We start from the raw sequence: 102,915 nt of genomic DNA, 5'->3' as shown, positions 1-102,915 counted from the left end.
GGCGAGCACGTCGTTCAGACGGGTGATGAGCGCCCAGATCATGCTGCCTCGCGGGAATCGGTGGTGAGGGAGGGATCGGCGTCGGTCGCCGCGGCCGGCACGGCGCCGAGGATGCCGGCGAGCGCGAGGGCCTCGCGGCCGAGATCGACGGCTTCGCCGACCTGGAAGCGGTCGGCGTTCCCGAGGGCGGCGCCGGCGCGGATGCGGGCGGCCTCGTTCGCAGCGGCCTCGAGCAGGTTGCGCAGGGTGCGCAGCGCGTCGGCCGTCTCGCCGCGGGCGGCACAGGGATCGGGGTGGGCCGGGGCAATCGAGGACATCACAGGTCCTCCGCATCGCGCTCGTCCCGCGCAGCAGCGCGGAAGTCGAACGCCACCGCGACGCGATCCCAGACCGCCTGCAGGTCCTCGGGCGACAGGTCGCCGATCACCGAGTGCTGGCGGTCGTCGAACACAGCGACAATCTCGAAATCGGGACCGGCACCGGGATCGAAGTGCTCGCCGTAGCCGTGGGGCTCCAGCCCGAACGACGTGACGTCGAAGTGGGCGCACAGATCGGCGATCCCCTCGGGGTCGCGCGGATCGGTGACGAAGTGGGAGTGCCGCCTCACCATCACAGCCGCCCCGTGATCGCGAGGCGGACGAACCGACCGGCGTCGAGGACCAGCCAGACCACCGCGAGCGTGCCGACACCCGGCACCAAGGCGGACAGCACCTTCACCTGCCACGCAGGCATGGAGAGCAGAATGTCGGCCATCAGCCCCTCCCGAACCGGTGGTGGCCGACGGCGAACAGCGCGCCGATTGCGAGGATGCCGACGAACGGCAGAAGGTTGGCGGTGAAGGCCATGGCTACGCCGCCTCCGCCATGAACTGCGCCTCGAAGTCGGCGAGCGCGGCGCTCTCCTCCTGGGCCGCGATCAGGTCGCGGTGCTTCAGGTCGGCGATGTGGTCGAGCGCGTCACCATAGGTCTCGATGCTCTCGTAGCCGGGCTCGATGCCGCGGGCCGAAGCGACGGCGTAGAAGCCGTCGAGCATCGTGATCCAGTATCCGTCGTTGGTGGGGTAGGCGGGCACCTTGCGGCTCCATCGGCTCGGTGAGCGGCGATGGAGTAAGTTTGCCAATTGGCGAAAACAGCGTCAAGCCATTTTTCGCCAGTTGGCGAATTTTGCTGGCGGGCGTGCCGGTGCTAGGCGACTTCCTCCTGCTTCACGCTGATCAGCGTCGCGATCGGGTTCTCGCACTCGCCGCAGGCAAAGCTCTGGCGCTGGAGCCAGGCGCTTTCGAGTAGCTCCTCGACGCTACAGGGCGCGTCCTCCAAGTCCGGCGACTCGATGGTCCGCGTCGTGATGTGCTTGCAGTTGTGACAGCGCAACCTCATCGTGAAGCGGGCTCGGATCGTGGACACCTCATCGAACACGCGCATCTCCCTCCCGGTGTGTGTTCCGCTTATGTTCTAGATCGAAAGTCGAGTCGTCCATGTCATTTGCATGGGAAGAGCGGCTGTCCCCCTGTGAAAACCGGGGATAAGGCGGAAACTAAGTTACTTACCGGCGCGGAACTTCGGCACTCGAACTTTCGTCGAGACATCGCGCACGAGACCGATGACTTCGAGCTTATTCCAGCGCTCATCATCAGGGTCATTGACGACTTTTATTGGCTTGTGCTTACTGTTAGTCGAGCGGGGGCAGAACCAAACCTCGTCGTCGTGTAGCTCGATCTGCTTGACCGACCATTCCCGCAGGTGGCCGCCTTCGCGGATCTGCTGAACGACGACGATCATCCCCTCGATGAAGGGGAGGCCGGTCTGCTCGAAGTCCAGGCAGATGACGCGCGATCCATCCGGCATCGGCGGCTCGGCCGCGTTCATGCTGTCGCCTTCGACCGTCAGGGCGAAGCGCTTGGCCTTCGGGAAGTCCTCGTCTTCCGGCTCGAAGACATATTCCGGCTCACCGTCGTCGAACTCGATCACCTCGCGGAAGATGCCGGCAGCCGTCCGGCCGATCAATGGGACCGGGAGCAGGTTTCCCCGCTGCGGCGGCTGGGTCGTGCCTGACGGCTCCTCGCCCAGCAGCTCGGGGATGGTGCAATCAAGCGCCTGCGCCAGGGCCTCGAGCTCGCTCCGCTTCGGCTCTCTCTCGCCCGTCTCGAACCGCTGAACCTGGGACAGCGAAACGCCGACCACCTGCGCCAGGGCTTCCAGCGTCAGCTTCTTCTCTTTCCGACGGCGTTTCAGCTCGGGCATTGCCATGAGGCGAAATTGCTCGGGCGCATAAACAGCGACCAGAGCCATATGGCGAGATCCCCGTTGACAAACTTCGCCAATTGGCGAATTCATGGGCTATGGACCTTCCTGCCTACTTGGCCGAGCGCCAGATCACTCCGACCGCGTTCGCGGGCGAGATCGGCGTGCCGCCATCCACCATTCACCGGATCATCCGGGGCGAGCGCGATCCGCGCGGCGCCACCATCCGCAAGATCGTGGCGGGCACGGCCGGCAAGGTCACCGCCACTGAATTGATCGCGTCGGCGCCCCAGACACGAGGCGCCGATCCTTCATCCCCGGACGCAGCCGAGGATGAGCGCGCGAAGCCGCTGCGGTGCCTATCTGCACACGGCTCGGCCGCCTTCGCTACCGAAGGCCAATCTCGATGATCTCGTCGAGCCGCGCCTTCGCCTTGCTCCGGACGATGCGGTCGTGGCCGGGCGCGACGAGGAACGTCGCCTCGTCCATCGCCGCGTGCCCGTCCTCTTTCCACCAAGCGCGCACGTCGGCCGGGTTCCTCCCGCTCTCCCTGGTGAGCGCGGCGATGCGCCGGAGCGCCATCAGCAGCACCTGCTGCTGCGCGGCCTGCTCGGCGATGATGTCGTCGAAGTCCTCGGGACGCACGGTCGTCTCCGTCCATCGCGCTCGGGCGATGATAGCCGGGCTCGCTCGGTGCTTCTCCCGCGGCGGCCGCGCTCTTCGGTCTTCCGCCCTGCGCGTGCGGGGTAGATCGCTCGTCGTGGAGCGCGCCTGACGTGGCCGCGCTCGCTGCCCTCACCCTCGGCGTCTGCGCTGTCGCCGGCTTCGCTCGCGCTGCACTGCGCGGGTCGCCCTCGGCGCTCGCTGTCGGCGTGGTCGATGCGGCGGCAGGCGCCTTGTGCTGGCTCGCTTGGTGGCTGCCATGAGCGCCGCCCTCCCCTTTTCCAGATCGGGCGGCCTCGGCCTCCCGTGCGCGGTGGGTGCGCCGATGCCCCCCGGTCCCCGCCGCGCTCTCCCTTCGAACCGCGCCGGATTTCGCCGGCCGGTCGGGTCCGTCGTCACTGTTTCGGACGTCGGCGGACCCGTCCCCCATTCGCGCCGTTCCCGCGGCGCGCTCGTGGTCCGCCGCTTCCCCGCGGCCGACACGCCTCTCGCGGGTGTTTCTCCCAAGGACTTGGCCGCTCCCGCTCCAACGGGGGCGGCCCTTTTCTCGGGCCAATCCTACTCGCGCGCCTGCCTCCGCCGCCAAGCTGTCGGCCGTCGCGCACCTGTCTGTGTATCTGCGTCTTCCTCTCACCTCCCGCATCTGACGCGCTCCGTTGCTTCGATCTTCTTGAAGCACGGAGGGCTGACCGAATGCGGTCAAAGTCGGGGATGGGCCGCGCAATGATGACGGCCGACCAAGCACTGGAGCAGATCCGCCCGGATCTCGCTTCGATCATCGCTGTGAAAGAGCGGACGCTCGGCTCGCGGATGCGCGCCTACGAGTCTCTCGGCTCGAAGCTGGGGCGCTCGCCGACATGGATCCGGAAGGTGCTCGGACGCGCCCCGGACGTGACGGTCGGGCTGCACGACGCACTGAACATCCGCGCTGCCTACGAGCGGCTCTGCAAGCACATCGCCGACGGCACCGACGCCATCGAGGCCGAAAACCAAAATCTCCGGAGGGAACTCGATGCGACTCTTCATGGAGATCGTCCGGCGTCTGCGCGCCTGGGCGGAGCGCCGTCGGCTGCGGAAGCGCCTGCGCTCAGTCAGCGAGTCGCGACCGCACCGTCACCTGCCCTGGCGCCATCTCCGGCGCCTCGCCTCCGCAAGGCGGCCGCGGGTGATCTGACCGAGCTGCCCCTGTTCGGGGCGATGGAGCCGCGGCCGTAGCCGCTGAGCGAGAGGAGAGAACGATGGAACGGTACGTGACGGAGGCGAAGGGGAGCTTCATTGAGGGCTCGCAAGGCGCGGCTCCGGCAGCCCCGGCACCGACGCTCGGCGGTGCGCTGGCGACCCTGACCGATATCGGAGAACTGGCGAACGGCACGGCGGAGTACGCCGAGCGTCTCGCGAGCCATCTCGCCGGTGTCGTTCCTGCGATGGATGGGGCGACCAAGGGGCGTCGGGATGTCGACAGCCTGACGGATGCCCTCAACGAACGTGCCGAGGCCGTTCGCGACCCAATCGTCCGCATCCGCAACGCGCTCTCCCGCATCGAGCGCCGCATCGGCTGACGCCACCCTTCCCGGGCGGCGCTGATGCCGCCCGGCTTCCCCAGAGGAGCCGAGCATGTCCCCCTTCAACCCGACCCACGTCAGCCACAAGCGCGTGGAGGCCTATCCGATCGCGGCGGCCGAGTTCGCGTCCGACGGCTCGGGCAAGGTCGGCGTGAACCATCCGGAGCACGGCTACCTCGTCGTTCCGGTTCCGCCCGGCTTCCTGCGCCGCCCTGACGCCGTGACCGAAGGCGACATGCTGGTGCGCTACGAGCCGACGGCAGAGGAGCCGCACGGCTACCTCTCGCACTCGCCGCGCGCGGTGTTCGAGGCGGGCTATGCGCCGGTCTCGAAGTCCTCGGCGATGTCCTTCGGCGAGGCTCTGGCCGCGCTGAAGGCGGGGCACCGCGTCGCCCGCGAAGGCTGGAACGGCAAGGGCATGTGGCTCGCGCTGAGCGGCGTGATCGGCGGTCGCCGGGTCGATGCCGACAAGTTCTGGTCGCCGCACAACGAGGCGTTCGCCCGCGAGAACGGCGGCAGCGCGACGGTCCTCCCCTGCATCACGATGAAGACGGCCTCGGGCGAGATCCTGATGGGCTGGCTCGCGTCGCAGACGGACATGCTCGCCGACGACTGGATGGTCGTTCCCGCCGCCTGACCTGCCCCCTCCGGGTGGCATCGGGCTGCCCGGCTTCCTTGAGGAGCCACCATGTCGACTGACGAGACCAAGCTGGAAGCGACGCTGCAGGCGAAGGGCCTGAATGCCCCGCGCCTGACGCCCGAACTGATCGACGCCTGCATCGTGGGCGAGGCCTACCACGTCTTCCCCGGCACGACGCTGACGGTCTGCGCGCTGACCCTACGCAACGGCTTCAACGTCACCGGCGAGAGCGCCGCGGCCAGCCCGGCGAATTTCGACCCGGAAATCGGCCGGGAAATCGCGCGGAAGAATGCCCGCGAGAAGATCTGGGCCTTCGAGGGCTACCTGCTCCGCGAGCGGCTCGCCGACGAGGCGGCTGCCGCGCGTGGTCAGGACGACGCGGTGCAGGTCGCCTAACGATGAGCGCCCTCGCCGATCTGTCCGATGCCGGCCTCGCGGATGTGCTCAACACGGTGCGCGACGAGATCGTGCGCCGGAATGGCCTTCTGCGGGACGACGCTTCGCCGACGGCGAGGAGCCTCGTCCAGGGCCGGCGCTACGTGCTGATTGCCCTCGCCCAGGCCGATGAGCGGCTGCGGGCTGGCCCCTCAACGCCCCTGCCCGCTGCGGACCTGCCGGCGGTCGATGAGCCCCGCGTGCCGCGTCGTCCGCCCCTCGGCGGCGATCCCATGCGCCCGACGACCGGCGACCGCGATCCCCGCTGCGGCGGGCGTCCGCACCCCTGAAACGCGAACCGCCCGGCCTGCTGGGGAGCGGGTGCCGGGCGGCTGCAATGTCCGAGATCAAGGTGAGACAAATGAGTGCCAGAAATGCGCCTGCGCCGCAAGTCGATCCGTCTTCGGTCGCAGCAGATCAACTGAAATCCATCGTCGAGCGTATTGAACGGCTCGAAGATGAGAAGGCCGGCATCGCGGGCGACATCAAGGACGTCTACGCGGAGGCCAAGGCGAACGGCTTCGACACGAAGGTCATTCGCAAGATCATCGGCCTGCGCAAGCGCGATTACGACGAGCGCATGGAAGAGGAGGCGATCCTCGAACTCTACATGCAGGCGCTCGGCATGCTGGCGGACACGCCGCTCGGGCAGGCCGCGATCGAGCGGGAGACGACCCGGAACCGCGGCGGCAGCGAGCGGAGTCTGCGCCAGCAGGTCGGGGAGAAGGTGACGCGGGCCTTCGCGGGCATGGAAGGCGTCACCGTCACCATCGGCGCCAGCGCGAGCACCGTCATGCGCGAGGCCGCGAAGCAGATGCGCGCGGATGGCGCGCAGGTCGATATCGAAGACGCGATCGCGGCGCGGGGCTGAGCCATGGCCCGCCGTCCTGTCCTCCGCGAATCCGCCATTCAGTCCGCGGTCATCGAGCATTGGAAGACGCTCGGCCTGCCGGACACGCTCGTCGCCGCGATCCCGAACGCGGGCGCTCTCGGGCAAGCTGGCCTGACCGCCGGACTGTCCGACCTCCTGGTGCTGGGCGGCCTCGTCCGTGTCGGCTTCATCGAACTGAAGACCGCGCGCGGCGTCGAGAGCGATGCGCAGGTGACCTTCCGGGAGCGCTGCGAGCGCCTCGGCGTCCCGTGCGTGCTGACGCGCGGCCGGGATGAGCCGATCGCGGTGCTGGAGCGGTGGCGCATCGTCCGCCCGCAGGCCGGGAGGCTGGCGGCATGAGCACGCTCCTCGACCTCGACGACCTGATCGTCGCCAAGATCGCAGACGCCGCCCAGCACCCGGCCGGTCTGCAGGACCTCCTCGGCTGCCTCATTGCCGGCGCCGGGCTCGTCATCGCCCTGTCTGCCGACGGCGACGCCCGCGCGGCGAACGACCTGTGCGAGCGCGCCGGCATCAACCTCTTCGAGCAGGCGGCCGCGCGGGCGCCCCTCGTCGCGATGGCACGGGGGCGGGCATGACGGTCCGCATCCTCATTGGCGACGTGCGCGAGCAGCTCCGCGCCCTGCCGGATGCCTTCTTCGACTGCGTGGTGACGAGCCCGCCCTATTGGGGCCTCCGGGACTACGGCGTCGCTGGCCAGATCGGGCTCGAGCGAACGCTGGGCGAGCACCTGGCTGTGATGGTGGAGGTGTTCCGCGAGGTTCGGCGCGTGCTGAAGCCGCGCGGCACCCTCTGGCTGAACTACGGCGATTGCTACGCCGCAACGCCAAACGGACGCGCCGCTGCCGATGTGGTGGGCGACGACCGGACCTTCCGGGACAAGCCGTTCTCGACGGTCGGGCCGATCTTGCAGCCGGACGCGCGGGGTCCGCAGAGGGCGGGCGCCAAGGAGCAGTATCGACCCGACAGCGGGCGGACGATCAGGCCGGGCGGTTTCTTGAAGCCGAAGGACCTCTGCATGATCCCGAACCGGCTGGCGATCGCCCTTCAGGATGACGGGTGGTGGGTCCGCTCGGAGATCATCTGGCACAAGCCGAACCCTATGCCCGAGTCGGTCTATGACCGGCCGACCTCGGCGCACGAGAAGGTCTGGCTCCTCACGAAGAGCGAGGACTACTTTTACAACCACGAGGCCATCCGGGAGCCGGTGAGCGCCGGCCGCCACGTCGCTGCTGCCGCGCGCGGTACCGACACGGGCGTCGGCTGGGGCCGCCTCGACAAGCTCGACCCGGATCAGCCGGACCGCGGACGCAACCGGGTTAAGCGGCCTGGGCCGAACTCGCGCGAGAATGTCGATCGTGTGCCGCGCTCGCGCTCCGGCAACAAGGAGCGGAAGCTGCGTGAGCAGCACGGCGGGTTCTCTGGCCGCAACTCCCATCAGGGCTACGGCATCCCGTGGGAGGGCGAGACCCGAAACGCCCGGAACGTCTGGAGCATCACGCCCCGCGCCTACCGCGAGGCTCACTTCGCTACGTTCCCGCCGGCCTTGGCCGAGCGGTGCATCAAGGCTGGCGTCCCGGCGCAGGCCTGCGGGCTGTGCGGGCACGCGCTCCCGCATCCGAAGTGCGAGGGCCTGTGCCGCTTCACCCCGCCGGTCGCCGGCAGGGTGCTCGACCCCTTCGGCGGCGCCGGCACCGTCGGGCTCGTCGCGGACGGGCTCGGCCTCGACGCGACGCTGATCGAACTGAACCCCGAATACGCGGCGATGTCCGCGCGCCGGATCGGCCCTGCGGCCGAGATCATCGGCGCGCCCGCTCCGCTCGCCGTCGCTGCGGAGTAGCCGCCATGGCCTCAGAACGCCTCCCCTGGTTCCGTTGCGGCCCGAGCGCCCTGCTCGGCGCCCTGTCCGGCCTCCAGCCCGATGAGGGGCTGATCTACGTGACGGTGCTGCTCCGGATCTACGAGACCGGCGGCCCGATTACGGACACCGCGCGCACGCTCGCCCGCCGCACCGGCCTCACCGAGCGGCGTGCTGGCGCCGCGATCGAGAGCCTCGCCGAGGCCGGCAAGATCACCCTTACGGGCGACAGCCGGATCGACAGCACCTCGACCCACGAGGAGCTGGAATTTCAGCGTGCGCGCAGCTTCGACGCCGCCGCTGCCGGCCGCATCAGCGGCACGGAGCGACAGAAAAGAAAAACGCGCGCGAAATTAGCCGCGGCTAAATCGTCCGAAAAACCGCAGCAAAATCAACGAAACGAGCCAACGGACGTTGAACGCCCGTTCGCAGATAGAGAAGAAGACTTAGAAGAAGAATCTCTCCCTCGGACGCGCGCGACCGCGCTGCCTCGCAACTGGTCCCCTGACGCAGAGGACGAGGCAATCGCGGCTGCTGCCGGCGTGCCCCCGGAAGCCGTGCCGCACGAGGCCGAGCAGTTCCGGGACTGGAACCACGAGCGGAACTTCCTCTCGCACGACTGGCGCGTCTCCTGGCGGAAATGGTGCCGCCGATACCGGCCGAGCCGCCCTCTGCTCCCCGCCCCGCACCGGGGCGCGCTCCCCGCTCCCACTGGTCTCGCTGGCCGATTGAAGCGCCTCTACGAGCAATCCCTGGAAAGCCCCTACGATGTCGAGCCGCCTGCCGTCGACGCGAACTCCCCTGACGCTGAGCCCGGCCGAGGTGAGCCGGGCCGAGGCGAACATCTCGGCCTTGCGTGGCAATCTGGCTCCGGTGGACGGCCAGCCGATGCGCTTCTGCGTGCCGCGGGGTTCGGAGGCCACGACAGCCGAGCGTCGAGCGCTGTCCGCCGTCGCCGAGCGGGTGAGGGCTGAGCTCCAGCCTTGTCGGGACCGGCGATCGGTCGACGCGCTCGTGACCCGGATCCTGATTGGATTCGAGCAGGGCCGCGGGCGCGGTGATGACGAGAACGAGGTCCTGATCGCCGAGTACATCGAGGCGCTGAAGGATCTCCCGCTCGCCGGCATCCACGCAGCAGCCGGGCGGTTCCGGGACGGGACCACGCTGCTGCCGTGGGTGCGCCGCTGGCGCCCATCGCCGGCCGAGTTCGCCGCCGAGGTTCGCGAGGGACTGATCCCGCTCCGGGCAAAGCTCGTCCACATCCGGCAGATCCTCGGGGCGGAGGTCTACGACCCGCCGACCGACGAGGACCGGGAGAAGGTCGCGGCGGCTGCGGCGTCCTGGCTGAACCGGGGAGGCGAGACCGGGCCTGGGCGCCCTCGCCCGTCGCCGGAAGCCGTCGCAGCCGCCCGCGAGGACGTGCTGCACGAGCACGGCGCCAAGTTCCGCGAGGTCGCCGTCGGGTCGCTCGCGCAACTCGCCGCGCGGCTCGATGCCAAGGCGGCGGCGCAACGGGAGCAGGTGACGTGAACGCCGCCCTCGCCCTCACCGATTCCGCCCGCCTCGTCGCCTCCTGGCGGGCCGGCGTGCTGAGCCTGCCGGACGATCGCATCCCCTGCCCCGGCATGATCTGGCGCGAGCCGGGCCCGAGCGGGCGAGAAGGCATCTGGCGGACCGTCCGGAAGGCGATGCTCCTATTCGTCGACGAGTGGGGCCCGGCCGCGGCGGATCTCGGCTGGAGCACTGAGGCGCTGTTCGGTGTCCATCGGCTCGCCGGGGCCGCGCGGTCCGACTGCACGGGCGCGCTGGTCACCATCTACCCGCGGCGCTGCATCGCCCTGTGCGAGCGCGAGATCCACCTCGACCGGCTGAACGGTTCGCCGGTCGTGGATCGACGGCCCGCGTTCATCTCGCCGGATTGCGTGCCGATCTGGCTGTTCGGGAAGTGAGGAGAGCACCGTGGCCAACACCCAAGCCGGCGACATCACCGGGCAGACGCTCATCGGCTGGGGGCTCAAGCCCGGCCCGCACTTCTCGGAGGCGATCCGGACGGCCAACAGCATGCGCGCCGACGGGGCCGAGGACTCGGCGATCATCGCGACCGTCCAAGCGCTTGCGCCTACCGTGACCTCGATGCGCGCCTCTCCGCTGCTCTACAGGGTGTTTCTCGACCCAGAGACGCCCGAGGAGATGGCGAACTATGACGCCGTGCTGCGGCACATGAACGATTTGATGAAGGTGCCGACGATCCAGGCCGGTGCCGTGATGCCCGACGCCTGCCCCTCAGGATCGGCGCCGGGCACCATCCCGGTCGGCGGCGCTGTCGCCTGCGCGGACGCGATCCATCCCGGTTTCCATTCGGCGGATATCTGCTGCTCTGTGGCGATCACTGTCCTGTCGGGCGAGCACGATCCGAAGGCGGTGCTCGATGCGGTCCATGCGGTGACGCATTTCGGCCCCGGCGGCCGGCGCGATCCGGTCGCGATGCCGGGGCCTGTGGCGCTCGCCTTGGGCGCGAACCCGCTGCTCGCTGATCTATCGGGCAAGGCTGCGGGCGATTTTGCCAGCCAAGGCGACGGCAATCACTTCGCCTATGTCGGGCGGCTCGGCTCCTCTGGCGCTGTGGCGATCGTCACGCACCATGGCTCGCGCGGGTTCGGAGCACAGCTCTACAAGAAGGGCATGGCGCTCGCGCAGCGTCACACGGCGAAGGTCGCGCCCGAGGTGCCGCGGCACAACGCCTGGATCAAGGCCGACAGCACCGAGGGAGAGGTTTACTGGAACGCGCTTCAGGTGGTGCGACTCTGGACCCGCGAGAGCCACTACGCGATCCACGATCTCGCGGTGGCACGACTTGGAGCCCGGATCAATCGACGCTTCTGGAACGAGCACAACTTCGTCTTCCAGCGCGCGGATGGTCTCTTCTACCACGGCAAGGGGGCGACCCCGTCCTGGGCGGGCTTCTCGCCCGATGATGCCGGGCTGACGCTGATCCCGCTGAACATGGCCGAGCCCATCCTGATCACAGAGCACTGCGATCGGTGGGAGACGCTCGGCTTCGCGCCGCACGGTGCTGGCCGAAACCTGAGCCGGACGGCTTACCTCAAGGCGAACACCCCGGCGTGGCCGGAGGGCATCGACGCGCGCTTCTACTGCGGCCGCCCCGATCTCTCCGAGCTACCGGGCGCCTACAAGAACGCCGCAGCGGTTCGGGCTCAAATCGCGAAGTACGATCTCGCCGAGGTGGTTGATACCGTCGAGCCCTACGGCAGCATCATGGCCGGCGATTGGGAGGCGGATGCGCCCTGGCGCAAGAAGCGGGCGCCGGTGGCGGAGCCGCAGGCCGACTCGGTCACGGACTGAGCCCCCCGTGTCCGTCGTCCTGATCCTGTTCCTGTCCGGCGCCACGCCCGCCGCCGACCATTCGGTGACGGCCGAGTCGTTCTCGTCGATGCAGGTCTGCGAGGCGGCCGGGCGGAGGGAGCAGACGCTCCGCCGCGGCCGTGTCGTGCTCTGGGCGTGCGTGACGCGGGCGCCGGACTGAGGGATGCGCCCGGAGCTTGATGCTTGCTTTGCCGGAAGGACCTGACCCGCCCCCGCGCCCCGCCGTCCCGTGGACCCGCGCAGACGTCGAACTGTGGCTGAAGGCGGCCTTCCGCGCGATGCCCTCGACGCCGATCTATGCCCCGCGCGGCAACACGCTCCAGGCGGCGGCCGGCGACGTACCGGATGCGACCTTCGACATCGTGGCCTTCTCCGGCACCGTGCTCGGCGACAAGAGCGAGGATCGCCAGGTCGTGCTCCTCTGGGCCCGCGCCATGGCCACGCACGGCGAGGTCGGCGGATCGATCGCCGAGTTCTGCCGGCGCACCCGATGGTCGCGCGCCACCTTCGACCGTCGCCGCATCAAGGCCTGCGAGAAAATCGCAGCGGCCAAGAACACCACCTGAAGCAGTGACGCGCCGCAATTATTCCTCTTGACTGTGAGGAAGCGGACAATCGACCCATGATCTTGCCGAGCGCCCAGAACGGTCGCGCTCTACCCGAGGTCAGGCTCGTGTCTGTCGCCGCTTCGTCTATCTCAATCTCCGCCGCCAAGAAGCGCCGCCGCGCGGCCTCCTCGCGTCGCCCCCTGCCCCGCCTCGCCAGCGATCGCGAGATCATCGTCGGCCGCGCCAACGTCCCCGACCCGTTCGAGCCGGGCGCGTACCGCGATGTCGCGGTCAACCGCCGCGTCGATGTCCTCGCGCAGGAGCTTGCAGCCAAGCGCATCGAGCGCGCCGAGTTCGAGGTCGGCCGCATGGTCCAGGCGGTGTTCGAGCGCGGCTCCGGTGCCCGCCTCGGCTCCGGCGGCTGGAATGCTGGCGGCTCGCGGGATCAGACCATCGCGCACGAGCTGGCGATCATCTACGCCATCGACGACGCCGAGCGGGTCCGCAAGTTCACGGCCCGGCTGGAGCAGGCGATCGGCGGCGTGGGCGTCCGCTTCCTCCGCGCCATCCTCGCCGAGGGCCAGACCTTCGCCGCCTATGCCGCTCGCACCGGCCGGGGCTCGGGAGAGCGGGCGGCCACCGACGTCGCGAAGCGGTTCCGCTGGCTGCTGGAGTCCCTGACAGAGGAGCAGCACACCGCAACCGGGGCGGACGGGCAGCACATCCGGGGGACGCGGGAGCCGGCATAAGAGTGGACGGTGTTTGAGAGCTTCTTTCGGGGGAAGCGTCGGCGTGTAAGCATGAGCCTCCGGGAGGGGCTCATGACGACTGAACATGAGATGGCGATCGCGATTGCCACTGAGATCGGGAAACAGGTTCCAGTTAAGCAGACATACGAAGATGCTGCCTCGCCTGCCATGCGGCAGGTTGGGGCTACGTTCGAAGATGTCGTGAAGTGTGTTCGCCTTGTTGGCTTTCCAATTCAATGGCTGGCCGTTCAACAAGATCGCTTTAGATCGTTCATAGAGCGAGCCAAGAAGCCTATACCTGAAGAGCGACGGGTTCTGCCGGTGCCGCAGTTGCTTGGACCTATTTTAGAAGGAATTCGCTATGAGGTGGATGAAACGCCCATCTCTGAGTTATTTCAAAACCTGCTCAGTTCGTCTATGGATAGAGACAAGGTCAACTTAGTTCACCCCGCGTTTCCTGCCTTAATTCGCAATCTGTCGTCTGACGAGGCCAGGATATTGAAGCATTTGGTCGATGAGCCTATTACCGGGCTGTATCTCGACAGCCGTAGCTACCCCGGACACACACATAGAACCGATCTCCCAGACACTGTTGAACGGTGGGGTGAGTCTGAGCTGTATTTTGAGCATCTTGAGAGCTTGTCTCTTGTGCAAACTGTTTTTTCTACAGACATTGATACTTTCAAATTTCACCCTGATGGCGAGCTTGTTCCCTTCACAATCCGCATAACCTTGTTAGGCAGGCGCCTCATGATGGCGTGTCAGCGATCGACTTGACCCGTCGGGCAAAACCTTGCATCTGGTCATTGTCGCGAGACGCGCGCCCGGGGCCTCACCGCCGCCGGGCGTTTTCGCATCCGCTCCCCTCCATCACATCGCGAACCGCCCACCGATCAAAGCGTTGCCACGGCAGACGCGGGCGGACCCTTGTGCCATGATCGGCCCCCGATGAGCGCGCACGCCACACTCACGGCGATCGAGCAGGAGGCCCGAGCCTTCTGCCGTCGGCGCTTCCGCGATCAGGCCGAGTACCTCGAGGCGAAGGACGCGCACTGCAAGCGGATCCTCGCCCTGGTGAGCAAGGGTCGGCGGCAGGTCGGCATCCCCGAAATGCTGTCCTTCGGCACCGGCCGGCGCACCTATGGCGGTCGCTCGTTCAGCGTCGAGTTACGGATGCCGCGGGGCCGGAAGGCGGGCTGATCCGCTCTCCACTCCGCTTCCGCTAACTTTTGTTGTCGGAAGTGATTTCCGGCCGATCGCACCAACACAGCGAACCGGCGAAAACATTCTGGTTTCAATCGCATGACCCTCCTGCCGGTGCCCGCCGCACCGGCGGAGATCATGTCGCTCGACCGCGCCAAAGCCTACGCGGCGGAGGCGCGATCGGATCGGACCCGCAAGGCCTACGCCTCCGCCTTCGGGATGTTCGTAACCTGGTGCCGGAGCGTCGGGGCCAACCCGGTGCCGGCCGAGCCGCACGCGGTCGCGGCCTACGTCGCCCACCTCGCGGACACCGGCCGGAAGCCGGCGACCATCAATCTGCACGTCGCCGCGATCGCCGCGGTGCACCGGGCGGCCGGCTTCGATGTCCCGACCACCTCAGAGGCGGTGAAGGCCACGCAGCGCGGCGTCCGCCGGACGCTCGGCACCCGCCAGACCCGCAAGGCGCCGGTCACGGCCGAGACCCTGAAGAAGGCGCTGCGCAAAATCCCGGACGACCTGTCCGGCGCGCGGGACCGGGCGCTGCTGCTGATCGGCTTCGCCGCGGCGCTCCGGCGCTCCGAGCTCGTGGCGCTCGATGTCGCCGACCTGGAGCGGGTGCCGGACGGCATCATCGTCCACGTCCGCCGCTCGAAGACGGACCAGGATGGCCAGGGCCAGGAGATCGCGGTTCCGCGCGGCGGCAAGCTCAAGCCCTGCGATGCCCTCGACGCGTGGCTCGCGGCGGCAAAGATCACGGCCGGCCCGGTGTTCCGCCCCATCAACAAGGGCGGGCGGGTCGGCTCCGACCGGCTCACCGATCGCTCGGTGGCGGACATCGTGAAGCGCCATGTCGGCGCGGCCGGGCTCGATGCCTCGCTGTTCTCGGGCCACTCGCTGCGCGCCGGCTTCGTCACCTCAGCGCTCGCTGCCGGGGCCGACGTCCTCAAGGTCATGCACGTCACCCGGCACACCGCGGTGACGACGCTGCAGAAATACGACCGGCGCGCCCGCGCCTTCGACGATCACGCTGGACGCAAGTTCCTATGACTGCCCGCTCCGCCTCCTCCTACGACGAGGCGGTCTGCCTCGGTCGCCTTGACCCCGCGGCCTCGGCCTACGGCGCGCATCGGCGCGATCCCGGCGCCATCCGGCGCGAGGTCGATCGGGTCCGTGCCCTGATGAAGGACTGCGGGCTCCCGGCGGCAACGCCCGTGCTCGTCACCACCCCCGCCGACGACGTCGCCGCCGATGCGGCGGAGGTGCGCCGGGCTGTCATGTCGAGGTTCCGGCTGTGAAGTACATCACCCTTCTGCGCCGCCTCCTGGCGCCCGCGCCGACCCAGCGCACCGCCGATGCGCCGCGCGTGATCCGCGCCGGCCGCGTGCTCAGCAACGGGTGCGGGCGCTGATGCCCCGCCTCGTCGCCCTCCTCGTCCTGGCCGGCGTCGCCGTGGCTGCCGTCGGTCGGCGTCCGGCTCGGCCGGCTCCCGTCTTCGTGTTCCCGCTGTCGGAGACGAGGCACTGATGTGCACGGACAATCCGCACCGCCGGTTCGCCGGCATGAGCTACCGGCAGGCATCAGAGGAAGCGGAGCGCCTGCTCAAGCGGGCGCTGCGCGACGGCGCGTGGTTCGAGCTCCCCGAGGCGCTGATTGTGCTGCGCTCCATCATGGTGCGTCGGCAGGCTGGCCATTCGCCCGAGACCGACGAGGCCGCGCTCTCATGATCCGCGCCGCCCTCGCCTTCACGCTGGTGCCGTTCGCCGTGCTGCTGGCGGCCCCGCGCCCGTCGATCGCCGCCGATGGCTTCCTCGCCATCGCCCTCTCCTGTCCGGCCGGCGTCGAGGCGCCCGCCTGCTCACGCGAGAACGCGACCGACATGCTGGTGCAGCCCGCCGGGCAATTCGATTGCCCGAAGGTCGGGATGATGCTGGCGACACATCTTGGCCTGGCGCCAGGTGAGCGGCACAAGATCGTTTGTGAGCGGCGGAAGGGCTGATGCTGACCCGCCCGCGGCCTCCGGAGCGGCTGCTTGGCCAAGAGGGCGCGCTGACCGCGTACCCCGTCGAGCCGGCGCACGATCTGGAAGCCTGGATGCGGGCGACCTTCATCGACGAGGACGCCCCGCTCCTCAACGAGGAGCACCTGCACCTGCGTGATGCGCGCCTCGGCGTCCTCTGGTGTGCGCTCCCGAATGAGCGGCAGGGCAACGCCGTCGTCGGGATGTGCGAGGAGGCCACCTTCATCGGCAACCGCTGGGCCAAGGCCCGGTGGGCACAACAGATCGGCGGCTGGTTCGGCGAGATCCCGGACTTCCTGCTCACCTTCGACGCTGGCTATGCCGACGAGTGCTCCGACGCCGCGTTCTGCGCGCTGGTCGAGCACGAGCTGCTGCACGCGGGCCAGAAGAAGGATGCCTGGGGCGCGCCGCGCTTCAGCAAGACGACGGGCCGGCCGGTGTTCGGCATCCGCGGCCATGATGTCGAGGAGTTCGTCGGCATCGTCGAGCGGTACGGCGCCGGCAACGGTGCGGGCCGGACGCGCGCCCTCGTCGAGGCGGCCGGTCGGGCTCCGATCATCTGCGAGGCTGACATCGCGGGCGCCTGCGGGACCTGTGGGCGTGGCCTGACGAAACCCTGACGGCGGCCATGGCTCAGCAGACGCTCACGGACGAGGCGAAAACCTTCGTCGTCCAACAACTTGCGATGTTCGAGACGCCCTCCGACGTGGCGAAGGCGGTCAAGGAAGAGTTCGGCATCGAGATCACTCGGCAGTCGGTCGAGGCCTACGATCCGGGCAAGCGGGCAGGCTCGTCCCTGTCGCAGCACTACCGCGAGCTGTTCGAGGCCACGCGGACCACCTTCCTGACCGACACGGCGGCGATCGGCGTCTCGCACAAGGTCGTTCGGCTCCGCACCCTCTCCCGCATGATCGAGACCGCCGAGAAGCGCGGCAACGCGGTGCTTGTGGCGAACCTCCTCGTGCAGGTCGCGAAGGAGATGGGCGACGCCTACACCAACCGTCAGCGGATCGACGCGAATGTTGCAGTCCGCAGCCACGAGGATGCTCTCGACGACCTTGAGTGACCGCGAGCGCGCGGTCCGGCAGAAGCTCAAGGACGACTTCGAGCACTATGCCCCGCGCTGCCTTCGGATCAGGACGAAGTCGGGCAAGATCGTCCCGTTCACGCTGAACAAGGCACAGATCTACATCCACGAGCGGCTGCAGGCGCAGCTTCTCCGGACGGGTTCGGTGCGGGCCCTGATCCTGAAGGGTCGGCAGCAGGGCGCCTCGACGTACATCGGCGGCCGGTTCTACTGGCGCACGACCCACAAGAAGGGCGTCCGGACCTTCATCCTGACGCACCAGGACGATTCGACCGCGGCGCTGTTCGAGATGGTGTCGCGGTATCACGAGCACTGCCCGGCGCTGGTGAAGCCCTCGACGGGCGCGGCGAACGCGAAGGAACTGCTCTTCGACCGCCTCGACAGCGGTTACAAGGTCGGCACGGCCGGATCGAAGGCGGTCGGCCGCGGCAACACCCTGCAGCTCTTCCACGGGTCTGAGGTCGGGTTCTGGCCGCACGCGCACAGCCACGCGTCGGGCATCCTCCAAGCGATCGCGGACGAGGCCGGGACCGAGGTTATCCTCGAAAGTACCGCCAACGGGGTCGGAAACTACTTCCATCAGCAGTGGCGGAAGGCCGAGCGGGGCGAGAGCGAATATCAGGCGATCTTCGTCCCGTGGTTCTGGCAGGACGAATACCGGAAGACCCCGCCCGAGGGGTTCACGCTCTCCACCGACCCTGACGAGCAGAACGAGTCTGAGGTCGATTACGCCGAGGCTCACGGCCTCGACGACGCGCAGATGTACTGGCGTCGGCTCAAGATCGCGGACCTGGGCGAGAGCCTGTTCCGCCAAGAATACCCCGCGACCGCGGCCGAGGCTTTCCAGATGGCGAATACGAACGGCCTCATCAGCGCCAAGCTGGTGATGGCTGCCCGCAAGCGCACGGTGGAAGCCTCGGGCCCGCTGGTGTTCGGCTACGACCCCGCGCACCAGGGCGTCGACCGGCACGCGCTGGCCAAGCGCCGCGGCCGCAAGCTGCTGTCGGCCGGCGGCCCGGTCGGGCTGTCGATCCCGGAGAGCGCGAACCACGTCGCGGTGGAGATCGATCGCGACAAGCCCGCGAAGTGCTTCATCGACGTGACCGGCGGCTACGGCGCCGGCGTCTACGATATCCTCGTCGAGCGCGGTTACGGCACGCCCGGCCGCGGCATCGTCGTTCCGGTGAACTTCGGCGGCGCTCCGATCGCGCCGGATCGGTTCTCGCCGACCACGGGCGAGAAGCTGCCCGGCCCGCTGAACCGCCGCGCCGAGATCTGGATGAATTCGCTCGACTGGCTGGAGGACCCGGCCGGCGTCGATATCCCGGACGAGGACGAGATCCAGGCCGACGCCTGCTCGACCGGCTACAGCCACAACAGCCGCGGCCAGGTGCAGCTCTGGTCGAAGGAAAAGATGCGGTCGATGGGGATTCCCTCGCCCGACACATGGGATGCCGTGGCGCTCACGTTCGCCGAGCCGGTGATCGAGGAAGCGCCCCTGAAGATCGGCAGTGCGAGCGGCCGTCGCCGCGGCGGCTGGATGGCAGGCTAAAACGATGGGTCGCTTCACCGATTCCCTGCTCGGCCGGCTGCGCAAGCCGTCGAAGCCCGAGCCCGATGCGAAGGGCGATGCCCTCGACAAGGTGCTCGACGTTGCGAAAAAGCGCTGGCGCCGCGCCGACGAGTTCGATCGCCAGAACCGCGCCGACGCCTACGAGGATCTCGACTTCCTCGAGACCCCGGGCGCGCAGTGGACGGAAGAGGCCAAGCAGATGCGCGAGGGCCGCCCCTGCCTGGAGTTCAACCGGCTTCCCACCACCATCGCCCAGATCACGGGCGACATTCGCCAGATGCGTCCCGCCATCAAGGTCGTGCCAGTCGACAGCCGCGGCGACCCTGAGACCGCCGACGTCATCGCCGGCATGGTGCGTTACGTCGAGAACCGCTCGGACGCGCCTTCGGCCTACTTCGCGGCTGCTGACCAGCAGGTCGGTGCCGGAATCGGGCACTGGAAGGTCATCACCGAGTACGGCTCCGACACGACGTTCGAGCAGGAGATCCGCATCGTTGGCGTGCCCGATGGCGTCGGCGTGCGCTGGGATCCGGATGCGGTGCTTCCGACCCGCGAGGATGCAAAGTTCTGCTTCGTGCCCGTCGATATGAGCCGGGACGTCTACGAGGAGACCTATCCGGATCACCCCGCGGCCGAGATCGGCGACACGGACCTGACGCGCGCCGGCATGGCCGAGTGGGCGGGCGCCGACATGGTGCGCATCGCCGAGTATTTCACCAAGACGCCCGTCGAGAAGACGCTGGCGCTGATGCCCGACGGCGAGATCCTCGACCTGACCGATGAGGCGGCCGACGACCATGCTGAAAAACTGGCGCTGATCGAGGCGGCCAAGGTGCAGGGCGCCCGGGTGCGTGTAGAGAAGCGCCCCGGTCACCGCGTCGAGCGGTACGTGATCAGCGCGAACGCGGTGCTCGACGGTCCGACCGAGATCCCCGGCCGCTTCATCCCCGTGGTGCCGGTGGTCGGCGTCGAGATGACGATCGGCAAGCGCCGGGCCCGTCGCGGCGTGATCCGGTTCGCGAAGGATGCGCAGCGCGCCTACAACTATGCCCGCTCGACCCAGACTGAGGTAGTGGCGCTCCAGCCCAAGGCGCCGTTCGTCGGCACCGTGGAGATGTTCAAGGGCTACGAGGATCTCTGGGCGACTGCGAACACCGAGAACCATCCGTTCCTGCTCTACAACCCGCAACCCGGAATGCCGGGATTACGCCCGGAGCGCTCGCAGCCGCCTGTCGCCTCTTCCGGCCTCGCCGAGCTGACCCGCGAGGCAGCCGAGGACATGAAGGCGGTCACGGGCGTCTATGACGCGTCGCTCGGTGCCCGCTCGAACGAGACTTCGGGCAAGGCGATCCAGTCCCGCCAGCGCGAGGGCGACGTCGGCTCGTTCGTCTACATCGTGAACTTCTCGCGCAGCATCCGGCACACGGGCGCGATCGTCTGCGGGATGATTCCGCACGTCTACGACACGGCTCGCACGCTGCGGATTGTGGGAGAGGACGGCAAGGTCGATCTCGTCCAGATCAACCAGGTGGCCGGACTCGCTGACGACGGCCAGCCGCTCGACAAGATCAAGAACGACGTCACGGTTGGCGCCTACGACGTCGCCATGGAGATGGGGCCTAGCTACACGACCCGGCGCGAGGCCGCGCTCGACGGCATGGTGACGCTGATCCAGGCCGCGCCGCAGCTTGCACCTGTCGTCCTCGACCTCTTCGCCAAGGCGCAGGATTGGCCGATGGCGGATAAGATCGCCAAGCGCATCCGGACCATGCTGCCGCCCCAGATCCAGGCGCAGGAGGCGCAGGAGAGCGGCGAGCCCCCGCCGCCGCCCATGCCGCCCTCGCCCGAGCAGCAGGCGGCCATGCAGGCGCAGGAGCGCCAGCAGCAGATCGAGGCGGGTCGGCAGGAACTCGACATGGCGAAGCTCGCGGTCGATCGCGAGAAGCTCGAGGCCGACGTGCTGAAGATCCAAGCCGAGATCGAGAAGGCGCGCATCGACGCGCAGGCGCGCATCCTGGAGGCCGGGCGGACGCAGCCCGCCATGCATGACGACGTGCATAATCCGGGCAGGGAATCGGTGTCGGCCGCCGATCCGCGGCTCGACGCGATCGGCGCTGCCGTCGCGCAACTCTCCGAAGTGGTCTCGATGATCCTGGAGGAGATGTCCGCGGTCGAGGCTCCACCCCCGCCCCCTCCTCCGGAGCCCGAGCCGCCGCCCGCGGCACTCCCCACCGACTTCATCGAGGCGCCTCCGGGCGCCTTTTCTTTTGACCCCGGCGCGATGGGTCTGCCCGCGCCCGAGATGATGGGCCAGCCCTGATGAACCTCGACCCCTTCCGCGCCACGCCGTTCAGCACGCTCCGACTGAGCGCGAACACCGTCGCCGGCGCAGCGCCGTCGCTCCCGAACCTGCCGCACGGCTCCGGAACGCAGGTGCGCCTCTGGAACCGGGGCACCGTCCCGGCCCGGATCGAGTTCGGCAACAAGGCCGCGATGGCGCTGCCGGACGCAACGTCGATGGCGCTGCCGGCCGGTGCGGTGGAGATCCGCACCCTTCAGCAGGGCGAGCGGTTTGCGGCCGTGCTCGGTGATGGCGGCGCGCCGGACGTCGAGATCACCGTCGGCTTCGGCTTCTGACCATGCCCGGCTACGGCACCGGCATGTCGGCGGGCGCGGTCTCGGCGGCGATCGCCCGGGCGGTCCCTGTCGCGTCCGATGCGACGCCGCCCGCGACCGCGCTCGACGGGAAGGGCGGCACGTCGTCCGAGTTCGCCCGTTCCGATCACACCCACGCGGCGCGCGTTCAGCGCACGGTGGTGACGACGCTGGGCGATGGCACGTACCTGTGGACCTTCGCTCGCCCGATCGTGTGCCCGGCCGGCAAGCTGCCGCCGATCACGTACATGGTCGAGGATCTCGGCTCGCCTGTGGTGGTCCAGATCGTGGGCCGCTCGTTCACCAACGACGCGGCGTCCGGCACGGACACGCACACGGCAGTGACGGTGAAAGCTCAGCGCTCGCGCCTGCTGCCAGCGGCGCTCCTATCGCTGGCCGCGCTCCTCGAATTCAACGTGTTCGGCGGCGTGGCCTCGGGCGTGAAGGTGAACCTATGGGCTGCGGACCCGACGCAGTAGCGCGCGAATCCTCTTGACCCGACGGGCAAAACAAGCCCAGAGGTTATCCGTCGCGAGACGTGCGGGCACGGCCCCGTCGGCGGCACCTCCACCATTCTGATCGGCGCGCCCCACCTTGGGGCGAATTGCGCCCTCTCCGATCCCGCAGGCCGGCGGACCCGCTGCCAGGCCGCGAGGATGCACCGAACCCGCCCGCTCTCCGCGCGGCGGGTTTTTTCATGGACCAACGACACATGGACGAGGATCTGATCGTGCTGGGCGCGCCGGCGGAGACGCTGGCGGCAGGTGGCGAAGCCTCGGAAGCGACGGCCGCGACGATCGAAGGCCAGACGGCCGAGGTCGAGACGGGCGCCGCCACGCCAGGGGAAGAAGGGGGCGAATCCGCCGCCGAGCCGAAGCCGGAGCCTGCGAAGGCCGAGGGTGAGGGCGGCGAGGACAAGCCCAAGAAGCGTTCCGGCATCCAGCGGATGCAGGACCGGATCGCCCGGCTCGAAGACGAGCTCGCATCGGCTCGCAGCGCGGCTCCGGCTGCCGGCGAGGATCGCGCTGCCGCCATCGAGAAGGAAATCGGACCGGCCCCGAAAGAGGACGACTTCAAGGACTGGGCTGCCTTCGAGGATGCCAAGGCGGAGCATCGCATCCGCAAGGCCCTCGCCGAGCAGCGCTTCGACGACCGGGCGGCCGATGCCTCCCGCCGGCAGAGCGCCACTCAGGTCGCCCAGCGCGAGGCCGCGCTCGAGGCCTTCCATGACCGTCTCGACGAGACCCGGGGCAAGATCCCGGACTTCGACAAGGCGCTCGCGGAGGCCAAGGACCGCGAGGTGAAGCCCCATGTCACCGAGCTGGTGATCGAGAGCGAGAAGGGCGGCCTGCTCGCCTACTACCTCGCCAAGAACCCCGATGTGCTCACGAAGCTCAACGGGATGACCGAGCGTCAGGCGACGAAGGAAGTCGGCCGGCTCGAAGGACGCCTGACCCTGGCGAAACCCAAGACCGCAACCGCCGCCCCGGCCCCTGCCAAGCAGGTGTCCGGGTCATCCAAGCCGTCGTCCCCCGACAGCGATCTCGATGCGTGGCTAGCCAAGCAATACGGCTAACCACCTCAAGTCGAAGGATAACTCTCCGTGTCCAACACCATCGCAACCGCCAATATCATCGCCAAGGCGGCGGTGAAGATCCTCGACAACGAGCTCGGCATGGGCTCCCGCGTCTTCCGCGGCTACGAGGACGAGTTCTCGAAGAACGTCAACGGCTACAAGGTCGGTGATACGGTCTCCATCCGGAAGCCGGCGCAGTTCCGCGTCCGCACCGGCCTCGTCGCGTCCAACCAGGACGTCATCGAGGGCAAGACCGCGATCCAGGTCAACAAGGTCGCCGGCGTCGACTTCCAGTTCTCCTCGACTGACCTCGCGCTCAACATCGGTGATCTCGCCGAGCGCGTGATCAAGCCGGCCATGGTTCCGATCGCCAACCAGATCGACCAGGACCTGCATGCCTGCGCGCTGCAGAACTTCTGGAATTGGGTCGGCACCCCGGGCAACACCATCGCGAACTACAGCAAGTTCCTCGCGGGCGTGCAGCGCCTCAACGAGATGGCCGTCCCGTCCGACGAGCGCTCCGCCGCCCTGTCGCCGGCCGACCACGTCGCGCTGCTCGGCAACCAGGCGCAGCTCTACATCGATGGCGCCAACACCGACGCCTACCGCAAGGCGAAGCTCGGCGGTCTCGCCGGTGTCGAGCCGTTCATGACCCAGAACGCCCCGACCCTGACCACGGGCACTCGCACCAACGGCACCGTCAACGGTGGCGGTCAGGCGGTGTCCTACTCGGGCGCGCAGGCGAACTCCTGGGGTCAGGCCCTCCTCATGGCCGGTCTCGGCGCCGGCGGCACGGTCCGCGCGGGTGAGGTGTTCACCATCGCGGGCGTCCAGGCCGTCAACCCGGTGACGAAGCAGGTCCTGCCCTACCTCCAGCAGTTCGTCGCCACGGCCGCGGCCACTGCCGACGGGACCGGCAACGCCACGGTGCAGATCGCCCCGGCGATCATCACCTCGGGCGCCTACCAGACCGTCTCGGCCGCTCCGGCCGCCGGTGCGGTGGTGACCTGGAACGGCGCGGCCTCGTCCACCTTCCAGCAGAACCTCATGTTCCACCGGAACGCGCTGGCGCTGGTGTGCGTGCCCTTCGAGAAGCCGGCCGGCGTGCCGACCGAGCAGATCGGAACGCAGGACTACAAGGGCATCCACGTGATGCTGGTGCCCTACTTCGACGGCCCGAACCGCGTGTCGTCCTGGCGTCTCGACGTGCTGTACGGCGTGGCCGCCATCGACCCGCGCCTCGGCACCCGCGTCAGCGGCTAAGCCGTCCACACCGCAGACTGAAGACGAAAGGGCGCCCTCGGGGCGCCCTTCGTCGTTCTGGGGCCATGCGCGCCCCGTCACCTCCGACGAGGCGTTCATGGACACCATCGAGACCATTCCGACTTGGGGCTACAAGGCCGACGGGTCCGCCCAGATCTTCGCCCTCGCCCCCGGCGCCGATCTCCCTGAAGGCTGGTCGGCCTCGCCCACCGTCATCACCGACCCGTCGCGGGCGACGGCCGACGCGCTGACCATGCGTGCCACCGGCCTCACCTTCGCGCATCCGGTCGAAGAGCCGGCGTCGGAGCCGTCGGCCGTCGACGAGCTGCTGGCCGCCCTGACCGAGATCGACCGCCTGAAGGGCGTGATCGAGGCTGGCTCGGCGGAGAACGAGCGCCTCGCGTCCGAGCTCGACGAAGCGGACAAGCTGCTCGGCGCGGCGGCCGACTCCTACAAGAAGGCGACCGACGACCTCGCGGCCTTCCGTGAGCAACTGGCCAAGGCGCACGAGGACACCCGCGTGAACGCGGCCGAGCGCGATGCCGCCAAGGCCGCGGTCGATGCTCTGACCGCCGACCTCGCCAAGGCGCAGGCGGACCTCGAAGCCGCGACGGCTCCGAAGCCGGCCACCGCCACCAAGGGCAAGTAAGGCGCCTCGCCCATGGCCTACACCCGCCAGGATCTGATTTCCCTCGTCCTCCAGAACGTGGGCGTCCTGGCGGCTGGCCAGGAGGCGTCGATCGAGGATCGTGCGGCCGTCGATATCCGGATCGACCCGAAGCTCGCCGAGCTCGCCAAGCGCGAGATCTTCGCCGGGCTGAACGCCGATGCGCTCGACCCCGCGGTGTTCCTCCACGTCGCGGACATCATCGCCTCGGCCTGCCGCGTCCCGTTCGGGATCACCGGCAACAAGGCCGAGGTGCTGACCGGCGCGGCGGCCGAGGCCGAAGCCTCGCTGAAGCTCCTCTCGCGCCAGTTCAGCGCCACGGCTGCGACGGCCGCCTTCGACGTCGTGCGCGACGTGTTGGAGAAGCTGGGCGTCGTCACCATCGGGCAGGATCCGTCCGCGCAGGATCGCGGCGTGGTCACCGCCCGTATCGCGCCGATGCTGGCGGATCTCCGCGCGCGCGAGATCACGACCCTCACCGACCTTTCTCAGGCTGATCCGGCCCAGCTGCGCCACCTCGCCAACATTCTGGCGGGCATCTGCGCCGGCAGCTTCAACGTCGATCCGGCGGTCGGGGACCGTCTCGGCAACGTGGCGACCGCTGCCGAGACGGCGTTGCGTGTGATGCAGCGCCAGTTCGACACGGGCGTTGCCACCTCGGGCGCCTTCAATGTCGCGCAGTCCGTCCTTGAGCTCCTCGGAGTCGTTGAGGGCGGTCAGACGGCCACGGCAAAGGACGTCGCGGTCGTGTCCGCACGGTTCGGCCCGATGCTGGCGGACCTCCGGGCACGCCACATCATCGATCTGCCGGCGGTGGAGACGGCCGACGCGGCGACTAAGCACTTCCTGGCCGCCATCCTCGCTGCCCGCTGCTCCCTCCTGTTCGGTGTCGGCGACCCGCTCCTCGGCGGCCTGAAGGCGGAGGAGATGCGAGCCGAAGCCGCCCTTCGCGCGTCCGCCCGTCAACTCGATGCCGGCACGGGGACGGCGGGCTCCTTCGACCTGGTGCAGTCCGTTCTCGAAGCGCTCGGGGTCGTCGAAGCCGGTCAAACCGCATCCGCGAAGGACCGCGCCGCGGTCTCGGCCCGCGTCGCTCCGATGCTGGCCGATCTGCGCCAGCGCGAAATCATCGCTCTGCCGTCGATCGCGGCGGCCGATGCTTCGACCCAGCTCCATCTCGCCGCGATCCTGGCGCTCGCCTGTGCGGTGCCGTTCAAGATCGCCGGCGAGGCGCTGCTGCCGTTCCAGGCCTCGGCCGCGCAGGCGGAGGCCGCCCTTCGGGTCATCGGCCGGCAGTTCGACGGCGGTGTCGCCACGAACGGCACCTTCGATGTCGTGCAGGCGGTGCTCGAAAACCTCGGCGTCGTGATGGCCGGCTACACCGGTTCGGCCAAGGACCGCGCCGTGGTGAGCGCCCGCATCGCGCCGATGCTGGGCGATCTGCGCCTTCGGGAGATCGTGAACCTCGCGTCGATTGAGGGCGCCGATCCCGGTGTGTTGATCCACCTGTCGGTCATCCTCACCTCGGCCTGCTCGCAGGCCTTCGGCAAGGATGTTGCGACCCGCACCCTCCTCGCGGGAGAGGCGGCGAAGGCGGAAATCTCCCTGAAGGCGCTCGCCCGCCAACTCGATACCGGTGTCGCGGTCTCGGGTGTCTTCGATCCGGTGCAGGTCGCGCTCGAGCATCTCGGCATCGTGTCGGCCGGACAGACGGCCTCGGCCAAGGATCGCGCCGTCGTCGCGGCCCGCCTCCAGCCGAAGTTCATGGAACTGCGCGGGCGCGACATCTGCGGCGTCACCGACCTGTCGCAGCTCTCCACCGAGTTGCAGGGCGCCTTCGCGCGCCTGCTGGCCGCCGATTGCGCGACCTCGTTCGCCGAGGTGCCGCCGGCGCGGATCGCGATGCTCCTGGCGGCCGTGCCGGATCAGGAGCACATCCTCCGCTACCAATCCTTCGTCTACGACGCCCGTCCGGCGATGCGCCTGGAGCGCTTCTGGGGCGGTCGGCGCCGCGGTGGCTGGATCGTCTGATGCCGGACATCGCGTGGCCGCTGTCGTCGCGTCCCGGCCTCTCGCCGGAGGAGGGCGCGGGCCGGCTCATCAACGCCTACGTCGAAGAGATCGGCCAGGGCGGGCGGTCGCCGTCCGTCATCCGGCGCGCGCCGGGGCTCATCCCCTTCGCTGATACCGGACACAAGCGTCTTCGGGGCGCTCGCGTGGCCGGCGACCGGCTCCTCGCCGCCATGCGGGGCAGGCTCGTTTCGATCGACGCTTCCGGCGCGGTCCGGGATGAGGGCGACCTGCCCGGCTCAGCACGGGTGACCATGGCGAAGAACAACCGCTCGCCGGTCCCGCAGGTGGTGGCGGTGACGGAATTCGGCGCCTTCGAGATCTCGGCCGGCCGTTCGGCGTCGCCGCTGCCGATCCCGACGGCATTGCCGGCCCCGAACTCGGTCGAGTTCCTGTTCGGGTTCTTCTTCTTCACCTGCGGCGACGGCACCTGCTACGCGTCAGGGCTCAACGGCACGGGCTTCAACACGCTCGACCGGACGAAGGAGCAGGGCCGCTCCGCCGGCCTGATGCGCGCGATCGGCTTCCGGTCCGAACTGTTCCTGTTCGGCCCGTCGGAGATCGGCGTCTACGGCGGGCCAGCGCAGAACAACGGCTTCCCCCTCGCCCGCCTGACCGGCATTCCGCGCGGCCTGATCGGGCCGTGGGCTGTCGCCGGCCATGAGGAAGGCTGGTCGAACACGCTGATCTGGGTCGGGGACGATTCCGTCGTCTACCGGCTGAACGGCTACAGCCCGGAGCGGATCTCGACGCACGATGTCGAGCGAGACGTCGCCGCCGCCGCCCGGGTGAACCGTGAGGAGATCGAGGCCTCGGTGTTCATGGTCGCGGGACATGCCTTCTGGGCGCTCTCGCTGCCGGGCCGGACTTGGGTCTTCGATCTGACCACCGGCCTCTGGCACGAACGCGTCGGGCATCAGGACACCCGCTGGCGCGCGACGCAGGGCGTGAAGGCCTTCGGGCGCTGGCTCGTCGGCGACCGCCGCAGCAACTCGCTCCTCGAGGTGTCGGAGGCCGCCTTCACCGATGCCGGGCTGCCGCTGCGGATGCGCGTCGAGTCCCTGCCCGGCGAGGCATTCCCGCAGCGTCTCGCCATCCCCCGCGCCGACTTCGATTTCGTGGTCGGGCAGGGCCTGCCGACGGGCGATGTCACCCAGACCGATCCCGTCGTCGGGATCTCATGGTCCGACGACGGCGGCGCCACCTGGTCGAACCCGCTGACGCGCAAGCTCGGCCCGATGGGGCGGACAAGGACGCGGGTCAACGTGCTGCGCACCGGCCTGACCGGCGTGCAGGGCCGGACATGGCGCTTGGACGTCTCCGACCCGGTTTATTGCGCCCTGCTCGGCGGGGCGATGGCGGTCGAGGCCCGCACCGAATGAGCACCAAGCCCACCTTTCCGAACGCCGCCTCGCTGCCGTTGCCGCGCGAGTGGGTCCTCTTCTTCTCGGCCCTGCTCGCCTACGCGGCGGAGCTTGAGTCCCGCATCGCCGCTCTGGAGGAATGATCCGTGGCCAGCATCTTCTCGGGCAAGGCCGGGCGTCAGGCGGCGATCTGGGGCGCGCAGCAGCTCCAGCAGGGCGAGAACGAGGCGAAGGACGCGCTCGACCAGGGGCTCGGCTTCGCCAAAGAGCAGTACGGCAAAGCATCGGGCCTCTTCGGCAACCTCGCCGATGAGTACCGGGGCGGCGCCAAGCTCTATCAGGACGCGCTCGGCGTGAACGGCGCTGATGCCTCGGCCGCCGCACGTTCGGCCTACGCGACCGCGCCCGGCTACACCTTCAACATGGATCAGGGGCTCCAGGCGCTTTCCCGCGCCCGGGCCGTGAACGGGACGCTGGCCTCCGGCGGGGCCGACACGGATGCGATGAAGTTCGCCTCCGGCCTCGCCAGCCAGGACTACAACAACTGGCTCGCGAACCTCGCCAACCTCGATACGAAGCGGGCGACCGCCGTCTCGGGGCAGTCCGGTGCGGAGACCGGGCTCGGCAACGTCGGCGTCCAGACCGGCGTGGCGAAGGCTGGGATCTCGACCGACACGGCGAGGGGGCTCGCGCAGGTCGGGCAGCAGGGCCTCATGGCGGGGCAGCAGGCGGCCGAGAACCGCTTCGGCGCCCTGATGGGCGGCCTCAGTCTCGCGTCGAGTCTCGCCGGCAAAGCCTTCGGTGGCGGTGGGCTGGGCGCTTTCAGCATCTTCGGCGGTGGTGGCGGCGGCCTTGGCGTCGGCAAAGACAGCGATTGGGTCTGATCCATGAGCGGCGCAACGATTTTTTCCATGGTCCGGGGCGTTGGAGACGCCTTCGGTGACAGCTACGCCTCCGCTCGCAAGGAAGCGCTCGAGGCCGAGGCTCCGACGCTGATCTCGAACCTGATGAACGCCTACAAGGGCGGCGCGGGCGGGGGCGTGGTGCCGGCCGTGTCCGGGGCTGGTGCTACAGGCGCGCCGGCTCAGTCCGGCCCCGTGGCGGCGGCTCCGAGCTTCGCGGCCACCGGCGGCGGGATGGGCGAGTACCTCGCGACGACGCGGGCGAAGGAGAGCGGCGGCAACGACCTTGCGGCCAACCCGAACAGCACCGCACTCGGACGCTACCAGTTCACGAGGGACACCTGGGCCGGGTTAGCGAAGAAGTATCCGGATCTCGGCCTGACCCCGGACGGCCGCACCGATGCAGCCCAGCAGGAGCGGGCGATGCAGGCCTTCACGCGCGACAACGCGCAGGCCCTCACGTCGGCCGGCATCACGATCAACCCGCAGAACCTCTACGGTGCGCACTTTCTCGGTGCGGGCGGCGCGACGAAGTTCATCCCGAGCGCGCTCAGCAATCCCGACGCGCCGGCCGCCTCCCTGGTCGGCCCGAAAGTAGCAGGCGCCAATCGCACGGTGTTCTTCAACCGCGACGGCTCGCCGAAGACCGCGGGCGAGGTTTACGCCTGGATGGGCGGGCGGCGAGGCGGAAGCGCTCCGGCGCCGTCCCCGTCCCAAGTCGCCTCGGCCGAGTCCGACGACGCGAACATTCCGGCCTTGGGTGCGCAGCCGGCCGGCTTCGTCATCCCGCAAGGCGGCGCTCCGACCGCCGCACCGTCGCAGGGCTTCCCCGGCTTCCCGACCGGTAGCGCCGCCCGCATGACGCCGGAGCTTCAAACCGCGCTCAACGCTGCATGGCGCAACCCGAACACCCGCGCCATGGCCGGGCAGATCTTCGGGCAGCTCCTCAAGGGCGGTGACACGCCGTGGGAGATGAAAGACGTGAACGGCCAGACGTCCTGGGTGAACGGGCGCACGGGCCAGATCATGCCGATCGGACAGGCCAAGCGGAACACTGCGACCGTCGGCAACAGCCTCGTCGACACGGCCACCGGTGACGTGCTCTTCACGGCGCCGGACAAGGACAGTTCGAAGTTTACCTATCAGGCGATGCCGGGCGTCGGCATGGTGGCGCTGCATTCGACGGATCCGACGCAGTCGCGCGTCATCATCGCCGGTCAGCAGCCGCGCCCGCTCTCGGCAGAGGAGCGCCAGTCCTACGGCATTCCCGAGGGCACGGGCGCCGGCATGGGTCCGGACGGCAAGCCCTTCGGTATCGGCGGCTCGCCTCGGACGACGGTCAACGTGGACACCAAGGGCGCGGGCAAGTTCGCTGAGAAGGCGAACGAGCTTCAGGCCAAGCGCTATTCCGAAATGGTGGAGGCTGCGGACAACGCCGTCCCGCTGCGCGCCGACATCGACACGATGGCCAGCCTCGGTGAGCAGATCAACACCGGTAAGCTCGCGGGCGCCCGCCTCGGTCTGGCGCAGTACGCGCAGGCCGCCGGTCTCGACTCCGTCGCCAACGGTCTGACCAACGGCAAGATGGGTGAGATGGAGGCCTTCACGGCGCTCGCCGACAAGCTGACGCCCCGGATGCGAGTGCCGGGGTCCGGCGCCACGTCCGACGCCGAGGGCCGCGCGTTCCGGAACAGCCTTCCCTCGCTCCTGAAAACACCGGGCGGTAACGCAATCATCGTGGATACCTTCCGCGGCCTCGCCGACTATCAGGCGCAGGCCGGTGACATCGCGGGCAAGGCGCTGCGCGGCGAGATCAGCCAGGCGGAGGCGGATCAGGCCATCAAGGCGCTTCCGAACCCCTACACGCGCTTCCGGGAGTATCGAGGCGGCCAGGGGGGCGACAAGGGTTCAGCCGGCGCTCGAGAGGGCAGCGCTGGGACCGATGCCAAGTCGGCAACGCCCACGGGCCCGGTCAGCATCCCCATGGCGGCGGTCCGCGCACTCCGCACCGACCCGAGCCTGCGCACGCAGTTCGACGCCAAGTATGGTGCGGGCGCCTCGGCGCGCATCCTCGGCCCGGTCCGTGAAAACGGACCCGACAGCATCCTTGCGGGACCCTGATCCTGATGGCGAACTTCTTCGACCAGTTCGATGACAAGCCGGCCCCGAAAGCTTCGGGGGCGGAGCCCGCGGCGGACGGCAGCAACTTCTTCGACCGGTTCGATGAAGCGCCGAAGACGTCCAAGGCGGAGGGAAAGTCGGTTGCGGCCGATGTCGTAGACCAGGCCGGTGCCGGAATTATCCGGGGCGCGGCCGGGGTGCTCGACCTGCCGCAGACGGTGTGGGGCCTCGCAGATCAGTTCACTGGTCTGATGGCGCAAGGCGTCGCTCGTGGGATCGGACGCGCGCTCGGCCGTCCCGCGGTCCCTGACAGTGAGATGCAGGCGCGTCGCGAAGCGCTAAAGGGCCCGATTCCTGCGCCTCACGAGCTGCCGAAGCCGGGCGAGATCGCGTTGAGCGGCGTCGAGGCCGTGGCTGGCAAGCTGCCGAAGGCCGAAACGGTGCCGGGGCAGTACGTCGGCACCATCGCCGAGTTCATCCCTGGCGGCGGCAAAACCATCGCCACCGCCGCGCGCAACGCTCTGGTGCCGGCGATCGCTTCTGAGACAGCCGGGCAGGTCACCAAGGGAACAGAAGCGGAGCCTATCGCGCGTCTCGTCGGCGGTGTGGCCGGTGGCGCTGCGCAGGCCTTCACTCGCCGCCCCGGCACGGCCGAGCGCCTCTTCGATGCCGGCGCCGGCAAGATCTCGGCCGATGAGGTGACGGCGGTTCGCTCGCTGGTTGACGATGCGGCGGCGCGCGGCGTCTTGCTGACCTGGGCGGAGGCGCTGCAGCAGGTCGTGGGCCCGCGCCGCCTCGGCGATCTTCAGCGCGTCGTGGAGGGACAAGGCGGGCTCTCCGAGTTCTTCGCCGCGCGTCCCGGCCAGATCGACGCCGCCGGGCAGGCCGGGCTTGACGCTATCACGCCGGCCTCGACCTCCTCTGCGCGCACGGGCGAGGCGGTCCAGGCTGCCGCCCGCAGCGCTGTGGCCGCGACACCCGAGGGACAGGCAGTCATCCGCGCCACGCAGGCGGCCGGCCCGCGCGTCTCCCCCGATCAGGCCGGGCAGGTGATCCAGCGCGAAATGCGCGGCGTCGCCGATGCCCGCGAGACAGCCCGCTCCGAGCAGGCGGCGCGCGACTATGCCGCCGCCCGCGCCGCGCCGGAGCGCATCGGGATCGAGCGCACCGTCGAGGTGGAGCGGCCCGGCGAGCCGGTGCTTCAGACGCTCGACAACGGCGCCGGCGGGCCGCTGCGTTACGACCCGCCGCCGCAGGGTCCGGATACCATCGGCTCGATGGCGCCGAAGCGGCCCGACGCGCCGCCGGTGGCGCCGGGCACGAAGTCGCTTGCCCGCTTCATCGCTGAGAACGGCGGCATCGGCCTCGAGCGCGGGGACGTGAAGGCGGCAGGGCTCGACCGCTTTCGGCAGCCCGGCGTCTCGAACCTCGTTCAGGAGAACGGCAAGGGAATCGACAATTTCTGGCGCGAGCGGCTGATCGAGGAGGGCTATCTCCCGCCCGACCGCGATGGCGGCATGGCGCGCAACATCCACGACGAGCTGATCGGCCTTCTGGAGCAGGAAGCCCGCGGGCGCCGCACCTATCCGTGGGATTGGCTGGGCCATGACGATCGGTCCGGGTTCGGCGCGATGCGCGACGAGTTCCAGGCCTCCGCCAGCCAAGCGACGACGGACATTCGCCGGGCTCTCACCGAGGCCGGCGTCGATCCGAAGACGGTCGACAAGGGCACGCTCGACCGGGCGGCCGCGGCGCTGATGCGCGGCGACGAGACTGACCCGCTGTCGGCCTATGAGCGCGTCGTGATGGCTTCGAAGGAGCCCGCGAGCGGCCCCTCCTCCCGCATGGTGCCGACGACGGTGACGGAGGAGATCTCCGCGCCGAGGTTCGGGCAGGTGAACCCGCAACCGGCCATCGACGCCATTGACGCGGCGCTCGCCACGGCAAAGGGCAATGTCCGGAGCGCCCTGGAGGCGGTACGGCGAGACCTGCACGGCAACCTGCCCGATCCAGTGTCTGGAGTGCGTGAGACAGAACTGACCATCGACGGGCTGCACCAGACTCGCGAGCGCCTCGACCAGGTGCTCCGGGAGGCGCGCAAGGCCGGTGACGGCGTGATGGTGAGCCGCCTTCAGAGCGTGCGATCGGCGATTGACGAGCAGCTCAAGACGGCGCCCGAGATGGCGGTGGCGGACGCCAACTTCGCCGCTAACAGCCGGCCCCTGGAGCCGTTCGCTGGCAACGCCCCGCTCGGCCGGGTGACGCAGCGCGATCCCGAGACGCGTCGGCTCAACACGCCCGCAGAACAGGTGCCGTCCCACCTGGAGGGCGCCACCGCGGCCCGCGAGTTCCTGGCCAACGCTACGCCCGCGGCTCGCAACGCGTTCGAGGCGCGCGAGGTGACCCGCATCCTCGACGGAGTGAGCGGTCAGGGCGGCGCTACGGCGGAGCGTATCCGCGCCGCGATGCGCCAGAACGAGGACCTGCTCGCCCTCCTCCCGGAGGCGCGCGGCCGGCTTCAGCGCCTCGCCCTCGCCCATCAGGGCCGCGAGGCCGTGGAGCGCTCCCCGCTCGGCCGGATCGCCGAGCGGCCCGATCTGAAGCGCGCCATCGACGCCCTGTTCCCGACCAAGCCCGTCGAAGGCTCCTCGGCCGACGTCGGAGCCGCTGTCGGTGCGATCTCGCGCAGCAACTCGCTGGCCGCGCGCGAGCTCGTCCGAACCTACCTCGGGACCGAGTTCGCGGCGAAGACGAAGGACCTTCAGAGCGGCGCCAATCAGGCGGGCGGGGCCAAGTTCGCGGCCAGCATCCGCGGCAACGATCTGGCGGGTGAAAACGTCTTCGCCGCGATCCGTGCCCTGCCGGATGGAGAGCGGCTGGCGGCCGGCTTCTCCCGCCTGCTCGACATCTTCGAGGCGACCGGCACGCGCCAGGGTGTCGGATCCCGCACCTCGTTCAACAACGAGGCGCTGGCAGAGCTGCGCAAGGGTGGTCTCGGCGGTGAGGCGAACAAGGCGCTCGCGACCGGCGGCCTGAACCTGCCGAAGCGGATCGCGCAGGCCTTCGAGGACTGGCAGGCAGGACGGAACGTCGACCGCTTAGCCGCGCTGCTGACCACGCCAGAGGGAGGACGTCGGCTTGCCGATCTCGCCGCTGCTCGGCCCGGCGCCGATACGATCGCGCTGCTGAACCGGCTCGTCTTGCTCGGAGGGCGCGGGTACGGCAGCGGCGACCGGGAGCCGCTTCAGCTTACGGTTCGCCCAGTCAAGTAAGCGCGTAGCGATGGCCGTTCCGAGCGCGACGAAAACCACCGAGATGCCGAAGCCGACGACAAGGAGGCCAGGCGTCAGTGGCGGGGGATTTTCCTCTGTTCGACCGGTTCCGAGATAGGTCAGGCCGGCGATGGCCGCGATCTGCGCGACGTACCAGAGCGGCTGTGAGAAGCGGCGGGGCATGGCGGCACGCTATCATGTGCCGCCATGCTGGGCGAGCCGTTCAGTAGCGCGGAATGCGCGTACCATATGAGTTGTTGTGCGGGTTGTAGTTTCCGCTCGTGCTATAATTATCGTACTGCGTGCTGTTTGGATTGGTCCGATAGTGCGGCGCCACGTAGGTGCCATTATTGGTCGTGTATCCGCTGACGCTATTGCTCCGACTGTTGGAGCCGTAACCGTAATATTGGGCCTGTGCGGTGCCTATGGTAGCCGCGAACAAGGCAACAGCGATGACGATGCGCATGGACGTTCCCCCGACGCTGTTTTAGCGTCACGAACACTGCAACCACGGGTCTGCCATGTCGTCGAGGCGCTTGGCGATCCATTGCCATCGAATTTTGAGCCTGTGGTTGACGCGTCACGCTATATGCTGCGGTGAGCCGAGCCTCCGCCCCTTGACCCGTCGGGCAAAACCCGCGATTTGATCACCGTGCCGCGCCCTACGCGCCGGCCCTGACCGAGCCCCGCCCCCGTGCGGGGCTTCGTCGTTTCGGACGCCACTCATGACAATCTTCTGGCCGCTCTCGCGGCAGCAGGTGCTCGACCTGAACGGGCGCCCGCGTCTCGACGTGCGTGCGCGCTTCTTCGAGGCCGGCTCCGACGTGCCGCTCGCGGTGTACGCGGATTCGGGCCGGACGCAGCCGCATCCTGCCGAGGTGGCACCGGATGCGACGGGTCGATTCCCGCGCGTCTACCTGCCGGCGGGCCTCTACAAGGAGTGGGTCTATTCCCTGTCGGCGGGTCTGCTGTGGAACGACGATGGGCTCGGGGAGCCGATCCCGCCCACGGAGCCGACCGATCCCGAGGGGACTGACGATCCGACGGCCCGCGCCCGGACCGGCGACGTGAAGTGGCGCCTCGACAACTCGGTACAGCCGGGTTGGGTGCGGATGAATCAGGGCACGATCGGCAACGGTCAGTCCGGTGCCTCCGAACGCGGCAGCAACGACACCCGCAACCTCTATCTGTACCTCTGGCTGACTTTCCCCGACAGCATGGCGCCGGTCGTCGGTGGCCGCGGTGCCTCGGCGAGCGACGACTTCGCGGCCGGCAAGGTCATCGGCATTCCAACGATGCAGGGCCTCTTGCCGGGCGGCCTCGACGACATGGGGACGGGTCCGGCGAACCGGCTTCAGACGAGCACCGGGCTCAACCTGACCGCCGGCTCAACCAATGCGACCGCCTTCAGCAGCGACCGCTTGGCGATTGGTATGTCGGTGATCGCAGCCGGCATCTCGGCCGGAACGACGATCGCCGACCTCAACGGCAACGTCATCACGCTTTCGCAGCCCGCGGCCGCCGGCTCGACCGGCCCCGTCCTGGCGCGCTTCTCGTTCTTCGGTGACGTCCAGACCCCCGGCCAGATCGGCGGCGATGCGCTCTCGACGCTTTCGAGCAGGAACCTGCCGGCGCTCCTGCCCGATGGGAAGGTGACCGTCGATTACCCGGCGCATCAGTATGTTGCCCCGGACAAGGTTCAGCCCATCGCCTTCGGCGATGCAGGCGCGTCGACATCGCTCCCGGACATGCTGCGGGGGGTGAAGAACTCCGATACCGCCCCGCCGGGCGCGAAGGAATTCACCGTCTCGCATTCGAACCCTGGCGGCGGCCAGTCGGTGTCGAACCTCCCGCCGATCCGGCTCGGCACCTTCTTTCTGAAGCTCTGAGCATGGCGTTCCTGAACACTCTGGGCGCCGCCTCGCGCTGCGGGCAGTGGCGGCTCCGTCTCGTGCTGCGGATGGGCTCCCCCGACGGACGGCTCGACCTCACCGAGGCAGGGCTGATCGACTTCTCGGCGGCGTCCGACGTGACGGTCCAGGTCGTGCCGCGCGACCGCCGTTGTGGCGTCCACGATCCGCACCCGCTTCTCACGGCCTCGACATCGGCCGGGACGCTCTTCGTCTCGAACCCCGGCATCGTCGAGGCGCTGTTCCCCGCCGGCTGGTCCGCCTGCGTCCCGCCCGGCGTCTACGACGTGCGCGTGCTGATGACGGTCGGCCCCGAGACCGCGCTCGTCTTCGACGAGCCCGTCGAACTCCGCTGATCGCTTCGGAGCCTCCATGATCCCCGCCCTGTCTCTGCCCTCTGCTCCGGTCGATGTCCGGGGCGGCCCCGGCGTTCGCGTCGAACGCAACGGCACCTCGACCATCGTCTCGCTGAGCGATGTCGTGCTGCTCACCGCCGGCACCGGCCCGGATTTCACGGTCGAGAGCCCGGACGGCATGATCCGCCTGTTCGACGGTCTCTCGCTGCTTCTGCGCATGGACCGGACCGGGCCCAATGCTCCGACGCTGAGCGTCGACGGAAGCCCCCTCGCGCAGTGGCGCGACGCCAACGGTAGCCCGCTCGCCGACGGCGCGCTGCAGAAGGACTCGTTGCAGCGCGTGGTCTACGACGCGACGCGCGGCATCTGGCTCGGCACGCAGCTCGGTGGTCCCGGCACCACGGGCGTCACGCCCGACTTCACCGGCACGCTGGCGCAGCGCAGCGCCTACGACGCCTACCCGCAGGGCACGACCTTCCTTGCCGTGTCGGACCTCCCGACCGGTCCGGAGTGGACGCTCTACATCAAGCGGTCCGGCAGCTTCGCCGACTGGTCAAGCGGCCTCGCGATCAAGGCGAGCCCCGCCCAGACGACAGTGGCGGCCCAGACGGCGGCGGAGCGAGCGCAAGCTCAGGTTCCGATCGTGGAGCGCATCGGCGCCGAGCAGGCCGCGAAAGCTCGGGCCGAGGCGGAGGCGTCCGCCGCCGCAAGGGCCGTCTCCGAAGCCGCGCGCGATGCGGCGTCCCTGAATGCGAGCGCGGCCGACCAGCGCGCGATCGAAGCCGCAGTCTTCGCCGCCAACGCCGCCGCCTACGCGGCCCAAGTCGGCCGCGTGATCTTCGACTTCAACTTCGACTCCGATCCCAACTCCACCAACGATTGGAACGTGTGATGCCCCGTCAGGCCCGTCAGCTCGCCGGCATTGGCGCCACCGATCTGCCGTCGCAGGCGGCGATCGACGCCTATATCGGTCCGCCCCGCGAACTCGTGGTCGGCACCGAGACCCTTCACCTTCAGGACGGCCAGACCCCGGGCGGCCGTCGCATCCTGGCCGACGGTTCGACCGGCGATGTGTCGAAGATGTCCGCTCGGCGCTCGGGCGCCGGTGCCGTTTCGCGCCCCCTCTCCGATCGAGACATCCGCTCGGTCAAGGATTACGGGGCCAAGCTCGACGGGACTGACGACTCGGCATGTTTCTCCGCTGCGCGCGCTGCGGCGCCGGCCGGCGGCATCATCGACGTGCCGGACGGTCGCTTCAATGCGCTGCCCGGTGGCGGCCCTGCCTCCCCGGTCCTGTGGCGGATGCAGGGCAACACTTATGACGGCACGACGCCGGTCACCTCCATCGGCAAGGATACCGTCGAGACGACCCTGTACGGTCGAAAGTATCTCGGCGTCGGATCGACCAACGCCGACGATGCGCCTGTGTTGCGCATTGACCAGAACATGGATCAGGCCGGCGGCACGGAAGGCGCCGTCGTCAACGCTCTGAAGATCAACCAGATCATCGGGGCGGTCGCGCCGAAGAACTACGGCTGGGCCTTCAACGCGACCCTTTCCAGCAAGGCTTACGGCATCGGGCAGCATACGGCGTGCTCGGCGCTCGCCGTGCGTCCGGCCGATGCTCTGAACGACGGACACGGTCCGCGCGCGACCATCTGGGCCGATTACAAGGAGGCCACCAGCCAGACCGGTCAGCCCTCGGATCTCGATGGCCCGCTCGTGATCGGTGAGTGGGATATGTACGCCAACGGTGCGGATCCGGGCGGCATCCGCATCGGCCTGCACATGCTGTTCAGCAAGTACAATCAGGCCGGCGCGGCGATGGGGATCAACTCCGTCTTCGGCATCGGCACGAACGACGGCGGGGCGGAGGGCACCCGGAGCTATGCCCGCAAGATCCTGAACAACGCGCTGTCGTTCACGGAAGCTGGCATTGACTTCTCTCAGGCGACTGCCCGGAACGGCGCACCCGTTTTTCGGATGGCGGCGGGCCATGACATCGCGTGGGAGGGGTCCGGCACGCGCGTCACCCGCTGGATCGACGGCTTCTGGCAGACCCGCGTCAACGGAGCGGAAGTCTATCGCCTGACTGACGATGGCAGCACCGGGCAGGCCGGTCGAGCACAGTTCCCCTTCTTCAATTCGCCGGACCGACCCGCGCCGGCCAATACCGGCGACACGAGCGGGGCGATTGGCGACGTCATCTTCAGCGGGCCGTATATGTACCGCAAAACCACGTCCGGCTGGCTTCGCACGCAGATGTCCGCCTTCTGACGACTGACTGACCTAAGCCGCTCGCCGCGCCACCCGGCCCGAGCCTGATTCCTCGACAATCGGACCCACCATGCTCCTGCAACGCCTCGCGGTGCGGGCCGCTCTCGCTTGCCTCGTGCTCAGCGTGACGCCCGCCCGCGCCGATTGGACGGGAACCGCCTCGTTCTACGGCCACGAGTCCGGCCGCCTCCGCGCAGACGGCCGCCGCTTCGTCCCCGAGGCGCTCGGCGCCGCGCACTGGACCCTGCCGCTCGGCACTCCGGTGCGCGTCACCGATCTGGTCACCGGCCGGCATATCGACGTGCGGGTCAACGACCGCGGCCCGCATCCCCGGCTTGGCCGGCTGATCGACCTCTCGCTCGGCGCGGCCCGCGCCCTCGGCATCACGCAGCGCGGGCTTGCCCGGGTGCGCGTGTCCCTCCTCCGACGCCTTCCGGCCTAGTCGATCAAAACCGGGTCAAATCTAGTCCACCCGCTAAGCCTCTGATCCGCTGAGCCTTCCGGCCGATCGGGCGGCCCCGGATCAAGAGCCGGTCAAGAACTCGTCCACCCAACCCCCCGGAGACCACGATGGCCGCGAGCCTGAACCGCGCCGCCTTCTACGCGGCCGTGCGCGCATCCCTGTTCGGCGGGCGCCTGAAGGACGCGCAGTTCAAGGGCCTCGAGGCGATCCTCGACGCCGCGCCGTCGCTGCTCGGCACCACGTCGCTCGGCTACGCGCTGGCGACCACCTTCCACGAGACGGCGCGCACCATGCAGCCGATCGAGGAATACGGCCGGGGCAAGGGGAAGTCCTACGGGCCGACCGGCTTCTGGGGCCGCGGCTTCGTGCAGCTCACTTGGGAGACGAACTACGCGAAGGCGACCGCGCGGCTGCGGCAGCTCGGCTACCTGCGGGCCGACGAGGACCTGGTGAAGACGCCGAAGCTCGCGATGCGGCTCGACGTGGCGGCGGCGATCCTCTTCTACGGCATGGTCGAGGGCTGGTTCACCGGCAAGAAGCTCGCCGATTACTTCGGCGGCGGTCGCTACGACCCGGTCGGCGCCCGGCGCATCATCAACGGCACCGACAAGGACGAGATGATCGCCGGCCAGTGCGGGAAGTTCGTCGATGCGCTGCGCGCCGCCGGGCATTCGGTGATCCCCACCGCTCCGCCCTCGCCCGCCCCGCAGCCCGCCCCCACCGGCGGGCTTGTTCGCTCGGGCGTCCAGGCGACTGGCGGCGCGGTCCGCTCCGGCCTCGCCGGCCTCTACGACCTGATCCACACCTCGTTTCGGAAGGCTTGACCATGGCACGCCGCCCCCTCCTCGCGCGGGCCCGGCTCGGCCTGCGCCGCTGCTGGCGTGCGGCCGCCGGCAAGCGGGTCTACCTACTTGCCGGCATCATGGCGCTGCCGGACGTCCTCGATGCGCTCCCCGGTGTCGATCTGGCGCCGCTGCTGCCTGAGTGGCTGCCGGGCGCGAAGGTGGCGACCTTCCTCGCGGTCGCCCGGCTCGCCGCCCGCGCCTACGCGACGAAGCTGGCGACGCTGCCGGCACGGGAGCCGCCCCGATGAACCTCCTCGGCTGGCTCTCCAACCCGGTCGGAAGCCTCCTCGGCACCGTCGGCTCCGGCCTGATCAAGGTGTTCGGCAACTCGGTGCTGCAACCCATCCTCAAGGGGATGGAGAACGGGCAGAACACCCAGCGCGACGTCGCGGTGCAAGTCGTCCAGGCCGAGATCGTCGCGAACCAGGCGAAGGCGGCGATCGCGCCCGCCTTCAAGGGGCTGATCTACGGCATCGGCATTCCGCCCGCGATCCACTTCGGGGCGATCTGCCTCTCGAAGACCTTCGCGCTGGGCTGGCCCATCGAGCCGCTGCCGCCCGAGTACGTGGCGATCGAGGCCACCATCCTGACGGCTTTCTTCGTCTCCTCACCCCTCACGACGCTGGCCCGCGCCGGCGCCGCCCGCCTGCTGAAGGCCTGATCCGATGGACACCTCGTTCCTCTCGCCCGGCCCGATCACCTGGGCGCACGTCGTGGCGTTCGCGCTGTTCCTCGTCGGACTCGGCAAGCTCGTCGACTGGATCACGGGCAAGCTGCGCGCCGGCACGAAGGACGCGGTGTCCCCGCTGACGATCGACATGGCGGCGGTAAAGATCCAGATCGCGGCCCAGACCGAGGCCCTGCACAACTTCAAGGTCGAAGTCGCCCGAACCTACGTGACCGGCGATGTCATCACCCGTATGGAGCGCCGCATCGACGACCTGGTGACATCGATGCGCGAGGAGATGGCCGCGACCCGCCGGGAGATGCTGCAGGCGATCACGGGGCGCCGGCCCGACTGATCCCCGCCGTTAACATCCGTCAACGCATCGCCCCGGGGCTTCGGCCTCGGGGCTTTTTTCGTGCGCGCTGTTGGCGGGCCGCTCGTAGCCCTCCCAAGCGACCAGCGCGACCCAATGCGTCATGCCGCCGTAATCTTGAGCGGTGAGCTTTCGCATCTCGGCCCGCCAGTCACGCTCCAGCGCCCAGGCGGCCCGCAGCGCCGCGACCGCCTCCTCCTTCGTATGGACGAAGCCGCTGTCGGTCCTGCTCGGCTTCGTCATGCCGACGAACTGGCGCACGCAGGTGATCGTCCAGAACCAGCGCGGCGGGGCTGGGATCGTGTCGTTGCGGTAGATCCGGCCGACGGTCATGCCGCGAACCTCGAGGACGAAGTCAGGGCCGGGCTCGTTGAAGGTGTGCCGCCAGACTTCGGCGTCGGGATCGCTCACGCCTTCTCAGCCCGCGCCAGCAGGATTGCGGTCCGGGCCGCATTCCGCCGCGCGCCGGGCTTGCTCGTCTCGTCGGCGAGGACAGAGGTCGCGAACGCGCTCGCCTTCACCGCCGCGGCCACGTCGAGCATGTAGCCCTCGGCGAGTTCGGCCCGGTCCTCGAACTTCCCGGCCAGGACCGCATCGACCAGCGCGCCAACCTGCTCGTCGGTGACGGCCTTGGCCTTGAAGAGCTCGCCGACGGTGGGGGAGGAATCAGCCATGCACGGACCCTACCGCGCGTGACTTTGGCCACCAAATCCGCTTTGCAGAAGCGGTCCAAGCCATTGATAGTTATAGGGGCTGATTTCAGGTCTTTTGCAAAAAACGTATTATTTTCCAATAAACAGGGACTGTCTGGGGGACAGGGGGTCGTCGGTTCAAGTCCGGCCACTCCGACCATCATTCTGCAACGGGCTAGGGCTGCTCCAGCCTTCTTGATCTGCCGCCGTTTCGCAGACCCTCTCGCAAGTTCCTGTTCGAGCGGCCTTCGGGGCTCGCTGTCGGCGATTCGGCCTGATCGGGGCCGATCGACGACCGCCGAGGGAGGTGGGCGTCACTCCTCCCGCCGGATGCGGAGCCGGTCCACCGTCAACTCGCCGATCTCCAAGCGGCCGATCCGGGCTCGCCCGACCGAAAGCCGTCCGATCGCGAAGGCTCCTACGGCCAGCGCACCGAGGGCCACCGCTCCAACCGCGAGAGCCCCGATTGCGGTTCGCCCGACAGCGGCTTCGTGTAGCGTAACGGAAGTCCGTGAATCGGTCGGTAGCTTACTGATCATCGCTGCAGGCCTTTCCTCGAAGCAGCCCCCGGTGCCGTGCCAAATTTTTGGAACAATAACATGACTGCCTGACCAAGGTCGGCCTGTCCTTATTCCTGCGGCATCTTTGATTGATTCCTCGCCGAGGAGGGGCCGAACGGAAGCGCGGGTGGCAACATCTGGACCGTCGCGCAACCATCTGCGCGGCAGCTGCATCGTCCGTCCTTCTTGGTGCTCTTCGAGCCTCGCGGCTGCCTTCGAACCTGACCGGGGACGCGTGTCACTGAGAGCCGGCAGCGTCTCCCTCCGATGGCCTCCACGATCACGATGCCTCTGGAGCGGGGGCTGTCGGCCCCGGCCGGCGCAGCCTCACGATCGTCTCCCGCAACCAGCGCTGGCTCGGCACGGCGTCGTTGGATGCGTGCCAGATCATCGAGATCGAGACGTCCGGCAGCGCGATCGGCGCCGGACTCACGGTCAGGCCCATGCTGTCGGCGAAGAAGCGCGCCAGCCGCGCGTGCATCGTGGCGATGACGGGGGCCTGCCGCACCACGAACGGCATCACCGAGAAGCGCGGCGAGGTCAGGGCGATGACGCGCTTGCGGCCGATCTTGGCCAGCGCATCGTCGACGACCCCATGGGCGCTCTCCACGAGGCTGGTCAGCAGGTGGGGCAGCCGCACGTAGTCGTCGAGCGAGATCGGCGCCGTCACCCCGACGAGGTCGGCGTTGAAGATGCAGAGGTAGCTCTCCTTGTTGAGGATGCGCCGCTTGTGGTGCGTCTGACCCTGTTCGAACACCCCGATGCCGAGATCGACGCGGCCGGTATCGAGATCGTCGAGGATCCGGTGCCGATCGACCGTGTGCAGCAAAAGCTTCACACCCGGCGCCACCGCCTGCAGATGCGCGATGAGGGTCGGCATCAAGAGCACCTCGGTCGAGTCCGGGATGCCGAGAGTGAAAGTGATGTCGGCTGTCGCCGGATCGAAGGCGTCCGGTGGCGCCGTGATCTCTTGGATCTGAGACAGCGCCGCCTGCACCGGCGCGATCAGCGCCAGCGCCCGCGGCGTCGGCCGCATGCCGTCGGGGCCCCGCGTTAGCAGCTCATCCGAGAAGGTGGTGCGCAGCCGCGCCAGGGCATGGCTCATCGCCGATTGGCTGATGCCGATCCGCCCCGCCGCGCGGGTCACGCTCCGTTCGGTCAGCAGCGCATCGAGGGCGACCAGCAGATTGAGGTCGAGTCGGGAAAGATGCACGTGATCGATGCGCATTATGAAATCGATCCATTTGATTCATAGCCTACGACCCAGCACATACAGTCTCACAAGGCGACGGGGAGCCCGCCGCCGAGAAAAAAGAGGCTGATCACGATGTCCAAGACCCTTGTTTCGCTCACCGTCGCCGCCCTGGCTCTCACCGCCCTCGCGACGGCATCCGCCCGCGCCGACGAGACCGGCATCGCCCACAACGTCAAGACGGTCGGCGCACTGACCCTTGAGACCCGGGGGCTCGCCACCAGCGATCTCTCGGTCCACCGCCAGGGCGGCTTCGCCCTCCCCGGCTCGGTCCAGTGGATCGTCACCCCCGCCACGGACGTGAGGACCCGGCAGGCCGCCTTCTGAGCCGGCCCGATGGGACACACGGATGTGCTACACGATCCTCCGGCGCCTGACGGCGCCGGAGTCATTTTCGGGGAGTGCGAAGCGATCCTCCCGGCCGAGGCCGCGTCAGGTCAGGAACTCTGAGACCGAGACGACGATCACAGCGCGGTGTCCGCGGCCTTGAACCGGGCGAACCGCAGGGCCAGCATCGGCAGCACGGCGAGGTTGAGCACCGTCGAAGTCGCGAGGCCGCCGAGGATCACGAGCGCCATCGGCCCCTCGATCTCGCGGCCGGGCTCACCCGCACCGAGCGCCAGCGGCAGCAGTCCAAGGCCGGTGACGAGGGACGTCATCAGGATCGGCACGAGGCGGTCGGCCGCCCCCTCGATCGCGGCCCCCTCGTTCCACGCGCGGCCCTCCACCAGCACCATGTGCTCGTAATGCGCGATCATCATGATGGTGTTGCGCAGCGAGATGCCGAACAACGTCACGAAGCCGACGATCGAGCCGAGCGAGATCACCGCGCCGCTCGCGGCCACCGCCAGCACGCCGCCGACGAAGGCGAAGGGCAGGTTGACGAGGACGAGGGCGAGATTGGTCAGCGAACCCGTCACGACGAGGAGCAGCAGCACGATCCCGAGACCGGCGAGCCCTGTGTAGAGTGCGAGTTCGCGCCGCGCCTTCGCCTGCGTCTCGGCGGCGCCGCCGAAGCCGATGTCGATCCCCGAGGGCTGCGCGACCTCGCGGGCGATCTTGCGTTTCGCGGCCTCGGTGAACGAGGCGACGTCGCGCCCTTCCACATTCGCGGTCACGACCCGCACCCGCTGCGCGCCGACATGGCCGACGGCGTAGCGGCCGGCGGTCTCGTAGACGTCCGCCACCTGGGCGAGGCGGATGTAGCTGCCGCTCGGCGTTCGCAGGGGCAGGTTGCCGAGCGTCGAGAGGCGGGTGCGCACGGCCGGTTCGAGTACGACGACGACGTTGAACACGGCGTTGCCCTCGTAAGCCTGACCGACGATGTCGCCTTGATAGGCCGTGCGCACGATCTCCAGCACCTCGATCGCGTCAAGGCCCCAGTGGCGCAGATCGGTCGGCCGCAGACTGACATTGACCTGCGGCAGGCCCGGCGGCGACTTGAGCTGGACGTCGGCCGCGCCGCGCACTTCGGCGAGTTCGCGCGCCACGTCGCGGGCGGTGGCCTCGATCCGGTCGAGATTCGTGCCGGTGATGCTGACGACGACCGGCGCCGTGAACCCTGAGACGACCTCCTCGATGCGCTCGGTCAGGAAGGTCTTGAGCGAGAAGCTCGCTCCGGGCGTGGCCGCCATCAGCGCGCGGATGCCGGCCTCCGCCCGCTCCTGCCCGGCGCCGTCGAGACCCGGCTCGAGATCGATATGGATCTCGCTGTCATGCGTGCCGCCCAGATCGTAGCCGGCCTCGGCGCGCCCGACCTGCTGGGCCACCGCGCGGACGCCCGGCACCGCCTTCAGCCCGGCGGTGAGGCGCTCGCCGAGCCGCAGCGTCTCCTGCAGGGAGGTCCCGGGCGCGGAAGCCATGTGCAGGATGAGGTGCCCTTCCTTCAGGTCCGGCAGGAACACGCCGCCGAAGAACGGAACCGGCAGGGCCGCCGCAACGGTCAGGGCAAGGCTGCCGGCCAGGACCAGACCGGGGTAACGGTTGAGCCGGGCAAGCCCGCGGGCGTAGGCGCTGCGGACACGGCGGCTCACCGGCGGCTCGCGAGCCGGCAGGTTGGTGCGCCCGGCGAGGAGCAGGCGGGCCAGCGCGGGCGTCACCGTCAGCGCCACGGCGAGCGAGGTCAGCACGGCGAGGATGTAGGCCAGCGCCAACGGCGCGAACAGGCGGCCGGGCACGCCGGTGAGCGCCAGCACCGGCAGGAACACGAGCAGCACCGCGAAGGTGGCGTAGGCGACCGAGACGCGCACCTCGAGGATCGCGTCGAGCACGACCCGCGCCCCGGACAGGGGAACGGCGGCGCATCGGTTCTCGCGCAGGCGGCGCATCACGTTCTCGACGCCGATCACCGCGTCGTCCACGACCTCGCCGATGGCGATGGCGAGCCCGCCCAGCGTCATGGTGTTGAGGCTCTGGCCGAAGGCGCCGAGCATCAGCACCGCGCCGATCAGCGACAGCGGGATCGCCGAGGCGCTGATCAGCGCCGTTCGCCAATCGGCCAGGAAGACGAACAGCACGACGACCACGAGAACGCCGCCGAGCGCGAGGGCCTGAACCACGTTGTCGGTGGCCTGCGTGACGAAGTTCGCCGGACGGAACAGGTCGGTGCGCAGGGTGATGCCGTCGCGCTCCAGTCCCGGGCGCATCTCCGCGAGCGCCGCCTCGACCCCCGCCGTCACGTCGAGGGTGTTGGCGCCGTACTGAGCCCCGACCATCAGCAGCACGCCGGGTTTGCCGTCGACCAACGCCGCGCTGATCGCCGGCTCCGGACCGGCCACGACGTCGGCGACGTCGCCGAGCACCACGCTCGCGCCGCCCTCGTTGATGAGCACGGTGCGCGCGACCGCCTCCGGCGTCAGCGACTGCCCCTCGGTCTGCAGGGTGATGCGCTGGTTGACCGTGTCGACGAAACCCGCCCCGCGCACGCCCGTCGCCTTGCGACCGGCCGAGAGCACGTCGTTCAGACCGATGCGGAAGCGGACGAGGTCCTGCGGCCGGACCTGGATGCGGATCGAGCGCAGGTCGCCGCCGTAGACCAGCACCTCGCCGACACCCGGCGTCGCGAGCAGGCGCAGGCGCAGGCGCCAGTCGGCCACCGTGCGCAGGTCCATCAGCGACTGCGTCGGCGAGCTCAGGCCGAGGAGGAGCACCGAGCTCGTCGACGAGGTCAGCGCCGTCATGGTGGGCGGCAGCACACCCTGCGGCAACCGGGCCGTTACTGATGCCAGCCGCTCGTTCACGAGCTGGCGCGCCCGGTAGATGTCGCTGCCGGAGGCGAAGGTCGCAGTGATGACCGACAGGCCCTGGATCGAATTCGAGCGCATCGTCGCCAGCCCCGGCAGGCCGCCGATCGCGACCTCCAGGGCCTGGGTCACCAGCACCTCGACCTGTTCCGGGTTCAGGCCGGGCGCCTCGGTCTGCACCGTCACCGTGGGCGGGGCGAATTCCGGGAAGACGTCGTACTTGGCTGAACCGAGGGCGACCACGCCGTAGACGGCAAGCGCCAGGACCAGCGCCAGGACGATGCCGGGCCGGCGCACCGCGAAGGCGACCAGGGCGGATTGGAGACCCGCCGGTGCCGGGGCCGGAGGGGCCGTGGGCGCGTCGTCTCGCGCCAGCCGGCGTGCGGACGGGTGGTCGAGCATGCTCAGTCGTCGTCCGCGTCGGAGGCTTGGATCTGCCCTCTCAGCTCCTCGGAGAGGACGGCCTGCGGGCCCGAAACGACGATTTCCGCCTCCGGGCCGAGGTCGTCCACGACATAGGCGTCGGCCGAGATCGGCGCGTCCGGCTTGAGGGGATGGCGGGCGAACGCGTCGTCGCCGACGCTGCGGTAGATCCAGGCGCTCCCCTGCCAATGCACCACCGCGCTCTCGGGCACGGCGATGCCGCTCGTCTCCCGCTCGGAGGTCAGGTAGGCCAGCGTGCTCATGCCCGGCAGAAGCCCGCTGTCGCCGGTCACGGTGTAGAAGTAGCTGATCCCCTGGATGCGCTGGTCGGTCCGGGTCGCGGGCGAGACGTAGCGCAGGGCGACGCGCTCGCTCTGTGGCGGGACCTCGGCATGGGCGATGGCCGGCGGCGCCTTCAGGGTCTCGCCGGGCGGCAGTGTCACCTGTACCAAAAAGTCGGTGCGCTCGATCAGCCGGGTGATCACGGGCGAGCGCTCGATGATGGCACGACCGATCACGGTGCCCCATTCCTGCTGCGCGGTGGCCGCGAGGGTACGGAGCTGGGACTGCGCCGCGGCGAGCGCCGCCTCGTCGGTGCGGAAGGCGCCCTCGGTGGTCTCGAGCTGAACCTTCGTCGCGTACTGGCCGAGGCTGCGTGCCCGGACAAAGGCCGCCCGCGAGACTTCCGCCTTCGCCTCGGCGGTCTGCAAATGCGCCTTGGCGCTGGCGTAGCTGTTGGTGAGTTCCGTGACCCGGGCGAGGTCGAGGACCGAGCCGAAGGCCTGCACCTCGATGCGATGGGTCGTCCGCTTGTGCCGTGCCGTCTCGACCCCGATCCGGTTCTGCTCCTCGTCGCTCAGGCGTACGATGGCCCGGCCGCTCTCGACGGCGACCCTGACCGACGGACGTATCTGGGCCGGCGGCTGATGCGCCGCGGGCGCCATCGCGCTGGACAATCGGTCGTGCAGGTCAGAGAACACAGGGCCGGCGCTGACACGCAGGCCGGATCCGGCTTCCGTCAGCGCGAGGGCACCGAGCACGCTCACGCCAAGCGTCAGCCCCACGGGCAGGACGACCCGCCGCCGCATCTCACCGTCTCCACAGCCCTCGCGTTCTTTGCGCGATTTGCCACTTTTGCCCGGTTTTGATTGCTTGGTCTACCCGGATTTCGCTCTGTGAACCGTTTCTACCGGACCTTGGCACCCGCGTCCTCGGGAACCGGGGTGAGGCTTGTCGATCGGCGGTAACCGCCTTGATCCCTGGCCACGATCGCAACCTGAACCGGGAACGGTCGGCCAGCGCGGGCGGATACGCCGGTATCGCTTCGCTGGATCACGCGCCCCATGACCCGCTTCCGCCCGATCGCTCTCGTTGCCGTCCTGCTGTTCGCACTCGTCGCGGTCACGGTCGTCGTGCTGCGCAGCACCGGCGTTGGGCCCGATTCCGGCCGGGACACGGCCAAGTTGCCGGCCGGCACGGCGTGCGACCCTCCGCGGCCCGGTGCAGCGCCGCGCCCGCCCGAGTGTCCTCAGGCCGCACCGCCGAATGCCCGTGAGCCGTGAGGGTCAAGGATGACGCCCTTCGTCCGCGAATGTCGACCGGCGACGCTGGACAGATATGGGCAATCCGCGGATGAAGGGCGGCCCGTTCCGAGCGAGTCCTTGAGCCGTGCGCGTCGTGAAGAAGTTTCTGAAGAAGGCGAACCTGCAAGCCCTGACGACGCGGCGGGCGCCGTCCTCGATCGTCCGCACCCCGTTGCCGGGCTTCGATCCGATCTACTACCTCTACTGGTACCCGGACGTGCGCGCGTTCCCGCAGGGGCCGCTGGTCCACTACATCCACTACGGTTGGCGGGAGGGGCGCGACCCGAGCGCCGGCTTCAGCACGGAGGGTTACCTGCGGGCCAACCCGGACGTGCGCGAGAGCGGTTGCAACCCGCTCGTTCATTTCGTCGAATGCGGCCTCTCCGAGGGGCGGCGGGGTTGGAGCAAGAATCCGGACGCGCCCCCGCCGAAGCCGCATCCGCTCGACTACCAATCGGGCAAGCTCCTGCCGCCGCCGGCCCAGACCGCCCGCGGCTGAGGCCGGTCGAAGCGATCCCTGCGACCTCGGCTGGGCTGAAACACGCCTCCGACGTCGCTCTGTTGACGACGGCCTCGGGCTATGGCTGTAGGCCTCTTCGTGCCGAGAGGGGTAGGTTCCGTCATGTCCGAAGGCGATACGCTGGCCAAGGCCCTGACCGATGTCAGGCAGCGGATGGCCGATCTCCAGGACCAGTACGAGCGCGTCTCCGCCGAGTTGACCAAGCTCCGGGTGGCAGAGAAGTCGCTCGCGGCGATCGTGGAAGGAGCGCCCCTCGAGGATGCCTTGAGTGGCATGGGCGCGACCGCCCAGACGTTTTCCGCCGAGGCGCGATCGGGGCGCGGCGGCCGCGGCAGCCGCGGGCCGCGAGCCAACTCGGCCAAGGGTCGGCTGAAGGCCCTGCTGGAGGGTGCCGGGCCGCAGGGCCTGTCGCATGCCGAGATCGCGCGGCGCCTGCCCGATGTCGCGCCGAACACGCTCAACACCTATCTCAGCGTCATGGCCAATAGCGGCGAGGCGGTGCGCCGGGGCGACTTCTACGCGGCCGGCACGCCGCGCGCCGCCGCCGACGAGACGCCGGAGGACGCGGCCGAACCGCAGGAGCCGGCCGCGGGGGACGAGGACGCCGACGCGGCCGAGTGAGGCCGGCACCCGCGGCCCGGGTCACTCGGGCAGCGCGAACACGACGAGGGCGTCGCCGGTGCCGAAGCCGGACGCCTTGGTGAAGGAGGCGCCGCCCGCGGCCACGGCCACGTATTGGCGGCCCTCGACCGTGTAGGTGACCGGCGGCCCGCCGATCCCGGCCCCGCACTGGAAGCGCCACAGGATCTCGCCGGTCCGTGCGTCGTGGGCATCGAGATGCCCGTCCTCCTCCCCCGAGAAGACGAGGCCGCCCGCGGTGGCGAGCGTGCCGCCGGAGAGCCGGCTCCCGGCCTTGCGCGACCACGCCACCGCACCGCCTCGGGCGAGATCGACCGCCGTCAGCGTCGAGTAGGCCGGCTCGCCCCTCGCCTCGCCGGTTTCGGTGTAGCGGATCTCGCCGCGCCCGCCGGCGGCCGGTGCCGTCTTCACCGTATAGGTCGCTGCTCCGTGCCGCACCTGGGCGAAGGCGAGGCCGCTTCCCGCATCGTAGGCCACCGGATGCCAGGAGACCGCGCCGAGGGGGCCCGGGCTGACCACCGTGCCCTCCGGGCTCGGCGGCACGAACAGGTTCTTGTGCGTGATGAGCGGGGCGGATTTGCCGAGGAGCCCACCGTCCGCGCGATCGTGGACGTAGATCCAGCCGAGCTTGCTCGCCTGCGCCACCGCCTTCACCGGGCCTTGCGCGGTGGGATAGTCGAGCAGGAAGGGCGGGCTTGCCACGTCGTAGCCCCACTGCTCGTGCGGCACCTGCTGGAAGTGCCAGCGGAGCTGTCCGGTCCTGACGTCGAGGGCCACGAGGCTCATCGTGTAGAGGTTGTCGCCTGGCCGGGTCAGCCCGAAATTCTGCGGTGCCGGATTGCCGGTGCCGAGATAGATCAGGCCCAGATCGGCATCGTAGGCCGGCGTCATCCAGAGCGAGCCGCCGCCGACCTTCCAGGCTTCCGCGTGCCACGGCGCGGCGGCTCGTTCCGCGGCGATGTCGCGGTTGAGCGGGATTCCGTCCGGCGTCCGCTCGGCGAAGGCGCCTTCCCAGCCGTCGGCCTTGGTGACGTACCAGCGCCACCGCTCCTCGCCGGTCTTCGCGTCGTAGGCCGCGAGCCAGCCGCGCCGGCCGTAGCCGCCCTCGATCCCGACCACCGCGCCGCCGTCGAGGCCCCCCTTCTCGTCCTCGACATGGAGGCCGTAGCCGGCGCCCGTCACCCCGACGATGACGAGGCCTTCGGCCACCAGCGGCGGCATCTTGAAACCCAGCCGGCTCGATCCCTGGACCGGCTTGTCGCTCAAGGTTGCCGCGAGGGCCGAGGCGGTCTCGGTCTCGCCCTCCTCGGGGCGCACCGCCTCGCGGTCCCAGACGAGCCGGCCCGTCTTCGCATCGAGCGCGATGACACGGCCATCCATGGTGGCCTCGAAGACGAGGCCGCCGGAGACGGCGACGCCTCTGTTCGAGGGCGGCCCGAAAATCTTTTCCGTGCGTGCCCGGTGGCTGTAGGTCCACAGCACCCGGCCGGATTTCGCCTCCAGCGCCGCCACATGGTTGCCCGTGGTCGAGACGTACATCACGCCCTCCACCACCACCGGCTCGGCCTGGAAGTATCCGGTGACGCCGGTCTGGAAGATCCAGGCCGGGCGCAGGCGCGCGACATTGCCGCGATCGATCTGGGTCAGCGGCGAGTGGTGGGTGTTGGTGGCGTCGCGCCCGAAGGCCGGCCAGTCGCCGGAGGGGCGAGCGGCCTCCTGCGCCGAGGCGCCCGCCTGCGGTAGAAGAGCCGGCGCGAGGAGCAGCAGCGCGGTGGCGCGGAGGGTGCAACTCCGGCCGATCCGCGAAGACGTGAGCTGGGCAAGCGTCGTCGTGTGGCGTGTCACTCTGATCCCCCCGTTCATCGCATCTCGATCATGCCGACACGACGGTTCGTCGAAAGAACGCGAACATATTGTTCGCAAGACTTTTTTGGAGCCAACCCGCGTTTGCGTGGTTGTTCGGGCACAGGATCGCCGCTGCGTCCGATCGGACGCTGACGGGGCGATCACCTTACTCGGACGAGAGGACTTGATGCGAACTCTGATCCTGGCCGCGACACTGGCTTTCGCCGCGCCTGCCTTTGCCCAGACCACTGCGCCGACGGCGCCGCGGCCCGGCGCGCCGGTCACGGGCGGCCAGAACAACACGGGTGCCGATACCAACGTCACGGTTCCGCGTGGCAGCACCGGAGCGGATACGGTGCAGACCGATTCGGCGGTGGGCGGCAATGCCAACCAGCCCTCGCGCGCGGTGCCGCAGGGCAGCGGCGGCGGCGGAAGCAGCGGCGCCGGCGGCAACTGATCGTCGATCGAATGGCGGGACCGGCCACGCGCCGGTTCCGACTCAGCCGCGCGGGGCCATCCGCAGTTCGAACTGCGCGCCCTTGCCGGGTTTCAGCGTCAGCGCACCGTCGAGCTGGCGGGCGAGGTTGCCGACCACGCGCATGCCGAGGCTGTCTCTCGCTTTGAGGGGATCGAAGCCCGGCGGCAGGCCGATGCCGTCGTCGCAGACCGACACGGTAAGCCCCCCATCCTCGCGCATCACCGCCCCGACGCGGATCTCGCCCTGCCCCTGGGGATAGGCGTACTTGATCGCGTTCGTCACCAGTTCGTTCACGAACAGGCCGAGCGGGATCGCCAGATCGGCCGGCATCGTCACGGCGGCGGCCCTGCAGCGCAGGGCGTGGGCGCCGGCGCTCTCCGTCAGCTTCTCGCACAAGGCTTCGAGGAAGCCGGCCACGTCGATCCGGGTGAGGTCCGGCTGGCGCCAGAGTTGATCGTGGACCTGAGCGACCGCCTCGACGCGGGTGCGCGCATCGGACAGCGCACGCTTCACGTCCTCGTTCTCGGTGCCGCGGGTCTGGAGCGCGAGCAGCCCCGCCACCACGGCAAGGCTGTTCTTGACCCGGTGACTCATCTCGCGGCTCAAGAGGTCCTGTCGCTCGAGGGCGACCTTGAGCTGCGCCTCGGAGCGCTGGCGTTCGATGGCGCTGCCGAGCAGGTTGGCGAAGCCCTGCATGAAGGCGATGTCGGCGGGGCCGAACACGCCCTCGCGCGTGTCGTCCACCTCCAGCACGCCGTAATGGCCCTCCCGATTGGTGATGAGCACGTTGACCGCGCGGCGGATGCCGTGGCTCGCCATCAGCTCCGGCGTGCGGAAGCGGGTCTCGTTCTCCAGATGATTGGAGATGACGGGCTGTCCGGTCTTGAGCGCATAGCCCGCGGGCGAGGCGAGGTCGGCACCGATGACCGCCCGGCCGACGCAGTTTGGCTCCCAGCCGACGCCCGCACAGACGAGCAGCACGTCCTGCGTCGGCTGATATTCGAGCGCCTTGCAGAACTGCGCCTGCATCCCCTCCGCGCAGAGTTCGGTCGCCCGTTGCAGCAGCGGAAGAAGTTCGGTGGCGCGCAGGGCCTCGACACCGAAATCGGACAGGATCGCCTGCTGGCGGAGCCGGAGGTCCAGGGCCTCCGGCGAAATCTCGGTCATAGGGACGTCTCAAGGTTCCCGAGATGCGGGTTTCGCGCGAGCAATGCGCGATTGCAGACGACGGTGTCGGCAATGTGGGAAGGTTGGGTCCGCAACGAAAAATGGAAAGGCCCGGCCGCGCCATGCCTTTCCATTCCAAAGATCCTGTCGACAGGTTCGACCGAGCGGAGCGCGATCCGCGCCCCGTGCCGGGTCACGGCTTGGCGTTGATCAGCTTCTCAGCCCGCTCCACGGCCTCCTCGCAGCCCTTGGCGTCGCCCTTGCCGTCGGCAGCCCGGGCTTCCTCAAGAGCGACCCGAGCCTGCTGCGCCTGATCGCCGCCCTTGCCGGCTTCCGCCGACTTCTCCGGGGGGGCCTCACGCTGGTCGGTCTGGCCGCCGGTGCCCGTCTGTCCCTCGCCCTCGCGGTGGGCGGCGACGGTCTTGCTGCCGGTCGAAGCCGCAATCGATTCCGATGCCTCGGCCTTGGCCCGGCCGTCGAGTTTGGTGATCCGGTCGGAGCAGGGTGAAGCGAGCGCGGGCCCGGCCAGGAGGAGGCCGGTCATCGACAGGCCGAGGGTGAGGCGGGCGGTAAGCGTCATGAAGCGTCGGTCCTCGTACAACACAGATGCCTGGGAAAGTCGCGAGGCCGCCGGAGAGTTGCCGCGGATGTTCGCTCTTCCTCTAACGGCGAAGGGGTCCGCGGATCGAGCGGGCGAGGGACCGGTTCAGGTCCGGCCGAAGCCCTCCTCCGATGAGGGGGAGGGCTTCGGCCGTCTGCCTCAGGTGCTGAGTTGGTCGCGCAGCGGCAGCTCGCGCACCCGGCGGCCCGTGGCGGCGAAGACCGCGTTGGCGATCGCCGGCGCGACCGGAGGCACGCCCGGCTCGCCGACGCCGCCGAGCGGGGCATTGTAGTCGTTCGAGGGCACGAGATGGACCCGCACCACCTTCGGGGCGGCGTCGATGCGGATGACCTCGTAGCCGTCGTAGTTCGCCTGCTCGGCCCGGCCGTTCTTGAAGGTGATCTTCGAGGTGAGCGCGAGGCCCATCCCCATGACCACCGCGCCCTCCATCTGCGAGCGGACGCGCTCCGGATTCACCTGCGGCCCGCAATCGACGGCGATGTCGATGGCGTGAACCTTCACCTGACCCTTGTCATCGACCTCAACCTCGGCCGCGACCGCGGTGTAGGTGACGAAGCTGTAATGGCCGGCGATGCCGAGGCCCCGGCCCTTCTCGAGCTTGCGGCCCCACTTGGCGCCGTCGGCCACCGTCTCGATGACGCGGCGCAGGCGGCCGGTATCGACGGGGTAGCGCTTCGGATCCTCGCCGTAGTTCCAGACGTCACCGATTTCGGTTGGGTCGATCTTCCGGGCCGGGCCGATGAGTTCGAGCAGATAGTCCTTCGGGTCGCGGCCCGCCGCGTGGGCGAGTTCGGCCACGAAGGACTGGATCGCGAAGGCGTGCGGGATGTTCGAGACCGAGCGGAACCAGCCGATCCGGGTATGGGCGGAGGCTTCCGGGTTCTCGAAGCGCAGGTTCTTCAGGGCGAGCGGGTTGTTGACGAGGCCCATGCCGAGCTCGAACGGCAGTTCGTGCTTGGGATCCGGCGCGAAGATCGAGCCGATCGTCGGCGCCACCGAGCGGTGCAGCCACGCCACCGGCATGCCCTTGTCGTCGACACCCGCCTCGATCCGCTCCACCGAGATGGTGTGGTAGTAGCTGTGCTGGATGTCGTCCTCGCGTGTCCAGACCAGCTTGACCGGCTGGCCGTCGACGGCCTGCGAGCAGAGCGCCGCCTCGACCACGTAGTCGGGCTTCGACTTGCGACCGAAACCGCCGCCGAGCAGCGTCACGTTCACCCGCACCTTGTCGGCCGGCAGGTTGAGGCGCTTCACGACGCGGTCATGGGCGGCCTGCGGTCCCTGGGTGCAGGCCCAGACCTCGCAGGCGCCGTCCTTGATCCGCGCGACCGCGGCCGGTGGCTCCATCGGAGCCTGGGCGAGGTGGGGCACGAAATACTCCGCCTCGAACTTCGACTTGGCGGTCTTCATCGCCGCATCGACGTCGCCCGCGACCCGCACGACCTTGCCGGGTTTCCGCGCGGCGGCTTCGAGCTCCTTGCGGAAGGCGTCGGTGTCGTAGGACGCGTTCGGGCCGTCGTCCCAGGTCACCTTGAGGGCCTCGCGGCCCTTCATCGCCGCCCAGGTGTTCTTGGCGATGACCGCGATGCCGCCGAGCGGCATGAACTCGGACGGGATCTCGCCGCCCTCGATCTTGACGATCTTCACGACGCCCGGGACCTTCTTGGCCTCGGTGTCGTCGAACGAGACGACCTTGCCGCCGTAGACGGCCGGGCGCGCGACCACGGCGTAGAGCATCCCGTCGAGCTTCACGTCGAGGGCGTAGATCGCCTTGCCCGTCGTGATGTCGTGGTTGTCGATGAGGCCGATCTTCCCCTTGCCGATGTAGCGGAAGGCTTCCGGCTTCTTGAGCTGCACGCTCTCGCGGGCCGGCACCGGCAGGGAGGCTGCCGCCTCGGCCACGTCGCCGTAGCCCAGCGTGCGGCCGGACTTGGCGTGGGTCAGGACGTGGTTCTCGGCCTTCACCTCGGAGGCCGGCACGCCCCACTGCTTGGCGGCGGCCTGGATCAGCATCAGCCGCGCGGCGGCACCGGCGTGGCGGAAATGCTGGAAGAAGTGGCGCAGCGAGCGTGAGCCGTCGGTGTCCTGGTTGCCGAAATGGGTCTCCTCACCCCAGGCCTGGACCACCTTCACCTTCGACCAGTCGGCCTCCAACTCGTCGGCGACGGTGAAGGCGATCGAGGTGCGCACGCCCTGGCCCATCTCGGAGCGGTGGTTGGTGACGGTGACGGTGCCGTCCTTGGCGATCGCGACGAAGATCTTCGGATCGTCCCGCCAGCCGTTCGGCATGCCGTCGGCGCCGAATTTCTTTTCCTTTTCCTTGCTCGCGCCCTCGTCGGCCCGGGCGCGATCCGAGAGCGAGAGGGCGAGCACGAGGGCGCCCATACCGCCGAGAACGCCGCGGCGGCTGAAATTGTCGAGCCGGACCGGACCAGCGGAGTCCTTGGCGGCGGCGAGTTCGGCCATCAGCTTGGCTTCGTGGATCACAGGCGGTCTCCCTTGCTGGCGGGCGCTTGGCCGGCAGCCTGATGGATCGCGGCGCGGATGCGCGGATAGGTGCCGCAGCGGCAGATGTTGCCGCTCATGTTCTCGTCGATCTGCTGATCGGTCGGCTTCGGCGTGTCCTTGAGCAGCGAGGCCGCCTGCATGATCTGGCCGGTCTGGCAGTAGCCGCACTGGGCAACGTTGAGGTCGCGCCACGCCACCTGGACCGGATGGTTGCCGTCGGGGGAGAGTCCCTCGATCGTCGTGATCTCCTGGCCTTCCGCCGCGGAGACCGGGGTGATGCAGGCCCGCGCGGCGGTTCCGCCGAGATGGACCGTGCACGCGCCGCACTGGGCGATGCCGCAGCCGAACTTGGTGCCGGTGAGGCCGAGTTCGTCGCGCAGATACCAGAGCAACGGCATCTCGGGATCGCCGTCGAAGCTGCGTTCGGCTCCGTTGACCGTGAGTTTTATCATCGCTGCCATCTGCCGTTTCAGATTGGAGGGCGCGCGAGCGGAGAGAGCCCGCCCGGCTGCCGGTTCGATCTGCCGTTCCCCATGGATGCCGTACCGGAAGCGATCCGAAGCCCGACGGGCGGGTGGAATGCTCCCGTGGCGGCCGGTTCACGGGCGGATGCCGTCCGGCTCTTGGTTCATGCCTGTGGTCGGTCGCGAGGGCGGCGGAGCCGCTGCGCCGCGACGATGCGGAGGCCGCGGAACGGCCTCGAGTGCATTTCTTATCTGGAATTAATCAGAACTGGGAGGCTGTGGCAACGCACGACTCGGTCGCGTCCGAGGCTTTGGCGCCCCAAGCAGGGGGGCGCGCGCCGTGCGGACCAAACCCCGACAATCGTCTGTGCGGTCCCGCACACCGGCATTGCAGCATATGCTGCCTCGCGTTTCCCCACCCTTGCCTATCGTCGGCGGCGATCGTGATCGGCTTTCATGGCTTCAGGCAAGCCCGCGTACCACGCGGCGTAGGGCGTGTTGGCGATCATGCGCCGGTTCTGGTCGGGTGCGCCGTCCGTCCACCAGACCGGCCCACGTTCGCCGAGCCCGTTTTTGGCGGCATCCACCGCCGCGCGGGCGCGCGCGAGGGCCGCCGCCTCGCCGGAGCGCTTGGCGGCGCGCACCGCCCGGCGGGCATTCATCAGTTCGCGAACCAAACGGTCGCGTTGCACCGGTGCGAGATCGGGCCGATGGCGTCGCCACAGCCGGCCGTGCACGACGATGTAGCGCCCGTCCGGCGTTTCCAGCACCCGCATCGCCGCTTCTCCGCACTGATCTCCGGTGAGCCTCCGCACGAAACGTCGGCCATGGCCGCGCCTCCGGCGCGAGGCTGCGGCCGGCGTTTCGCGAGAGAGGCCGACGCGAAGACGCTCGCCCCCGGCGATGGTTCCGGGGGCGAGAATTCAGGCGAAATCGCCGATCTTGTCGGCGACGATGTCGGGTGCCGTCACCGAGGCGTGGCCCGCCTGCCAGAGACGGTGCGCGTTCGAGCCCGCCGGATGCGGGTTCCCGTCGGCGCCCTCGCGCCGCTCGGCGGCCCGGCGGCCGTCGAGATAGTCGGGCGAGTTGGTCTCGTCCCGGTCGATGCCTTCGCCGATCCCGTCCATGGTGCGCCCTCCCCTCGCGGGCCCGCGCCCGCCCCATCCGCGCTCGGCCACTTCAAGAATGTATCGCTGCCCGCAGGGATGGCGAGGGTGGGGCGGAACAACCGGGCCGCGCTCTCGGCGGGGCGGTGTTTCCGTTCGGGCCCGGTTCACTTAAGCCGCGTTTAGCCTGTCCGCCGCGGCATCGGCTCCGCCGGAGACGGGACGCGGCTTCGCGCGTTTCACGAACGAGCCCGCGCGGTCGGCGCCGCCGGCAGGACAACGCAACACCGAAGACGGCCCCGAGGACGCCATGAGTCGCCTGGACGAACTGAAGAACGATCCCGCCTTCCGCCAAGCCGCCCTCGCGGTGCGCGGGGCGGCCAGCACCCTGAGCGGCCGGGCCATGACCCATGAGGAGGCCGAGCTTCTGGTCAGCTTCGCGCTCGCCACCTACGCCAATGCCGGCGGTCTCGCCGAGCCGAGCCTGAGCCGGCTCGCCCGGTTTGCCGGCAAGGTCGAGCCCGATGCCAGCTTCGAGAGCCTCGAGAACATGATGAAGCATTGAGGCCGGGAAGGGGGCGGCGGTCCCCTTCCCTCGTCCGCTCCCCTGGCCCGCTCCCCTGGCCCGCCCTCTTGGCCTTCAGCCGAAGGCGCCGACCTCGTGCTGGATGATCCCGGAGATCTCCCGCACCCGCTCGAACATCCGCCGGATCGGCCCGAACAGCGTGTTGTGCTCGATCTCGTAGGTGCCGACGTCGCGCGGTCCCGGCGGCTCGCCGAAATTGAGGCCGAGCGTCGGGTCGGGCGTGACCGGAAAGATCTCGTCGAGCAGCTTCAGGCAGCCGTCGATGTCGAGACGCAGGAAGCGCTCCAGCAGCATTTCGCGGGTCAGACCCGCCTGCGGCCGGAAGCTCGGGATGTGGGCGGCCAGGAACCAGATCCGGTGGATCAGCGCGAGGCGGATCGCGTGGAGCAGGGCGAGCCGGGTCGACATCGTGGCGAGATCCGGCGCCGCGGCCTGCAGGAACAGCCCGTCGCGGGTCAGCCGGCCGAACAGGCGGCGCAGGTCGGGGGCGAGATTCAGCCGCTCCAGCGCCGCGGCGATGGTGACGAGTTCGTCGCGCCGCGCCTCGCGCCGGGTGCGGCGGGCGCGCTCCAGCCACACCGCCGGGTCGAGGCTGTCGATATAGGCACGCATCACGTCGAGGTCGCCGACGCTGGAGGCGTGCTGCACCAGGCGGAAGGCGCGGGAGAAGCGCACCGAATTCTGGCGCATGTGGCGGAACAGCTCCGGCGCCCGGTGCGCCGCGCGGCCGACGCCGTGCAGCGAGTTGGCGAGATAGCCGAGCTGGTGGAGGATCGCGTTGTTGGGGATCGCCCGCATCTGGCGCGGATGGGTGATCGCCGCCGGGCCCCCGCCATCCGACTGGCGCGCGACGGGGCGCGAGCCGGTGCGGTCGATCAGGCTCGGGCCGAAGGTGCCGAGAAGCGCCGCGTAGCCACGGTCGTCCACGAGGGCCTCCATGTCCTGGCGCACGACGCGGAAGAACTCGGCGGCGAAATCGGCCTCCTCGTAGATCGGGTCGGTCGCCGGCGCGGCGGCCCGGTCGTTGAGGGCGTAGTCGGCGAAGGCGTCGTCCTCGGTCAGCGCATCGGCGAAGACGTGCTCGGCGATGCGCGCCACCGAGGCGCCGGCGAGTTCGGGCGAGCCGAACATCAGGTAGCCGTCCGAGCCCTGGAAGCTCGATTCGAGCCGCTCGCGGATGCCCGCCCTCGCGTTGCGCTGGCGCGAATCCTCGGGCGCGAGATAGGCGAGGCGGTCGCGCAGGCTCGTCGGGTGGGCGCCGCGGCCGATCGACTCGCCGTGGGTGTCGAAAATGACGAGTTCGATGTCGGAAAGGCCGTTCTGCACCATCAGCTCGGTGATGCGCAGGCGCAGGCGCTCGATCCAGAAGGTCGCCGCCAGCTGGCCGACATAACGCCCGGAATCCGAGTAGCCGAACTGCACCGAGAGCCGGCCGAGGCGCTTGAGGTGGGCGCGCCAGTGCGGGTTGCGCAGCGCGTCGTCGAGCACGCGGATGCCCTGTTCGAGCGCGCTCGCGGTCTCGAACAGCGGCGTGATCTCGAGCCGGTCGGAGATGCCGTAGTGGCGCGCGAGCCAGAGCGCGGCGAGCAGGGTGTAGCCGGTCTCGGTCTCGGCGATGAGGAAGCGCACCGGATGGGTGCCGTCGACGTGCTTGAGGATCTGGGTGATCGTCATCATCAGCCGCGCCGCCGAGGCCCGCTCGGCAGCCAGCGCCCCGAAATCGACCGGCACGGCGCGCACGTCGTTGAGCAGCGTGTTGATCGCCGAGAGATGCGAGCGGCGCTGCGCGGCGTCGGTCGGCTCGCCCTCCAGCTCGATGACCCGGCGCACGGCGTTGTGGATCTGGCTGGCGTTGAGCCGGAAATGCGGCAGGGCGTTCGACAGGCCGTGGGCGGCGACACCCGAGCGCAGCACGGCGATGGCGCGGCGATCCGCGTCGGTCTCGGCGGCACCGATGGCGGCGGCGAGACCGGCCAGGATCGGCCCGGCATCGGTCTGCGCCCGCTCGCGCTCGATGATGAGGGCGAGCGCGAAGCGGTGGACCGCCTCGAGCGAGGGCTTGGTGCCGAGCAGCGGCGCGCCCGCGAGCTGGCGCTCGACGGCGGCGCGAGCGCCCGCGGTCAGCTCGCGCACGACGCGGGTCGCCGGGATGTCGGGCAGGTCGCGCAGGAGGCGGTCGAACTGCATGCGCTTCGAGATCAGCCGGTAGCGCATCGTGTCCCACCAGCCGATATCGGTGCGGCCGTCGGTGTCGCAGCCGACCCAGCTCGCGATGGCCAGCGGCTTGGGCACCAGCTCGGTCCAGCGATCCGGCCAGCGGGCACGGGCGGCGTCGAGGATCGCGCCGTTGAAGGCGTCGATCGCCGCGCGGCCGTGATTGGCCGCGACACAGGCCTGCTCGAATTCGTCGTCGAGGCTGATCTGCGGGTCGGGCCGGGTCGAGCGGGCCGCGGCCTCGCCGATGATCGGGGCGCGCCGGTCGGCCTCCGCCAGAGAGGCGGCGCGTGCGATCAGCTCGGCGACGGCCCGCGGCATCCCGAAGGTGGGATGGGCCGTGAACACCGCCGCGAAGGCGGTGCGGCCGACGCGATCGCGAAAGGCCTCGAAGTCGCCCGAGCCGCGCGCCACCGCCGCCACGAGCCGGTTGGCGAGATCCGCCACGGGGGACGGCTCGCCGGCCGACGCGTCGGCGTCGAGGCCGACATAGCCGCGCAGCCGCTCGGCCCGGGCCGTCAGCGCCCGCCGCCGCAGGGTGGCGAGCAGCGCATCGAGATCCGCCTCTCCGATCTCGTCGCGGTCGAGCTGGCGGGTGATGGCGAGCGTGACCGCCAGGACCGGGTTGCGGAACGGATCCTCGCTCGCCTGCTCGCGGGTCCGGGCGACGAGGTCGAGAAGTTCCGATTCCAGGTCGCGTTCCAAGTCGCGCGCCAAGTCGCGCGTCAAGTCGCGTGCGTCGATCGCGCGATCCGTCGGGCGCGCCGGGGCGGCTGCCGGATGAGCGGACATCGGCGCGGCAGGCTTCGCTTGGCCGGAGCGGGGTTCTTCGAGGGGCATCGAGCGTTCCTGGTCGTGAGCGGCCGGTGACCGTCGGACGGCGGCGCCCACGCGGTTCTCACCCTTCGGCCCGTGACGCAAGGACCGTTCCCGGATGGGGTGCCGTGTCCCCAGCACGTGCAACGGCGCGCGATCCGGTCTAGGGTCGGCTCGACCATGGAAACCCTGGTGATCCTTGCCGCTGTGGCGGCGACCCTGCTCGCCTGCATCTTCGTGGCGACACTCTCCAGAGGGCCGCGCCAGGCTCCGCTGCGCCTTCCCCGCGAGGAGGAATGGTCCGATAACGCGGATGCCGTCTCGAAGGTGCTGAATGCCGCTGAACCCAGCCCGATCGATCGCGGGGCGCAGGTGCTCGATATCCGCGTCGTCGGCGACGGGATGGCCGGCGGTCCCGTCTTCGAGGGGCCCGTGATCGAGGGGGAGGTGGTGAAGGACCCTGCGGCCGAGGCCCGCGGACGCGGCGCCGGGACATCACCAAGGTTCGACGCGGAAGAACTCGATAGCCGGATGCTCGATCAACTCCTCGACCAGCAGAACCGGGCGCTGAAGCAGGCGCTGGAACCGGACACGCCCCCGTCCTCCGAGGCGAAGGACCGGCCGGCGCGATGAGGCTGATGAGCGCGATGAGGCGCTTCGGTCCGATCGCCGCCGTCGCGGCGGCCTGGATGACGCTCGTTCCGGAGGCGATCCCGACGGCCCTCGGCCAGGACGAGGCACCGGCGGCGCAAGCGCCCGCCGAGTCCGAGGCGGTGCCGGAGTCGCCCAAACCGAAGCCGAAGCCGCGGCCGAAGCCCCGTCCGAAGCCGCAGCCCAAACCCGCGCCGAAACCGGAGGCCAAGTCGGACGCCAAGTCCGACGCCAAGCCCGAGGCCGATCCAGCACCGCCGGCAGCCCCGGCGCCCGCGGATGCAAAAGCTGTGGACACGAAGCCGGCCGCCGCGCCCGCCGCAGTGGGGGGCGCCGCGACGTCCCTCCCCGCTCCGCCTCCCGCCGCGACGAACTTCGCCGCGCCGCCGGTGGTCTGCGAGCCGGGGCAGGCCGTCCGCTATCAGGGTGGCAAGAATGCCGAGCTTTGGGTGACGCGCAGCGGCGCCATCACCCTCGACAATCCCCTGCGACCGCTCACGCCCGATGTGACCCGCGTGCTTCAGGTTGTGGTGGCCGGCAAGGTCGCCACCGCCTACGGGCCGGACCTGCTCTCCCTGCGCCGGGGCGGATCGCCGGCGACGCTGGAGGGGACGATCGGCGGCAAGATCCATTGGGACGCCTCCCTGCCGCCCCTTCCCGACAGCCTGCCGATCAACGCGGAGACGGGCGAGCCGCTGGCCGAGCTTCGCTTCCGCGAATGCGGGGCCGCGCCCTCGGGCAAGGTCCTGCCGCCGCCGAAGGCGCGCCGCATGGCACCCACGCCCGAAGCCGTCGCGGCGGAGGCGGAGAAAGCGGAGAAGGCTGCCAAGGCCGCGGCGCGCGAAGCCGCGAAAGCCGCGGGCGTCAGATCGTCTCCCTATCTCCCGCCGCGCGCGCCGGGCTCGGCCCTGCCTCAGGGGGCGATTCCCTGACGCAGCCGCCCGCCATCCTCGTGGTGGGCGGGGCCGGTGCCTTCGGCGCGCGGCTCGTCGCCGGGCTCGCTGCCACCACCGACCTGGCCGTGATCGTCGCCGGCCGCGATCTCGCCAGGGCCGAGGCCGTGGCCCGCTGCGTGCCGGACGGGCGCGGGCGGGCGGCGCGTCTCGACGCGACGCGGGCGGACGCCGTGGCACTGCGCGCGCTCGGCGCCGGCGTCGTGGTGGACGCCGCCGGTCCGTTCCAGGGCGGCGTGCCGGCACTCGCCCGCGCGGCGATCGAGGCCGGCCTGCCCTATCTCGACCTCGCCGACGGCCGCGACTTCGTGGCCGCCTTCTCCGCTCTCGACGCGGCGGCACGGGCGAGGGGCGTCGTCGCGCTGACCGGCGTGAGTTCGACCCCGGCCCTATCGAACGCGGCCGTCGACGCTCTGACCGCGGATTGGCGCTCGCTCGAGACGGTGCGGGTCGCGATCGTGCCGGGCAACCGGGCGCCCCGCGGCCTCTCGGTGATGCGGGCGATCCTCTCCTACGCGGGCCGCCCCGTGCGCGTGCTGCGGGCCGGCCTGTGGCAGAACCGGCCCGGCTGGGGCCTACTCAGGCGGATCGCCGTGCCGGGCCTCGGCCGGCGCTTCGCCAGCCTGTGCGAGACGCCCGACCTCGACATCCTGCCCGCCCGTTTCCCCGGTCTGCGGACGGCCCTGTTCCGGGCCGGGCTCGAACTGCCGGTGCTGCATCTGGGCCTCAGCCTCGCCAGCCTGCCGGTGCGGTGGCGCCTCCTGCCCTCGCTCCTGCCCTTCGCCCACCCCTTCCTGGCGATGGCCGGCTGGCTCGACCGCTTCGGAAGCGACCGCGGCGGCATGAGCGTCGAGGTTCTGGGCCGTGATGCGGCCGGGCGGCCGACGCGCTCCGTCTGGAGCCTCGTCGCCGAAGCCGGCGACGGCCCCTTCGTCCCGACGCTTCCCGCGCTCGCCGCGATCCGCCGCGTGACCGATCCGGCCGCCGCCCCGATCCCACCCGGCGCCCGCCCTTGCGTCGGTGTCCTGTCGCTTGCGGATATCGAGGCGGAGATGCGCCGCCTGGCCATCCGCACCCGCCGCGACACCGATCATCCGGTGCCCCTGTTCGAGCGGGTGCTCGGAGCCGGCTTCGCGCGGATGCCCGAGGCGGTTCGGGCCCTGCACGGCTCGGTCGGCGACGGCGCTTTCCGCGGCCGGGTGGAAGTCCTGCGCGGGCGCGGCCCCGGGGTCGCCCTCATCGCCCTGCTGTTCCGGCTGCCACCGGCTCTGGCGGACGGCCCCGTGCGCGTCGGCATGGAATCCGACCCCGAGGCGGGCGCGGAGCGCTGGACGCGGCGTTTTCCGGACCGCCGCTTTTCCAGCCGGATGCAGCGCGCCGGCTCCGACGGGAGCGGGCGGGTGCGGGAGTGGTTCGGCCCGTTCGCGATGGACCTCGCGGTGAGTGCCCACGCGGACGGGCTCGACATGGTGGTGACGGGCTGGCGGTTCGGCCCGCTGCCCCTGCCGCATGTCTTGCGGCCGACGACGCGGGCGCTCGAGCGGGTTGATGCGCAGGGCCGCTTCCGCTTCGATGTGGCCCTGTTCCTGCCGCTCGTCGGGCTGCTCGTGCATTACCGCGGCTGGCTGGTCCGCTGCGACGAGAGAGAGGACGAGACCCAATGACCGGCAGTCTGACGGCCGCCCAGGTGATCGACGCGCTCGGGCTCGAACCTCATCCCGAGGGCGGCCATTACCGCGAGACCTTTCGCGATCCCCGAACCGTGGAGGGACGCTCGGTCGGCACCGCGATCTACTACCTGCTCGGCGTCGGCGAGACTTCGGCCTGGCACCGGGTCGACGCGGCCGAGATCTGGCACTGGCATGCCGGCGCGCCGATGGTGATCACGATGAGCCCCAACGGCCACGACGCCTCCGCCCACCATCTCGGGCCCGACCTCCTGCGCGGCCAGCGCCCGCAGATCGTGGTGCCCGCCGGCCATTGGCAGACGGCGACCAGCCTCGGCGCCTGGACGCTCGTCGGCTGCACGGTCTCGCCGGGCTTCGACTTCTCCGGATTCGAGATGGCACCCGAGGATTGGCGCCCGACCCCGCGCGCTTGAGCCGCGCCGGGCCGGTTCGGTGAGGGCGTGCTTTCGACCCATTGGAGATCTTCATTGGCACGGAGCTGCACGGCCGAAGTGCGGTCTCTCGCGCGGTCAAGCAGAGGGGTGATCGCGCTTCGATCCGAGGCGCAAGCCATCCCACGCGCCGCCACTTCAAAAAGATCGTGCGCCGCGTTGCTTCGCCAAACATCCGCGGTCGTAGCACGGGGCGCGGCGGACCGGCCGGCCATCCGCGCCATCGGCCTACTTCGAGCCCTCGCTCGGGCAGGGCTCGGGATGAATCGGGAAGGCGAAGGCCGCCGCCTCATTGAGCGCCTCCGGCAGCACGCTCATATGGGTGCGGCCAGGGATCAGCTGGAAGCGGCTCGTCACGCCGGGATGGCGGCCGAGCCGTTCCGCCATGGCGCGCGTCCGCTCGACCGTGCTCGCCTCTCGTAGGCGGGCGAGGCGCTGTTCCCGGTCGGGAAGCGCCTGCTGGAACGGCGCCAACTCCGCCTCGTAGGCGCCGGCCAGCAGCAGCACCTGGGCGCAGACCGGCGATCCTTTCTCGAAGGCGCCGATGCTGGGCAGCAGCGATCCGTCCTCCCAGAAGATGCTGGGGCTGGCGGCAATCCAGTGCGAGAAAGCCGCGGGCGCGCGGGCGAGCGCGTAGAGAACGAACAGGCCGCCAAAGGAATGCCCGAACAGGGCCTGCCTCGAGCGATTGATTGGGCAGCGCCGGGCAATCTCGTCCCTGAGCTCCCGCGTCACGAATTCGAGGAAGGCGGCAGCTCCACCGGTGCGCAGCTCTGGGCCGCCCGGCTTGTAGGGCGGGTAGGTCCGGCCCGGCGGCGGGGTGTAGTCCCACGAGCGGGCCACGCTGTCGTAAGCCTCCTCCGTTCCGGATCCGATCGCGACGATGGCGAAGCGGGAGCCGACACCGCTGCCAGCCGGATAGGCCGCCTGCACCCGCTCGATGTCGATGGCCGTACCGGCCAGGGCGTTGCCGTCGAGCAGGGTGAGACAGGGCCACCCGGCCGCGGGCGCCTCGCCGGGCGGGACGTAGAGCGTGATGCGCCGGGGGGCGCGGCCCTCGCCAGCCCCGAGATCGAACCGGACTGCCCCGGGGAGCGCGGCGGGTCCGTCTGCCTCCGTCGCCGCCCGGGCCTGGGCGCGAAGCGGGAGCCCGATCCCGGCTGCCAACCCCAGGGAGAACTCCATCGAGAGCCGGAGCATGGCGCGGCGCGAGGGGCGCGTCATCGGATGGCGTTCGTCGCGGCCGACGGCCGGTTGCAGCGGTGGAGCATGGGGCAGCGTTCTCCTCGCGATCCGGCAGGCCGCAAGCGTGCGATCGATGGTTGTATAATCTTAAAGTATAGACATCATCTCACAGGCGGCAAAATTCTTGCCACAAGAATTATGCAAGAAACAGTCATGCGCATCGTTTTATAGTAATTCAAAACTGGGAGGCTTTTCGAGCAGATCGGCTTGTTTTTCGTGCCAATAACCTTCAAAGCCGTTCAAGGCCAAGCTTGAAACCCCCGTCCGCATCATGCTCCTGCCCCGCTGCCGTCTCGCCGGCCTGCTTCTCGCCTCCACGGCGCTGTCGTCGGCCCTACCCCTCGCCTCCCCCGCACTGGCGCAGCAGGCCAGCGTCGAGCTGAGCGAGCTGTCAGTCGAGGGCAGCCGGAGAGGGGCCGGCCTCGGCGGGGCGGGCGGCAACGTCGCGGTCTCCCAGGACAGCGCCGCCACGAGCGGCGGAGGCGGCGGCCCGAGCGGGGTGACCGGCTATACCGCCCGCGTCAGTCCGACCGCGACCAAGACCAACACGCCGCTGCTCGAGACGCCGCAATCGGTCACGGTGCTCACCCGCGAGGCACTCAACGACCGCAACGTCCAGACCCTCAACGAGGCGATCGGCTACGTGGCCGGCGTCTCCTCGAACGTCTTCGGCTTCGATCCGCGCTTCGATTCCTTCTACGTGCGCGGCTTCAGCCTGACCTATGACGGCATCTTCCGCGACGGCCTGCGCCAGATTGCGTCGGGCCTGACCGTGCCGCGTATCGAGCCCTATGGCATCGAGGCGGCCACGATCCTGCGCGGGCCGGCCTCCGGGCTCTACGGTCTCGGCTCGCCTGGCGGCATCCTCGATGTCACCACCAAGCGACCAGTCTTCACGCGCTTCGGCGAGGTGCAGCTGCAGGTCGGCAACTTCGACCGCTACCAGGGCAATTTCGACATCGGTGGCCCGGTCGAGGGCACGGACGGAACGCTCGCCTACCGCATCACCGGCATCAAGCGGCAATCCGACACCTTTCTGCCGGGTGGCGCCGACGACCGCAGCTACATCGCGCCGGCCTTCACCTGGAAGCCGTCCGCCGACACGACCTTCACTTTCTTAAGCGAGTACCAAGAGAACAAGCTTCCGGGCAGCACGACGTTCTTCAACCAGAACTTCCGGCCAACCCGGCTCTATGCAAGCGATCCCGCCTTCAACGACTTCAAGCAGCAGCAGGGCCGCGTCGGCTACGCCTTCGAGCACCGCTTCGACGGGGATCTGTTCTTCCGCCAGAACTTCCGCTTCTACGATGTCTCGACCGACTACCGCTACACCTCGATCACCGGCCTCAATCCCGACGGCGTGACCGCAAGCCGCTCGACCGGCTTCTCCCGTCAGCATCTCAGTCAGTTCACCCTCGACAACCAGATCGAGGCGCATCTCGCGACGGGGCCGGTCCAGAACACGCTGCTGGCCGGGCTCGACTACGCGCATTACGACTTCAACTATCGCTTCGGCTTCGGCACGGCGCCCGATCTCAACCTCGTCACCCGCAATTACGGCCTTCAGCCGATCTTGGCTGCGCCGCTCGGGCCGCGCACCGCGCAGAGCCAGGATCAGGTCGGGCTCTACCTGCAGGAGCAGGCCAAGTTCGACCGCTTCGTGCTGACATTGAGCGGCCGCTACGATTGGGTGTTCCAGAACACGGTCGACACCACGGGCGCCGCGACGCAGCAGAACGACCAGGCCTTCACCGGCCGCGTCGGCCTCAACTACCTGCTGGCGCCGGGCCTCGTCCCCTATGCCAGCTACGCCACCACCTTCGCGCCGCAGCCGGGCGCCGACGCCTCGGGCCGTGCCTTCCGTCCGGCGACGGGCGATCAGATCGAGGCGGGCGTCAAGTACCTGATCCCGGGCACCAATATCCAGGCGGGATTTGCCGGCTTCGACATCGTGCAGAGCAGCGTTCTGCGCACGGACCCGAACAACATCGCCTTCCAGATCGCGACCGGCTCCGTCCAGTCGCGTGGCTTCGAGATGGAGGCGATCGCCAACTTCGCCCCCGGCACCAACCTGACGCTGGCCTACACGCATCTCGACCTGCGCTACCTCAGTCAGACCTCGTTCGCGGGGCAGGTGCTGGACGGCAATTATCTCTCCGGCATTCCGGGGGACACTTTTACCGGCTTCCTCACCTACCTGTTCCCGCCGAGTTCGGCCTTGAGAGGCCTGACGCTCGGCGGCGGCGTCCGCTTCAGCGCCAACAGCTACGCCAACGACGAGAACACCGTCCGCAACCCGACCGTGACCCTGTTCGATGCGTTGGTGGCCTACGATTTCGCGGCGATTGATCCGAAGTACAAAGGCTTTCGCGCCCAGGTGAACGCCAACAACATCTTCGACCGCGATTACTTCACCTGTCAGGCGGGCTTCTGCTACCGGGGTGCCCCCGCGACCGTGATCGGCAGCCTGATCTATCGCTGGTGACGAGGGATGAGGATGGCCGGGGGGCGCGCGTGGAGTGAAGCGGGCACGGGCGTCGGCGACGCCGCGCGCCCGAATCGGGGCTTCGTCGCGCTGCCGTCCGGCGCCAACGCCTCGCTCAACAAGGGGCTCGGCCAGCCGATCCTCGCGGCCCTCGTCGTCACCGCGGCCAATGTCGCGGTCTACCTCGCCACCGCGCCTTTCGTCGGGATCGGCTGGCCCGGCGGCCAGCGGTTCGCGGGCGTGCCGTGGTGGGCGTGGCTCGGTGGGGCGATGGGCGCGACCTACGTGCTCGCCACGATCTTCATCGCCGAGCGGCTGGGCGCCGCCGTGTTCACCGGGATCACCGTGACGGCGGCCATCGTCACCTCGGTCGTGCTCGACCATTTCGGCTGGGTCGGGTTCGCCCAGCACACCGCCGATCCCTGGCGCATCCTCGGTTGCGCGCTGATGATCGGCGGCCTCGTCCTCGTCTGTCTGCGCTGATCCGAGGCTGCGCTACAGCGTCACGAGAATCTTCCCGAACACCTTTCGCGATTCCAGGCGCTCCAGCCCTTGCGCGAAGTCGGCGAGCGGCAGCACCGTGTCGATGACCGGCGTGAGGCCGGCCGCCATCTTGTCGAGGCTCTCGCGCATGTTGGCGATGCGGCAGCCGAACGAGCCGGTGATGCGATATTGCTGCTGGAACAACTGCATCAGGTTCATCTGCACCGACACGCCCGAGGTCGAGCCGCAGGTCACGAGCCGCCCGCCGCGCTTCAGGCAGAGCAGCGATCCGTTCCAGGTCTCGGCACCGACGTGCTCGAACACCACATCCACGCCCTTGCGCTTGGTCAGGCGCCGCACCTCGCCCTCGAAGCGCTCCTCGCGGTAGTTGATGACGTGGTCGGCGCCGAGCGCCTTCGCCTTCTCGCCCTTCGCGTCGTCGCCCACCGTCGTGTAGACGGTGCAGCCGATCGCCTTGGCCATCTTGATCGCCGCGGTGCCGATGCCCGAGCCGCCGGCATGGACGAGGATCGACTCGCCGGGCTCCAGCCGCGCGTTGTCAAACAGCATGTGCTGCACCGTGCCGAAGGCGATGCCGGCGCAGGCGGCCTGGACGTGGTCGACACCCTCCGGCACCCGCACCACGAGGCGGGCCGGCAGGTTCACCCGCTCACGGGCGAACCCGTCGAGATGGAATCCCATGACGCCGGAGACGTCCTCGCACAGGTTGTCGCGACCCTCGCGGCAGGCCCGGCACCGTCCGCAGGTCAGGGCGCCGTAGGGCACGACCCCATCGCCGACGGACAGGCCCTCCACGCCCTCGCCGACCGCCGCAATCTCGCCCGCAGCCTCCGCGCCGACGGTGAGCGGCAGCTTGCGCTTGGCGAAGGCCATGCCGCGAAAGCCCCACACGTCGATGAAATTGAGCCCGACGGCCCGCACCCGCACCTGGACCTCGCCGGGTCCGGGCGCGGGCGGCGGCTCGACCTCGGTCAGGCGCAGGTCGCGGTCGCCGAAGAGCTGGAGGGCTTGCATCAGGTGTGATCTCGTCCGCGAATGAAACAGGTCCGGTCCTCTCGTCAGAATTCCGGCCCGGCAAGGCTGCCGCCTCCGTATCGCGAAACGGCCGATCCATGGAAGGCTCCAGCCGAAGCGGCCCCGGCCGGCCGGATGCCTCTTTCGTCCGTGCCCTCGGTTCGCCCGACACTGCGTCGATTGTTCCAACTTCAGCCGGCTCATGGGAAAATTCGCGGCGTGACTTTTCCAGAAAGTCATGTTTTTGCGATGGGAGGTGCAAGAAGAAATGACCGATTGGCCCCGTGGCGAAGGGATGGCTCAGCGTATCCGTGCTCATGACTGGGCACGAACTCCGCTCGGGCTGATCGCGGATTGGCCGCAGAGCCTGAAGGTTGTGGTTGAGCTGATGCTCGGCGCCCCGCAACCTGCCGCCATTGCCTGGGGCCCAGCCCTGACGGTGCTCTACAACGACGGATTCGAGACGAATATCGGCGCCGGACAGCCATCCGCTCTGGGACGGCCGTTCCTCGATGTCTGGCCGGCGCCGGAGGGTGAGGACATCGCGCGGTTGATCCTGCGCGGGGAAGCGCGCCACACGGTCGACCGCTTCTGGGAATTGCCCGCCCGGTCGGAAAGACCCTTCGGCTGGTTCACGTCGAGCTGGACACCGGTTCGCGACGATTCCGGCCGCATCGTCGGCGTCTATCTCTCCAGCATCGAGACGACCGACCGTGTTCTGGCCGAGCGGGCCCTGCGCGAGAGCGAGAAGCACCAGGCCTTCCTCCTCCGGCTCAGCGACGCATTGCGCCCCTTGACGGATCCGTCCGCGATGCAGGCCGAAGCCTGCCGGCTGCTCGGCGAGCACCTCGAGGTCGAGCGTACCCAGTACACGGTGATCGACGAGGCCGGGGACGGCCTCGCCGTCGAGCAGGAGCATATCCGAGGACCGCTCCGCCCGTTGATCGGCCGACATCGCCTCTCCCTCGTCCAGGGGCTTCTCCTGCTCTACAGGGAGGGGCGTCCCGTCGTTCTGGCCGACGTCGCAAACTCCGACCTCATCCCGGAGGCGGATCGGTCGGCGGCCATCGCCACCGGCTTCGTCGCCTGGATCGGGGTTCCGCTGATCAAGCGCGGCGAATGGGTCAGCGCCTTGAGCGTCTCCTGCACCCGTCCGCGCGCGTGGAGCGAGGCCGAGGTCAGGCTTGTCAGCGAAACGGGTGAGCGCATCTGGGCGGCGACGGAGCGCGCCCGCGCGGAGCGGGCCGCGCGCGAGGCCGACACGCGGCTGCGCACGATGGCCGACGCCGCGCCGGTTCTCCACTGGGACGTGGACAGGCAGGGCGCGGTCTTCGTCAACGAACACTACCTCGCCTTCTTCGGCGTGGGCTTCGAGGCCTTGGCGCGCGACGGCTGGGAGAGGTTCCTGCATCCCGAGGATGCGGAGCGGCACCTCGCCCTCTTCCGTGACGCGTTCGCCCAGCGCCGCCCCTTCGCCGACGAAGCCCGGTTCCGCCGCGCCGACGGGCAGTACCGCTGGCTCAGCAGTTCGGGCCGGCCCCTGGAGGACGGCCGCTTCGTCGGCGTCTCGATCGACGTGACCGAGCGGCGGCAGGCCGAGGAGCGCGTCAGGCGCAACAACGCCGTCCTTCAGGCGATCAATCTCGTCTTCAGCGAGACGCTCGGCGCCTCCTCGGAAGAGAATCTGGCGCGCATCTCCCTCGATCTGGCCGAGGAACTGACCGGCAGTGCCATCGGCTTCATGGGCGAGATCGACGAGGCGACCGGGCGCCTCGACGGCCTGTTCTTCAGTGACCGGAGCCGGGCGCACCATGCCGCGCTCGCGGGCGAGGGAGGCAGCAGCCTTCCGCCGGGAAAGGTCGCCCTGGATCTCGCCGTCCACGGCATCTACGGGCGGGTGCTGCGGGATGGCGAGAGCTTCATCGTCAACGACCCCGCCTCTCACCCCGACCGCGTCGGTATTCCCGCCGGCCACGCGCCGCTGACCGCCTTCCTCGGCGTGCCACTGAAGCAGGGCGACAGAACCCGCGGCCTGATCGGGCTCGGCAACCGTGAAGGCGGCTACCGGCCCGAGGATCTGGAGGCGGTCGAGGCGCTGGCGCCCGCGATCTGGCACGCCCTGCGCAGCAAGCGGGCCGAACTGCGCCTGCGCGAGAGCGAGGAGCGCTTCCGGCAGTTTGCCGAGGCCTCCTCCGACGTACTCTGGATCCGCGACGCGGAGACGCTCGAGATGGAGTTCGTCAGTCCGGCGCTGGGGACGGTGTACGGCGTCGATCCGGACCGCCTCGGGCGCGACGTCCGGCGATGGGCCGGCCATGTCGTGCCGGAGGACCGCGAGTCCGGCTTCCAGAATCTGCGGCGGGCGGCGGCCGGGGAATCGCTGGTCAACGAGTTCCGCATCCTGCGTCCGAACGACGGCGCTTTCCGCTGGATCCGCAGCACGCTGTTCCCCTTGCGCGACGAGCAGGGCCGGGTGCGGCGCATCGGCGGCCTGTCCTCCGACATGACCGAGGCCAAGCTGCTCGCCGGGCATCAGTCCGTGCTGTTGGCAGAGTTGCAGCACAGGGTGCGCAACATCATGGCGCTGACCCGGTCGATCGTCGCCCGCACCGGCGAGCGGGCGGAGACGGTCTCCGACTACGTCTCCCTCGTCGGAGGGCGTCTCATGACCCTGGCCCGCGTCCAGGCACTCCTGACACGCTCCGCCAATGCCGGCGTACCGGTCGCGACCATCGTCCACGACGAGGTGAGCGCCCAGGCTCTGCGCGAGGACCAGTACGATCTGTCCGGGCCCGAGGTCGAGCTGTCGCCCAAGGCGGCGGAAATCCTGACGCTCGCGGTCCACGAACTGGCAACCAACGCCCTGAAATACGGTGCGCTTTCGGTGCCGGACGGACGCGTGCGGGTGCGTTGGGCGCTGTTCGAGAAGGGCGGCGAAGACTGGCTGAGATTCGACTGGGTGGAGGACGGCGCCCCGCGGGAGCCGCATGACATCGACCGGAGGGACGGCCCCGCTGCCCTTCGCCGCGGCTTCGGCCGCGAACTGGTCGAGGGGCGCTTGCCCTACGAGTTGGATGGACATGGCCGCCTGGAGATCGGTCCGGAGGGCGCCCGGTGCCGTCTGGACTTCCCTCTGCGCGAGGGAGCGAGCATTCTTGAAACCGATGCTCCGCAGCGCGCGACCGTTTTCGGAGGAGCGCTCGACATGACCGGCGAAATAGACCTGAGCGGCCACCGTATCCTCGTGGTTGAGGACGATTACTATCTCGCCACCGATACGGCGCGCGCCCTTCAGGGGGTCGGGGCGGAGGTGATCGGCCCCTGTCCGACCGAGGCGGCGGCCCGCGAGGCGCTGAAGAACGACGCGCCGGCGGCGGCCTTGGTCGATATCAATCTGGGGACCGGGCCGTCCTTCACCCTGGCGACCCTGCTTCGGGAGCGCGGCGTGCCGTTCGTGTTCATCACCGGCTACGACGAGGGCGTGATCCCGCCGGATTTCGCCGATGTGGAGCGCCTGCAGAAGCCGGTCGAGTTGCGGCGCGTCGTCCACTTCCTGGCCGCGACGCTGCGGGCGTCGCCGTGAGGCCGGGTGCCGGCGCGGCGGCGTCCGGACCCGGACGGGCCGCTCAATCCGGCGTCAGGTAGCGCCGCCGCGCCCAGCCGAGGGTGCCGTCGAACCGCACCCGGCACCAGGTCAGGCCGCTCGGCGTCTCGTTGGTGCAGCCGAAGCCGAGCACCCGTCGTCCCGCCGGGATCTGTCCGAGCGCCGGCGCGGCGGCATCCGGCGCCTCGCGGATCGTCAGGCTGTCGTCCCGCGGCAGACCCTCGACCCGGAAGGACTCGGCCGCCCGGACGGTCAGGTCCCCGGCGAGGAGCAGGGCGACGGCGAGGGCGGGCAGGAGGCGGCGCATCGGGGGCGGAAGGTCAGGTCCGGTGGATACCCATCATCGCCGTCAGGCCGCCATCGACCGGCAGCACCGCGCCGGTGATGTAGGCGCCGCCCTCGCCGATCAGGAAGGCGGCCATCGCCGCGACCTCCTCGGGCCGGGCGAAGCGCCCGAGCGGGATCTGGCGTTCGATGCCGTCGCGGTGCCCGGCATAGGCCGCCAGCATCTCGGTGTCGATGAAGCCCGGAGCGATGACGTTGACGGTCACACCGCGCTTGGCCGACTCGATGGCGAGCGTCCGGCAATAGGCGATCAGGGCACCCTTGGTCGCCGCGTAGGCCGCATTGCCGGCATTGGCCTGGAGGGCGGCGACCGACCCGATGGCGACGATGCGGCCGGCGCGGGCCCGGATCATGCCACGCACAAGCGCCTTGGCGATCCGGGTCATCGACCAGAAATTGACCTGCATCGCGGCCTCGGACCTGTCACGGTCGAGCATGGCCGCGAGCGCGTCCGCCGACTGACCGGCATTGTGGACGTAGCCGTAGAACCCCTGCGCCTCGGCCCAGTCGCAGAACGCCTCGACGGCCGCGCGGTCCGACAAATCAAGGGCGCGGGCGGTGACGCGGCCCTCGCCATGCGCCTGCGCCAGTTCGTCGGCAAGCGCCCCGGCCCGCTCCGGCGAGGAGCGGTAGGTGAAGGTCACGTCGTGGCCGGCCGAGGCCAGGGCGCGGACGGTCGCCGCGCCGAGTCCGGAGGCACCGCCGACGACGAGGACGGAGGTCCTGCCTCCGGTCATGTCCGTGCTCATGCCGGCTCGTCTCCCAGGACGAGGCAGGTGTTCTGCCCACCGAAGCCGAAGGAATTCGACAGGACCCGCGAGACGCGGGTGTCGCGGGCGGTCCCCACCACGTCGAGGAGCAGCGCCGGATCGGGCACGGCGTAGTTGATCGTCGGCGGAATGCGCCCCTCGCGGATCGTCAGCAGCGAGACGACCGCCTCGATGGCGCCCGCCGCGGTCAGCGTGTGGCCGATCATCGACTTGTTGGAGGAGATCGGCAGCCCTCCGACCCGCTCGCCGAACACCGCCGAGCAGCCGAGCGCCTCCATCTTGTCGTTCTCCGGCGTCGAGGTGCCGTGCGCGTTGACGTGATCGATCTGGTCGGGCCCGATGCCCGCGTCGTCGAGCGCCGCGCGCATCGCCGCGATCACCGGCGCCCCGTCCGGGCTGGAGCGGGTGCGGTGGAAGCCGTCGCCCTTCTCGCCGCATCCGAGCACGTAGCCGAGGATCTTCGCTCCGCGCGCCCTGGCGGATTCGGCGCTCTCCAGCACCAGGGCGGCGGCGCCCTCGCCCATGACGAAGCCGTCGCGGTTCTTCGAGAAGGGCTTCGAGGCGCCCTCCGGCGGTTCGTTCTGCGTCGACAGCGCCGAAAGCAGCGAGAAGCGGATCAGCGATTCCGGGTTCACCGAGCCGTCGGTGCCGATGCAGAGCGCGGCCTCCATCTCCCCCCGGCGGATCGCCTCGACGCCGAGTTGGATCGCGGTGGCGCCGGACGAGCAGGCGGTCGAGAGCGAGATCGGCGAGCCGCGGGTGCCGAAGCGGTCGGCGAGCCGGTCGGCCACCGTGCCGAAGATGAACAGATCGTGCCACGCGTCGAAGCGGCGGGTCGCTGCGGCGCGCTGGAGGCCTGCATAGCTTACCTCGCCCGCCTCGCCGGCGGCCTCCGCGAGAGCTTGGCGCTGGGGCCATTCCATCTCGACCGGCGGCACCGCCACGAACAGGCCGCCCGGAAAGCCCGCGCCGATGCCGGACTGCGTCACCGCCTCCTCGGCCGCGACCATGGCGAAGCGCTCCGACAGGAGCGGCGCCACCAGGGGGTCGGTATCGAGGAAATCGACGGTGCCGGCGATGCGGGTGCGCAGGCCCTCGGTGGGGAAGCGGCTGATGGCGCGGATGCCGGAGCGGCCGGCGGTCAGCGCGTCCCAGTTCTCGGTGACGCCGCGGCCGAGGGAGGTGACGATGCCGAGGCCCGTCACCGCGACGAGCGGGCGGCCCAGGGCGTCGTGGGTGGATGAGGAGCGCGGTTCTGACATCGGGGCCTCAGACCATCTTCTCGGCCGGCACGCATCCGGACCGCCGGGGCGGCGATCTCCGGACCGGCTGCCTCTCGTTCCCGCATCGTCGCTTCCCGAGGGACGGCAGACGCCTCCCGGGACGATGCTCCAGCCATTTGCCTCGCATCGTCGCTCTCCGAAAGCCGGCGACCAGCTTTCGGAGCGATGCTCTAGACCTTCACGACGCGGATCACGCCCTCGCCGCGGCGGTGGCCGACGGAGGTGACCGCGACTTCCCGGGCCGAGCCGACGGCGCAGAGGGCCGCGGCCAGGGCCGTCCCGAACGGGGCGGCAACCTCGATCGGATGACCGATCACATCGCCGGTGGCGCGGATGCCCGCGCCCGGCAGCGCCGCGTGGATGCCCGCGATCTCCTCGGCGGCGAGGTCGGACAGCCCGGTGGCGCCCGAGAGAACCACGTCCGGCCGCTCGATCCCGGCCTCGGCGATCAGGCGGGTCAGGCTCGCCGAGACGCTGTTCGGCGCGCGGGCCACCCGATCGTTGGCTACCGGCATCAGCCGGGCGAAGGCCCTGGCGCCGCGGGCGGCGGCGTGCTCGGCCGCTTCCAGAATCAGGAAGGCGGCGGCGCTGCCGAGGATGAAGCCGCCGTTCCCCTCGCCCCCGCGCTCGAAGACCGGCCGGTAGGCGTCCTTGAGGAGGTAGCCGCCCATCTCGTGAATGACGAGGACGTCCGGCCGCTCGGCATTGTACGAGCCGCCGACCATCATCGTCTCGACCTGACCGGAGGCGATCCGGGCATGGGCGATGCGCAGCGCATCGACGCCGCTCGACTCCTCGCCCATGAAGGTGCGCGAGGCACCGGTGACGCCGTGGACGATGCTGATATTGCCCGCGAGCAGGTTCGAGAGCTGCGCCAGGAACAGGGTTGGCCGCAGGTCGTTCAGGAGCCGCTCGTTGAGGAAGGCGCCGGGATCGTTGGTCCCGCGCAGGCCGGTGAGGATGGCCCCATCGACCGCATAGTCGCGCTCGCCGCCGCCCGCCGCCACCACGAGCGGGAGCGCCGACTTGAAGGCCGCATCCTCCTTCACCCCGGCCGAGTCGAGGGCGAGGCCGGCGGCATAGACGCCGAGCCGCTGCCACAGCTCCATCTGGCGCTGGTCCGACTTCTTCGGGATCTGCGTATCGAAGGTGAGCGGCGCGATCGGGTGCACCGGGTAGGGCGCGAAGGTCTCGGCATCCGTCCGCGGCGGCGCGTCCGAGGCGAAGGCCGTCAGATGCGCCTCGATGCCCTCCCCCGCGCAGGAGACGAGTCCGATTCCGGTGACGACGACGTCGCGGGCCTGCGGGCGGCTCACGGCTGGTCTCCCTCGAGCAAGCCGATCTTTCGGGCGCGCTCGCGCATCGGCGCGTCGAGCCCGGCGGGGAACGGCATGGTCCGGAACCGAAGCTCCGCGTCGCAGAGCGCCTTGCCCTCGTGGCGGATCGCGGCCTTCGTCACCGCGTAGCCCGAACCGTCGTGTTCCAGGCTCGCCGTGATGTCGAGGGCGGCGCCCGGACCGACGAACGAGCGGAACCGAGCCTTGTCCACCGCCATGAGGAACGGCATCTGTGCGAAGTCGAGATGGGCGAGCACGAGGTATCCGGAAGCCTGGGCCATGGTCTCCGTCAGCAGCACCCCCGGCACCAGGGGATGGCCGGGGAAATGCCCCTCGAAGACCGGGCTCGCCTCGGGCACGAGCGCCCGCGCCTCGATGCGTCCGGCGGCGCGGTCGAGCCGCACCACGGAATCGATCATCTCGAAATATTCGAGCCGCATCGCGCGAACTCCTCAAGCCCGACGAATCAGGCCTTGGCCGCCTTCTCGGCGACCAGCGCGTCGATGCGCGCGCAGAGGTTCTTCAGCACGAAGTACTGCTCGGCCGGAACCTTGCCCTCGTTGACCTCCTGGGTCCACCGCTCCAGCGGCAGCTTGATCCCGAAGGCCTTGTCGACCGCGAAGGCGATGTCGAGGAAGGCGAGCGAATCGATGCCGAGATCGTCGATGGCGTGGCTCTCGGGGGTGATCTTGTCGCGCGGGATGTCCGCCGTCTCGGCGATGATGTCCGCGACGCGGTCGAAGGTGGCGGTCTCGTTCGACATTAGGGCTGGCCGCTTTCTCGATTCTTCATGTCCGGCGTCGCCGACCCCTCACGCGGCACGCCCCCATGGCGCCCGAGCCGGTCCGCGGCCCCGCTTCGCCGCCGGTTCCCGATGGCGCTACTGAAAAGATCGCGACCCCTTACACGAAGCGGTGGAGCGCGGGCAACCTCGGGCGTCGCGTCGAGCGGCCGCCCGGGTTCCGCGCGGCCGTCCACCGGGCCCGGCCCGCCTTTCTCAGCCGGCCGAGCGGCTGAGGTCGAGCGCCGGCGCGCGGGTGTCCGCGCCCTGCCGCGGCCGCTCGCGGCCGGAGCGGCGGCTCTCGGCGGGCAGCGTCCGCTTGCGCTCAGCCGCGCGCGGGCGCACGAGTTCACCGAGCGCTACGAAGCGGTCATTGTGCCTCTGCCCCGCATCCTGGATGCCGAAGCCGAGGGCGAAGGAGCGGGCGAGATCCGCATCCGCCGCCACGCCGTAGCGCTCCAGGGCGGCCAGGAAGACGCGCCGGAAGCCGAGCGGCGCGCACCACGCCTTCTCGGCGAGCTGCATCGGCCAGATCCAGAGACCGTCGCCGCGGCGGCCCGCGATCTCGTCGCGGGCGATGAAGTAGCCGCTCGCGGCGTGTTCGAGACCGTCGTCGAGGATGCGCCAGTCCCGATCCGGGGACGGCGTCCGCGCCGCAGGAGCCGGCCGGTCGAGCATATCGTCGTCGAAGCCGATCTCGATCATGGAAGCCTCCTGCCTTGCTTCGCCGCGAGCACGGCGAATCGGTCTGGAACGTTCCATGAACAGTGCTTCCGCGCGGCTCATAGGTCAAGGGTTTGTTCGCAGTTCGTTCCGACGACTGGGCGCGCAACGGCTTGGCGATGGCTCTGGATCGCGGCGCGATCCGCCTTAGTTTGCCCGCGCCGCCAGTCCGGCGGAACGGAGCAAGGCGGCGATGCGCGCCAGCGATCAGACGGGGCCCGGAGGCGACCGCGGCCAGAGACTGCTGCGGGCGCTTCTCGTCGCGGGCTTGCTCGGACTCGGCCTCTACATCCTGTCCGGATTCCTGCGGGCCCTGGTCTGGGCGCTGGTGCTCGCCATCGCCCTCTGGCCGCTCTTCAATCGGGTCCGCCGCCGCTTTCCGCCGGGGCGGCACAACATCCTCTGGCCGGCCGTCTTCACCGGCCTCGTCGCCCTGGTTCTCCTATTGCCTCTGGCGTTGCTGGGGGTCGAGGCGACCCGCGAGGCGCACGACCTTCTCGATTACGCCCGCGAAGCCGAGCGAAACGGCATCCCGGTCCCGGACTTCGTCGCCCACCTGCCCTACGGCGCCTCCGCCGTGACCGAATGGTGGAACGCCCATCTCGCCCATGCCGGGCTCGCGCATGAGCTGAGCGAGCGTCTCAACACCGCCTCCAACCGCGACCTGACCCGCACCGTCGGAGCCGGGCTGGTGCATCGGGTGGTGCTGTTCGGCTTCTGTCTGCTGTCGCTGTTCTTCCTGTTCCGCGAGGGCGATACCGTCGTGGCCCAGTCGCTGCGGGCGAGCGAGCGCCTGTTCGGGCCGCGCGGCGAGCGGGTGGCGCGCCAGATGGTGGCCTCGGTCCACGGCACGGTCGACGGGCTGGTTCTCGTCGGGATCGGCGAGGGCTTCCTGCTCGGAATCGTCTACGCCCTGGCCGGCGTGCCGCATCCGGTGCTGTTCGGCGCCTTCACGGCCGTTGCCGCGATGATCCCGTTCGGCGCGCCGCTGGCCTTCGGCCTCGCCGCCGCTCTGCTGCTGGCGGGAGGTGCGGTGGTGCCCGCGGTGACGGTGCTGGCGGCCGGCTTCGTCGTCACCTTCGTCGCCGACCACTTCGTCCGCCCGGCTCTGATCGGCGGCACCACCCGCCTGCCCTTCCTCTGGGTGCTGCTCGGCATCCTCGGCGGGGTCGAGACCTTCGGCCTGCTCGGCCTGTTCGTCGGCCCGGCGGTGATGGCCGCCCTGATCCTGCTGTGGCGGGAGCTGACGGAGGGGCCGGAGGCCGTCTGAGGCCGCGGCCCGCTCAATGCTTCAGCGGCCGTCCGAGTTTCCTCGCCAGGATCCGCTGCGGGCTCTTCTCCGGATCGGCTTGATCGGCGACGGCGATGTAGGCGGTCTGTTCCAGCATGTAGCGACCGCCCATCGCGCCGTGCATCACGAGGTCGGAGAAGGTCACCCAGGTCTCGCCGGGCTGGAAGCGCACATCGGCCTGGGGCGCATGGGCCTGATAGTCGAGATCGCGCTTCAGGGCGTCGTGGAGATGCAGCATCAGGTGATCGTATTCCGAGCGCTTGGCCTTGGTGATCTTCAGCGCGGCCAGCACGCTCGCCGAGAGGCCGGAATAGCCCGGGAGCTTGGGCAGGAACTTCTCCGCCATCGAGCCGAAATCCTCGCCGACCCGCCAGAGCCGCGGCTGCCCCTCGGCGTTGATGTTGCGGAAGATGCGCAGGATGCGCCGCTCGCCGATCGGGTTGGAGGGGAAGGCATCGACGTGCATGCGGGTGTCGTCGCGCCGCCAGCTCAGCTTGCGCTTGTCGACGTCGAACGGGCGGTACGAGGTGCCCGCGAGCGAAACCTTGCCGTGATAGGCCGGCAGGTAGCTATCGATCAGGTCTTGCGCGAAGCGGCGGTAGCGCACCAGCAGGTCGCGCAGGCGCGCCTGCTCCTCCGCGCTGCCGGCCCCGCCCCGCAACTCTGCGGTTTCGTTGCGGATCGAGACGTTCTTGGCCTTGCCGTCGGCGAAGGGACGCTCGACGAAACGCTGCTCGAAGGCATCGAAGGGAAAGTCGAGGTCGCGGAAGACGAGGACCGAACCGCTCTCCAGCGCCTCGACGAGGGCGGGCGCGCCCGGCGCCACCTCGGAGCGGGAGACGGGAAGGACGGGGCTGATCATGGCTGTCGTTTCCGCACGATAGGTTGGTGCGCGGTGTAACCGACGGGTCGACACTCTGCCAACACGCCGACTCGCCGCGGCGTCGGGCGGGGCAGGACGGGCGATTTGCGGTGGACGGGACATCGCGTCGGCTTGCGCCTTCGACCACGCGCGCGTCTCCTGATCGGCGCCCCGGAGCGTAGGCAACCTGGGGCATGGGCAGGGCGTTTCCCCGTCGGATGTCCGCCCCCCGGACGAGGAGCCGGTCATGGCGACGCTGAAGGAATTCGAGGAGGCTCTGCGCGAGCACGGCATGCACATGGCGCTCGCCCTGCTCGAGCGCTTGCGCGAGCGCGACCGGCAGACCCGCACCATCCGCCCGGCCCGGCGCATCACCGGCCAGAAGATGACGCCCGACCTCGCCCGCGCGATCCTGGAGCTGCACGCCTCCACCGGCATGACTCAGCAGGAGATCGCCTTCAAGGTCGGGGTGAACCAGGGCCGCGTCAACGAGGTGATCAAGCGCGGCAAGTGGCTCGACGACGATCCGCATGCCCCCGAGGCGGTGGCCCGCGACAGGGCGAAGGCCCGCATGCGCGCCGACCCCAAACCGCAACCGAGGCCGCGCACGAAGCCCCTCCCCCGCAAGGACGCGCCGCGCGCGGCGAAGAGGCCGGCTGCACCTCAGGGGCAACTCGCCTTCGGAGACCTGTAGGCGATGGCCGGGGCGGGTGAGAGGCTCTGCCGGCTGGTGCAGCCCGGCGACGCCTTCATCGGCAAGCAGGGGTTGTCCTACGCGCCCGGCATCTCGGCGGAGACGGCGGGCGCGACCGGCATCCACCTGCAGATGGTGACGATCCCGCCCGGCGCGCGGGCCAAGGCGCATAAGCACGAGGGCCACGAGACCGCGATCTACGCGCTCACGGGCACCTCCTGCACCTGGTGGGGAGAGCGACTGGAGCATCACACCGAGCTGAAGCCCGGCGCGTATTTCTACATCCCGGCCGGCGTGCCGCACCTGCCCTACAATCCGAGTCCGAGCGAGCCCTGCACGGCAATCATCGCCCGCACCGATCCGAACGAGCAGGAGAGCGTGGTCCTGCTGCCGGAACTCGACGGGATACATCCGTGATCGGCGCTGTTGAGGAAGCAGACGTCTCCGCGCCGGATCCTCTTCATGCGACGCCTCCTCTCGCGATCCGCCCTCGTCGCCGCGGCCGTGCTCATCGCCGGTACCGGCGCTGCCCTGGCGCAGCGCCCCTCCACCACGAACATGACCTGTGCTCAGGCCCGCGCGGTGATCCATCGCGAGGGCGCGGCGGTGCTCGGCACCGGTGGGCAGACCTACGACCGCTTCGTGCGCGACCGTTCGTTCTGCGAGGCGACGGAGATCGGGCGGCGCGCCTTCGTACCGACCCGCGACACGCCCGGCTGCTTCATCGGTTTCACCTGTTACGAGCCGAGCTACAACGACCGCTTCGGGGATTTCTGAGCGCCCCATACGAGAACGCCCCGGCCACGAGGGCCGGGGCGTTTTCCATCCGGGTCGCCGGCCTTGCGGCCGGACGGTTAGGCGGCCTGCTGGACCGAGCCCTCGATCACCGGCTGGCTCGACGGCCGGCTCGCGATCTCGATGCGGCGCGGCTTCTTCGCCTCCGGGACCTCGCGAACGAGATCGACGTGGAGGAGGCCGTTCTCAAGCACGGCGCCGGTCACCTGCACGTGGTCGGCGAGCTGGAAGCGGCGCTCGAAGGCGCGGGCGGCGATACCCTGGTAGAGAACCTCGGAAGACTTGCCCTCGGCGGCCTTGCGCTCGCCCTTGATGGTGAGGGCGTTCTCCTTCACCTCGATCGACAGGTCGGCCTCGGTGAAGCCGGCCACCGCGACGGTGACACGGTAGACGTTCTCACCCGTGCGCTCGATGTTGTAGGGCGGATAGGTCGGAGCAGCCTCGGCGCTCACGAAACCGTCGAGAGCCGCAAAAAGGCGGTCGAAGCCGACGGTGGAACGGTACAGGGGAGCCAGATCGAACTGACGCATCACATATCCTCCAGACGAAGCAACATGCTCTGTGTATTCAGGTCCGCCCGTGGGCCGGACCGTCGCGCCGCCGTCTCGGCCGGCGCTACCGTGATATTGGTGGGAGCCAAAAACCGCGCAAGGGTCTGTTTGCGAGGTTTTTGCGTGAGCTTGAGCGAAAATTTTTCCGGGACGCGTCGGCCGTGCTGAATCTGAGACCCACCCCCGGCAACCCGGTGCCGCCCGGCGCCCGGCTCGTGCCGGTCGAGACCGATGACGGCGTAACGTTGCGGGCCGCGACGTGGCAGCCGACGACGCGCGGCGTGAAGGGCACGGTCTGCCTGCTCCAGGGCCGGGCCGAGTTCATCGAGAAATATTACGAGACGATCGCCGACCTGCGCGCCCGCGGCTTCTGCGTCGTCGCCTTCGACTGGCGTGGGCAGGGTGATTCCGGACGGCAGGTCCGCGATGCCCACAAGGGCCATGTCCGCCACTTCGACGATTACCGCCTCGATCTCAAGGCGATCACCGAGACGGTGCTCGTGCCGATGATGCCCGAGCCGTATTTCGGGCTCGCCCATTCCATGGGCGGCGCGGTGGCGCTGACGGGATCGGCCGAGGGCTGGCTGCCGTTCCGGCGGCTCGTCACCGTCGCGCCGATGCTGTCGATCCGCATGGTGCGCTGGCCGGCGGCGGTCTCGCTGCTCGCGCGCGGACTGCACCGGCTCGGCCTCGGGCGCTGCTACGTGCCCTCCGGCAGCAAGGTCTCGATCGCCACCAAGCCGTTCCCCGGCAACCGCCTCTCCACCGATCCGGTGCGCTACGCCCGCAACGCGGCCGCCGCCCGCGAGGTCGGCGCCGGCGCGGTCGGCGATCCGACGATCGCCTGGCTCGCCTCCGCCTTTCGCGCCATGCGCCGGCTGGAAGATCCGGCGCTGATCCGGCGGATCCGCACGCCCTGCCTCATCATCGGGGCCGGAGCCGATCCCGTCTGCGGCACGCCGACGATCGAGCGCTTCGTCGCCCGGCTCAAGACCGGGCACCTGATCGTGCTGCCGGGTGCCCGCCACGAGATCCTCACCGAGTGCGACGCGATCCGCACCGATTTCTGGGCCGCCTTCGACGCCTTCATTCCGGGCCACGGCTCCCAGGCTGCCGCCGAGCGGACCCTGTCTGAGCCCGCCCTCCCCGGCTGAGGCGCCGGACCGGCCTGAGAGCGTTCGCCGGACGCGCGCGCTGAACGCGGCGCCGCCGATCCCCTTCGCGCCTCATACGCAGCGCCCGCCGCGCCAGGGATGGAAATGGCCGGTAGCGGGCGACTCCCGAGGGGCGCTCCGGTCCGATGCGACCGCCCCGGATCGAAGCGGAATGCCGTCTCGGCGGTCGGCCTGCCTCGATCAATGCATCTTCTTGCCGGTATTCGATCCGAGCAATCGTGCGCAAATTTTCTGTGCCAGAAGACGCCGCATACTGAGAATAAAGTTCGACACTATGCGTAATTTTAGTGGCGTGATCATTTGAATGCTCGCTGAAAAAAATTTTATCACGCGACCGATCGTTTCGGACAAGCGGATGTCCCTGATGATCGATGACTGTTGCAGTGAAATTTCCTCGGATGCGCTCGTCCTGTCGCGGACGAGCTTGCTCGCGCCGATCCGCAAAAATCCAGCATATGTTAAGATAAAACTTTAATCCGCTTCTCAATATTCGAAGAGCAGATTGATAATAGCTCTCGGTTGCGAAGGCTTGGTCAGATGAGCCGAGCGATTGACTGATAAATCCTGAACTTGAAGTTGTCGACCTCGGCCGGTGAATGGACATGCCGGCGGCGGATCGAAGTCCAGATTAATGGAAAGATTGATCGATGGCGAAAATCTCTGTCTTTTGGGCAAACGGCTACTCGCCTTGGCTCGCCGGTTGGCAGGCCGACGTGATCCTTGCGACGGCTCAAGGCGCGGCCGACGGCTGGGCCAAGTACATTCAAGGCGACAGCACGATCGATATCGCCCTCGCGATCGGCAATATCGGCAGCGGCGGCATCCTCGCCAACGCCGGACCCACCTACGCCTGGAATGGAGGCGGGTGGGACTATGCCACCATCCTCAAGGCCCGCGAGGGCTATGACGGGAACGGCAGCAAGCCCGACGGTGACCTCACGCTCGCCGATTATAGTTACCGCGGCTGGTTCTACGATCCGGCGGGTGTTGCAGGTGTTCCCGGCGACCGGATCGACGCCTTCTCGGTGATGCAGCACGAGCTCGGCCACGCGCTCGGCTTTCTCGATTTCCAGGCCGCGACGGATGCCGGCGGGGGCTTCGTCTTCAACGGCGAGAATACGCGGACGGTTCTCGGTGGCGCGAGCCCGCTCGATTGGGGTCGGGCGCATGTCGGGTTCGACGGGGATCTGATGGGCGCCTCGATCTCCTCGGGTGTGCGCAAGGGCATCTCGGACCTCGACCTCGCCATGCTCCAGGACCGGGGCATGCCGATCGCGACCGAGCGTGCCGACAAGATCTGGCTCGGCAACCGCAGCGACACCTTCTACGCCTACGGCGGCAACGACTGGATCGACGGCGGTGCGGGCGACGACAGGCTCTTCGGCGGCGCGGGCGACGACGTTCTCATCGGCGGACCCGGAAACGACGCGCTGGATGGCGGCGACGGCATCGACAAGGCCGTGTTCGCAGGCCGGAGCCAGGACTACGTCGTCCTCTACGACGCGAGCACCTCCACCGGCCCGCTCGCCGTCAAGCATCTCCCCTCGGGCAGCGTCGATACGCTGACCTCGATCGAATCCTTGAGCTTCGACGATACGGTGCTCGGCACGGCCGGTCTTCTCGCCCACCTGCAGGGGCGCTTCGGCACCGTGAAGGCCGGCGGCGCGACCTACGCGATGGCCCTCAACGCCGCCGCCGACGAAGCCTACCGCCCCGACATTCCCGACATCGACGGCGCGTTCAGCGTCACCGCGCGGGTGCGGTTCGATGATCTCGCGGGCGGCAACTATCAGCGCGTCTTCGACACCGGCAACGGCCCCGACAGCGACAACATCTGGCTCGGGCAGGTCGGCAATGGGCGCGACATGGCCTTCGAGATCCTCGACGGCGCGGTCAAGCACCGCATCACCGCCAAGGACGCGATCACGCAGGGCGTGGAGGCGCGCTGGACCGCCGGCGTCGACGAGAAGGGATGGATGTCGCTCTACAAGGACGGCGCGCTCGTCGCCGAGGGTCAGGGCACCGTGCCGCGCGACGTGACGCGGGCGAAGGAGTTCGTCGGGCACTCCAACTGGGCGCAGGATACGGCGCTGGTCGGCAACGTCTACGACCTGACCTTCAAGGACGACCTGCCCGACATCCACGGGGCCTTCACCGCCAGCGCGACGGTTCGGTTCGACGACATCGATGCCGGTGCGTGGCAGCGGGTCTTCGACCTCGGCAACGGAGCGAACGCCGACAACGTCTTCCTCGGACAGATCGGCACCTCCAGCGACATGCAGTTCACGATTGTGAACGGCGACAAGTCCGCCTCCATCGTTGCGAAAGGCGCGATCGTGGAGGGCCAGAAGGCGACCTGGACGACCAGCGTCGACGACACCGGCTGGATGCGCCTGTTCAAGGACGGAGCGCTCCTGAGCGAGGGACAGGGCATCGTCCCCAAGGACGTCGCGCGGGTCAACGAGTTCGTCGGCAAGTCGAATTGGGGGGCGGACAAGCCGCTGGTCGGCGAGGTGACCCACGTGACGATCACGCCGTTCAAGGGCATCCCGGAGATCGACGGCGCTTTCAAAATGTTCGCCGAGGTTCGCTTCGACGATCTCAGCCACGGCAGCTATCAGCGCGTGTTCGACACCGGCAATGGCCGCGACAGCGACAACATCTGGCTCGGCCAGGTCGGCAACGGCGATGACATGGCGTTCGAGATCCTGACGGGCGCCACCAAGCACCGGATCACGGCGGCGGACGCGATCGTCGAGGGGGAGATGGCGAAATGGCAGGCCAGCGTGGACGAGGCCGGCTACATGCGCCTGCTCAAGAACGAGAAGGTCGTCGCCGAGGGGCAGGGGGCGGTTCCGCTTGACGTCCTGCGCACGAGCGACCTGGTCGGCCATTCCAACTGGTCCTGGGATACCGCGCTGGCCGGACAGGTGAAGGATCTGATCTTCGCCTGATCCGGAGCCCCATCGCCGCGGCGGACCGCGCCTCGGCGATGGGTGTTTGCGGGAGAAGGGGACCTCTCCGGCATGGCCGCGCCACCGGAGCGAGCCGTGTCTACGGATTGAGCAGCCTCAGGGCGGCCTCGTGCAGCCGGCGGTCGCCCGCCGCCACGATCCGGCCGCCGCCGGTGGCCGGTCCGCCGTCCCAGCCCGTCACGACCCCGCCCGCGCCCTCGACGATGGGGATCAGCGCGACGATGTCGTAGGGCTTGAGGCCCGCCTCGACCACGAGGTCGATTTGGCCCGCCGCCAGCATGCAGTAGGCGTAGCAGTCGGCGCCGTAGCGCGACATCTTCACCTGCGCCTCGATCGCGCGGAAGCGCTCCGCCTCCTCGCCGTCGGCGAACAGGCGCGGATCGGTGGTGGCGAGAATGGCGTCGCCGAGCGCCTCGCTGCGGCGGCTGTGCAGGCGACGTTCGCCCCGGGGGCTGCGCACGCTCGCGGTCTTGCCGTCGCCGAGGAAGCGCTCGCCGAGATAGGGCTGGTGCATCAGGCCGCGCACCGCCGCGCCGTGATGGGTGAGCCCGATCAAGGTGCCCCAGGTCGGCAGGCCGCTGATGAAGGCGCGGGTGCCGTCGATCGGGTCGAGCACCCAGACGCATTCCGCGTCCGCACGCTCTGAGCCGAACTCCTCGCCGAGGATGCCGTGGCTGGGAAGCCGGTCCTTGATCATCCGGCGCATCACGGTCTCCGCCGCGCGGTCCGCCTCGGTGACCGGATCGAAGGCGCGGCCGGTTCCGTGGGACTTGTCGTCCAGGCCGAAATGCGCCCGGAAGAACGGCAGGATCGCCGCCCCGGATTGGGTGGCGAGGTCTTCCATGAATTGGGCGAGATCGACGACGCTCATCGAGGGGCAGTCTCCCGTTGATGGACTGAGACGAAGACGTCGGCGGAGGGCGCCGTCAAGCCGGCCCTGCGATTTCCGTTCGCATCCCGTGCCCGCCGGGGTGGGCGCTCCCTCCCCGCTTGCGGTGAGACCGAGGCGGATAGTCTTGCCCCGTCAGGTTTCGCGGGCATCGGACGACCTGCCGGATGGCCGGTGGCAGTGATTGCTGTTGTCACTTGTGTAGAATCATGAGAGCATAAGTCTGATTATTGATTCGATCGAATCCGATAAAAGTTTCTATTGTTCGTGTCCATGGTCCGGGAGGATTTCATGTACAAAATTCGTTCACATAAGCTCGCTGTCGGACAGGCTGGAGTCGACTTCGTCGCTTCGCCGAATGCAGGCGGTGCGCTCGATCCGAAGTTTCTCGTCATTCACTTCACGGCCAGCGGGCCGAGTTCGGATATCGCGAAGTACTTCTCGAACCGGCAGGCGAAGGTGTCCGCGCACGTGGTCGTGCGCCGCGACGGAACGGTGATCCAGTGCGTTCCCTTCAACGTGGTCGCTTGGCACGCGGGCCAGAGCAGTTGGACGGCCAAGGACGGTCAGCGCTACACCGGCCTCAACCGCAGCGCGATCGGTATCGAGATCGAGAATTGGGGGCCGCTCTCGAAGTCCGGATCGGGCTGGGTCTCGTGGACGGGCAGCGCGGTCGATGCCAGCAAGGTCGTCGAGGCTCGCCACAAGAACGGTGGTCCGGTGCGCGGCTGGGAGACCTATACCGACGCGCAGATCCACGCCACGATCGACGTGGCGCAGGCCGTCTGCTCCCATTACGACCTGACCGAGATCATCGGCCACGACGACATCTCGCCCGGCCGCAAGACCGATCCCGGTCCGGCCTGGGACATGTCGATGTTCAAGGCGAAGGTGTTCGGACGGGAGGAGGAGGGACCCGAGGTCTTCGCCGTGCGCTCGCCCACAGGCCTGAATATCCGGTCCGAGCCCCGGGCCTCGGCACCGCCGCTGCGGCCGGTTCCGCTGGCGGACGGCACCCGGGTGATGATCCATGAGCGCGAGGGAAACTGGCGCTTCGTCTCGGTGCTCAACGAGGCCGGACTGCCCGATTTCTCGGGTTGGGTCCACGGAAGCTACCTGACGGAAGTCTGATCCGCCCGATCCGGTCGGTCCCCGGCGCCCTCGCCCGCTAGACGGGTTCGGGCAGCGCTTGCCGCGGCGGCACCGCCGCCTCCTGGCGCTGCGGCTGCTGCGGCGCGTCGTTGCGCGCGATGGCGAGGATCGTCTCGATCAGGTCGCGCAGCGAGGTGACGTGATCGTCGGCCCCGAGCTTGGCCCGCTGCGCCTCGTCGGAGAGAATCGGCTCGTCGAGGCGCCACAGCCCGGCGACGATCGGCACGGCATCGATCTTCTGGCGCAGCCGCGAGACGAGGCGGCGCAGATGGGTCGGCTCGCCGGAGAGGGCCAGCGAGATCACGCAGACCGCCTGGGCCGGACCGGGCTCCCATGCTCCGATGCGCACCCGCGCGACCTCGGCGAAGGGCACCTGCCGCGTGCCGAAGCCGCGCTTGCGCAGGAGCTGGTCGGCAATGGCCGTCGCCGCCCCGTCGAGGAAGCCGCGACCGGAGACGAGCAGCACCGCGCCGTCCCGGCGCCACGGCTCGGGCAGGTCGTCCGGATCGGGCTCGGGGATCGGGTCGCTCTTGCAGGCGCTCTCCCCGTCGCGCGATCCGTCCGGGATCAGGCGGGTGGGTTTGGAGGCCGGATCGGGCACCGCGTCCTCGCGCTCCTCCAGATCCTCCACCAGCGCGGTGATCGAGGCGCGGATCTCGTCCTTCTGGTCGGGCGTCAGCACGCCCCGCGCGGCGTCGCGGGCGGCGAGCTCGAGACCCTTCAGCACGACGTCGTCGTAATAGGCCGAGAGCGAGCATTCCCGCAGGATCAGCTCGGCATGCTCCTGCGCCTCCTCCGGGTCGTCGGCGAGCATGCGCTGGTAGAAGTTCTCGACCGGGGTCAGCGCCGGGCGGTTGCTGAACAGCACGTCGAGGAATTCGAGCCGGTCGACGTGGCGTCCGAGCACCACGAGGCAGACGGTGAGCGGCGTCGAGAGCAGGAGCCCGACCGGTCCCCACAGCCAGGTCCAGAACAGAGCCGAGACCAGCACGGAGAACGGCGAGAGGCCGGTGGAGTGGCCGTAGACCAGCGGCTCGACGACATGCCCGACGATGGGCTCGACGATGGCGAAGAGCAGGAAGGTCGCCAGCACCATGCTCCAGCCCGGATCGACCGCGGCCGCGAGCGCGATCGGCAGCACCGCCGACAGGACGGCGCCGATATAGGGTATGAAGCGCATGACCAGAGCGAAGATGCCCCACAGCACCGGGCTCGGCACGCCGATGATCCAGAGCCCGACGCCGATGACGATGCCAAAGGCGGTGTTGAGGGCGAGCTGGCCCAGGAAGTAGCGCGAGAGCCGCCGCGCCGCGTCGTCCATGGCGACCGTGGTGCGGTGGAGGTCGCTTGAGCCGGCGAGCCGGATCAGGCGGTCGCGCAGGTCCTCCCGCTGCATCAGGATGAACAGGAGGACGACGATGACGATGCCGGCGGTGGCCAGGGGCTGCGCCACCGGCGAGAGCACGGTGGTGGCGAGTTCGAGCGGGCTCGGGCGGCGCTCCTCCACCTGCACGACCAGGGGCTTGGCCGGTTCCGGCTCGGCCTTGCGGGCGGCCTGCTCGCGCAAGGATCGCTCCTTGGCGCGCTCGGCGCTCTCCTTGCTTTCCTCGCCGCTCTGGTGGATCGCCCGGTTGATGTTGGCGATGTAGTCCATCGTCTGGCCGAGGGAGCCGTTGCGAAGCCCCTCGATCTTGCGCTCGACGGTGCGCTGGTAGCGCGGCACGTCCTGGGCGAGTTCGGCGACCTGGACGCCGATCACGGTGGAGAGCGCGGCGATCAGGCCCGCGGCAAACAGCACCGAGACGAGCACCGCCACCGCCCGCCCCAGCCGCAGCCGGCGCAGGAAATTGACCAGCGGGCCCAGCACGAAGGACAGGAGCACCGCGATGGCGATGGGGATCAGCACCTCGCGCGCGAGAAACAGGCCGGCGACGATGATCGCGAACACGACGAGGGAGGAGGCGAGCGGACCTTTGGGCGTCTCGGCCGCGGCGACCCGCGTCGGGCGTGGCGGCACGATGAAGCCCTCACCGGGGGATACGCGCTTCATGTCAGGCCGAACTTCCTTCTCACGCCACGCTTCGTGCCGACCCGCCGGATCGCGCCGCAAGGCGGGCCCTCATCCTGCTCGAGGGCCGGGGGCGGCACAGCCGTCGGTGCCCGGAGGCACTTGAACTCAAGAAACCGTGAGGAGGCCGAAATCGATCCCTGAAACTTTGCCGTAACAGGGCGGTCGGTCAGGAGCCCGGGCAGGTCTTCGCGAAGGAGCCGGCGGAAGAATCGGCGAAGGGCCGGAGGCTAAAACCCGCGAACTCCAACGCCATGCGCACGGCTCGTGCCATGGCTATAGCCTCCGGGTTGTCGCCGTGGACGCAGACGGTGTCGACCGTAACCGGAATGCGTCGCCCTCCGATTGTGAAGACCGCACCCTCCCCGACCATGCGGGCGACGCGCGCGGCGGCTTCCTCCGCCGCGTGGATCACGGCGCCCGGCGAGCCGCGGGGGGCGAGCCCGCCGTCCTCGGCATAGGCGCGGTCGGCGTAGATCTCCCGCACGAGGGTCAGCCCGGCGCGCGCGCCGGCCCGCTCGGCGGCGAGCCCCGGCATCACGACCAGGACGAGGCTCGGATCGACCCCGGCCACGGCCCGGGCGAGGGCGTCGGCGACCGCCTCGTCCTCGTTCGAGAGGTTGGCGAGGGCGCCGTGCGCCTTGACGTGGGTGACGCGGGCGCCCGCCAGCGCGGCGCAGGCCTGGAGCGCGCCGATCTGATAGGCGATGTCGCGCTCGATTCGCCGCGGACTCTCCTGAATCCGGTTCCGGCCGAAGCCGCGCAGGTCGAAGAACCCCGGATGGGCGCCGATGGCCACGCCGCGCACCCGCGCCGCCGCCGCCGTCTCGACCATGATGTCGGGGTCACCCGCGTGGAAGCCGCAGGCGACGTTGGCCGAGGTGACGATGTCGAGGAGCGCGGCATCGTCGCCGAGCTGCCAGGGGCCGAATCCCTCGCCGAGATCGGCGTTGAGATCGATGCGGGCGCTCACGTGTCGGCCCGCATGGAACGCGACGTCTTCTCTTGCTGCTTCTCCTGCTGCGGCCCTCGCTTCCTCTGCCGCGACGCGGGTCGGTCCGGACGCGCCGCCGCATCGGTCCGCGGCCGCATCACCACACCGAAACCCTCGTCCGCGTCGCCGATGAAGCGGATGCCCTCGCCTTCGAGCACCGAGCGGATCGCGTCCAGGGTCTTGGCGCGCGGGGCGACCTGATCGCTCTCGATCATGTTCAGCGTCACCACCGAGACCGCCGCGCGATGGGCCAGAACCCCTTGCGTCCACTTGAGGAGGCCGCGGCCGGCGCGGATCTGGGCGGGGGTGATGGTGGCTGAGAGCATGGACCGCAGATGAGTGAAGCTGAAAGAATTTTCAAGTTTCCGGTTGACGCATCCGCGGCACAACCGTAAGCACGGGTCCATCGGCTCAGCCGGGCCGGAGACCGAGCGTTATCTCCTTACCCGCACGGGAAAGCTTCCGCTCGTTCGCACCCATGCCCGGCTCGAGACCTTGAAAAGCATCACCGGCGCGGGCCGGTGGGCATCGGTTATCACCTTGTCCCGTGAAGCCCCGATCGCCCGTTTTCACGTCCGCGTCCCCATTGGCCCCGCCTCGACGGAGCAAGGCATGACATACGACGACCACAGCGTCGCCGCTTGCGCCCGTCCAGGGTCCGAGAGGCTATGGTCGATGCGATCGAATCCGGTCGCAGCAGATCCGGTCGGCCGCGCGGGCCGATAGCGGACGGTTATCTCAGGGAGTCGAACGCCTGACGCCCCTGGGCGAAGGGCTCGGTTGTCCGCAAGGACATCCCCGTCCGCACCCCCATGCCCGCGTGGCCGCCGCTCCGGCGCGGCCATCCAATCCCCATTCCCCATCCCGGCGGCCCCTGCGGGCCGGACGGGGCCGGTTATCGGTAGAGCGCCGCGGCCATGCCGTGGAGGTCGCGGATTCGCGTTCCGCCGGGCATCACGCCCGTAGCTCAGCGAACCCGTCCCCGACTGCCCACGACCGCAGGGCCCTGCGCGGCCAAGTTGTAGGAAAATTATCAAAGACGCGCGGGCCGAAGAGGAAAGGTTATCATTTTTCATGAGGTGGTCGCGGGTTCGAGCCCCGCCGGGCCGCAAGGCCCGTAGCTCAGTCCGGATAGAGCGCCCCTTTCCTCAACCCCACGACCGCGCCCCTCGCAAGCCGGACACCCGTCCGGCCGCGGGCTCAGACTGACAAGACATTCGGCCGTGCGGGCCGATGGAGACAGGTGATCGTCGGCCGAGAGGACGGGTTCGAATTCCACGGGCCGCGAGGTCCGATGCCCGGGTGGCGGACGGGCGACGCACGCCGCGCGAGCGGACCTCCTGTCTCCCTTCCACGCCCGCACGGCCGATGACGGCACAAACGAATTCGGCCGCGCGGGCCGGATTGCGAGGGTGATAAGGTCCTTGGGTTCGAATCCCGGGCGCCGCGAGGCGTCGGAATCCCTCGCACGATTCATGACCGCGCGGCCGCCACGAGCCTCGGGGCGAAAAGCCAAGAACGCTCCGCGGAGAAAGGAGCGAGCGATGTTGAACCATGGAAAGCTGTTCTCGCTCCGGCGCACCACGCAGTCGGAGCCCCTGCCCCGCACCGTGCCGAATTCGGCCGGCGGCCACGCCTTCGCAATCAGCGACTGGGCGCGGCTCGACCGCTTCCTGGTGCTGGGTTCGGAGAGCGGCTCCTACTACGCGGGCGAGCGGGCGCTGACCCGGGAGAACGCGGTCGCGGTGATGCGCTGCCTCGGTGAGGACGGCCCGCGGGCGGTGGCCATCGCCAACGCGATGTGCCTCGAGGGCGCCGACGATGCGGCGATCCAGGCGCATCTCGCCACCCTCGACCCCGCCTCCCACGCGATCGCGATGCGGACCAACGGGCGCACGTTCGGCGTCTTCCTCGACGCCGAGACGGAGGCCGAGCGGGCGAACGCGGCCGCCGTGATCGCGCACATGGATGCGCTCATGCGGGTGCCGACCATCGTGAAGGGCGCGGTGATGCCGGATGCCTGCCCCTCGGGTTTTGCCGAGGGCACGATCCCCGTGGGCGGCGCGGTCGCCTGCGCGGACGCGATTCATCCGGGCTTCCACTCGGCCGATATCTGCTGCTCGGTGGCGATCACCGTGTTTCGCCGGGGCGACGACCCGAAGCGGGTGCTCGATGCCGTGCAGGCGGTGACGCATTTCGGACCGGGCGGGCGGAAGGGCGTGATTGCGCCGCCGGACGCGGTGATGGCGGGCGTGGCGGGCAACCGCTTCCTCGCCGCGTTCGCGGGGCTCGCGGTCGGCCACTTCGCGAGCCAGGGCGACGGCAACCACTTCGCCTCTGTCGGGCACCTCGCCTCGACCGGGCAGGTGGCGCTCGTCACCCATCACGGCTCGCGCGGGCTCGGCGCCCAGCTCTACAAGAAGGGCATGGCCGCCGCGCGCCGCCACACGGCGATCGTTGCCCCGCGGGTTCCGGCCCACAACGCCTGGATCCGAGCGGAGTCCGACGACGGCCGGGCCTATTGGGAGGCGCTGCAGATCGTGCGGGACTGGACCAAGGCGAGCCACTACGCACTCCACGACTTCGTGGCGCGCAAGACGGGCAACGCCGTCGCGGACCGGTTCTGGAACGAGCACAACTTCGTCTTCCGCCGCGACGACGGGCTCTACTACCACGGCAAGGGGGCGACCCCGTCATGGCAGGGGTTCTCGGCCGACGATGACGGGCGCACGCTGATCCCGCTCAACATGGCCGAGCCGATCCTGATCGCCCGCCACCGCGACCACGCGGCGTCGCTGGGCTTCGCCCCGCACGGGGCGGGCCGCAACATGAGCCGCAAGGCGTTCCTGCGGGAGAACGCGCCCGCTCTGCCCGAGGGCATCGACGTGCGCTTCTTCTGCGGCACGCCCGACCTGTCGGAGCTGCCGGGCGCCTACAAGGACGCGGGCAGCGTGCGCGCCCAGATCGCCAAGTACGATCTGGCCGAGGTCGTCGACCGGGTGGAGCCCTACGGCTGCATCATGGCCGGCGACTGGGAGGCCGACGCGCCGTGGAAGCGCAAGGCGGCGGCGAAGCGGGCGGCAAAGGCGGCTGTGGAGGGGACGTGAGGGCCGCGCCGGGTGATCGCATCCGGTCGCGCGGAGGCTCCCTCTTCCCGCGTGCGGGGGAGAGGGAGCATTCCAGGCCTCGATAGAACCATCCTGAAACAGCCTCACACCACCACGGCCATCGCCGCCTGCGCGCCCACGCCAAACACCCGCTTGTAGCGCTCCACCTCCGCCGCCGGCCCCTGCGCCTTGCTCGGGTTGTCGGAGATCTTGACCGTCGGACGCCCCTCGGCCTCCGTCACCTTGCAGACCACCGAGATCGGGTCGAGGCGCCCGTCCGGCACGAGTCCGCGGAAATCGTTGGTCAGCCGCGTGCCCCAGCCGTAGCCGATGCGCATGCGGCCATGGAAATGGGCGTGAATGGCCTCGATGTCGTCGATGTCGAGCCCGTCGGAGAAGATCGCGAGCTTTTCGCGCGGGTCGCAGCCGCGCGATCGCCAGAAGGCCAGGGCCTCCTCGCCGCCCGCGATCGGCTCCTTCGAGTCGATGCGGATGCCGGTCCAGGCGGTGAGCCAGTCGGGGGCGTTCGCGAGGAAGCCGGTGGTGCCGTAGGTGTCGGGCAGGGCCACTAGGAGGTTGCCGGCATAGTCCTGCTGCCAATCGGCGAGCACGGCGTAGGGCGCCTGGGCCAGCGCCTCATCGTCGTCGCCGGCGAGCGCGGCGTAGACCATCGGCAGTTCGTGTGCGTTGGTGCCCACCGCTTCGACCTCGCGGCGCATGGCGATCAGGCAGTTCGAGGTGCCGAGGAAGGCCCGCTCGCCCAAGCCCTCGCTCATCGCCTGCACGCACCAGTCCTGCCACAGGAAGCCGTGGCGCCGCCGCGTGCCGAAATCGGCGATGGAGAGATCGGGCAGGCGCTTCAGCCGCTCGATCTTCTCCCAGACCCGGGTCATGGCGCGGGCATAGAGCACCTGAAGCTCGAACTTGCCCATGCCGCGCAGCACCGCGCGCGAGCGCAGCTCGTTGAGGATCGCCAGCGCCGGCACCTCCCACATCGTGGTCTCGACCCAGGGGCCGTGGAAGCTGAGCGCCACCTGTCCGTCGCGGACCTCCAGCTCGTAGTCCGGCAGCCGGAATGTCTCGAACCACGCCATGAACTCGGAGGAGAGGATCTGGCGGCGGCCGTAGAAGGTGTTGCCGCGAAGCCAAGTGGATTCGCCCCGGCTCAGGCGCACCGTGCGGGCGTGGTCGAGCTGCGCCCGCAGCTCTCCGAGGTCGATCTCGTCGGCCACCCGCACGCTCGTCGTGCGGTTCTGGATCCCGAAGCTGACCCGCAGGTCGCAGTGACGGCGGAAGATCATCTGCGCCATCAGCAACTTGTAGAAATCCGTATCGAGCAGGGAGCGCACGATCGGGTCGATGCGGAAATTGTGGTCGTAGACCCGCTTCGCGAGGTCGATCATGGGCCGTCCGTGTTCGGGAAGTGTCGCCCGAGCTTGGGACGGATCGCCCCGGCGATCAACGCCGACGGGTCGGGGCTCCCATGACAAAAAAGGCGCTCCCGCCGGGAACGGGAGCGCCGAACGTCACGCGGTGGGCGCGGGGCCCAGCGACACCAGGATCAGGCGAGATTGACCTTCTTGGTCTCCGTCTTGGGGCTCTCGCCCGTGAGCGAGGCCTTCACGTAGCCGTAGAGGTGGACCATCGTGGAGGACGGGCTGTCCCAGTACTCGCCCTGCTCGGGATGGATGCGGATCAGGCCGACCTCGGGATCGTTCTTCCCGTTGGGGAACCACGTCTTGAGGCTCTCCTGCCACTTCTCGTCGATGAGCTTCTGGTCGCGGATCACCTCGGCCTTGCCGGCGATCGAGACGTAGGTCTGGCTCGACGGGTCCGAATAGGCCAGGTTCACTTGGTTGTCGCGGCTGATCTCGGCGGTCTTCGGGCTGTGCAGCTTGGTGAAGAACCAGATGTCGCCGTTCTCGTCGATCTCGTTGTTCCACATCGGACGGCTGTTCAGTGTGCCGTTCTGGTCGGCGGTGGTCAGCATCGCGACCTTGACGTCCTTGGTCAGCTCGAAGAGCTTCTTCGCGCCCTCGTGGTCGCGATGGTTGCCCTGGTGCATGGCGATCCGTTCTCCGAATGTCGTCAATGGTGTGAGCCGGGCGGAAACGGCCGCCCGGCGATTGCCTCGACAACGAGCGAGGCCGGTCTTGGTTCAGGCGTCCCGTCGGGAGGGGGTGGATGAGGCTTGCATGGCTGGCAGCGCTGTTGATGGCCCTTGCGGTGCCGGCCTCCGCGGCGGTGCGGTTCGGCCCCGGCGTGCGCATCGGCGGCCACGATTTCTCGAATCGACGCTACCGCAGCGTCCATATCGAGCGGGTGAAGCGGCTGCGCGGCCCCGTCGGCTGCCGGCACGTGCGCCGCGGCGTCTACCGGCGGGGCGACGGCTCGGTGGTGCGCGGGCCCATGGAGGAATGCAACCTGATCGCCATCCCGCCGGGACGGCGGCGTTGAGGAGCGGTCACGGGCTGGTGTTTCCCGCGTGGCTGGTTAGATGAACGGGAGCGGCATGGGCCGCCCCTATGGCCCGATGGAGTTCGAGTTTTGGCGATCACGCGCGACGATGTGCTCAAGGCGCTCTCGACCGTGACGGTCGATCGCGGCGGCACGACTCTGCCCGCCTCCGGTCGCCTCTCTCAGGTGGTGATCGATCCGGGCAACCGGGTGATGTTCTCGATCCTGATCGATCCGAGCGAGGCCGAGCGCTTCGAGCCGGTCCGCCGCGAGGCGGAGGGCCGCGTGCTGGCCCTGCCCGGCGTGTCGAGCGTGCTGGCGAGCCTCACCGCGGAGCGCGGAGCCTCCGGCCCGGCTCCGGGCGCGCCGCGCCAATCCGGCGGCCCGGTCGCTCCGCCCCGTCCGGGCAGCGCGCCGGGGAATGCCCAAGGGAACGCTCAAGGGAACGCCCAGGGGAACGCTCTGCCCGGCGTGCGCCACATCGTGGCGGTGGCCTCGGGCAAGGGCGGCGTCGGCAAGTCCACCACGGCCTGCAACCTCGCCCTCGCGCTGAGCGCTCAGGGCCTGCGGGTCGGCCTTCTCGATGCCGACATCTACGGCCCCTCGGTGCCGAAGCTCCTGGGGCTCTCCGGCAAGCCGCGGGTGATCGAGGGCAAGACCCTGGAGCCGCTGCAGGCCTACGGGCTGAAGGCGATGTCGATCGGCCTGCTGATCGAGCCGGAATCGGCGATGATCTGGCGCGGGCCGATGGTGCAGTCGGCCATCACCCAGATGCTGCGCGACGTGGCCTGGGGCGCGCTCGACGTGCTCGTGGTCGACATGCCCCCCGGCACGGGCGACGCGCAGCTGACCATGGCCCAGGCGACGCCGCTCTCGGGCGCCGTGATCGTCTCGACGCCACAGGATCTGGCGCTGATCGACGCCCGCCGCGGCGTGACCATGTTCCGCAAGGTCTCCGTGCCGATCCTCGGCGTGATCGAGAACATGGCGACCTTCATCTGCCCGAATTGCGGCCATGCCTCTGCGATCTTCGGCCATGGCGGCGCCCGCCACGAGGCCGAGCGCCTGGAGGTGCCCTTCCTCGGCGAGATCCCGCTGACCATGGCGATCCGCGAGACCTCGGATGCCGGCCGCCCCGTGGTCGCGACCGATCCCGACGGACCGCAGGCCAAGGTCTACAGCGAGATCGCCCGGAAGCTCTGGGGCAATCTCACCGGCGCGCCCGCCGGCCGGGCGGCGCCGAAGATCGTCATCGAGTGAGTCCGCCAGTCCTCGGGGCGGGCACTTTAGGCCTCATTCTGGCCGGCGGCCTGTCTCGGCGGATGGGCGGGGGCGACAAGCCTCTGCTCCGGCTCGCGGGACGCACCCTGCTGGAGCGCGTCGCCGAGCGCCTCCAGCCGCAATGCCCGGGCGGTCTCGCGCTCAGCGCCAACGGCGACCCGTCCCGCTTCCGCGACGTCTTTCCGGGCGAGGTCCTGCCGGATTCCGTTCCGGGGCATCCGGGGCCGCTGGCCGGCATCCTCGCCGGGATGGAGGCCGCCGCCGTCCTGCCCGGCGTCACGCATCTCGCCAGCGTGCCGGGCGATGCGCCGTTTCTGCCCCACGACTTCGTGGCGCGCCTCGCCGCCGCCGCTGCGGCGGAGGGGAAGCCGATCGCGCTCGCGGCGTCCGGAGAGCGGCGCCACTTCACCAGCGCCCTCTGGCCGGTGGCTTTGCGCGACGACCTGCGTGACTGGATCGCGCGCGGCGAGCGGCGGGTCGGCGGGTTCATCGAGCGGCACGGGGCGGCGGTCGCGGCCTGGCCGGTGGAGCCGGTCGATCCCTTTCTCAACCTCAATGCACCGGAGGATCTGGCCGCCGCCGAGGCGGTGCTGGCGCGGCTTTCCTGAGAGGCTGGCAAAGCGCCGCTGGCGGGGGCGCCGATGTTGTGCCGGAGCCCTGGAATTCATATTTAAGTAACTGAAACGACGGCCTTTGGTCGGCCATGGTGCGTCCCGCTTCCACCCTCATCGCGAGAGGCCTCCCGTGATGAGGGTGGAAGCGGGATCGGCGACCGGATCGGGGCTTCGATGCCTCTGAGCCCGGCCTGAACGAACAGAAGATCGAGAGAACGACGTTGGCAGACGACAAGGACGACTCCGGCACGCCGCCGCCCGCGACCGACATCAAACCCGTCTCCATCACCGACGAGATGCGCCGCTCCTATCTCGATTACGCCATGAGCGTCATCGTGAGCCGGGCGCTGCCCGATGCCCGCGACGGCCTCAAGCCGGTGCACCGGCGCATCCTCTACTCGGCCTTCGAGTCGGGGCACCTGCCGGAGCGCAAATACGTCAAGTCGGCCCGCATCGTCGGCGACGTGATCGGTAAGTACCATCCCCACGGCGACCAATCGATCTACGACGCCTTGGTCCGCATGGCGCAGGACTTCTCCATGCGCCTGATGCTCATCGACGGGCAGGGCAATTTCGGCTCGGTCGACGGCGATCCCGCCGCGGCCATGCGCTACACCGAATCGAGGCTCGCCAAGCCCGCCGTCGCGCTGCTGACCGACATCGACAAGAACACCGTCGATTTCAGGCCCAACTACGACGAGGCCCACGAGGAGCCGACGGTTCTCCCCGCCCGCTTCCCGAATCTGCTGGTCAACGGCGCGGGCGGCATCGCGGTCGGCATGGCCACCAACATCCCGCCGCACAATCTCGGCGAATTGGTCGATGCCTGCGTCGCGCTGATCGACGATCCGGGCCTGACCATCGAGGCGCTCAACGAGATCGTCCCCGGCCCCGACTTCCCCACCGGCGGCATGATCCTCGGCCGGGCCGGCACCCGGCAGGCCTACACCACCGGCCGCGGCTCGATCATCATGCGCGCCCGCTCGCACGTGGAGGAGCTGCGCAAGGAGCGCGAGGCGCTGATCTTCACCGAGATCCCGTATCAGGTGAACAAGGCGACGCTGATCGAGAAGATCGCCGAGCTGGTGAAGGACAAGCGCATCGAGGGCATCTCGGACCTGCGCGACGAATCCGACCGCGACGGCATGCGCATCGTCGTCGAGATCAAGCGCGACGCCATGGCCGACGTCGTCCTGAACCAGCTCTACCGTTACACTCCGCTCCAGACCTCGTTCGGCGCCAACATGGTGGCGCTCAACGGCGGCCGGCCGGAGCTGATGAACCTGAAGGACCTGCTCCAGGCCTTCAACGACTTCCGCGAGGAGGTCGTCTCCCGGCGCACCAAGTTCCTGCTCAACAAGGCGCGCGAGCGCGCCCACGTGTTGTGCGGTCTGGCCATCGCGGTGGCCAACATCGACGAGGTGATCCGCCTGATCCGCACCTCGCCGGACCCGAACACCGCCCGCGAGGCGTTGATGGCCCGCGACTGGCCGGCCCACGACATCGCTCCGCTGATCGCGCTCGTGGACGATCCGCGCCACCGCGTCGCCGACGACGGCACCTACCGCCTGTCGGAGACCCAGGCCCGCGCCATCCTCGACCTTCGCCTCCAGCGCCTGACCGCGCTCGGCCGCGACGAGATCGGCGACGAGCTGAAGAAGCTCGCCGACGAGATCGCCGATTATCTCGACATCCTGCGCTCCCGCGCCCGCATCCAGGCGATCGTCAAGGACGAGCTGGCCGAGGTGCGCGAGCTGTTCGCCACCCCGCGCAAGACCGAGATCATCGATTCCGACTTCAGCGTCGAGGACGAGGATCTGATCGCCCGCGAGGACATGGTCGTGAC

110 protein-coding genes, 1 tRNA gene and 1 pseudogene (1 of these 112 only partly in view) are annotated in these 102,915 nt (G+C 69.5%); 74 read left to right on the top strand and 38 right to left on the bottom strand.

The features are described 5' to 3' along the window. Positions 1-38: 38 nt before the first annotated feature. From HNR01_RS10050 to HNR01_RS10025, 6 genes are all read right to left on the bottom strand, one after another. Entirely contained in the window at positions 39-317 is a 279-nt protein-coding gene (locus HNR01_RS10050) for a hypothetical protein (RefSeq protein WP_153876545.1), read from the bottom strand. Continuing rightward, positions 317-610 carry a hypothetical protein gene (locus tag HNR01_RS10045; RefSeq protein ID WP_153876544.1) on the bottom strand — a complete coding sequence of 98 codons (294 nt, stop codon included), beginning with the start codon at positions 608-610 and terminating at the stop codon, positions 317-319. The genes HNR01_RS10050 and HNR01_RS10045 overlap by 1 nt, the downstream gene beginning before the upstream one ends. Beyond that, positions 610-753, bottom strand: a complete 144-nt coding sequence (locus tag HNR01_RS10040; RefSeq protein WP_153876543.1) for a hypothetical protein — start codon at positions 751-753, stop codon at positions 610-612. Before HNR01_RS10040 ends, HNR01_RS10045 begins: the two co-directional genes overlap by 1 nt. Positions 754-847: 94 nt before the next feature. After that, complete coding sequence (locus HNR01_RS10035) at positions 848-1,072, bottom strand: hypothetical protein (RefSeq protein ID WP_153876542.1); 225 nt, start codon at positions 1,070-1,072, stop codon at positions 848-850. Positions 1,073-1,185: 113 nt separating this feature from the next. After that, positions 1,186-1,416, bottom strand: a complete 231-nt coding sequence (locus HNR01_RS10030; protein WP_183667605.1) for a hypothetical protein — start codon at positions 1,414-1,416, stop codon at positions 1,186-1,188. Positions 1,417-1,539: 123 nt separating this feature from the next. Further along, the gene (locus tag HNR01_RS10025; RefSeq protein ID WP_183667604.1) at positions 1,540-2,289 is read right to left on the bottom strand and encodes a helix-turn-helix domain-containing protein; all 750 of its coding nucleotides are present in this window, start codon (positions 2,287-2,289) and stop codon (positions 1,540-1,542) included. A gap of 50 nt (positions 2,290-2,339) precedes the next feature. Here HNR01_RS10025 and HNR01_RS10020 point away from each other — a divergent pair, with 50 nt between their 5' ends. Then, on the top strand, positions 2,340-2,651 hold the full coding sequence (locus tag HNR01_RS10020; RefSeq protein WP_183667603.1) for a helix-turn-helix domain-containing protein: 312 nt from the start codon (positions 2,340-2,342) through the stop codon (positions 2,649-2,651). Here the strand turns inward: HNR01_RS10020 and HNR01_RS10015 are convergent. Then, positions 2,629-2,886 (bottom strand): hypothetical protein, encoded by a 258-nt coding sequence (locus HNR01_RS10015; protein WP_183667602.1) that lies wholly within the window; start codon positions 2,884-2,886, stop codon positions 2,629-2,631. The two genes, HNR01_RS10020 and HNR01_RS10015, sit on opposite strands and share 23 nt — an antisense overlap. A 131-nt stretch (positions 2,887-3,017) precedes the next feature. Between HNR01_RS10015 and HNR01_RS10010 the strand changes: the two genes are divergently transcribed. The 38 genes and pseudogenes from HNR01_RS10010 to HNR01_RS09835 all read left to right on the top strand — a co-directional run bounded on the left by HNR01_RS10010 (position 3,018) and on the right by HNR01_RS09835 (position 34,742). Next, complete coding sequence (locus HNR01_RS10010) at positions 3,018-3,167, top strand: hypothetical protein (RefSeq protein WP_183667601.1); 150 nt, start codon at positions 3,018-3,020, stop codon at positions 3,165-3,167. A 460-nt stretch (positions 3,168-3,627) separates the two neighbouring features. After that, entirely contained in the window at positions 3,628-4,119 is a 492-nt protein-coding gene (locus HNR01_RS10005) for a hypothetical protein (RefSeq protein ID WP_153876535.1), read from the top strand. Between the two features lie 23 nt (positions 4,120-4,142). Further along, positions 4,143-4,463 carry a hypothetical protein gene (locus HNR01_RS10000; RefSeq protein WP_153876534.1) on the top strand — a complete coding sequence of 107 codons (321 nt, stop codon included), beginning with the start codon at positions 4,143-4,145 and terminating at the stop codon, positions 4,461-4,463. Between the two features lie 55 nt (positions 4,464-4,518). Beyond that, entirely contained in the window at positions 4,519-5,103 is a 585-nt protein-coding gene (locus HNR01_RS09995; protein WP_153876533.1) for a DUF2829 domain-containing protein, read from the top strand. Positions 5,104-5,154: 51 nt separating this feature from the next. After that, positions 5,155-5,502 carry a Gp49 family protein gene (locus HNR01_RS09990; protein WP_153876532.1) on the top strand — a complete coding sequence of 116 codons (348 nt, stop codon included), beginning with the start codon at positions 5,155-5,157 and terminating at the stop codon, positions 5,500-5,502. 2 nt (positions 5,503-5,504) lie between these two features. Further along, the gene (locus HNR01_RS09985) at positions 5,505-5,831 is read left to right on the top strand and encodes a hypothetical protein (RefSeq protein WP_183667600.1); all 327 of its coding nucleotides are present in this window, start codon (positions 5,505-5,507) and stop codon (positions 5,829-5,831) included. Positions 5,832-5,902: 71 nt separating this feature from the next. Beyond that, a pseudogene (locus HNR01_RS09980) lies at positions 5,903-6,169 on the top strand (DUF2312 domain-containing protein); the annotation flags it as partial. A 246-nt stretch (positions 6,170-6,415) separates the two neighbouring features. Continuing rightward, positions 6,416-6,772 (top strand): hypothetical protein, encoded by a 357-nt coding sequence (locus HNR01_RS09975; protein ID WP_183667599.1) that lies wholly within the window; start codon positions 6,416-6,418, stop codon positions 6,770-6,772. After that, positions 6,769-7,011 carry a hypothetical protein gene (locus HNR01_RS09970; RefSeq protein WP_183667598.1) on the top strand — a complete coding sequence of 81 codons (243 nt, stop codon included), beginning with the start codon at positions 6,769-6,771 and terminating at the stop codon, positions 7,009-7,011. The genes HNR01_RS09975 and HNR01_RS09970 overlap by 4 nt, the downstream gene beginning before the upstream one ends. Next, the gene (locus HNR01_RS09965) at positions 7,008-8,273 is read left to right on the top strand and encodes a DNA-methyltransferase (protein ID WP_183667597.1); all 1,266 of its coding nucleotides are present in this window, start codon (positions 7,008-7,010) and stop codon (positions 8,271-8,273) included. Before HNR01_RS09970 ends, HNR01_RS09965 begins: the two co-directional genes overlap by 4 nt. 5 nt (positions 8,274-8,278) lie before the next feature. Continuing rightward, positions 8,279-9,265, top strand: a complete 987-nt coding sequence (locus tag HNR01_RS27560) for a YdaU family protein (RefSeq protein ID WP_246417453.1) — start codon at positions 8,279-8,281, stop codon at positions 9,263-9,265. Positions 9,266-9,305: 40 nt separating this feature from the next. Beyond that, positions 9,306-9,821 carry a hypothetical protein gene (locus HNR01_RS09960; RefSeq protein WP_312893316.1) on the top strand — a complete coding sequence of 172 codons (516 nt, stop codon included), beginning with the start codon at positions 9,306-9,308 and terminating at the stop codon, positions 9,819-9,821. After that, positions 9,818-10,240 carry a hypothetical protein gene (locus HNR01_RS09955; protein ID WP_183667595.1) on the top strand — a complete coding sequence of 141 codons (423 nt, stop codon included), beginning with the start codon at positions 9,818-9,820 and terminating at the stop codon, positions 10,238-10,240. The genes HNR01_RS09960 and HNR01_RS09955 overlap by 4 nt, the downstream gene beginning before the upstream one ends. 10 nt (positions 10,241-10,250) lie before the next feature. Continuing rightward, a complete protein-coding gene (locus HNR01_RS09950) occupies positions 10,251-11,654 on the top strand; it encodes an RtcB family protein (protein WP_312893315.1) in 1,404 nt (467 codons plus the stop codon). A gap of 7 nt (positions 11,655-11,661) precedes the next feature. Then, positions 11,662-11,835 (top strand): hypothetical protein, encoded by a 174-nt coding sequence (locus tag HNR01_RS09945; protein ID WP_183667594.1) that lies wholly within the window; start codon positions 11,662-11,664, stop codon positions 11,833-11,835. A gap of 28 nt (positions 11,836-11,863) precedes the next feature. Further along, positions 11,864-12,241: a hypothetical protein gene (locus tag HNR01_RS09940; RefSeq protein ID WP_183667593.1), complete on the top strand. Its 378-nt coding sequence runs from the start codon at positions 11,864-11,866 to the stop codon at positions 12,239-12,241. Between the two features lie 107 nt (positions 12,242-12,348). Then, complete coding sequence (locus tag HNR01_RS09935) at positions 12,349-12,972, top strand: hypothetical protein (protein WP_183667592.1); 624 nt, start codon at positions 12,349-12,351, stop codon at positions 12,970-12,972. A 72-nt stretch (positions 12,973-13,044) separates the two neighbouring features. Beyond that, on the top strand, positions 13,045-13,749 hold the full coding sequence (locus HNR01_RS09930; RefSeq protein WP_183667591.1) for a DUF4393 domain-containing protein: 705 nt from the start codon (positions 13,045-13,047) through the stop codon (positions 13,747-13,749). 171 nt (positions 13,750-13,920) lie between these two features. Further along, positions 13,921-14,172 carry a hypothetical protein gene (locus HNR01_RS09925; RefSeq protein WP_183667590.1) on the top strand — a complete coding sequence of 84 codons (252 nt, stop codon included), beginning with the start codon at positions 13,921-13,923 and terminating at the stop codon, positions 14,170-14,172. A gap of 102 nt (positions 14,173-14,274) precedes the next feature. After that, on the top strand, positions 14,275-15,222 hold the full coding sequence (locus tag HNR01_RS09920; protein WP_246417451.1) for a site-specific integrase: 948 nt from the start codon (positions 14,275-14,277) through the stop codon (positions 15,220-15,222). Then, a complete protein-coding gene (locus HNR01_RS09915) occupies positions 15,219-15,470 on the top strand; it encodes a hypothetical protein (RefSeq protein WP_183667589.1) in 252 nt (83 codons plus the stop codon). Before HNR01_RS09920 ends, HNR01_RS09915 begins: the two co-directional genes overlap by 4 nt. Before the next feature lie 228 nt (positions 15,471-15,698). Further along, positions 15,699-15,899 carry a hypothetical protein gene (locus HNR01_RS09910; RefSeq protein WP_183667588.1) on the top strand — a complete coding sequence of 67 codons (201 nt, stop codon included), beginning with the start codon at positions 15,699-15,701 and terminating at the stop codon, positions 15,897-15,899. Beyond that, positions 15,896-16,171 (top strand): hypothetical protein, encoded by a 276-nt coding sequence (locus tag HNR01_RS09905; protein WP_183667587.1) that lies wholly within the window; start codon positions 15,896-15,898, stop codon positions 16,169-16,171. Before HNR01_RS09910 ends, HNR01_RS09905 begins: the two co-directional genes overlap by 4 nt. Beyond that, positions 16,171-16,812, top strand: a complete 642-nt coding sequence (locus HNR01_RS09900; RefSeq protein WP_183667586.1) for a putative metallopeptidase — start codon at positions 16,171-16,173, stop codon at positions 16,810-16,812. The genes HNR01_RS09905 and HNR01_RS09900 overlap by 1 nt, the downstream gene beginning before the upstream one ends. 8 nt (positions 16,813-16,820) lie before the next feature. Further along, positions 16,821-17,258, top strand: a complete 438-nt coding sequence (locus tag HNR01_RS09895; protein WP_183667585.1) for a DUF2280 domain-containing protein — start codon at positions 16,821-16,823, stop codon at positions 17,256-17,258. Then, positions 17,212-18,831: a terminase large subunit gene (locus HNR01_RS09890; RefSeq protein ID WP_210313118.1), complete on the top strand. Its 1,620-nt coding sequence runs from the start codon at positions 17,212-17,214 to the stop codon at positions 18,829-18,831. The genes HNR01_RS09895 and HNR01_RS09890 overlap by 47 nt, the downstream gene beginning before the upstream one ends. 4 nt (positions 18,832-18,835) lie before the next feature. Next, a complete protein-coding gene (locus HNR01_RS09885) occupies positions 18,836-21,172 on the top strand; it encodes a portal protein (RefSeq protein ID WP_183667584.1) in 2,337 nt (778 codons plus the stop codon). Continuing rightward, a complete protein-coding gene (locus HNR01_RS09880) occupies positions 21,172-21,489 on the top strand; it encodes a hypothetical protein (RefSeq protein ID WP_183667583.1) in 318 nt (105 codons plus the stop codon). Before HNR01_RS09885 ends, HNR01_RS09880 begins: the two co-directional genes overlap by 1 nt. A gap of 2 nt (positions 21,490-21,491) precedes the next feature. Then, entirely contained in the window at positions 21,492-21,986 is a 495-nt protein-coding gene (locus HNR01_RS09875; RefSeq protein ID WP_183667582.1) for a hypothetical protein, read from the top strand. A 233-nt stretch (positions 21,987-22,219) separates the two neighbouring features. Further along, the gene (locus tag HNR01_RS09870) at positions 22,220-23,083 is read left to right on the top strand and encodes a dihydrolipoyllysine-residue succinyltransferase component of 2-oxoglutarate dehydrogenase complex (protein ID WP_183667581.1); all 864 of its coding nucleotides are present in this window, start codon (positions 22,220-22,222) and stop codon (positions 23,081-23,083) included. Between the two features lie 27 nt (positions 23,084-23,110). Beyond that, positions 23,111-24,346 carry a P22 phage major capsid protein family protein gene (locus HNR01_RS09865; protein ID WP_183667580.1) on the top strand — a complete coding sequence of 412 codons (1,236 nt, stop codon included), beginning with the start codon at positions 23,111-23,113 and terminating at the stop codon, positions 24,344-24,346. Between the two features lie 97 nt (positions 24,347-24,443). Further along, a complete protein-coding gene (locus HNR01_RS09860; RefSeq protein ID WP_183667579.1) occupies positions 24,444-24,995 on the top strand; it encodes a hypothetical protein in 552 nt (183 codons plus the stop codon). A gap of 12 nt (positions 24,996-25,007) precedes the next feature. Further along, the gene (locus tag HNR01_RS09855; protein WP_183667578.1) at positions 25,008-27,044 is read left to right on the top strand and encodes a hypothetical protein; all 2,037 of its coding nucleotides are present in this window, start codon (positions 25,008-25,010) and stop codon (positions 27,042-27,044) included. Continuing rightward, positions 27,044-28,465, top strand: a complete 1,422-nt coding sequence (locus HNR01_RS09850) for a packaged DNA stabilization protein (RefSeq protein WP_183667577.1) — start codon at positions 27,044-27,046, stop codon at positions 28,463-28,465. The genes HNR01_RS09855 and HNR01_RS09850 overlap by 1 nt, the downstream gene beginning before the upstream one ends. Then, on the top strand, positions 28,462-28,590 hold the full coding sequence (locus tag HNR01_RS27890; RefSeq protein WP_281384556.1) for a hypothetical protein: 129 nt from the start codon (positions 28,462-28,464) through the stop codon (positions 28,588-28,590). The genes HNR01_RS09850 and HNR01_RS27890 overlap by 4 nt, the downstream gene beginning before the upstream one ends. Positions 28,591-28,593: 3 nt before the next feature. Then, positions 28,594-29,331: a hypothetical protein gene (locus HNR01_RS09845; protein WP_183667576.1), complete on the top strand. Its 738-nt coding sequence runs from the start codon at positions 28,594-28,596 to the stop codon at positions 29,329-29,331. A gap of 27 nt (positions 29,332-29,358) precedes the next feature. Continuing rightward, positions 29,359-31,470, top strand: a complete 2,112-nt coding sequence (locus HNR01_RS09840; RefSeq protein WP_183667575.1) for a lysozyme family protein — start codon at positions 29,359-29,361, stop codon at positions 31,468-31,470. Positions 31,471-31,475: 5 nt separating this feature from the next. Beyond that, complete coding sequence (locus HNR01_RS09835; protein WP_183667574.1) at positions 31,476-34,742, top strand: hypothetical protein; 3,267 nt, start codon at positions 31,476-31,478, stop codon at positions 34,740-34,742. 223 nt (positions 34,743-34,965) lie between these two features. Here the strand turns inward: HNR01_RS09835 and HNR01_RS09830 are convergent, their stop codons facing one another. Beyond that, positions 34,966-35,208, bottom strand: coding sequence for a hypothetical protein (locus tag HNR01_RS09830; protein ID WP_183667573.1), 243 nt, complete (start codon positions 35,206-35,208; stop codon positions 34,966-34,968). Between the two features lie 259 nt (positions 35,209-35,467). Between HNR01_RS09830 and HNR01_RS09825 the strand changes: the two genes are divergently transcribed. The 9 genes from HNR01_RS09825 (at position 35,468) to HNR01_RS09785 (ending at position 41,615) form a co-directional block, all read left to right on the top strand. Beyond that, on the top strand, positions 35,468-36,631 hold the full coding sequence (locus HNR01_RS09825) for a hypothetical protein (RefSeq protein ID WP_183667572.1): 1,164 nt from the start codon (positions 35,468-35,470) through the stop codon (positions 36,629-36,631). A gap of 2 nt (positions 36,632-36,633) precedes the next feature. Beyond that, entirely contained in the window at positions 36,634-37,008 is a 375-nt protein-coding gene (locus HNR01_RS09820) for a hypothetical protein (RefSeq protein ID WP_183667571.1), read from the top strand. A gap of 16 nt (positions 37,009-37,024) precedes the next feature. Then, positions 37,025-37,900, top strand: a complete 876-nt coding sequence (locus HNR01_RS09815; RefSeq protein WP_183667570.1) for a hypothetical protein — start codon at positions 37,025-37,027, stop codon at positions 37,898-37,900. Then, positions 37,900-39,285 (top strand): hypothetical protein, encoded by a 1,386-nt coding sequence (locus HNR01_RS09810; RefSeq protein ID WP_183667569.1) that lies wholly within the window; start codon positions 37,900-37,902, stop codon positions 39,283-39,285. The genes HNR01_RS09815 and HNR01_RS09810 overlap by 1 nt, the downstream gene beginning before the upstream one ends. Positions 39,286-39,355: 70 nt before the next feature. Then, positions 39,356-39,727, top strand: coding sequence for a septal ring lytic transglycosylase RlpA family protein (locus HNR01_RS09805; protein ID WP_183667568.1), 372 nt, complete (start codon positions 39,356-39,358; stop codon positions 39,725-39,727). A 128-nt stretch (positions 39,728-39,855) separates the two neighbouring features. Continuing rightward, positions 39,856-40,572, top strand: coding sequence for a lysozyme family protein (locus tag HNR01_RS09800; RefSeq protein ID WP_183667567.1), 717 nt, complete (start codon positions 39,856-39,858; stop codon positions 40,570-40,572). Between the two features lie 2 nt (positions 40,573-40,574). Continuing rightward, positions 40,575-40,841, top strand: coding sequence for a hypothetical protein (locus HNR01_RS09795; protein ID WP_183667566.1), 267 nt, complete (start codon positions 40,575-40,577; stop codon positions 40,839-40,841). Further along, positions 40,838-41,254, top strand: a complete 417-nt coding sequence (locus HNR01_RS09790; RefSeq protein WP_183667565.1) for a hypothetical protein — start codon at positions 40,838-40,840, stop codon at positions 41,252-41,254. The genes HNR01_RS09795 and HNR01_RS09790 overlap by 4 nt, the downstream gene beginning before the upstream one ends. Positions 41,255-41,258: 4 nt before the next feature. After that, positions 41,259-41,615: a hypothetical protein gene (locus HNR01_RS09785; RefSeq protein ID WP_183667564.1), complete on the top strand. Its 357-nt coding sequence runs from the start codon at positions 41,259-41,261 to the stop codon at positions 41,613-41,615. A gap of 9 nt (positions 41,616-41,624) precedes the next feature. On the opposite strand, the gene HNR01_RS09780 is transcribed toward HNR01_RS09785, so the two are convergent. The 3 genes from HNR01_RS09780 to HNR01_RS09770 form a co-directional block, all read right to left on the bottom strand. Then, positions 41,625-42,044: a hypothetical protein gene (locus HNR01_RS09780; protein WP_183667563.1), complete on the bottom strand. Its 420-nt coding sequence runs from the start codon at positions 42,042-42,044 to the stop codon at positions 41,625-41,627. Further along, positions 42,041-42,307, bottom strand: coding sequence for a hypothetical protein (locus HNR01_RS09775; protein WP_183667562.1), 267 nt, complete (start codon positions 42,305-42,307; stop codon positions 42,041-42,043). The genes HNR01_RS09780 and HNR01_RS09775 overlap by 4 nt, the downstream gene beginning before the upstream one ends. Positions 42,308-43,165: 858 nt before the next feature. Further along, positions 43,166-44,113 carry a LysR family transcriptional regulator gene (locus HNR01_RS09770; RefSeq protein ID WP_183667561.1) on the bottom strand — a complete coding sequence of 316 codons (948 nt, stop codon included), beginning with the start codon at positions 44,111-44,113 and terminating at the stop codon, positions 43,166-43,168. Between the two features lie 99 nt (positions 44,114-44,212). Between HNR01_RS09770 and HNR01_RS09765 the strand changes: the two genes are divergently transcribed. Next, positions 44,213-44,464 carry a hypothetical protein gene (locus HNR01_RS09765; protein ID WP_183667560.1) on the top strand — a complete coding sequence of 84 codons (252 nt, stop codon included), beginning with the start codon at positions 44,213-44,215 and terminating at the stop codon, positions 44,462-44,464. Between the two features lie 137 nt (positions 44,465-44,601). Here the strand turns inward: HNR01_RS09765 and HNR01_RS09760 are convergent, their stop codons facing one another. Beyond that, entirely contained in the window at positions 44,602-47,781 is a 3,180-nt protein-coding gene (locus HNR01_RS09760; RefSeq protein WP_183667559.1) for an efflux RND transporter permease subunit, read from the bottom strand. Between the two features lie 2 nt (positions 47,782-47,783). After that, the gene (locus tag HNR01_RS09755) at positions 47,784-48,890 is read right to left on the bottom strand and encodes an efflux RND transporter periplasmic adaptor subunit (RefSeq protein WP_183667558.1); all 1,107 of its coding nucleotides are present in this window, start codon (positions 48,888-48,890) and stop codon (positions 47,784-47,786) included. 255 nt (positions 48,891-49,145) lie between these two features. On the opposite strand from HNR01_RS09755, the gene HNR01_RS09750 reads away from it, so the two are divergent. The 3 genes from HNR01_RS09750 (at position 49,146) to HNR01_RS09740 (ending at position 50,526) form a co-directional block, all read left to right on the top strand. After that, positions 49,146-49,364 carry a molecular chaperone-like protein gene (locus HNR01_RS09750; RefSeq protein WP_183667557.1) on the top strand — a complete coding sequence of 73 codons (219 nt, stop codon included), beginning with the start codon at positions 49,146-49,148 and terminating at the stop codon, positions 49,362-49,364. 106 nt (positions 49,365-49,470) lie between these two features. Further along, a complete protein-coding gene (locus tag HNR01_RS09745) occupies positions 49,471-49,884 on the top strand; it encodes a hypothetical protein (protein ID WP_017483587.1) in 414 nt (137 codons plus the stop codon). Positions 49,885-50,007: 123 nt separating this feature from the next. Then, complete coding sequence (locus tag HNR01_RS09740; RefSeq protein WP_017483586.1) at positions 50,008-50,526, top strand: hypothetical protein; 519 nt, start codon at positions 50,008-50,010, stop codon at positions 50,524-50,526. Between the two features lie 21 nt (positions 50,527-50,547). Here the strand turns inward: HNR01_RS09740 and HNR01_RS09735 are convergent, their stop codons facing one another. Then, positions 50,548-52,389, bottom strand: coding sequence for a pyrroloquinoline quinone-dependent dehydrogenase (locus tag HNR01_RS09735; protein ID WP_183667556.1), 1,842 nt, complete (start codon positions 52,387-52,389; stop codon positions 50,548-50,550). A gap of 187 nt (positions 52,390-52,576) precedes the next feature. On the opposite strand from HNR01_RS09735, the gene HNR01_RS09730 reads away from it, so the two are divergent. Beyond that, positions 52,577-52,846, top strand: a complete 270-nt coding sequence (locus HNR01_RS09730; protein ID WP_017483584.1) for a hypothetical protein — start codon at positions 52,577-52,579, stop codon at positions 52,844-52,846. Between the two features lie 42 nt (positions 52,847-52,888). On the opposite strand, the gene HNR01_RS09725 is transcribed toward HNR01_RS09730, so the two are convergent. From HNR01_RS09725 to HNR01_RS09700, 6 genes are all read right to left on the bottom strand, one after another. Continuing rightward, entirely contained in the window at positions 52,889-54,034 is a 1,146-nt protein-coding gene (locus HNR01_RS09725; protein WP_017483583.1) for a sensor histidine kinase, read from the bottom strand. Between the two features lie 193 nt (positions 54,035-54,227). After that, positions 54,228-54,614 (bottom strand): hypothetical protein, encoded by a 387-nt coding sequence (locus tag HNR01_RS09720; protein WP_183667555.1) that lies wholly within the window; start codon positions 54,612-54,614, stop codon positions 54,228-54,230. A gap of 180 nt (positions 54,615-54,794) precedes the next feature. After that, the gene (locus HNR01_RS09715) at positions 54,795-57,143 is read right to left on the bottom strand and encodes a xanthine dehydrogenase family protein molybdopterin-binding subunit (protein WP_183667554.1); all 2,349 of its coding nucleotides are present in this window, start codon (positions 57,141-57,143) and stop codon (positions 54,795-54,797) included. Further along, positions 57,140-57,616: a (2Fe-2S)-binding protein gene (locus HNR01_RS09710; protein WP_026105388.1), complete on the bottom strand. Its 477-nt coding sequence runs from the start codon at positions 57,614-57,616 to the stop codon at positions 57,140-57,142. The genes HNR01_RS09715 and HNR01_RS09710 overlap by 4 nt, the downstream gene beginning before the upstream one ends. Positions 57,617-58,053: 437 nt before the next feature. Continuing rightward, complete coding sequence (locus tag HNR01_RS09705; RefSeq protein ID WP_183667553.1) at positions 58,054-58,404, bottom strand: hypothetical protein; 351 nt, start codon at positions 58,402-58,404, stop codon at positions 58,054-58,056. Between the two features lie 147 nt (positions 58,405-58,551). Continuing rightward, a complete protein-coding gene (locus tag HNR01_RS09700; RefSeq protein WP_017483578.1) occupies positions 58,552-58,755 on the bottom strand; it encodes a hypothetical protein in 204 nt (67 codons plus the stop codon). A gap of 289 nt (positions 58,756-59,044) precedes the next feature. Between HNR01_RS09700 and HNR01_RS09695 the strand changes: the two genes are divergently transcribed. Continuing rightward, entirely contained in the window at positions 59,045-59,299 is a 255-nt protein-coding gene (locus HNR01_RS09695) for a hypothetical protein (RefSeq protein ID WP_017483577.1), read from the top strand. A gap of 75 nt (positions 59,300-59,374) precedes the next feature. Here the strand turns inward: HNR01_RS09695 and HNR01_RS09690 are convergent, their stop codons facing one another. Further along, positions 59,375-62,374 carry a phosphoenolpyruvate carboxylase gene (locus HNR01_RS09690; protein WP_183667552.1) on the bottom strand — a complete coding sequence of 1,000 codons (3,000 nt, stop codon included), beginning with the start codon at positions 62,372-62,374 and terminating at the stop codon, positions 59,375-59,377. Between the two features lie 168 nt (positions 62,375-62,542). Here HNR01_RS09690 and HNR01_RS09685 point away from each other — a divergent pair, with 168 nt between their 5' ends. The 4 genes from HNR01_RS09685 to HNR01_RS09670 are packed head-to-tail and all read left to right on the top strand — an operon-like array spanning position 62,543 to position 66,055. Next, positions 62,543-62,983, top strand: coding sequence for a hypothetical protein (locus HNR01_RS09685; RefSeq protein ID WP_309236176.1), 441 nt, complete (start codon positions 62,543-62,545; stop codon positions 62,981-62,983). A gap of 14 nt (positions 62,984-62,997) precedes the next feature. Then, positions 62,998-63,933 (top strand): hypothetical protein, encoded by a 936-nt coding sequence (locus HNR01_RS09680; protein WP_183667614.1) that lies wholly within the window; start codon positions 62,998-63,000, stop codon positions 63,931-63,933. A gap of 23 nt (positions 63,934-63,956) precedes the next feature. Further along, complete coding sequence (locus HNR01_RS09675) at positions 63,957-65,618, top strand: saccharopine dehydrogenase family protein (RefSeq protein WP_309236175.1); 1,662 nt, start codon at positions 63,957-63,959, stop codon at positions 65,616-65,618. Further along, the gene (locus HNR01_RS09670) at positions 65,615-66,055 is read left to right on the top strand and encodes a cupin domain-containing protein (RefSeq protein ID WP_153873098.1); all 441 of its coding nucleotides are present in this window, start codon (positions 65,615-65,617) and stop codon (positions 66,053-66,055) included. Before HNR01_RS09675 ends, HNR01_RS09670 begins: the two co-directional genes overlap by 4 nt. 246 nt (positions 66,056-66,301) lie before the next feature. Here the strand turns inward: HNR01_RS09670 and HNR01_RS09665 are convergent, their stop codons facing one another. Next, positions 66,302-67,297 carry an alpha/beta hydrolase gene (locus tag HNR01_RS09665; protein WP_183667550.1) on the bottom strand — a complete coding sequence of 332 codons (996 nt, stop codon included), beginning with the start codon at positions 67,295-67,297 and terminating at the stop codon, positions 66,302-66,304. Positions 67,298-67,589: 292 nt separating this feature from the next. Between HNR01_RS09665 and HNR01_RS09660 the strand changes: the two genes are divergently transcribed. Both HNR01_RS09660 and HNR01_RS09655 read left to right on the top strand, forming a co-directional pair. Next, positions 67,590-69,803, top strand: a complete 2,214-nt coding sequence (locus tag HNR01_RS09660) for a TonB-dependent siderophore receptor (RefSeq protein ID WP_183667549.1) — start codon at positions 67,590-67,592, stop codon at positions 69,801-69,803. Between the two features lie 12 nt (positions 69,804-69,815). Further along, complete coding sequence (locus HNR01_RS09655; protein WP_246417450.1) at positions 69,816-70,286, top strand: DMT family transporter; 471 nt, start codon at positions 69,816-69,818, stop codon at positions 70,284-70,286. Between the two features lie 12 nt (positions 70,287-70,298). Here the strand turns inward: HNR01_RS09655 and HNR01_RS09650 are convergent, their stop codons facing one another. Continuing rightward, the gene (locus HNR01_RS09650) at positions 70,299-71,321 is read right to left on the bottom strand and encodes a zinc-binding dehydrogenase (RefSeq protein WP_017483570.1); all 1,023 of its coding nucleotides are present in this window, start codon (positions 71,319-71,321) and stop codon (positions 70,299-70,301) included. 295 nt (positions 71,322-71,616) lie between these two features. Between HNR01_RS09650 and HNR01_RS09645 the strand changes: the two genes are divergently transcribed. Next, positions 71,617-74,904 carry a GAF domain-containing protein gene (locus tag HNR01_RS09645; RefSeq protein WP_246417449.1) on the top strand — a complete coding sequence of 1,096 codons (3,288 nt, stop codon included), beginning with the start codon at positions 71,617-71,619 and terminating at the stop codon, positions 74,902-74,904. Positions 74,905-74,947: 43 nt separating this feature from the next. On the opposite strand, the gene HNR01_RS09640 is transcribed toward HNR01_RS09645, so the two are convergent. The 7 genes from HNR01_RS09640 to HNR01_RS09610 all read right to left on the bottom strand — a co-directional run bounded on the left by HNR01_RS09640 (position 74,948) and on the right by HNR01_RS09610 (position 80,146). Next, positions 74,948-75,232 carry an SH3 domain-containing protein gene (locus HNR01_RS09640; RefSeq protein ID WP_183667548.1) on the bottom strand — a complete coding sequence of 95 codons (285 nt, stop codon included), beginning with the start codon at positions 75,230-75,232 and terminating at the stop codon, positions 74,948-74,950. A gap of 13 nt (positions 75,233-75,245) precedes the next feature. Next, the gene (locus HNR01_RS09635) at positions 75,246-76,019 is read right to left on the bottom strand and encodes an SDR family NAD(P)-dependent oxidoreductase (RefSeq protein WP_183667547.1); all 774 of its coding nucleotides are present in this window, start codon (positions 76,017-76,019) and stop codon (positions 75,246-75,248) included. Then, positions 76,016-77,302, bottom strand: coding sequence for a beta-ketoacyl-ACP synthase (locus HNR01_RS09630; RefSeq protein WP_183667546.1), 1,287 nt, complete (start codon positions 77,300-77,302; stop codon positions 76,016-76,018). The genes HNR01_RS09635 and HNR01_RS09630 overlap by 4 nt, the downstream gene beginning before the upstream one ends. Before the next feature lie 191 nt (positions 77,303-77,493). After that, positions 77,494-78,639, bottom strand: a complete 1,146-nt coding sequence (locus tag HNR01_RS09625) for a beta-ketoacyl-ACP synthase (RefSeq protein WP_017483565.1) — start codon at positions 78,637-78,639, stop codon at positions 77,494-77,496. After that, on the bottom strand, positions 78,636-79,100 hold the full coding sequence (locus tag HNR01_RS09620; protein ID WP_017483564.1) for an ApeI family dehydratase: 465 nt from the start codon (positions 79,098-79,100) through the stop codon (positions 78,636-78,638). Before HNR01_RS09620 ends, HNR01_RS09625 begins: the two co-directional genes overlap by 4 nt. A 26-nt stretch (positions 79,101-79,126) precedes the next feature. Next, positions 79,127-79,423 carry an acyl carrier protein gene (locus HNR01_RS09615; protein ID WP_003601886.1) on the bottom strand — a complete coding sequence of 99 codons (297 nt, stop codon included), beginning with the start codon at positions 79,421-79,423 and terminating at the stop codon, positions 79,127-79,129. Between the two features lie 234 nt (positions 79,424-79,657). Beyond that, positions 79,658-80,146, bottom strand: coding sequence for a hypothetical protein (locus tag HNR01_RS09610; RefSeq protein ID WP_183667545.1), 489 nt, complete (start codon positions 80,144-80,146; stop codon positions 79,658-79,660). Positions 80,147-80,357: 211 nt separating this feature from the next. Between HNR01_RS09610 and HNR01_RS09605 the strand changes: the two genes are divergently transcribed. After that, positions 80,358-81,434, top strand: a complete 1,077-nt coding sequence (locus tag HNR01_RS09605) for an AI-2E family transporter (RefSeq protein WP_017483562.1) — start codon at positions 80,358-80,360, stop codon at positions 81,432-81,434. Between the two features lie 13 nt (positions 81,435-81,447). Here HNR01_RS09605 and kdoO read toward each other — a convergent pair whose 3' ends face one another. After that, the gene (gene kdoO, locus HNR01_RS09600; protein WP_017483561.1) at positions 81,448-82,317 is read right to left on the bottom strand and encodes a Kdo hydroxylase KdoO; all 870 of its coding nucleotides are present in this window, start codon (positions 82,315-82,317) and stop codon (positions 81,448-81,450) included. A gap of 247 nt (positions 82,318-82,564) precedes the next feature. On the opposite strand from kdoO, the gene HNR01_RS09595 reads away from it, so the two are divergent. From HNR01_RS09595 to HNR01_RS09585, 3 genes are read left to right on the top strand one after another with little or no spacing between them, the layout of a single operon-like run. Continuing rightward, positions 82,565-83,011, top strand: coding sequence for a DNA-directed RNA polymerase sigma-70 factor (locus HNR01_RS09595; RefSeq protein WP_017483560.1), 447 nt, complete (start codon positions 82,565-82,567; stop codon positions 83,009-83,011). A gap of 3 nt (positions 83,012-83,014) precedes the next feature. After that, positions 83,015-83,428, top strand: a complete 414-nt coding sequence (locus HNR01_RS09590) for a cupin domain-containing protein (protein ID WP_183667544.1) — start codon at positions 83,015-83,017, stop codon at positions 83,426-83,428. Positions 83,429-83,473: 45 nt separating this feature from the next. Further along, a complete protein-coding gene (locus HNR01_RS09585) occupies positions 83,474-83,788 on the top strand; it encodes a hypothetical protein (protein ID WP_183667543.1) in 315 nt (104 codons plus the stop codon). Positions 83,789-83,865: 77 nt separating this feature from the next. On the opposite strand, the gene HNR01_RS09580 is transcribed toward HNR01_RS09585, so the two are convergent. Beyond that, positions 83,866-84,336, bottom strand: coding sequence for an Hsp20 family protein (locus HNR01_RS09580; protein WP_017483557.1), 471 nt, complete (start codon positions 84,334-84,336; stop codon positions 83,866-83,868). 182 nt (positions 84,337-84,518) lie between these two features. On the opposite strand from HNR01_RS09580, the gene HNR01_RS09575 reads away from it, so the two are divergent. Continuing rightward, entirely contained in the window at positions 84,519-85,511 is a 993-nt protein-coding gene (locus HNR01_RS09575) for an alpha/beta fold hydrolase (RefSeq protein ID WP_017483556.1), read from the top strand. A gap of 668 nt (positions 85,512-86,179) precedes the next feature. Beyond that, positions 86,180-88,486 (top strand): calcium-binding protein, encoded by a 2,307-nt coding sequence (locus HNR01_RS09570; RefSeq protein WP_183667542.1) that lies wholly within the window; start codon positions 86,180-86,182, stop codon positions 88,484-88,486. A 100-nt stretch (positions 88,487-88,586) separates the two neighbouring features. On the opposite strand, the gene hisN is transcribed toward HNR01_RS09570, so the two are convergent. Beyond that, positions 88,587-89,378, bottom strand: coding sequence for a histidinol-phosphatase (hisN, locus tag HNR01_RS09565; protein ID WP_017483554.1), 792 nt, complete (start codon positions 89,376-89,378; stop codon positions 88,587-88,589). Between the two features lie 309 nt (positions 89,379-89,687). On the opposite strand from hisN, the gene HNR01_RS09560 reads away from it, so the two are divergent. Next, complete coding sequence (locus HNR01_RS09560; RefSeq protein ID WP_183667541.1) at positions 89,688-90,527, top strand: N-acetylmuramoyl-L-alanine amidase; 840 nt, start codon at positions 89,688-89,690, stop codon at positions 90,525-90,527. A 37-nt stretch (positions 90,528-90,564) separates the two neighbouring features. Here the strand turns inward: HNR01_RS09560 and HNR01_RS09555 are convergent, their stop codons facing one another. From HNR01_RS09555 to HNR01_RS09545, 3 genes are all read right to left on the bottom strand, one after another. After that, positions 90,565-92,598, bottom strand: a complete 2,034-nt coding sequence (locus tag HNR01_RS09555) for an AI-2E family transporter (RefSeq protein ID WP_183667540.1) — start codon at positions 92,596-92,598, stop codon at positions 90,565-90,567. 187 nt (positions 92,599-92,785) lie between these two features. Further along, on the bottom strand, positions 92,786-93,589 hold the full coding sequence (locus HNR01_RS09550) for a LamB/YcsF family protein (RefSeq protein WP_183667539.1): 804 nt from the start codon (positions 93,587-93,589) through the stop codon (positions 92,786-92,788). After that, positions 93,586-93,936 (bottom strand): helix-turn-helix domain-containing protein, encoded by a 351-nt coding sequence (locus tag HNR01_RS09545; RefSeq protein WP_183667538.1) that lies wholly within the window; start codon positions 93,934-93,936, stop codon positions 93,586-93,588. The genes HNR01_RS09550 and HNR01_RS09545 overlap by 4 nt, the downstream gene beginning before the upstream one ends. 717 nt (positions 93,937-94,653) lie before the next feature. Between HNR01_RS09545 and HNR01_RS09540 the strand changes: the two genes are divergently transcribed. Together HNR01_RS09540 and HNR01_RS09535 are read left to right on the top strand one after the other, a co-directional pair. Then, positions 94,654-94,721 (top strand) — tRNA-Ser (locus HNR01_RS09540). A gap of 433 nt (positions 94,722-95,154) precedes the next feature. Beyond that, on the top strand, positions 95,155-96,717 hold the full coding sequence (locus HNR01_RS09535) for an RtcB family protein (protein WP_183667537.1): 1,563 nt from the start codon (positions 95,155-95,157) through the stop codon (positions 96,715-96,717). Between the two features lie 104 nt (positions 96,718-96,821). On the opposite strand, the gene HNR01_RS09530 is transcribed toward HNR01_RS09535, so the two are convergent. Continuing rightward, positions 96,822-98,120, bottom strand: coding sequence for a nicotinate phosphoribosyltransferase (locus HNR01_RS09530; RefSeq protein WP_183667536.1), 1,299 nt, complete (start codon positions 98,118-98,120; stop codon positions 96,822-96,824). A gap of 158 nt (positions 98,121-98,278) precedes the next feature. Further along, on the bottom strand, positions 98,279-98,782 hold the full coding sequence (locus tag HNR01_RS09525; RefSeq protein WP_017483546.1) for a pyridoxamine 5'-phosphate oxidase family protein: 504 nt from the start codon (positions 98,780-98,782) through the stop codon (positions 98,279-98,281). A gap of 119 nt (positions 98,783-98,901) precedes the next feature. Between HNR01_RS09525 and HNR01_RS09520 the strand changes: the two genes are divergently transcribed. The 4 genes from HNR01_RS09520 to gyrA form a co-directional block, all read left to right on the top strand. Continuing rightward, on the top strand, positions 98,902-99,174 hold the full coding sequence (locus HNR01_RS09520; RefSeq protein WP_183667535.1) for a hypothetical protein: 273 nt from the start codon (positions 98,902-98,904) through the stop codon (positions 99,172-99,174). Between the two features lie 90 nt (positions 99,175-99,264). Beyond that, on the top strand, positions 99,265-100,434 hold the full coding sequence (locus HNR01_RS09515) for an Mrp/NBP35 family ATP-binding protein (protein WP_183667534.1): 1,170 nt from the start codon (positions 99,265-99,267) through the stop codon (positions 100,432-100,434). Beyond that, the gene (gene mobA, locus HNR01_RS09510) at positions 100,431-101,063 is read left to right on the top strand and encodes a molybdenum cofactor guanylyltransferase MobA (RefSeq protein WP_183667533.1); all 633 of its coding nucleotides are present in this window, start codon (positions 100,431-100,433) and stop codon (positions 101,061-101,063) included. Before HNR01_RS09515 ends, mobA begins: the two co-directional genes overlap by 4 nt. A 227-nt stretch (positions 101,064-101,290) precedes the next feature. Continuing rightward, a protein-coding gene (gene gyrA / locus HNR01_RS09505) for a DNA gyrase subunit A (RefSeq protein WP_183667532.1) crosses the window boundary here: on the top strand, positions 101,291-102,915 show its 5' portion. Its footprint extends 1,096 nt past the window's final position; 1,625 of the gene's 2,721 nt are visible here — the first part of the coding sequence; its start codon is at positions 101,291-101,293; its stop codon lies off the right edge, out of view.

Source organism: Methylorubrum rhodesianum (assembly GCF_014199985.1).
Taxonomy (GTDB): Bacteria; Pseudomonadota; Alphaproteobacteria; order Rhizobiales; family Beijerinckiaceae; genus Methylobacterium; species Methylobacterium rhodesianum.
The sequence above is the reverse complement of the archived record's forward strand: the minus strand, read 5'-3'. Positions and strand labels throughout refer to the sequence as shown.

Excerpts from the sequence above, each read along its gene's own strand:
- HNR01_RS09785 (WP_183667564.1), top strand. The coding sequence starts at position 41,259 with ATGGACACCTCGTTCCTCTCGCCCGGCCCGATCACCTGGGCGCACGTC.
- HNR01_RS27560 (WP_246417453.1), top strand. The coding sequence starts at position 8,279 with ATGGCCTCAGAACGCCTCCCCTGGTTCCGTTGCGGCCCGAGCGCCCTG.
- HNR01_RS09740 (WP_017483586.1), top strand. The coding sequence starts at position 50,008 with ATGTCCGAAGGCGATACGCTGGCCAAGGCCCTGACCGATGTCAGGCAG.
- HNR01_RS09770 (WP_183667561.1), bottom strand. The coding sequence starts at position 44,113 with ATGCGCATCGATCACGTGCATCTTTCCCGACTCGACCTCAATCTGCTG.
- HNR01_RS09705 (WP_183667553.1), bottom strand. The coding sequence starts at position 58,404 with ATGCGGGTGCTGGAAACGCCGGACGGGCGCTACATCGTCGTGCACGGC.
- HNR01_RS10000 (WP_153876534.1), top strand. The coding sequence starts at position 4,143 with ATGGAACGGTACGTGACGGAGGCGAAGGGGAGCTTCATTGAGGGCTCG.
- HNR01_RS09965 (WP_183667597.1), top strand. The coding sequence starts at position 7,008 with ATGACGGTCCGCATCCTCATTGGCGACGTGCGCGAGCAGCTCCGCGCC.
- HNR01_RS09915 (WP_183667589.1), top strand. The coding sequence starts at position 15,219 with ATGACTGCCCGCTCCGCCTCCTCCTACGACGAGGCGGTCTGCCTCGGT.
- HNR01_RS09885 (WP_183667584.1), top strand. The coding sequence starts at position 18,836 with ATGGGTCGCTTCACCGATTCCCTGCTCGGCCGGCTGCGCAAGCCGTCG.
- HNR01_RS09995 (WP_153876533.1), top strand. The coding sequence starts at position 4,519 with ATGTCCCCCTTCAACCCGACCCACGTCAGCCACAAGCGCGTGGAGGCC.
- HNR01_RS09680 (WP_183667614.1), top strand. The coding sequence starts at position 62,998 with ATGAGGCGCTTCGGTCCGATCGCCGCCGTCGCGGCGGCCTGGATGACG.
- HNR01_RS09775 (WP_183667562.1), bottom strand. The coding sequence starts at position 42,307 with ATGGCTGATTCCTCCCCCACCGTCGGCGAGCTCTTCAAGGCCAAGGCC.
- HNR01_RS09650 (WP_017483570.1), bottom strand. The coding sequence starts at position 71,321 with ATGCAAGCCCTCCAGCTCTTCGGCGACCGCGACCTGCGCCTGACCGAG.
- HNR01_RS09555 (WP_183667540.1), bottom strand. The coding sequence starts at position 92,598 with ATGAAGCGCGTATCCCCCGGTGAGGGCTTCATCGTGCCGCCACGCCCG.
- kdoO (WP_017483561.1), bottom strand. The coding sequence starts at position 82,317 with ATGATCAGCCCCGTCCTTCCCGTCTCCCGCTCCGAGGTGGCGCCGGGC.
- HNR01_RS09545 (WP_183667538.1), bottom strand. The coding sequence starts at position 93,936 with ATGCTCTCAGCCACCATCACCCCCGCCCAGATCCGCGCCGGCCGCGGC.
- HNR01_RS09580 (WP_017483557.1), bottom strand. The coding sequence starts at position 84,336 with ATGCGTCAGTTCGATCTGGCTCCCCTGTACCGTTCCACCGTCGGCTTC.
- HNR01_RS09895 (WP_183667585.1), top strand. The coding sequence starts at position 16,821 with ATGGCTCAGCAGACGCTCACGGACGAGGCGAAAACCTTCGTCGTCCAA.
- HNR01_RS09750 (WP_183667557.1), top strand. The coding sequence starts at position 49,146 with ATGACCCGCTTCCGCCCGATCGCTCTCGTTGCCGTCCTGCTGTTCGCA.
- HNR01_RS09990 (WP_153876532.1), top strand. The coding sequence starts at position 5,155 with ATGTCGACTGACGAGACCAAGCTGGAAGCGACGCTGCAGGCGAAGGGC.
- HNR01_RS09830 (WP_183667573.1), bottom strand. The coding sequence starts at position 35,208 with ATGCGCATCGTCATCGCTGTTGCCTTGTTCGCGGCTACCATAGGCACC.
- HNR01_RS09570 (WP_183667542.1), top strand. The coding sequence starts at position 86,180 with ATGGCGAAAATCTCTGTCTTTTGGGCAAACGGCTACTCGCCTTGGCTC.
- HNR01_RS09985 (WP_183667600.1), top strand. The coding sequence starts at position 5,505 with ATGAGCGCCCTCGCCGATCTGTCCGATGCCGGCCTCGCGGATGTGCTC.
- HNR01_RS09585 (WP_183667543.1), top strand. The coding sequence starts at position 83,474 with ATGCGACGCCTCCTCTCGCGATCCGCCCTCGTCGCCGCGGCCGTGCTC.
- HNR01_RS09920 (WP_246417451.1), top strand. The coding sequence starts at position 14,275 with ATGACCCTCCTGCCGGTGCCCGCCGCACCGGCGGAGATCATGTCGCTC.
- HNR01_RS09810 (WP_183667569.1), top strand. The coding sequence starts at position 37,900 with ATGCCCCGTCAGGCCCGTCAGCTCGCCGGCATTGGCGCCACCGATCTG.
- HNR01_RS09620 (WP_017483564.1), bottom strand. The coding sequence starts at position 79,100 with ATGCGGCTCGAATATTTCGAGATGATCGATTCCGTGGTGCGGCTCGAC.
- HNR01_RS09615 (WP_003601886.1), bottom strand. The coding sequence starts at position 79,423 with ATGTCGAACGAGACCGCCACCTTCGACCGCGTCGCGGACATCATCGCC.
- HNR01_RS09825 (WP_183667572.1), top strand. The coding sequence starts at position 35,468 with ATGACAATCTTCTGGCCGCTCTCGCGGCAGCAGGTGCTCGACCTGAAC.
- HNR01_RS10020 (WP_183667603.1), top strand. The coding sequence starts at position 2,340 with ATGGACCTTCCTGCCTACTTGGCCGAGCGCCAGATCACTCCGACCGCG.
- HNR01_RS09670 (WP_153873098.1), top strand. The coding sequence starts at position 65,615 with ATGACCGGCAGTCTGACGGCCGCCCAGGTGATCGACGCGCTCGGGCTC.
- HNR01_RS09720 (WP_183667555.1), bottom strand. The coding sequence starts at position 54,614 with ATGACGCTTACCGCCCGCCTCACCCTCGGCCTGTCGATGACCGGCCTC.
- HNR01_RS09790 (WP_183667565.1), top strand. The coding sequence starts at position 40,838 with ATGAACCTCCTCGGCTGGCTCTCCAACCCGGTCGGAAGCCTCCTCGGC.
- HNR01_RS09890 (WP_210313118.1), top strand. The coding sequence starts at position 17,212 with ATGTTGCAGTCCGCAGCCACGAGGATGCTCTCGACGACCTTGAGTGAC.
- HNR01_RS09525 (WP_017483546.1), bottom strand. The coding sequence starts at position 98,782 with ATGCACCAGGGCAACCATCGCGACCACGAGGGCGCGAAGAAGCTCTTC.
- HNR01_RS09520 (WP_183667535.1), top strand. The coding sequence starts at position 98,902 with ATGAGGCTTGCATGGCTGGCAGCGCTGTTGATGGCCCTTGCGGTGCCG.
- HNR01_RS09695 (WP_017483577.1), top strand. The coding sequence starts at position 59,045 with ATGAGTCGCCTGGACGAACTGAAGAACGATCCCGCCTTCCGCCAAGCC.
- HNR01_RS09835 (WP_183667574.1), top strand. The coding sequence starts at position 31,476 with ATGGCGAACTTCTTCGACCAGTTCGATGACAAGCCGGCCCCGAAAGCT.
- HNR01_RS09700 (WP_017483578.1), bottom strand. The coding sequence starts at position 58,755 with ATGGACGGGATCGGCGAAGGCATCGACCGGGACGAGACCAACTCGCCC.
- HNR01_RS09795 (WP_183667566.1), top strand. The coding sequence starts at position 40,575 with ATGGCACGCCGCCCCCTCCTCGCGCGGGCCCGGCTCGGCCTGCGCCGC.
- HNR01_RS09855 (WP_183667578.1), top strand. The coding sequence starts at position 25,008 with ATGGCCTACACCCGCCAGGATCTGATTTCCCTCGTCCTCCAGAACGTG.
- HNR01_RS09765 (WP_183667560.1), top strand. The coding sequence starts at position 44,213 with ATGTCCAAGACCCTTGTTTCGCTCACCGTCGCCGCCCTGGCTCTCACC.
- HNR01_RS09665 (WP_183667550.1), bottom strand. The coding sequence starts at position 67,297 with ATGACGCGCCCCTCGCGCCGCGCCATGCTCCGGCTCTCGATGGAGTTC.
- HNR01_RS09800 (WP_183667567.1), top strand. The coding sequence starts at position 39,856 with ATGGCCGCGAGCCTGAACCGCGCCGCCTTCTACGCGGCCGTGCGCGCA.
- hisN (WP_017483554.1), bottom strand. The coding sequence starts at position 89,378 with ATGAGCGTCGTCGATCTCGCCCAATTCATGGAAGACCTCGCCACCCAA.
- HNR01_RS09925 (WP_183667590.1), top strand. The coding sequence starts at position 13,921 with ATGAGCGCGCACGCCACACTCACGGCGATCGAGCAGGAGGCCCGAGCC.
- HNR01_RS09560 (WP_183667541.1), top strand. The coding sequence starts at position 89,688 with ATGTACAAAATTCGTTCACATAAGCTCGCTGTCGGACAGGCTGGAGTC.
- HNR01_RS09730 (WP_017483584.1), top strand. The coding sequence starts at position 52,577 with ATGCGAACTCTGATCCTGGCCGCGACACTGGCTTTCGCCGCGCCTGCC.
- HNR01_RS09640 (WP_183667548.1), bottom strand. The coding sequence starts at position 75,232 with ATGCGCCGCCTCCTGCCCGCCCTCGCCGTCGCCCTGCTCCTCGCCGGG.
- HNR01_RS09610 (WP_183667545.1), bottom strand. The coding sequence starts at position 80,146 with ATGATCGAGATCGGCTTCGACGACGATATGCTCGACCGGCCGGCTCCT.
- HNR01_RS09815 (WP_183667570.1), top strand. The coding sequence starts at position 37,025 with ATGATCCCCGCCCTGTCTCTGCCCTCTGCTCCGGTCGATGTCCGGGGC.
- HNR01_RS09530 (WP_183667536.1), bottom strand. The coding sequence starts at position 98,120 with ATGATCGACCTCGCGAAGCGGGTCTACGACCACAATTTCCGCATCGAC.
- HNR01_RS09875 (WP_183667582.1), top strand. The coding sequence starts at position 21,492 with ATGCCCGGCTACGGCACCGGCATGTCGGCGGGCGCGGTCTCGGCGGCG.
- HNR01_RS09900 (WP_183667586.1), top strand. The coding sequence starts at position 16,171 with ATGCTGACCCGCCCGCGGCCTCCGGAGCGGCTGCTTGGCCAAGAGGGC.
- HNR01_RS09860 (WP_183667579.1), top strand. The coding sequence starts at position 24,444 with ATGGACACCATCGAGACCATTCCGACTTGGGGCTACAAGGCCGACGGG.
- HNR01_RS09655 (WP_246417450.1), top strand. The coding sequence starts at position 69,816 with ATGGCCGGGGGGCGCGCGTGGAGTGAAGCGGGCACGGGCGTCGGCGAC.
- HNR01_RS10045 (WP_153876544.1), bottom strand. The coding sequence starts at position 610 with ATGGTGAGGCGGCACTCCCACTTCGTCACCGATCCGCGCGACCCCGAG.
- HNR01_RS09755 (WP_183667558.1), bottom strand. The coding sequence starts at position 48,890 with ATGCGGCGGCGGGTCGTCCTGCCCGTGGGGCTGACGCTTGGCGTGAGC.
- HNR01_RS09710 (WP_026105388.1), bottom strand. The coding sequence starts at position 57,616 with ATGATAAAACTCACGGTCAACGGAGCCGAACGCAGCTTCGACGGCGAT.
- HNR01_RS09840 (WP_183667575.1), top strand. The coding sequence starts at position 29,359 with ATGGTCCGGGGCGTTGGAGACGCCTTCGGTGACAGCTACGCCTCCGCT.
- HNR01_RS09630 (WP_183667546.1), bottom strand. The coding sequence starts at position 77,302 with ATGTCAGAACCGCGCTCCTCATCCACCCACGACGCCCTGGGCCGCCCG.
- HNR01_RS09760 (WP_183667559.1), bottom strand. The coding sequence starts at position 47,781 with ATGCTCGACCACCCGTCCGCACGCCGGCTGGCGCGAGACGACGCGCCC.
- HNR01_RS09595 (WP_017483560.1), top strand. The coding sequence starts at position 82,565 with ATGGCGACGCTGAAGGAATTCGAGGAGGCTCTGCGCGAGCACGGCATG.
- HNR01_RS10025 (WP_183667604.1), bottom strand. The coding sequence starts at position 2,289 with ATGGCTCTGGTCGCTGTTTATGCGCCCGAGCAATTTCGCCTCATGGCA.
- HNR01_RS09535 (WP_183667537.1), top strand. The coding sequence starts at position 95,155 with ATGTTGAACCATGGAAAGCTGTTCTCGCTCCGGCGCACCACGCAGTCG.
- HNR01_RS09635 (WP_183667547.1), bottom strand. The coding sequence starts at position 76,019 with ATGAGCACGGACATGACCGGAGGCAGGACCTCCGTCCTCGTCGTCGGC.
- HNR01_RS09905 (WP_183667587.1), top strand. The coding sequence starts at position 15,896 with ATGATCCGCGCCGCCCTCGCCTTCACGCTGGTGCCGTTCGCCGTGCTG.
- HNR01_RS10050 (WP_153876545.1), bottom strand. The coding sequence starts at position 317 with ATGTCCTCGATTGCCCCGGCCCACCCCGATCCCTGTGCCGCCCGCGGC.
- HNR01_RS09975 (WP_183667599.1), top strand. The coding sequence starts at position 6,416 with ATGGCCCGCCGTCCTGTCCTCCGCGAATCCGCCATTCAGTCCGCGGTC.
- HNR01_RS27890 (WP_281384556.1), top strand. The coding sequence starts at position 28,462 with ATGAGCACCAAGCCCACCTTTCCGAACGCCGCCTCGCTGCCGTTGCCG.
- HNR01_RS09605 (WP_017483562.1), top strand. The coding sequence starts at position 80,358 with ATGCGCGCCAGCGATCAGACGGGGCCCGGAGGCGACCGCGGCCAGAGA.
- HNR01_RS09590 (WP_183667544.1), top strand. The coding sequence starts at position 83,015 with ATGGCCGGGGCGGGTGAGAGGCTCTGCCGGCTGGTGCAGCCCGGCGAC.
- HNR01_RS09690 (WP_183667552.1), bottom strand. The coding sequence starts at position 62,374 with ATGCCCCTCGAAGAACCCCGCTCCGGCCAAGCGAAGCCTGCCGCGCCG.
- HNR01_RS09850 (WP_183667577.1), top strand. The coding sequence starts at position 27,044 with ATGCCGGACATCGCGTGGCCGCTGTCGTCGCGTCCCGGCCTCTCGCCG.
- HNR01_RS10040 (WP_153876543.1), bottom strand. The coding sequence starts at position 753 with ATGGCCGACATTCTGCTCTCCATGCCTGCGTGGCAGGTGAAGGTGCTG.
- HNR01_RS09660 (WP_183667549.1), top strand. The coding sequence starts at position 67,590 with ATGCTCCTGCCCCGCTGCCGTCTCGCCGGCCTGCTTCTCGCCTCCACG.
- HNR01_RS09930 (WP_183667591.1), top strand. The coding sequence starts at position 13,045 with ATGACGACTGAACATGAGATGGCGATCGCGATTGCCACTGAGATCGGG.
- HNR01_RS09870 (WP_183667581.1), top strand. The coding sequence starts at position 22,220 with ATGGACGAGGATCTGATCGTGCTGGGCGCGCCGGCGGAGACGCTGGCG.
- HNR01_RS10005 (WP_153876535.1), top strand. The coding sequence starts at position 3,628 with ATGATGACGGCCGACCAAGCACTGGAGCAGATCCGCCCGGATCTCGCT.
- HNR01_RS09910 (WP_183667588.1), top strand. The coding sequence starts at position 15,699 with ATGTGCACGGACAATCCGCACCGCCGGTTCGCCGGCATGAGCTACCGG.
- HNR01_RS09880 (WP_183667583.1), top strand. The coding sequence starts at position 21,172 with ATGAACCTCGACCCCTTCCGCGCCACGCCGTTCAGCACGCTCCGACTG.
- HNR01_RS09805 (WP_183667568.1), top strand. The coding sequence starts at position 39,356 with ATGCTCCTGCAACGCCTCGCGGTGCGGGCCGCTCTCGCTTGCCTCGTG.
- HNR01_RS09970 (WP_183667598.1), top strand. The coding sequence starts at position 6,769 with ATGAGCACGCTCCTCGACCTCGACGACCTGATCGTCGCCAAGATCGCA.
- HNR01_RS09725 (WP_017483583.1), bottom strand. The coding sequence starts at position 54,034 with ATGACCGAGATTTCGCCGGAGGCCCTGGACCTCCGGCTCCGCCAGCAG.
- HNR01_RS09820 (WP_183667571.1), top strand. The coding sequence starts at position 36,634 with ATGGCGTTCCTGAACACTCTGGGCGCCGCCTCGCGCTGCGGGCAGTGG.
- HNR01_RS09645 (WP_246417449.1), top strand. The coding sequence starts at position 71,617 with ATGGCTCAGCGTATCCGTGCTCATGACTGGGCACGAACTCCGCTCGGG.